Annotated in this window: 100 protein-coding genes, 4 tRNA genes and 27 pseudogenes (2 of these 131 only partly in view); 29 read left to right on the top strand and 102 right to left on the bottom strand. The window is 38.8% G+C overall.

All coding sequences use genetic code 11. From position 1 onward, the window contains the following. From WG932_RS26420 to WG932_RS26400, 5 genes are all read right to left on the bottom strand, one after another. On the bottom strand, positions 1 to 114 hold the 5' portion of the coding sequence (locus WG932_RS26420) for a sulfatase-like hydrolase/transferase (protein WP_483085916.1). The gene continues 540 nt to the left of window position 1, outside the view; only the first 114 of its 654 coding nucleotides appear in the window; the start codon lies at positions 112 to 114; its stop codon lies off the left edge, out of view. Between the two features lie 180 nt (positions 115 to 294). Continuing rightward, the gene (locus WG932_RS26415) at positions 295 to 1,263 is read right to left on the bottom strand and encodes a ThuA domain-containing protein (RefSeq protein WP_483085915.1); all 969 of its coding nucleotides are present in this window, start codon (positions 1,261 to 1,263) and stop codon (positions 295 to 297) included. Positions 1,264 to 1,653: 390 nt separating this feature from the next. Beyond that, positions 1,654 to 2,178, bottom strand: coding sequence for a hypothetical protein (locus WG932_RS26410; protein WP_483085914.1), 525 nt, complete (start codon positions 2,176 to 2,178; stop codon positions 1,654 to 1,656). A 2-nt stretch (positions 2,179 to 2,180) separates the two neighbouring features. Then, a complete protein-coding gene (locus WG932_RS26405; protein ID WP_483085913.1) occupies positions 2,181 to 2,561 on the bottom strand; it encodes a hypothetical protein in 381 nt (126 codons plus the stop codon). A gap of 205 nt (positions 2,562 to 2,766) precedes the next feature. Beyond that, entirely contained in the window at positions 2,767 to 3,048 is a 282-nt protein-coding gene (locus WG932_RS26400) for a YciI-like protein (RefSeq protein WP_014020712.1), read from the bottom strand. 329 nt (positions 3,049 to 3,377) lie between these two features. Here WG932_RS26400 and WG932_RS26395 point away from each other — a divergent pair, with 329 nt between their 5' ends. Genes WG932_RS26395 through WG932_RS26380 form a run of 4 tightly spaced genes read left to right on the top strand, consistent with a single transcriptional unit; the run spans position 3,378 to position 5,794 of the window. Continuing rightward, complete coding sequence (locus WG932_RS26395) at positions 3,378 to 4,247, top strand: hypothetical protein (RefSeq protein WP_483085912.1); 870 nt, start codon at positions 3,378 to 3,380, stop codon at positions 4,245 to 4,247. Continuing rightward, complete coding sequence (locus WG932_RS26390) at positions 4,240 to 4,536, top strand: hypothetical protein (RefSeq protein WP_483085911.1); 297 nt, start codon at positions 4,240 to 4,242, stop codon at positions 4,534 to 4,536. The genes WG932_RS26395 and WG932_RS26390 overlap by 8 nt, the downstream gene beginning before the upstream one ends. Further along, entirely contained in the window at positions 4,527 to 5,087 is a 561-nt protein-coding gene (locus WG932_RS26385; RefSeq protein WP_483085910.1) for a S1 family peptidase, read from the top strand. Before WG932_RS26390 ends, WG932_RS26385 begins: the two co-directional genes overlap by 10 nt. Positions 5,088 to 5,137: 50 nt before the next feature. Further along, positions 5,138 to 5,794: a hypothetical protein gene (locus WG932_RS26380; protein WP_483085909.1), complete on the top strand. Its 657-nt coding sequence runs from the start codon at positions 5,138 to 5,140 to the stop codon at positions 5,792 to 5,794. A 34-nt stretch (positions 5,795 to 5,828) separates the two neighbouring features. Here WG932_RS26380 and WG932_RS26375 read toward each other — a convergent pair whose 3' ends face one another. The 9 genes and pseudogenes from WG932_RS26375 to rpmB all read right to left on the bottom strand — a co-directional run bounded on the left by WG932_RS26375 (position 5,829) and on the right by rpmB (position 15,053). Next, entirely contained in the window at positions 5,829 to 7,151 is a 1,323-nt protein-coding gene (locus tag WG932_RS26375; RefSeq protein ID WP_483085908.1) for a M28 family metallopeptidase, read from the bottom strand. Positions 7,152 to 7,290: 139 nt separating this feature from the next. Next, positions 7,291 to 8,177: pseudogene (locus tag WG932_RS26370) on the bottom strand (dienelactone hydrolase family protein). A gap of 401 nt (positions 8,178 to 8,578) precedes the next feature. Then, positions 8,579 to 9,388, bottom strand: a complete 810-nt coding sequence (locus WG932_RS26365; protein ID WP_483085907.1) for a cation diffusion facilitator family transporter — start codon at positions 9,386 to 9,388, stop codon at positions 8,579 to 8,581. 218 nt (positions 9,389 to 9,606) lie between these two features. Continuing rightward, complete coding sequence (locus WG932_RS26360; RefSeq protein ID WP_483088724.1) at positions 9,607 to 11,691, bottom strand: alpha-L-rhamnosidase-related protein; 2,085 nt, start codon at positions 11,689 to 11,691, stop codon at positions 9,607 to 9,609. 117 nt (positions 11,692 to 11,808) lie between these two features. After that, positions 11,809 to 13,106, bottom strand: a pseudogene (locus WG932_RS26355) (sulfatase family protein); the annotation flags it as partial. Between the two features lie 259 nt (positions 13,107 to 13,365). Further along, positions 13,366 to 14,322, bottom strand: a complete 957-nt coding sequence (gene ftsY / locus WG932_RS26350; RefSeq protein WP_014020704.1) for a signal recognition particle-docking protein FtsY — start codon at positions 14,320 to 14,322, stop codon at positions 13,366 to 13,368. An 89-nt stretch (positions 14,323 to 14,411) separates the two neighbouring features. Then, a complete protein-coding gene (locus WG932_RS26345) occupies positions 14,412 to 14,564 on the bottom strand; it encodes a DUF4295 domain-containing protein (RefSeq protein WP_014020703.1) in 153 nt (50 codons plus the stop codon). A 31-nt stretch (positions 14,565 to 14,595) separates the two neighbouring features. Then, complete coding sequence (gene rpmG / locus WG932_RS26340) at positions 14,596 to 14,778, bottom strand: 50S ribosomal protein L33 (RefSeq protein ID WP_014020702.1); 183 nt, start codon at positions 14,776 to 14,778, stop codon at positions 14,596 to 14,598. Positions 14,779 to 14,812: 34 nt separating this feature from the next. Continuing rightward, positions 14,813 to 15,053: pseudogene (gene rpmB, locus WG932_RS26335) on the bottom strand (50S ribosomal protein L28). Between the two features lie 220 nt (positions 15,054 to 15,273). Here rpmB and rocD point away from each other — a divergent pair. From rocD to WG932_RS26310, 5 genes and pseudogenes are all read left to right on the top strand, one after another. After that, positions 15,274 to 16,554 (top strand): annotated as a pseudogene (rocD, locus tag WG932_RS26330) (ornithine--oxo-acid transaminase). A 2-nt stretch (positions 16,555 to 16,556) separates the two neighbouring features. After that, positions 16,557 to 17,211, top strand: a pseudogene (locus tag WG932_RS26325) (HAD family hydrolase). Positions 17,212 to 17,277: 66 nt separating this feature from the next. Next, entirely contained in the window at positions 17,278 to 18,246 is a 969-nt protein-coding gene (hemB, locus tag WG932_RS26320; RefSeq protein ID WP_149393436.1) for a porphobilinogen synthase, read from the top strand. Positions 18,247 to 18,743: 497 nt separating this feature from the next. Beyond that, positions 18,744 to 20,041, top strand: a pseudogene (locus tag WG932_RS26315) (ammonium transporter). 117 nt (positions 20,042 to 20,158) lie between these two features. Further along, positions 20,159 to 21,328, top strand: coding sequence for a porin (locus WG932_RS26310; protein ID WP_014020696.1), 1,170 nt, complete (start codon positions 20,159 to 20,161; stop codon positions 21,326 to 21,328). 97 nt (positions 21,329 to 21,425) lie between these two features. Here the strand turns inward: WG932_RS26310 and WG932_RS26305 are convergent, their stop codons facing one another. The 4 genes from WG932_RS26305 to dnaK form a co-directional block, all read right to left on the bottom strand. After that, entirely contained in the window at positions 21,426 to 23,357 is a 1,932-nt protein-coding gene (locus WG932_RS26305) for a PAS domain-containing sensor histidine kinase (protein ID WP_483085906.1), read from the bottom strand. Next, positions 23,354 to 23,902 carry a hypothetical protein gene (locus WG932_RS26300; RefSeq protein WP_483085905.1) on the bottom strand — a complete coding sequence of 183 codons (549 nt, stop codon included), beginning with the start codon at positions 23,900 to 23,902 and terminating at the stop codon, positions 23,354 to 23,356. Before WG932_RS26300 ends, WG932_RS26305 begins: the two co-directional genes overlap by 4 nt. Before the next feature lie 483 nt (positions 23,903 to 24,385). Continuing rightward, entirely contained in the window at positions 24,386 to 24,760 is a 375-nt protein-coding gene (locus WG932_RS26295; RefSeq protein ID WP_014020692.1) for a co-chaperone GroES, read from the bottom strand. Positions 24,761 to 25,021: 261 nt separating this feature from the next. Beyond that, entirely contained in the window at positions 25,022 to 26,941 is a 1,920-nt protein-coding gene (gene dnaK, locus WG932_RS26290; RefSeq protein ID WP_014020690.1) for a molecular chaperone DnaK, read from the bottom strand. A gap of 195 nt (positions 26,942 to 27,136) precedes the next feature. Here dnaK and WG932_RS26285 point away from each other — a divergent pair, with 195 nt between their 5' ends. Next, the gene (locus WG932_RS26285; protein WP_483085904.1) at positions 27,137 to 27,931 is read left to right on the top strand and encodes an MOSC domain-containing protein; all 795 of its coding nucleotides are present in this window, start codon (positions 27,137 to 27,139) and stop codon (positions 27,929 to 27,931) included. A 32-nt stretch (positions 27,932 to 27,963) separates the two neighbouring features. Here the strand turns inward: WG932_RS26285 and WG932_RS26280 are convergent. The 7 genes and pseudogenes from WG932_RS26280 to WG932_RS26250 all read right to left on the bottom strand — a co-directional run bounded on the left by WG932_RS26280 (position 27,964) and on the right by WG932_RS26250 (position 32,021). Then, positions 27,964 to 28,292 (bottom strand): annotated as a pseudogene (locus WG932_RS26280) (nucleotide pyrophosphohydrolase). 6 nt (positions 28,293 to 28,298) lie between these two features. Continuing rightward, positions 28,299 to 28,724: an ATP-binding cassette domain-containing protein gene (locus WG932_RS26275; RefSeq protein ID WP_483085903.1), complete on the bottom strand. Its 426-nt coding sequence runs from the start codon at positions 28,722 to 28,724 to the stop codon at positions 28,299 to 28,301. A gap of 5 nt (positions 28,725 to 28,729) precedes the next feature. After that, positions 28,730 to 29,803 carry an ATP-binding cassette domain-containing protein gene (locus WG932_RS26270; RefSeq protein ID WP_483085902.1) on the bottom strand — a complete coding sequence of 358 codons (1,074 nt, stop codon included), beginning with the start codon at positions 29,801 to 29,803 and terminating at the stop codon, positions 28,730 to 28,732. A gap of 85 nt (positions 29,804 to 29,888) precedes the next feature. Beyond that, positions 29,889 to 30,341 carry a D-aminoacyl-tRNA deacylase gene (dtd, locus tag WG932_RS26265; protein ID WP_014020686.1) on the bottom strand — a complete coding sequence of 151 codons (453 nt, stop codon included), beginning with the start codon at positions 30,339 to 30,341 and terminating at the stop codon, positions 29,889 to 29,891. Beyond that, positions 30,338 to 31,060 (bottom strand): Rossmann-fold NAD(P)-binding domain-containing protein, encoded by a 723-nt coding sequence (locus WG932_RS26260; RefSeq protein WP_014020685.1) that lies wholly within the window; start codon positions 31,058 to 31,060, stop codon positions 30,338 to 30,340. Before WG932_RS26260 ends, dtd begins: the two co-directional genes overlap by 4 nt. Beyond that, on the bottom strand, positions 31,057 to 31,473 hold the full coding sequence (locus tag WG932_RS26255; RefSeq protein WP_014020684.1) for a YkvA family protein: 417 nt from the start codon (positions 31,471 to 31,473) through the stop codon (positions 31,057 to 31,059). Before WG932_RS26255 ends, WG932_RS26260 begins: the two co-directional genes overlap by 4 nt. A 26-nt stretch (positions 31,474 to 31,499) precedes the next feature. Further along, complete coding sequence (locus tag WG932_RS26250; protein WP_483085901.1) at positions 31,500 to 32,021, bottom strand: DUF7935 family protein; 522 nt, start codon at positions 32,019 to 32,021, stop codon at positions 31,500 to 31,502. Between the two features lie 112 nt (positions 32,022 to 32,133). On the opposite strand from WG932_RS26250, the gene WG932_RS26245 reads away from it, so the two are divergent. After that, on the top strand, positions 32,134 to 32,451 hold the full coding sequence (locus WG932_RS26245; RefSeq protein WP_014020682.1) for a HesB/IscA family protein: 318 nt from the start codon (positions 32,134 to 32,136) through the stop codon (positions 32,449 to 32,451). A 38-nt stretch (positions 32,452 to 32,489) separates the two neighbouring features. Here WG932_RS26245 and WG932_RS26240 read toward each other — a convergent pair. The 5 genes and pseudogenes from WG932_RS26240 to WG932_RS26220 form a co-directional block, all read right to left on the bottom strand. Beyond that, a pseudogene (locus WG932_RS26240) lies at positions 32,490 to 32,887 on the bottom strand (DUF4268 domain-containing protein). 76 nt (positions 32,888 to 32,963) lie between these two features. After that, positions 32,964 to 33,329, bottom strand: coding sequence for a dihydroneopterin aldolase (gene folB, locus WG932_RS26235; RefSeq protein WP_014020680.1), 366 nt, complete (start codon positions 33,327 to 33,329; stop codon positions 32,964 to 32,966). A gap of 178 nt (positions 33,330 to 33,507) precedes the next feature. Further along, on the bottom strand, positions 33,508 to 34,170 hold the full coding sequence (locus WG932_RS26230; protein WP_483085900.1) for a DivIVA domain-containing protein: 663 nt from the start codon (positions 34,168 to 34,170) through the stop codon (positions 33,508 to 33,510). Between the two features lie 33 nt (positions 34,171 to 34,203). Then, positions 34,204 to 34,797, bottom strand: coding sequence for a WD40 repeat domain-containing protein (locus tag WG932_RS26225; RefSeq protein ID WP_483085899.1), 594 nt, complete (start codon positions 34,795 to 34,797; stop codon positions 34,204 to 34,206). Between the two features lie 32 nt (positions 34,798 to 34,829). After that, positions 34,830 to 35,117 carry a hypothetical protein gene (locus WG932_RS26220; RefSeq protein ID WP_483085898.1) on the bottom strand — a complete coding sequence of 96 codons (288 nt, stop codon included), beginning with the start codon at positions 35,115 to 35,117 and terminating at the stop codon, positions 34,830 to 34,832. Between the two features lie 43 nt (positions 35,118 to 35,160). Between WG932_RS26220 and WG932_RS26215 the strand changes: the two genes are divergently transcribed. Both WG932_RS26215 and WG932_RS26210 read left to right on the top strand, forming a co-directional pair. Further along, positions 35,161 to 35,790: a 4'-phosphopantetheinyl transferase family protein gene (locus tag WG932_RS26215; RefSeq protein WP_014020677.1), complete on the top strand. Its 630-nt coding sequence runs from the start codon at positions 35,161 to 35,163 to the stop codon at positions 35,788 to 35,790. Between the two features lie 58 nt (positions 35,791 to 35,848). Then, on the top strand, positions 35,849 to 36,403 hold the full coding sequence (locus tag WG932_RS26210) for a redoxin family protein (protein ID WP_483085897.1): 555 nt from the start codon (positions 35,849 to 35,851) through the stop codon (positions 36,401 to 36,403). Here WG932_RS26210 and WG932_RS26205 read toward each other — a convergent pair. Continuing rightward, positions 36,400 to 37,236: a transglutaminase-like domain-containing protein gene (locus WG932_RS26205; protein ID WP_149393426.1), complete on the bottom strand. Its 837-nt coding sequence runs from the start codon at positions 37,234 to 37,236 to the stop codon at positions 36,400 to 36,402. The two genes, WG932_RS26210 and WG932_RS26205, sit on opposite strands and share 4 nt — an antisense overlap. Before the next feature lie 125 nt (positions 37,237 to 37,361). Further along, entirely contained in the window at positions 37,362 to 38,162 is an 801-nt protein-coding gene (locus WG932_RS26200; protein WP_014020673.1) for an N-acetylmuramoyl-L-alanine amidase family protein, read from the bottom strand. A 99-nt stretch (positions 38,163 to 38,261) separates the two neighbouring features. Between WG932_RS26200 and WG932_RS26195 the strand changes: the two are divergent. Then, a pseudogene (locus WG932_RS26195) lies at positions 38,262 to 40,993 on the top strand (putative LPS assembly protein LptD). Between the two features lie 25 nt (positions 40,994 to 41,018). On the opposite strand, the pseudogene WG932_RS26190 reads toward WG932_RS26195, so the two are convergent. The 10 genes and pseudogenes from WG932_RS26190 to WG932_RS26145 all read right to left on the bottom strand — a co-directional run bounded on the left by WG932_RS26190 (position 41,019) and on the right by WG932_RS26145 (position 51,616). Continuing rightward, positions 41,019 to 42,096, bottom strand: a pseudogene (locus tag WG932_RS26190) (arginine deiminase). 192 nt (positions 42,097 to 42,288) lie between these two features. Beyond that, positions 42,289 to 43,136 (bottom strand): annotated as a pseudogene (locus tag WG932_RS26185) (prephenate dehydrogenase). Between the two features lie 5 nt (positions 43,137 to 43,141). Then, positions 43,142 to 44,146: a pyridoxal phosphate-dependent aminotransferase gene (locus WG932_RS26180; RefSeq protein WP_483088723.1), complete on the bottom strand. Its 1,005-nt coding sequence runs from the start codon at positions 44,144 to 44,146 to the stop codon at positions 43,142 to 43,144. A gap of 143 nt (positions 44,147 to 44,289) precedes the next feature. Further along, positions 44,290 to 45,105: a prephenate dehydratase gene (locus tag WG932_RS26175; protein ID WP_014020668.1), complete on the bottom strand. Its 816-nt coding sequence runs from the start codon at positions 45,103 to 45,105 to the stop codon at positions 44,290 to 44,292. A 112-nt stretch (positions 45,106 to 45,217) separates the two neighbouring features. Beyond that, positions 45,218 to 46,447, bottom strand: a complete 1,230-nt coding sequence (locus WG932_RS26170; protein WP_483085896.1) for a 3-phosphoshikimate 1-carboxyvinyltransferase — start codon at positions 46,445 to 46,447, stop codon at positions 45,218 to 45,220. Positions 46,448 to 46,506: 59 nt separating this feature from the next. Further along, positions 46,507 to 47,543: pseudogene (aroB, locus tag WG932_RS26165) on the bottom strand (3-dehydroquinate synthase). A gap of 223 nt (positions 47,544 to 47,766) precedes the next feature. Beyond that, positions 47,767 to 48,879 carry a chorismate mutase gene (locus WG932_RS26160; protein ID WP_483085895.1) on the bottom strand — a complete coding sequence of 371 codons (1,113 nt, stop codon included), beginning with the start codon at positions 48,877 to 48,879 and terminating at the stop codon, positions 47,767 to 47,769. A gap of 442 nt (positions 48,880 to 49,321) precedes the next feature. Next, positions 49,322 to 49,723 carry a hypothetical protein gene (locus WG932_RS26155; protein ID WP_483085894.1) on the bottom strand — a complete coding sequence of 134 codons (402 nt, stop codon included), beginning with the start codon at positions 49,721 to 49,723 and terminating at the stop codon, positions 49,322 to 49,324. A 47-nt stretch (positions 49,724 to 49,770) separates the two neighbouring features. Continuing rightward, positions 49,771 to 50,646 carry a hypothetical protein gene (locus tag WG932_RS26150; RefSeq protein WP_483085893.1) on the bottom strand — a complete coding sequence of 292 codons (876 nt, stop codon included), beginning with the start codon at positions 50,644 to 50,646 and terminating at the stop codon, positions 49,771 to 49,773. A gap of 115 nt (positions 50,647 to 50,761) precedes the next feature. Beyond that, positions 50,762 to 51,616, bottom strand: a complete 855-nt coding sequence (locus WG932_RS26145) for a nucleoside hydrolase (RefSeq protein WP_483085892.1) — start codon at positions 51,614 to 51,616, stop codon at positions 50,762 to 50,764. Between the two features lie 304 nt (positions 51,617 to 51,920). Here WG932_RS26145 and WG932_RS26140 point away from each other — a divergent pair, with 304 nt between their 5' ends. From WG932_RS26140 to lysS, 3 genes and pseudogenes are all read left to right on the top strand, one after another. After that, the gene (locus WG932_RS26140; RefSeq protein WP_483085891.1) at positions 51,921 to 52,349 is read left to right on the top strand and encodes a hypothetical protein; all 429 of its coding nucleotides are present in this window, start codon (positions 51,921 to 51,923) and stop codon (positions 52,347 to 52,349) included. After that, on the top strand, positions 52,343 to 53,098 hold the full coding sequence (locus WG932_RS26135; protein ID WP_483088722.1) for a proline dehydrogenase family protein: 756 nt from the start codon (positions 52,343 to 52,345) through the stop codon (positions 53,096 to 53,098). Before WG932_RS26140 ends, WG932_RS26135 begins: the two co-directional genes overlap by 7 nt. 24 nt (positions 53,099 to 53,122) lie before the next feature. Further along, a pseudogene (lysS, locus tag WG932_RS26130) lies at positions 53,123 to 54,843 on the top strand (lysine--tRNA ligase). A gap of 219 nt (positions 54,844 to 55,062) precedes the next feature. On the opposite strand, the gene WG932_RS26125 reads toward lysS, so the two are convergent. Next, complete coding sequence (locus tag WG932_RS26125; RefSeq protein WP_483085890.1) at positions 55,063 to 55,545, bottom strand: DinB family protein; 483 nt, start codon at positions 55,543 to 55,545, stop codon at positions 55,063 to 55,065. Positions 55,546 to 55,698: 153 nt separating this feature from the next. Between WG932_RS26125 and WG932_RS26120 the strand changes: the two genes are divergently transcribed. Continuing rightward, on the top strand, positions 55,699 to 56,400 hold the full coding sequence (locus WG932_RS26120) for a helix-turn-helix transcriptional regulator (RefSeq protein ID WP_483085889.1): 702 nt from the start codon (positions 55,699 to 55,701) through the stop codon (positions 56,398 to 56,400). Further along, positions 56,376 to 56,657, top strand: coding sequence for a WCX domain-containing protein (locus WG932_RS26115; RefSeq protein ID WP_483085888.1), 282 nt, complete (start codon positions 56,376 to 56,378; stop codon positions 56,655 to 56,657). The genes WG932_RS26120 and WG932_RS26115 overlap by 25 nt, the downstream gene beginning before the upstream one ends. Before the next feature lie 21 nt (positions 56,658 to 56,678). Here WG932_RS26115 and WG932_RS26110 read toward each other — a convergent pair whose 3' ends face one another. After that, positions 56,679 to 57,053, bottom strand: a complete 375-nt coding sequence (locus WG932_RS26110) for a VOC family protein (protein WP_483085887.1) — start codon at positions 57,051 to 57,053, stop codon at positions 56,679 to 56,681. A 92-nt stretch (positions 57,054 to 57,145) separates the two neighbouring features. Then, the gene (locus tag WG932_RS26105) at positions 57,146 to 58,177 is read right to left on the bottom strand and encodes a sugar phosphate isomerase/epimerase family protein (protein WP_483085886.1); all 1,032 of its coding nucleotides are present in this window, start codon (positions 58,175 to 58,177) and stop codon (positions 57,146 to 57,148) included. A gap of 359 nt (positions 58,178 to 58,536) precedes the next feature. On the opposite strand from WG932_RS26105, the gene WG932_RS26100 reads away from it, so the two are divergent. Next, positions 58,537 to 59,430: a purple acid phosphatase family protein gene (locus tag WG932_RS26100; protein WP_483085885.1), complete on the top strand. Its 894-nt coding sequence runs from the start codon at positions 58,537 to 58,539 to the stop codon at positions 59,428 to 59,430. Next, the gene (locus WG932_RS26095) at positions 59,334 to 59,804 is read left to right on the top strand and encodes a hypothetical protein (protein ID WP_483088767.1); all 471 of its coding nucleotides are present in this window, start codon (positions 59,334 to 59,336) and stop codon (positions 59,802 to 59,804) included. Before WG932_RS26100 ends, WG932_RS26095 begins: the two co-directional genes overlap by 97 nt. 68 nt (positions 59,805 to 59,872) lie before the next feature. On the opposite strand, the gene WG932_RS26090 is transcribed toward WG932_RS26095, so the two are convergent. From WG932_RS26090 to WG932_RS25810, 57 genes and pseudogenes are all read right to left on the bottom strand, one after another. Continuing rightward, positions 59,873 to 60,520, bottom strand: a complete 648-nt coding sequence (locus WG932_RS26090; RefSeq protein WP_483085884.1) for a hypothetical protein — start codon at positions 60,518 to 60,520, stop codon at positions 59,873 to 59,875. Further along, positions 60,517 to 61,146: a hypothetical protein gene (locus WG932_RS26085; RefSeq protein WP_483085883.1), complete on the bottom strand. Its 630-nt coding sequence runs from the start codon at positions 61,144 to 61,146 to the stop codon at positions 60,517 to 60,519. Before WG932_RS26085 ends, WG932_RS26090 begins: the two co-directional genes overlap by 4 nt. Positions 61,147 to 61,291: 145 nt before the next feature. Then, complete coding sequence (gene cysM / locus WG932_RS26080; protein WP_014020654.1) at positions 61,292 to 62,170, bottom strand: cysteine synthase CysM; 879 nt, start codon at positions 62,168 to 62,170, stop codon at positions 61,292 to 61,294. Positions 62,171 to 62,181: 11 nt separating this feature from the next. Further along, positions 62,182 to 63,016: pseudogene (locus WG932_RS26075) on the bottom strand (serine O-acetyltransferase). Positions 63,017 to 63,031: 15 nt separating this feature from the next. Beyond that, entirely contained in the window at positions 63,032 to 63,484 is a 453-nt protein-coding gene (locus WG932_RS26070; protein WP_483085882.1) for a hypothetical protein, read from the bottom strand. 96 nt (positions 63,485 to 63,580) lie between these two features. Then, entirely contained in the window at positions 63,581 to 63,868 is a 288-nt protein-coding gene (locus WG932_RS26065) for an FtsB family cell division protein (RefSeq protein ID WP_014020651.1), read from the bottom strand. 313 nt (positions 63,869 to 64,181) lie between these two features. After that, a complete protein-coding gene (gene eno, locus WG932_RS26060) occupies positions 64,182 to 65,459 on the bottom strand; it encodes a phosphopyruvate hydratase (protein WP_483085881.1) in 1,278 nt (425 codons plus the stop codon). Between the two features lie 21 nt (positions 65,460 to 65,480). After that, complete coding sequence (gene carA, locus WG932_RS26055) at positions 65,481 to 66,572, bottom strand: glutamine-hydrolyzing carbamoyl-phosphate synthase small subunit (RefSeq protein ID WP_014020649.1); 1,092 nt, start codon at positions 66,570 to 66,572, stop codon at positions 65,481 to 65,483. A gap of 133 nt (positions 66,573 to 66,705) precedes the next feature. Then, entirely contained in the window at positions 66,706 to 67,266 is a 561-nt protein-coding gene (rplQ, locus tag WG932_RS26050; RefSeq protein ID WP_149393408.1) for a 50S ribosomal protein L17, read from the bottom strand. 6 nt (positions 67,267 to 67,272) lie between these two features. Beyond that, on the bottom strand, positions 67,273 to 68,262 hold the full coding sequence (locus WG932_RS26045) for a DNA-directed RNA polymerase subunit alpha (protein WP_014020647.1): 990 nt from the start codon (positions 68,260 to 68,262) through the stop codon (positions 67,273 to 67,275). Between the two features lie 32 nt (positions 68,263 to 68,294). Beyond that, positions 68,295 to 68,900, bottom strand: a complete 606-nt coding sequence (gene rpsD, locus WG932_RS26040) for a 30S ribosomal protein S4 (RefSeq protein WP_014020646.1) — start codon at positions 68,898 to 68,900, stop codon at positions 68,295 to 68,297. Positions 68,901 to 68,917: 17 nt separating this feature from the next. Beyond that, positions 68,918 to 69,316, bottom strand: a complete 399-nt coding sequence (rpsK, locus tag WG932_RS26035; RefSeq protein ID WP_014020645.1) for a 30S ribosomal protein S11 — start codon at positions 69,314 to 69,316, stop codon at positions 68,918 to 68,920. A 15-nt stretch (positions 69,317 to 69,331) separates the two neighbouring features. Beyond that, the gene (gene rpsM / locus WG932_RS26030; RefSeq protein WP_014020644.1) at positions 69,332 to 69,709 is read right to left on the bottom strand and encodes a 30S ribosomal protein S13; all 378 of its coding nucleotides are present in this window, start codon (positions 69,707 to 69,709) and stop codon (positions 69,332 to 69,334) included. Between the two features lie 5 nt (positions 69,710 to 69,714). Beyond that, positions 69,715 to 69,830, bottom strand: a pseudogene (gene rpmJ / locus WG932_RS26025) (50S ribosomal protein L36). Positions 69,831 to 69,876: 46 nt separating this feature from the next. Then, a complete protein-coding gene (gene infA, locus WG932_RS26020) occupies positions 69,877 to 70,095 on the bottom strand; it encodes a translation initiation factor IF-1 (RefSeq protein ID WP_014020643.1) in 219 nt (72 codons plus the stop codon). 2 nt (positions 70,096 to 70,097) lie between these two features. After that, on the bottom strand, positions 70,098 to 70,871 hold the full coding sequence (gene map, locus WG932_RS26015; RefSeq protein WP_014020642.1) for a type I methionyl aminopeptidase: 774 nt from the start codon (positions 70,869 to 70,871) through the stop codon (positions 70,098 to 70,100). A gap of 2 nt (positions 70,872 to 70,873) precedes the next feature. Then, entirely contained in the window at positions 70,874 to 72,190 is a 1,317-nt protein-coding gene (gene secY, locus WG932_RS26010; RefSeq protein ID WP_014020641.1) for a preprotein translocase subunit SecY, read from the bottom strand. A 3-nt stretch (positions 72,191 to 72,193) separates the two neighbouring features. Continuing rightward, positions 72,194 to 72,639, bottom strand: a pseudogene (rplO, locus tag WG932_RS26005) (50S ribosomal protein L15). A gap of 55 nt (positions 72,640 to 72,694) precedes the next feature. Continuing rightward, positions 72,695 to 72,874: a 50S ribosomal protein L30 gene (gene rpmD, locus WG932_RS26000; protein ID WP_014020639.1), complete on the bottom strand. Its 180-nt coding sequence runs from the start codon at positions 72,872 to 72,874 to the stop codon at positions 72,695 to 72,697. Positions 72,875 to 72,878: 4 nt separating this feature from the next. Then, the gene (rpsE, locus tag WG932_RS25995) at positions 72,879 to 73,397 is read right to left on the bottom strand and encodes a 30S ribosomal protein S5 (protein WP_014020638.1); all 519 of its coding nucleotides are present in this window, start codon (positions 73,395 to 73,397) and stop codon (positions 72,879 to 72,881) included. A 5-nt stretch (positions 73,398 to 73,402) separates the two neighbouring features. Continuing rightward, positions 73,403 to 73,753, bottom strand: coding sequence for a 50S ribosomal protein L18 (rplR, locus tag WG932_RS25990; protein ID WP_014020637.1), 351 nt, complete (start codon positions 73,751 to 73,753; stop codon positions 73,403 to 73,405). 7 nt (positions 73,754 to 73,760) lie between these two features. Continuing rightward, positions 73,761 to 74,317 (bottom strand): annotated as a pseudogene (gene rplF, locus WG932_RS25985) (50S ribosomal protein L6). A gap of 9 nt (positions 74,318 to 74,326) precedes the next feature. After that, complete coding sequence (rpsH, locus tag WG932_RS25980) at positions 74,327 to 74,722, bottom strand: 30S ribosomal protein S8 (protein ID WP_014020635.1); 396 nt, start codon at positions 74,720 to 74,722, stop codon at positions 74,327 to 74,329. A gap of 83 nt (positions 74,723 to 74,805) precedes the next feature. After that, positions 74,806 to 75,075, bottom strand: a complete 270-nt coding sequence (rpsN, locus tag WG932_RS25975; protein ID WP_014020634.1) for a 30S ribosomal protein S14 — start codon at positions 75,073 to 75,075, stop codon at positions 74,806 to 74,808. Positions 75,076 to 75,077: 2 nt separating this feature from the next. After that, complete coding sequence (gene rplE, locus WG932_RS25970) at positions 75,078 to 75,638, bottom strand: 50S ribosomal protein L5 (RefSeq protein WP_014020633.1); 561 nt, start codon at positions 75,636 to 75,638, stop codon at positions 75,078 to 75,080. Next, a complete protein-coding gene (rplX, locus tag WG932_RS25965; protein ID WP_014020632.1) occupies positions 75,631 to 75,975 on the bottom strand; it encodes a 50S ribosomal protein L24 in 345 nt (114 codons plus the stop codon). The genes rplE and rplX overlap by 8 nt, the downstream gene beginning before the upstream one ends. Positions 75,976 to 75,977: 2 nt before the next feature. After that, positions 75,978 to 76,346 carry a 50S ribosomal protein L14 gene (gene rplN, locus WG932_RS25960; protein ID WP_014020631.1) on the bottom strand — a complete coding sequence of 123 codons (369 nt, stop codon included), beginning with the start codon at positions 76,344 to 76,346 and terminating at the stop codon, positions 75,978 to 75,980. 3 nt (positions 76,347 to 76,349) lie between these two features. Continuing rightward, positions 76,350 to 76,613, bottom strand: coding sequence for a 30S ribosomal protein S17 (gene rpsQ, locus WG932_RS25955; protein WP_014020630.1), 264 nt, complete (start codon positions 76,611 to 76,613; stop codon positions 76,350 to 76,352). A gap of 8 nt (positions 76,614 to 76,621) precedes the next feature. Further along, a complete protein-coding gene (gene rpmC / locus WG932_RS25950; RefSeq protein WP_014020629.1) occupies positions 76,622 to 76,816 on the bottom strand; it encodes a 50S ribosomal protein L29 in 195 nt (64 codons plus the stop codon). Positions 76,817 to 76,820: 4 nt separating this feature from the next. After that, complete coding sequence (gene rplP / locus WG932_RS25945; RefSeq protein ID WP_014020628.1) at positions 76,821 to 77,243, bottom strand: 50S ribosomal protein L16; 423 nt, start codon at positions 77,241 to 77,243, stop codon at positions 76,821 to 76,823. Positions 77,244 to 77,263: 20 nt separating this feature from the next. Further along, positions 77,264 to 78,000: pseudogene (rpsC, locus tag WG932_RS25940) on the bottom strand (30S ribosomal protein S3). Positions 78,001 to 78,003: 3 nt separating this feature from the next. Then, a pseudogene (rplV, locus tag WG932_RS25935) lies at positions 78,004 to 78,392 on the bottom strand (50S ribosomal protein L22). Positions 78,393 to 78,394: 2 nt separating this feature from the next. Continuing rightward, a pseudogene (gene rpsS / locus WG932_RS25930) lies at positions 78,395 to 78,672 on the bottom strand (30S ribosomal protein S19). Between the two features lie 2 nt (positions 78,673 to 78,674). Further along, complete coding sequence (gene rplB / locus WG932_RS25925; protein ID WP_014020624.1) at positions 78,675 to 79,499, bottom strand: 50S ribosomal protein L2; 825 nt, start codon at positions 79,497 to 79,499, stop codon at positions 78,675 to 78,677. A gap of 13 nt (positions 79,500 to 79,512) precedes the next feature. Continuing rightward, a complete protein-coding gene (gene rplW / locus WG932_RS25920) occupies positions 79,513 to 79,800 on the bottom strand; it encodes a 50S ribosomal protein L23 (RefSeq protein WP_014020623.1) in 288 nt (95 codons plus the stop codon). 4 nt (positions 79,801 to 79,804) lie between these two features. Further along, positions 79,805 to 80,434, bottom strand: coding sequence for a 50S ribosomal protein L4 (gene rplD / locus WG932_RS25915; protein WP_014020622.1), 630 nt, complete (start codon positions 80,432 to 80,434; stop codon positions 79,805 to 79,807). Between the two features lie 4 nt (positions 80,435 to 80,438). Next, positions 80,439 to 81,070, bottom strand: a pseudogene (gene rplC, locus WG932_RS25910) (50S ribosomal protein L3). A 247-nt stretch (positions 81,071 to 81,317) separates the two neighbouring features. Further along, positions 81,318 to 81,623, bottom strand: coding sequence for a 30S ribosomal protein S10 (gene rpsJ, locus WG932_RS25905; protein WP_014020620.1), 306 nt, complete (start codon positions 81,621 to 81,623; stop codon positions 81,318 to 81,320). An 11-nt stretch (positions 81,624 to 81,634) separates the two neighbouring features. Continuing rightward, positions 81,635 to 83,780, bottom strand: a pseudogene (fusA, locus tag WG932_RS25900) (elongation factor G). A gap of 6 nt (positions 83,781 to 83,786) precedes the next feature. Then, a pseudogene (gene rpsG, locus WG932_RS25895) lies at positions 83,787 to 84,252 on the bottom strand (30S ribosomal protein S7). A 22-nt stretch (positions 84,253 to 84,274) separates the two neighbouring features. Beyond that, the gene (gene rpsL / locus WG932_RS25890; protein ID WP_014020617.1) at positions 84,275 to 84,658 is read right to left on the bottom strand and encodes a 30S ribosomal protein S12; all 384 of its coding nucleotides are present in this window, start codon (positions 84,656 to 84,658) and stop codon (positions 84,275 to 84,277) included. 150 nt (positions 84,659 to 84,808) lie between these two features. Then, on the bottom strand, positions 84,809 to 85,138 hold the full coding sequence (locus WG932_RS25885; protein WP_014020616.1) for a DUF3467 domain-containing protein: 330 nt from the start codon (positions 85,136 to 85,138) through the stop codon (positions 84,809 to 84,811). Between the two features lie 70 nt (positions 85,139 to 85,208). After that, positions 85,209 to 89,519, bottom strand: a complete 4,311-nt coding sequence (rpoC, locus tag WG932_RS25880) for a DNA-directed RNA polymerase subunit beta' (protein WP_483085880.1) — start codon at positions 89,517 to 89,519, stop codon at positions 85,209 to 85,211. Positions 89,520 to 89,567: 48 nt separating this feature from the next. Further along, positions 89,568 to 93,443, bottom strand: a complete 3,876-nt coding sequence (gene rpoB / locus WG932_RS25875; protein ID WP_014020614.1) for a DNA-directed RNA polymerase subunit beta — start codon at positions 93,441 to 93,443, stop codon at positions 89,568 to 89,570. Positions 93,444 to 93,600: 157 nt separating this feature from the next. Then, on the bottom strand, positions 93,601 to 93,981 hold the full coding sequence (rplL, locus tag WG932_RS25870) for a 50S ribosomal protein L7/L12 (protein WP_014020613.1): 381 nt from the start codon (positions 93,979 to 93,981) through the stop codon (positions 93,601 to 93,603). A gap of 49 nt (positions 93,982 to 94,030) precedes the next feature. Beyond that, positions 94,031 to 94,572, bottom strand: a pseudogene (gene rplJ / locus WG932_RS25865) (50S ribosomal protein L10). A gap of 3 nt (positions 94,573 to 94,575) precedes the next feature. After that, positions 94,576 to 95,274 carry a 50S ribosomal protein L1 gene (gene rplA, locus WG932_RS25860; protein WP_014020611.1) on the bottom strand — a complete coding sequence of 233 codons (699 nt, stop codon included), beginning with the start codon at positions 95,272 to 95,274 and terminating at the stop codon, positions 94,576 to 94,578. Between the two features lie 10 nt (positions 95,275 to 95,284). Next, positions 95,285 to 95,728, bottom strand: coding sequence for a 50S ribosomal protein L11 (gene rplK, locus WG932_RS25855; RefSeq protein WP_014020610.1), 444 nt, complete (start codon positions 95,726 to 95,728; stop codon positions 95,285 to 95,287). Positions 95,729 to 95,731: 3 nt separating this feature from the next. Beyond that, a pseudogene (gene nusG, locus WG932_RS25850) lies at positions 95,732 to 96,285 on the bottom strand (transcription termination/antitermination protein NusG). A gap of 17 nt (positions 96,286 to 96,302) precedes the next feature. Further along, positions 96,303 to 96,491 (bottom strand): preprotein translocase subunit SecE, encoded by a 189-nt coding sequence (secE, locus tag WG932_RS25845; RefSeq protein WP_014020608.1) that lies wholly within the window; start codon positions 96,489 to 96,491, stop codon positions 96,303 to 96,305. Positions 96,492 to 96,616: 125 nt separating this feature from the next. Beyond that, positions 96,617 to 96,687, bottom strand: a tRNA-Trp gene (locus WG932_RS25840). A gap of 114 nt (positions 96,688 to 96,801) precedes the next feature. Further along, positions 96,802 to 97,989 carry an elongation factor Tu gene (gene tuf / locus WG932_RS25835; RefSeq protein WP_014020607.1) on the bottom strand — a complete coding sequence of 396 codons (1,188 nt, stop codon included), beginning with the start codon at positions 97,987 to 97,989 and terminating at the stop codon, positions 96,802 to 96,804. Positions 97,990 to 98,048: 59 nt separating this feature from the next. Then, positions 98,049 to 98,120, bottom strand: a tRNA-Thr gene (locus WG932_RS25830). A 33-nt stretch (positions 98,121 to 98,153) separates the two neighbouring features. Beyond that, positions 98,154 to 98,226, bottom strand: a tRNA-Gly gene (locus WG932_RS25825). A gap of 150 nt (positions 98,227 to 98,376) precedes the next feature. Further along, positions 98,377 to 98,459: transfer RNA gene (locus WG932_RS25820), tRNA-Tyr, on the bottom strand. 157 nt (positions 98,460 to 98,616) lie between these two features. Next, on the bottom strand, positions 98,617 to 98,916 hold the full coding sequence (locus WG932_RS25815; protein WP_483085879.1) for a hypothetical protein: 300 nt from the start codon (positions 98,914 to 98,916) through the stop codon (positions 98,617 to 98,619). After that, a complete protein-coding gene (locus tag WG932_RS25810) occupies positions 98,909 to 101,131 on the bottom strand; it encodes a M1 family aminopeptidase (protein WP_483085878.1) in 2,223 nt (740 codons plus the stop codon). The genes WG932_RS25815 and WG932_RS25810 overlap by 8 nt, the downstream gene beginning before the upstream one ends. Before the next feature lie 752 nt (positions 101,132 to 101,883). Here WG932_RS25810 and pyrH point away from each other — a divergent pair. The 8 genes and pseudogenes from pyrH to WG932_RS25770 form a co-directional block, all read left to right on the top strand. Then, positions 101,884 to 102,593: pseudogene (pyrH, locus tag WG932_RS25805) on the top strand (UMP kinase). A gap of 8 nt (positions 102,594 to 102,601) precedes the next feature. Next, positions 102,602 to 103,162, top strand: a complete 561-nt coding sequence (frr, locus tag WG932_RS25800; protein WP_014020604.1) for a ribosome recycling factor — start codon at positions 102,602 to 102,604, stop codon at positions 103,160 to 103,162. Between the two features lie 886 nt (positions 103,163 to 104,048). Next, positions 104,049 to 107,223 (top strand): annotated as a pseudogene (locus tag WG932_RS25795) (SusC/RagA family TonB-linked outer membrane protein). Between the two features lie 20 nt (positions 107,224 to 107,243). Further along, positions 107,244 to 109,103: a RagB/SusD family nutrient uptake outer membrane protein gene (locus tag WG932_RS25790; RefSeq protein WP_014020602.1), complete on the top strand. Its 1,860-nt coding sequence runs from the start codon at positions 107,244 to 107,246 to the stop codon at positions 109,101 to 109,103. Between the two features lie 246 nt (positions 109,104 to 109,349). Continuing rightward, complete coding sequence (locus tag WG932_RS25785) at positions 109,350 to 112,682, top strand: VCBS repeat-containing protein (protein ID WP_483085877.1); 3,333 nt, start codon at positions 109,350 to 109,352, stop codon at positions 112,680 to 112,682. Between the two features lie 4 nt (positions 112,683 to 112,686). Next, positions 112,687 to 113,850, top strand: a complete 1,164-nt coding sequence (locus WG932_RS25780; RefSeq protein ID WP_483085876.1) for a vanadium-dependent haloperoxidase — start codon at positions 112,687 to 112,689, stop codon at positions 113,848 to 113,850. A gap of 41 nt (positions 113,851 to 113,891) precedes the next feature. Continuing rightward, positions 113,892 to 114,044: a hypothetical protein gene (locus WG932_RS25775; protein WP_483085875.1), complete on the top strand. Its 153-nt coding sequence runs from the start codon at positions 113,892 to 113,894 to the stop codon at positions 114,042 to 114,044. A gap of 35 nt (positions 114,045 to 114,079) precedes the next feature. Next, positions 114,080 to 115,343: the 5' portion of a vanadium-dependent haloperoxidase gene (locus WG932_RS25770; protein WP_483085874.1), read on the top strand. Its footprint extends 89 nt past the window's final position; the window shows 1,264 of its 1,353 coding nt (coding positions 1-1,264); its start codon is at positions 114,080 to 114,082; its stop codon lies off the right edge, out of view.

Below are 115,343 nucleotides of genomic sequence, written 5' to 3'. Positions count from 1 at the left end.
GAAAACTAATAATATGTTTGGCTTCTTTTCTAGGCATTCATGCTGAACCTCATTGGTTCCGCAGCTGAGGACAAATAGACTCAGTAATAAAAGACAGGGTTTAATTATTTTCATTAATTCAATAAGTTTAGTAAGTGCCTTTTTAAATAATAATATGCTATAATTTAATGTTAATTGCTTCTTTATTCTTGATTTCAAATCACGTAATGATTTTACCTTCCAAATTATCAATTAACGCTTTACTTATTCTTTGTTCTTTTCCAATTGTGTTTAATTCTCAGGAAATGGTTTTCCTCAAAAGGTAAAAGGCCTGGATTTAGAGGCCTCTTTTGTTGGAAAATCATTTGGAATAGGAATTGTAACTTCTCCGGTAGCAGCCCATTCCACGCCTCTTGTAAATGAGGTGATAAACCCAACACCCTCAAGCGAACCTTGGTCATGGCCGAGCGTGGTGTGAAACACTTTACCTTTTCCATAATCTATCACCATAAAAACCGGTTCATGCCTACCTTCTCTATTTTTATTGGTAAGATCTTCACCGGTAGCTAAAATAGTCATGTTCTTGGCAGGGCCTCTCAAGCGAGCGTAACACTCGTCTTTAGCCGAGATCCAACTTTTCGGCATACCTGCTGTAATCGGATGGCTTTCCTCCGTCAAATTAATGGTGAAATTGTTTTTGGCTCCATGTGTTCCTGCAGGCCCAGGGCTATTATCCCTTACTAATTTCCCTTCGGAATCGTAGTATACATAAGGCCCATCCTTTTCATTACGGTCTCCCCAGCCTCCTAAACCTATCATTTCATTGTATGCCTCCCATTCCGGAAATGAATTGTCTGCAGCATGTACACTAACAAAACCTCCACCTGAATGGACAAAATGCTCAAATTTCTTCATGGTTTCAACCGGCCAAGGAGCTGCATTCCAACCAAAATTGGAAACTACCACGTCATAAGCTGCAAAATCCGGGTTAAATTCAGGATCTGACTTAGGCTCTTTTAAATCTTCCGTTTTACCTGCTCCGGCTTTTACTAAATACGAACTGTTTTCTGCTCCTTTCCAAGTAAATTTGGTGCGTTCAATGGTAACCTCAAAAAGACCTGTTTCCTCCAACTGACCTTTCATCATTAAACTTGTCTTGGGCCAGGCAGAATGATTATTTTGCCCATCAATGATCAAAACCTTAATCTTATCTTCTTCAGGGTTGGCAAAGGAAAATTGAACCAACAGGGTCAATACTATTAAAAATATAGATTTTAACTGCATAATTATGACTTATTTTTAGATGTAATGTTGGGAATTATCGTCCGAAAGCTTTTTAAATTGACACAATATTTGGAGTTTAATTCGGCAAATAGACCTAAGTCTTTATACTTTAACAACTCCAAATCCTACTTCATTGGTAGAATTTGAAACTTAATTTGTTAAAATGTCTTCTTTTTTTTGCGAAAGACCTCCAACGTACTAATCTAAAAAAATAAATTATAATAACCTTCACTTTGGAGAAAAGGCTTCGTTTATCGGATAAAGTAAAAAGTGGAGCTTTAATTCTTTAAAAATGATAAAATTAAATACGTAAAATAAGTTATTTTATGAAAAGCATTCAAAATTGCCAAACCTGTGTGAAGTAGGAAAAATAGCAGCCTCAAAGGGAATTTATTGGGTGGCCACTGCTTCCTTCAATTGTTCCACTTCTTTTTGCAATTTTAGAAGTTCTTGAATCTGCTCTTCTTGATAAATGACATAAAGGGTAAGCTCCTCTATTTTCTCTAATAATTTGGCGTTAATTTCTCCTAAGTTGAGCCCTTCTTTTTTCACTACTGCCTCTATTGGTATTCCCGGCAAATGCCCATTTTTATCAATAAATGATTTAAGTTCACCCAAGCTCATAAGGCTATAGCCATCAGTAAAAACATAATCTGCCCATCCATCTAAGGAAATATTCACTTCTTCAGCTTGCACTTTTCCATTCACCAAAACTCCGCCCATATTAAATTCCGCTTGCAAATTATTGTTTGCATAACCTCGAATGATCCAACTCAAACTTGTGCCTCCCTTACCATACTGACGCATATAAGGGCCACTATTGTTTGAATTAATCTCTGTATAACTCGACTCTGCCCCCATAAATTTACCCGAGCCATTTATGGAAAGATTATGGGTGATCTCCTTTGTTCCCACACCTACTCCTTTATTTGAAATAGAAAAATTGGAAGTGTGGACCCTCCGAAAAAGAAATCGCTTCCACCCTGATCGTACCATACCTGATTATAGGCCCTAGAGCCCCCACTCCACCTTCTGTACCTAGTTTTAAGGCCAAAATCATTGACACCTATGGAAACACCTCTTTTGTCACTATCCTTTCCTTGTACAAATTGCACAAACTCATCTCCCATTATATATAAATCACCACGCAACGCTGTTCTTCCAACTACCTCTAATTTATTTTTCGGATCAAGGGTACCTATACCAATATTACCTTTTGTTTCAATTTTATTATCTGTGGATTGCCCAATAACACTTTCACTGATCAATAAAAATGTAAAAACGATTGAATACCTCATCTTTAAACAAAATTAAATTCCTACAAAATATTTTATAATCAATAAAAATACATTTAAAATAAAACAGTTTTAACCTTTAAAAAACATCAAAATAAAATTAATACATGATGAATATATAAAATTAAATAAAATAAAGCAAGCACATACCTATGCCCAATGGACCATTAAATGAATAGATCCTCTTAATCGGAGACCCATTAATCCTTTATACCACCCCAACTACAACATTCCATTCTCTCAATTCCCAACTTTCTACAAGTCCATTCGTAACATAAGGATCCGCATTTACAAAATCCTTGGCATCATTTTCTCCTTCAGAATGGAAAATCAAAACCGCTTTATCTGCGGGCCTTGAAAGGGCACCCCCCATCAATAACACACCTTTTCTATAAAACTTATCTGCAAGGGACAAGTGATCTTTTCTAAATCCCCCTCTTTTTTGCATATAGTCTTCTGCTAAGAAATAAGTTAACATATAATATTTCATACCTACCTGTTATAATTTTACAAAATTCACTAAACGATTACCAAAAAAGATGCTACCCCAATATATATATTCCTCCTATATGGAGCTACTCAATAGTATAAATACTAAAGCAGTAATCATACCTAAATATATAACCCCACATTATTCAGCTACAAAGGTCTCACTTGCATTTTTTATTGAAGCAAATCCGACCCTTATCCTAAAAAGGAGAAAGATTAGGAAACGAAATAAATCATTAAAATTCATACTATTCCGTATTTTTTATTAAATTAGAGTAAAGACAACCACATTTTCTACCATTACATTTCTTTAACCAAACACTTCAAGTAATGGAAGAGCAGAACCCCACCACAAGCAATTCCTCGAATAAACCATTGAAAGATTTGATCCCCGATGGACAAGGGAGTTATAAACCCGGAATGTTTCAGGCCTTTGCTGCTATTTTCAATGGATTAGGGATTGGCGCATTTTTAGGCTTGCTATTGGGATTATCAGTCTCCCCTGTAGTGAGTGGCGTAATCGGTACTATTTCTTCTTTATTGGCTATTTTGGTTGGATTGAACGAAAAATTCTTGGATCCAATCAAAAGTCTGCGAATAGGTTCTTTTGGTCTCTTTTCCGTAGTGGGTATTTTATTAGGCCTTTATATTCGCGCTAACAATCCTTTTGCACCCAGTCTAGCGGATAAAATGAATGACTATCTTGAAATTGGTTATTCAGATAGTGAAGCCAGAAATTTTATTACAGGTTATATCAAGGCAGATTCCACCATCACCAAAAGAGAGGCCAATGTGCTTTACTCCACTGAATTTACAATTGAAGCATGCGATTTATTGGAATATGCCAATTCCGAAACTGCCCCTGCAGAAATCCACAATACTTTTCTCTCGGCCGGTGGAATTTGGGAACAATGGGCAATCAATTTTAAAAACGACCTTACTGAACCTCTGGGAACCAAAACCTTATTGATATTAAAAGACAATTTTTGTGGTGACTACCAAAGCCCTTCCACTAGCGTAAAAGTGGGAAAGGATATCACACAAATCAATCAAAATAGTAGCCTAAATGAAATGAGCCTTGCCTTTGAAAAATCCAAGGCTCCTTGGCCTGAAGTATTAAATGGACTAAAAAATCAATTTACACCAAGTGAAGTGGAAATGATTCTTCATTCGCTGATTAAAATTTTCGACCATGAATAAAATAATTTGGTGTCTCGCCCTGTCATCGTTACTCTCCTTTAAAATTGTTGCCAGGCAATTTGATCCGGATAAAGTGAAAAATGCTCTGGTGAAGGTTATCGTCCCGGTACAAAACAATACTTCCAATGCCTTAACGGGTTTTGTTTGGAAAACACCGAATCAAGTGGTTACTTCCCTTCATGGCATGAGTCGAAGCGGTGAAATAAGAATATTGTACCAAGGCCAAGCCTGGCGAAAGGCAAGGATAAAAAAGTACTTCAAAAAGCCGATTTGGTTCTTTTGGAATTAATTGAAGGACAGGCCCCTCCTCCGTCAACAGTGGCCCCCCTTAGCCAATTTAACCCTACAAAGGTGAAATTTGGAACGGATGTCTTTGCAATTGGGTACAATGGCGGTGCCACCGGAAGTTCTTCCAGGCAAATGAAAAAAGGATATGTAAATCCTGAAACACTCAGTCATCTGATACCTAAAAAGGACAAAGAAGCCCTTGCAAAAATAGGATTCCCTGCCCTTGACCTCAATATACTATACCTCGAAGGAAGCCTCTTGCCCGGATTTTCCGGAGCCCCGGTATTTGACTCACAGGGCAAGCTCATTGGAATTGGAGATGGTGGACTTGAAAAAGGCGCCAGCAATGTAAGCTGGATTATCCCTGCAGGATATTTAACCGAATTGGAAAACTCGTCAACAAATACCCTCCCCAATGGTTTTGAAAACTTGCGTCAACTTTTTTCCGCTGAAGCTACTATTGACTTTCCTGAAAATGAGGGAAATCTCACTCAAACCAATAAGACTTTTTTCCTAACTCAGAATTTAATTCAGCAACGATTGCTCCGGTAAAAGCTGCCGGTTTTGAATTTCACCCTACAAAGAACAGGTCCCTCACGGAAATGATCGAATCTACAGATGATCCTGAAAACCTACTCATGCTTTCTGATGAATTTGAGTTGGATATGAATATTCAATTGGATTATGAGGCCATGCGTTTTGATATTTATGAAGACATCAGTACAGGGGTCGTCATTGCTGTACCTGAAGGCATCTCACTTATGTACAATCCTGCAGAAGAAGCCTTTCAGGCCATTAACCCGGATAATAATGACATGCAACTTTACTTTTACGGTGTACAAAATGATTTTTCTCAGACCAACTTTGAAGACCTTATGGTCGCTGTTGGTGAAATTATCAATCAAAACTTTGCGATGCGCTTCGGAGTTAGTGGTTTCACCATTGATACGGACTACTCTCTTTGGAATGAATTTGATGGAGGAAGGAAGATAGCGTGGATATTATCCTTAGGTAACGAATACCTTATGGGGCAAGATGGCCTTCAATACGGCCTCTATGTATACATGACCCTACTGATGACGGAAGAAAAGACTTTTATGTCAATTGCCACCATACCTATTCCGGCAGAGGTAGTTGCATTTGCGATATCAACCGGTATGGACTGCAATAATCCGGGGATGTTTGCTGAATACTGTGATTACTTCAATAAGGTATTTAAAACCTTTTCGGCAGCTCATTTGCTAAATTTCGCATATTAAGCTAATCTACCCACCTAAGCAGCACTTTATCTTCCTAATCTCGTACGGGCTTAGGAAATACAGCAAGGCTTTCTTGACCATTTTCCCCTACTGCTTGAACAGCAAAAAAGTAATTGTCTTTTGAATAAGGCAAATCGATAGCTGTTTCATTGGTGTAAAATTTCCTTTCCCACATTGAGGCGCTGGTTTCCCGAAGTAAAACATAATAACCTGCAACCTTCCCATGTTTTGGTTTCTCCCAAACCAATTGAGTACTATTTGTAAGTTCACTTATGCGTACTCCAACATTTTGAGGTACAGATGGCGCTCCTGCCAGACTTGCCAAAACCGCTAGGTTGGCAGCCGTATTTTTTCGCAGGTATTTAAAATCAACATTTTCCACTTTGTCCCCATAGGCAATTCCATCAGCTACTCTTAGGTCCTGATGCTGCTGTGTATAATTTTCATTCATTTCACAAAGCCGTACAGCGGTAAACCCTTCTCTGGAAAATGGAGTGTGGTCTCCTCCTCTTAAAAACCGATCATTTCTGTAAATCAATTTTATTTCCAGATGATCAACATATCGTTCAGCCACCTCTTTGATATACCGGGCAAGTTGCCTTGACTTACTGTCATTCTCTGCATTGGTGCGCTGCCTAAGGACCGCCATATTCTCCGTTTCATAATGGGGAACTCCTTCACTGAAGACCCTTAATTTTGTATTGTCCCTAATTCCGGTACCACTTGACTGGCTATTGCCAATCATGTCATTGTTGATCATTGCTACCAAATTCCAATGTTTCTCTTTGGCTTTTTTGGCCAAATGACTAGCGCCTATCAAACCTTGTTCTTCTCCGGACACAGCCACAAAAACTATGGTGGCAGGAAAACTTTGTTCAGACATAATCCTTACCATCTCTATTAAAGCCACCACTCCGGATCCATCATCATTCGCACCGGGTGCATCACTCTCATGGTTCATGATATCTGAAACCCTGCTATCAATATGCCCGCTCACCACAAAAACCCTATCATCATCCGGGTCAACCCCTTTGAGCGTAGCCATTACATTGCCCATTTTCACTTCCTTGTTTACCCTTTTTCCGTCGGGATAAACAGTGAAGTAATCGATCTTTGAACTAAGCCTGCCTTTGGATTGACGCTCAAATGACTTGAATTTTGCCAAAACATATTTCCTGGCTGCCTCAATCCCCCTATTCTCTGCATCTTCACTTAACGAGTGACGGGTACCAAATGCAACCAGACCGTTTAGGTATTTCTCCAAACTATCAGAAGAAACCAGCCCTGTCATTTCTTGAATCTCAGGGTTTCGTGTGATAGTCGTAACCTGAGAAAAACCGGTCAAAGCCCAAGACAAAAGAAATACAAAAAAATAACTTTCATTTTAACAAATTTTAATGAATCAGGCCAATAGACCCGATACAGAATTTTTTTCGTTCGGCTCAAAAACCTCCTATATGATTCTCACAAGCCAATTGACTCAAAAATATAGATTTTCAACGCAATTTTTCCCTAAAAAAATCAATGGTTCTTCCCCATGCAAGTTTGGCTGCAGCCTCATCATATCGTGGCGTAGAATGGTTATGAAAACCATGATTCACTTCGGGATACATATAGGCCAGGTAGGATTTATTATTTGCCTTTAAAGCTTCCTCATAGTCCGGCCAACCCATATTTACGCGTTTATCCAATTCCGCAAAGTGCAACATTAAAGGAGCCTGTATTTTTGCAGTTTCTTCGGCAGTTGGTTGACCTCCATAAAATGGAACCGCTGCAGCAAGATCAGGCACCCTCACAGCCATCATATTGGAAACCCAACCTCCAAAACAAAAACCAACTACCCCTACTTTCCCTGTGCAATCCTCGTGGCCTTTCAGTGTCTCAAATCCGGCGATAAAATCCTGAAGCATTTCTTCTCTATCTCTTTTGCCCTGCATCGTTCTTCCCTCATCATCCGTACCTGGGTATCCACCCATAGGTGACAAGGCATCAGGTGCCAAAGCAATAAACCCATCCAAAGCAGCCTGCCTTGCTGTATCTTCGATGTAAGGGTTCAGCCCTCTGTTTTCGTGCACCACCACTATGCCCGGCAATTTACCTTTTACTTCCTTTGGACGGACCAAAAGGGCTTTCATTTTTCCGGCGCCTTTTGGGGAATCATAAGTGATGGTCTCTTCAACAAGCCGAGGATCTACAGCAGAAAACCGACTAGTTTTGGCATAATTTGGCATTAAAAATCCCATTATTGCAGACACTGTTAGCCCCCAACCGCAAATTTGGAAAGCTTGTTTACAAACTCTCTTCGCTCTATCCTACTGTGTGCATAATCGTCATATAGATCAAAAACTTCTTGGTCAAGGTCTTCCTTTTTTAAGTCTTTCATGGCTTGTTTTTATAGGTTTAAAATGGAATATCATCAAAAGTTGTCAATTATTAAGATTCTATGGGTAACCTTAATTGATGCTGTATACCTAAGAGCTACTAGAGGCCAACTCCCGATAATCTTATTCAATATAAAAAATATAATAGATATCTATCTCTTTTCCACGCATTTCATTTCCTTAACAAACTGAAAGTGTCTATTCAACAGATTAAACAAAATTGAAATTATCATAAAGTCCTAAAAATAAAAGATGAAAAAATCCATCGCTTAATTTTCATTTAACCGGTGCAGTGAAAGCGAGGCTTTCGGTAATTCTACTTAACATTTAACGGATATTTTAAAGCCCTACACCGCCAATTTCTAAAGTTCACCTACTAACAAATTGAGGTCCCTAAGCCGAACTAATTATCCTCTGAAATCAAGGTGCAATTCTCAGTATCCAATTCAGTTTCAATAGTAAAATGTTTAAAATGGTATTTTTTCAAAAGGGTCTTCGCTTCATTTTTAACACTTAATATATTATCAAAAGAGTCAATTCTCTCCAGTTTCAAATGAGTAGAGAAAACATGATGTTCGCCCTCCAAAGACCAAATATGGGTATGATGTAGGGATTGCACATGGTCGATAGAAAGTAATTCTTTCTCAATTTTCACCAAATCAATTTCTTTGGGGACCCCTTGGAGAAACACATACAAAGTCTCCTTCAATCTTCCCACTACTCCCCATAAAATATATGCCGTTATAAACAGAGAAAGAGCAGGATCTAAATAGGGTATATCCTTGAAATACAAAACAATTGCTACAATCAAAACTGCTACCCAACCTAAAACATCTTCAAGCAAATGCCAAGAAACCACTTTCTCATTCAGGGTTTTTCCTCCACTCATTTTCCATGCTGCATAACCATTGACAAGTATACCTAATATGGCAAAATAAAACATTCCTTCAGCATCTGATTGCTCCGGGTTTAGCAAGCGACCAACCGCTTCACTAATTACAAACACAGAGCCTCCAATTAATACCAGACTATTGATAAGGGCACCTAACAGCGAAAATCGAGAGTAGCCAAATGAAAATTTCGCATCGGATCTTTGCACTGCCTTTTTATCCAAATACCAAGCTGACCCTAAAGCAAGACTATCTCCAAGGTCATGTACAGCATCTGAAATGATTGAAATACTATTTACATACAATCCACCTACTATTTCCAAAAGGGTAAATCCCAGATTTAAAAAAATGCGATTTTCAGATTTTTCCCTGATTGATGGTGGTGTGCTCCCATATGATAGTTTCAGCCTAAAACATCGATGCAATTTCTGATAAACCCGTAATAGGACTTCTATTACAGACTCTTATTTAAAATCTCAAAAAAGCATGCATTGAAATATACCTGTCTATTTTTACAAAACCATGATTTAAAAGGTTCCTATTAAAATGAATTGACCTGAAGCAAAATTTCATTTTTCCCCGGGGAAAGCCTTATGGAACCGAAACTTTTATTTACCTTTTCTCCATTCAGGGAGATCGCATCACCCGCATTGTACTCCAGTAGCAATTCCGCTGAAACATTTGGTGGTAAATCAAAAATATAGCGTTGCAAACGGTTGTTAACTTTTTTGTAGGAAGCATTCACCTTTCCGGTTATAAAAGGAACGGTAATTTCTGTGGCTGTCAAACTACCCAATTGGGGTTTGATTTCCAGCAATCCTGCTCCCGGAGTTTTAGGCACAATACCCCACATTTTACGTGCAACAATATTACCGGGAACAGCTCCCCAAGCATGGTTCCAATCTGAGTTAGGCTTGTATTTCATGTCCCATGCTTCAAGGGTAACAGTAGACCCAATCGCAATCATGTTATACCAACTACGGTCATGTGTAGCAGTCATTAGCTCCAGCGCATAATCTGCTTCTCCTGCATTATATAGTCCATCCATCAAGTACTGAGACCCATAAACACTACAAGCCATCCCTCTAGATTTAATAAAATTGACTACGGAAGCTACCTTTTCTTCCGGCACCATATTAAAAGCCAAAGGCATCATATTGGCATGAAGAGAGGAATGTCCTGCCCCTTCACCATCAAGATATACACCTTTCTCAAGATCCATCAATTTTTCATTGACAGCCTTTTTCACTTTAATGGCCATCAATTCATACTCTCTGGCTTCATCATTCCTATTCAAAAGGCGGGCAAATTCACCCATAATTTCCAAATTGCGAAAGTACAAGGCATTGATCACCGTGTTAATAGGGGTAAACACAAATCCATCTCGCTCTCCTTCCGGAGTGGCCAGTTTCCAACCGGTATCTTTTTGGGCCGGTGGCCAGTCGACAATGTCCTTTAATTTAACTTTAGGGTCCTTGAATCCCAATTTTTTCATGAACTCGGGACTAGCCTTTTCAGAACTTATCAAACCATCTTCACGCGCCAACTCCATTAGCGTTTTGTGCTTTAGTTCATCATAATATTTTTCTACAAGTTCTAGATTACCGGTATACATATAGTCCTCATAAAACATCAAGGCCACATGCAATTGCCACTCGGTGGGCCAAGTAGGATTTTCCATAAAATACTCGATGGTCTTTCTTGCAATCGGGTATTCCCAATCGACCGCATAGTGGCTCAGTTGGTTGATGTAGGCATCTGCCTCATAGGGGATCCTTTCTCTGTCACCATCCACATATATTCCGGCAAAGGAAGTAGCTTTCATTGAATATTTACAAAGCTCCCAAACCTGATTCAATATGGTATCAGAACTTGTAAATCTACTTTCATCCACATCGAAAAAGCTGAAATAAGCCTGTTGAGTTAGTTTTTCAGGCTTTTTTTCTGCCATAATTTCAGCGTACCTAAAAGGAAGCAGTACCGGGAAACTATCAGGAAGTGCCACAGCCGCAGGGCCCGTATTACGTTTATCTTTAGGCAAATCTAATGTATAATTTAATTTACCCGGACTAACCTGAACGGCTACTTCTTGAAAACGAATATTACCTTGGGGATCAGCATTAAGCCTACCTTCTTTTAATTGCTCACCTATCCATACAGTAATTGTCTCATCCTTTGTTGCTTTATATTCAAAGGACATATTAGCAAAGGCTGCTTTACCAAAATCCACTAGCCAGGTTTGTTTAGCAACTTCCTTTATAGATACAGGAGAAATCTCTTCTACTTCAAAAATATTACCTGTGGTTATATATTGTTCTGCTGTGCCAATAGTAAAGCTTTGACTTTCTGAATATCGACCGGTTCTATTGTCTTCATCCCAAATTCTGACCTTCCAATAATAGGTTTTACCTTCAGTTAACGTAGGCCCCTTGTATTGTATATTGGACACATTTCCATCCATCACTTTCCCGCTATTCCACACATCTCCAATATTCTTTTTGCTCTTTTCAGCAGTGCTACTAACCAATAATTGGTAGGCCGATTGAAAATTGATTCCTTCCGGGACTTGCCAACCAAATTCCGGACTTTTATCAATAATTTTCTTTTCAGAGGATCGCCTAATCATCTCCACGTGGTGGTTAATAGGTGCTGCGGTACTGTTATTGGACATTCTAGAACCCATGGCATCCAATTTTTTATCAAATACAGCAACCTTAGAAGCATACTTGGGATCCTTTGCTAAATTATTAATCTCCATTGGGTCATTAGTCAGGTCATACAACTCCGCAATAGACTGATCATTGATATAGCGAAAATACTTCCATCCTTTGGTTCTCAATCCTTCACTTGGAGGAATGTTCTCAAAATCCCATAAGTGTTCTACCAATACTGTATCTCTATTTAATGGCGCTCCTTTGGTCACAGGAAGCAAACTTTTCCCTTGGTATTCCGATGGAATTTCTACACCTGCCAAATCCAAAATGGTAGAGGGAACATCGACATTTGCAGCCATCTCTTCAGAATCAACTTGTTTCTTTTGTCTAGGATCCATTACAATCAAGGGAACTCTAATGGAATTGTCATACAACAACCATTTACCTGCCATTTGTCTTTCACCCAAGAAATAGCCATTGTCTCCCATCAGGATAATGACTGTATTCTTATCCATACCCTTGGCTTTCAGCTGCTTCCTGATCTTCGCGATTTCCAAGTCAATTCCTGAAATCATCCGGTAATAGCCTTTTACACTGTGTTGGTATTTTTCAGGTGTATCGTATCTCCAAGTCCATCGAAGTCGGTTAAAGCCACTTTTTACAATTTCCGGTTGTGCTTCAAAATACTTATCGTCAGAGATTTTGGCATCAGGAATGGTCACTCCTTCCAACAAGGAAGCGGTTTCATCCTGCCAAAAATATTGTTTCTCCGCGTTATCATGTGCATGAGGTGCACTGAAAGAAAGTGAAAGGCAAAAGGGCTGATCAGCGTCTGCTTCTTCTATAAAGTCCAATGCTTGTTGTCCTGTATACCGAGTTAAATGTACCGTATCAGCTCCGAGGGTTTTGTAAAAGTAACCACGTCTATCCGGAAAACTTCCTTTTCTATCGTAAGATTCAAAAGAATCAAAAAGCCCTTCCAAGTTGCTGTAGTTGACGCCAAATTTCCCAAAAAAACCGGTCTTATAACCTGCCTCTTTTAGCAATTTAGGGTAGGATTTCTCCATATAGGCTGACTTAATTGGACCGGTTTGAAAAGTATAAGCATGGCTACGCTCGTAAAGTCCTGTAAAAATTGTGGCCCTACTGGCTGCACAGATGGGGGTGGTCACCAATGCATTTTTAAAGTAACTCCCTCCTCTGCAAGTTTGTCCATCTCCGGAGTATGGATCAAATCATTGCCTGCATAACCAAGCGCATCATATCTTTGGTCATCAGTAAGGATAAAAATGATATTGGGACGCTGGTCTTGCGCATTACTTCGAAATGAATTGAAAACATTAAGGGCTAACAGAAGTAGCACCAACCTTGTAGAAATGGAATTCATGGGATTAAAATTAATGAAATATAAATGTACTATTATTCGATCAATTGACCGTACTGCACTTACCTGCCTGAAGGCAAATTTACACATTCCCTCCGCCAAGCATTTGCACTAGAATCTATTACTTAGACTATAGTTAACGCAAGGCTATTCGAAGAAAATAATTAAATTTAACACTAACAATATTAACTCCCGCTTTCAATCAAAACAGCTTTGTTCAAACATACAGCGCATATCGGAGAACCATAACTCTCCTTAAAAATTATTTTTTACGAAACAGCGAGTCGACAAACTCCTTGCGATTAAAAACCTGTAAATCTGTCATTTTTTCACCAACCCCTATGTATTTTACAGGGATTTTGAATTGATCTGAAATCCCTATCACCACACCGCCCTTGGCTGTACCGTCCAATTTGGTAATGGCCAATGCACTTATTTCAGTGGCTCTGGTGAACTCTTTGGCTTGGATAAAAGCATTTTGACCTGTAGACCCATCAAGGACCAATAAGATTTCATGAGGAGCATCAGGGATAAATTTCTGCATCACCCTTTTAATCTTGGTCAATTCATTCATTAGGTTTACCTTGGTATGTAGCCTTCCTGCAGTATCTACAATTACCACATCAGCATCCATGTCCACTGCTTTCTTTACAGTATCAAAGGCAACAGATGCAGGGTCTGTATTCATCCCATGAGAAATCACAGGGACGTCCACACGCTCTCCCCAGAGAATGAGCTGATCGACTGCTGCAGCCCTAAAAGTATCTGCAGCACCCAATACTACTGATTTTCCAGCCAGCTTAAATTGATGTGCCAGTTTACCGATCGTGGTGGTTTTGCCTACCCCATTGACACCAACAACCATAATAACATAAGGCTTTTTATCAGTAGGTAAGTCGAAGCTTCCAATATCAAAGGTATTGTTTTCTTCCAAAAGGCCTGCGATTTCCTCTCTCAGCAAAACGTCAAGCTCAGCGGTACTTATGTATTTGTCTTTGGCAACCCTTTCTTCGATTCGTTGGATAATCTTAATCGTAGTATCTACTCCTACATCCGATGTAATGAGTATTTCTTCTAACTCATCTAAGATTTCATCATCCACCTTAGATTTACCTACGATGGCTTTTCCTAACTTAGAAAACAGGTTTTCACTGGATTTTTCCAGTCCTTTGTCTAAACTTTCTTTTTTCTCTTTAGAAAAAAAATCAAATATTCCCATAATTTTTTATATCTGAGCCGAATATACGCAAAAATCCCTTTCGATTGGAATCGAAAGGGATAGTAAAAATCTTAGTAAGCCTTGAAGCCTTATTTTTTAAGCACTTCCTTAACCATCTGGCTTGGCACCATTTCTTCCTTGAAGGTATAAGCTCCGGTTTTCTCAGATCTAACGGCCTTTATCACTTTGGCATAAGTGACGCCACCTTCTTTTTTCAGTGTTGCTACTACTTTCTTAGCCATAATATTATCGTTTTACCCTTGGGGTGTGTGATTATTTTATTTCCTTATGAACGGTCACCTTCTTCAAGATAGGGTTGAATTTTTTAAGTTCCAACCTCTCTGTGGTGTTTTTCCTGTTCTTGGTGGTGATGTACCGAGATGTTCCGGGCATTCCACTTGTTTTATGTTCAGTGCACTCTAAAATCACCTGAACTCTATTACCTTTCTTAGCCATTTCCTGTTAATTTAATATTGGTGTGAGGCAAGTCTTATTTAATAATAATCTCTCCTTTTTTCTGCGCTTCTTTTAACACAGCGCTGATTCCTTTTTTTTATCGTTCTCAAAGCGGAGGACGACACTTTTAAAGTGATCCATGCGTCTTCTTCAGGGATATAAAAGCTCTTCTTATGCAGGTTAGGGTAAAATCTACGCTTCGTTTTATTATTGGCGTGTGATACGTTATTTCCTACCTGAGGCCTTTTTCCAGTAATGTCACAAATTTTTGCCATGATATATGTATCCAGTAATGATTGACTTTTTCAATTGGGTTTGCAAATATCGGAAGATTTCATTAAATAACAAAAGTGTACCCCATAATTATTTAATAAATCCCTGCACTCCAAGTTTTTGGTTTTGATTCATGATTCCAAAACCCTTTTGTTATATTTGTCAAAATGCGACAAATACGCAGCCAACACCTATTTAAAACGCCTAAAAAAGAGATCCAGAATGAAGGATATCAAAACAAGTCAAGAAGCGATTCAATTAGAAAATAAATTTGGAGCACACAACTATCACCCATTACCGGTAGTATTAAGCAAAGGGGAAGGGGTTTACCTCTGGGATGTAGAAGGTAAACGTTATTATGACTTCCTCTCCGCCTATTCAGCCGTTAACCAGGGGCATTGTCATCCTAAAATAAAGGATGCACTGATTGAACAAGCCAACAACCTAACCCTTACCTCCAGGGCTTTTTTAACGATATTTTAGGCCCTTATGAAGAATACATTACTTCCTATTTTGGTTTCGATAAGGTCCTCCCAATGAATACCGGAGCTGAAGCAGTGGAAACAGCGATTAAGATCGCCAGGAAATGGGGCTATGACAAAAAGAAGTTGCTCCTCATCAGGCAAAGATCATCGTGGCAAGTGAAAACTTCCATGGAAGAACCACAACCATCGTCTCATTTTCTACAGATGATGATGCTCGCAATAATTTCGGCCCCTACACCCCGGGTTTTATTCAAATCCCTTACAATGACCTCACTGCCCTTAATGCTGCCTTGGTCAATAATCCTGATGTCGTTGGTTTTTTGATAGAACCCATTCAAGGAGAAGCCGGAGTAATTACTCCGGACAAGGACTATATAAAAGAGGCCAAAAAACTGTGTGAAACTCACAATGTTCTCTTAATGGCAGATGAAATACAAACCGGCATTGCAAGAACCGGCTCTTTATTAGCTGTATGTGGTGACTGTACATGCACGGGGCATTGTGAAAAGCAGGAAAGTTATGTAGCTCCCGATATACTTATTTTAGGCAAAGCGCTTTCAGGAGGCTTTTTCCCTGTTTCAGCCGTCCTTGCCAACAACCCTATTATGGAGGTTATTCACCCCGGACAGCATGGCTCTACCTTCGGAGGCAATCCTTTGGGGGCTAGAGTAGCTATTGCTGCGCTGGAAGTTGTAAAAGATGAAAAGTTAGCTCAAAATGCCAGGCGATTAGGTACGCTTTTCAGAGAAAGGATGGAAAACCTAATCAAAAAACAGACCTAGTAAGTTTGGTAAGAGGACGGGGATTATTGAATGCAATTGTCATTAATGACAAACCGGAAAGCACTACTGCCTGGGATATTTGCGTAGGGCTTAAAGAAAATGGCTTGCTCGCAAAACCTACACATGGAAATATTATTCGATTTGCCCCTCCTCTTGTAATGACTGAAGAAGAATTACATGATTGCTGTGACATCATAGAACATACTATCTTAAATTTTGAAAAACCTGCCAATTAAAAATGAAAAATCAAGCAGTAATCTTTGATATGGATGGAGTAATTTGCCACACCAACCCATTTCACTCTGAAGCTTTTAAGGTGTTTTTTGGAAAAAGAGGGCTCAATCCTACCGAAGAAGAATTCGAAAATCACATGTACGGCAAAAGCAACAAGTACATTTTTAAGCATTTCTTGGGAAGAGAAATAGTTGGGGAGGAGTTTATTAGTCTGGAAAACGAAAAAGAGGGGCTTTTTAGGGAAATTTATGCCGACAAAATCATTACCCTTCCGGAATTTCTCCCCTTTTTGGAAACATTAAAAAATGATGGGTTCAGAACAGGTGTTGCCACTTCTGCACCTAGAGCGAATTTAGACCTTATTATGGGAGCACTTAAATTTGCACCCAAAATGGAATCTATTTTGGCAAGTGAAAATGTTAAAAACCACAAACCTGATCCTGAGGTTTACCTAACCTCAGCAAAATTACTAGATGTAAATCCCGAAAACTGTTTGGTTTTTGAGGACTTTTTCAGGAGTCACCGCCGCAATCAATGCAGGAATGAAAGTAGTAGGTGTGCTTTCTTCGCACAAGCAGGAAGAATTGCCACCATGTCAGTTGTACATCAACGATTACGCTGAAATCAACCTTGAAACTGTTCGAGAACTTATGAGTTGAGAAACGCTTTGCGACATAATACATAATTAACATTATCAAAACAGCACCCCTAAAATTTATTAAGCCATGTTAAGAAGGCCAAGAAGAAATAGAAAATCCCCTGCTATACGTGCCTTGGTGGAAGAAACTAGACTATCTGTCAAAGATTTTATTCTCCCACTATTTTTAATTGAAGGAATCAACCAAAAAGTACCAGTAAAATCCATGCCGGGTATTTTCAGGTATTCCTTGGATCAAATGCTAATTGAAATTGAAAGTTGCTTGAAATTAGGTATTACTACTTTCGATATTTTCCCTGCATACCCCGAAGACAAAAAGGATCGCTGGGCAACTGAAAGCCATAATGAAGATACTTTTTACCTCAAGGCTCTCTTCACTATCAAGCAAACATTTCCTGAGGCATGTATAATGACGGACGTAGCCATGGACCCTTACAGTATAGATGGGCACGACGGACTGGTTGATGATGGAAAAATCTTAAATGACGAAACCCTTGAAATTTTAGGAAAAATGACTCTGGCACAAGCCAGAGCAGGGGCTGATATCATAGGCCCCTCAGACATGATGGATGGGCGAATCGGTTATTTAAGAAGGTTGCTTGACAAAAATGGCTTTCAAGATGTTTCATTAATGTCTTATACAGCAAAATATGCCAGTGCTTTTTACAATCCATTTCGTGATGCACTAGACTCTGCTCCGAAAGCCGGTGATAAAAAAACCTACCAAATGGATCCGGCCAATAGCCAAGAAGCATTAATTGAGGGGCAGTTAGACTTTGAAGAAGGGGCAGATTTCTTAATGGTTAAGCCAGCATTGGCATACTTGGATATTATCAAACTTCTTCATGACAATTACCCCTTACCAATAGCTGCTTACAATGTGAGCGGAGAATATGCGATGATCAAAGCATCTGCAGCGAATGGTTGGCTAGACGGAGAAAGAGCCATGCGGGAGTCATTACTAAGCATAAAAAGAGCAGGAGCTAAAATAATACTTACCTATTTCGCTAAAGAATTCGCCCTTTTGAAAAAGTAATTTCCACTACAAAATCATTAACATCCTTCTGTTTTTATTATAAAACAGGTCAATATTAATTGCATTTGATAATTAACAGTTAATTTTTATATGATTTTTATAAAAAAAATGAAAATAAATTTATTATTGAAATAATACAATTAATCTTCTTTCATTAAAAAATGGTCAAGCCATCTCTTATTTAAAATAAGTGATGGCTTTTTTTATTTCATTTGAATTTTACCCTCAATATTATTTCATTTTACCGAATATAAATTCACTCATTCCTGAAATAGCAAACTAATATAAATAAGATGTAAAGGGTGTATTTTTAACCCTTTTATACATTTTTAAATGCTATAATCCTGTTTTTAGGTGTTATTTAGACCTGATTTTTGTAATTTTTACACTTATCTTCGATTTTTTAGTTGTTTTTTTGACTATTAATTGCCTAAATTTGTTTCAAATAAAATTATAAGTGAAAGTTTAACCTGTAACCCTTTAATTCTAGGTTTCTTATGAAAAACATTTTACCTCCTTTATTACAAGTTGATTCTAGTGGAATTGACTATGCCGATGCAATCACTCAGAATCTCCTTACAACAAATAATGTATGGATGATGCTAGCCACGGCACTTGTATTTATTATGCACCTTGGCTTTGCTGGTGTAGAAGCTGGCTTTGGTCAAGCCAAAAACACGGTGAATATCTTTTTAAAAACACCGTAACTCCTATAATAGGCATTTTGTCTTATGGCTTACTTGGATTTTTTCTTATGTACCCTGGATTTGACGTACCAGGATGGTTTGGATTTGACGTCGCCGGATGGAGCATGTTCTGGTTTAGCCCTGGAAGTGTTGACGTAAGCGCTGAGTACGCTGATGCCGGCTATACTTACTGGACAGATTTCCTTTTCCAGGCAATGTTTGCAGCAACTGCAGCAACAATTGTATCAGGAGCTATTGCTGAGAGAGTTAAGCTTTGGGCTTACCTATTCTTCACAGTTATCTTTGTTGGAATCGTTTACCCAATCATAGGAAGCTGGAAATGGGGCGGAGGCGCCTTAGATGCCATGGGTTTCTATGATTTTGCAGGCTCCACATTGGTTCACTCAGTAGGTGGCTGGGGAGCTTTGGCTGGTGTGATCATGGTAGGACCTCGTATCGGTAAATATGTAAATGGTAAAACCATCGAAAAACCAGGGTCTAGTGTTCCTTTGGCAGTAATTGGTGTATTCTTACTTTGGTTAGGATGGTTTGGTTTTAACGGAGGTTCTGTTCTTTCTGCAGACCCTGGATTAGTGTCATTTGTACTTGTTACCACATCCCTTGCCGCTTGCGCCGGTGGACTAGGCGGCTTTTTTGCAGCTTATATTGCCTTTAAGCGACTTGACCTTGGTATGGTTCTGAATGGAATCCTTGCTGGCCTGGTTGGTATCACTGCCGGAGCAGATGTTATCAATCCAATATTTGCCCTATTAGTAGGATTTATCGCCGGTATATTGGTTGTATTGTCTGCCATCCTATTGGATAAACTGAAACTTGATGATGTAGTAGGTGCTGTATCTGTACACCTTACCTGCGGTGTATGGGGAACGTTAGCTGTTGGTATCTTTTCTACCAACCCTGAACATTCTGTATTGACACAATTAGCAGGTATTGCCATTTGTGGTGTAGTCGCTTTCTTCTCTGCCCTTGCCATCTTCTTCGTATTGAAGAAAACCATTGGTGTAAGAGTGTCTGAAGAACACGAAATATCCGGACTTGATAGCCACGAGCATGGCATTAGAGGTTACACCATTATTTATGACGAATAATTCATAAAATCATAAATAAGAGCATTGAACTTTAGGATCCTGTCAATTTTTTCAAAACATCAATCTGGCAGGATCCTTACAAAACTTTCCCATTTCCCAAATTTAATCAAAAACAAGATGAAAAAATTATTTACAATTTTAACAGTACTTTTTTTAGTTCCTGTAACATTTATTCTTGCTCAGGAGGAACAAGAAACACCATCAAAATTTTCACTTTCAGGATCTGTTGACGCTTATTTCAGAAGCAATCTTAATGCTCCCAACAAGGGAGATGCTGCACAAGCACCTGCTACTTCATTTGCAAACCTTCCGGGCTTTGCACTAGGTATGGCCAATGTAATTGCTACTTATGAGGGTGAAAAAGTAGGGTTTGTAGCCGATTTGGTATTTGGCCCAAGAGGCGAAGATGCCGTTTTTGGTTCTCCGATGTATACCGGAGGTATGGCTGGTAGTTCTCAGATTGTAAACCAACTGTACATGTATTACAATGTAAGTGATGTAGTAACACTTACCATGGGTAACTTTAACACGTATTTGGGTTACGAGGTTATTTCACCAACAGGAAACTTCAATTATTCTACATCTTACATGTTTTCATATGGTCCGTTCTCACACACCGGTCTTAAAGCAGATTTTCAACTCTCAGACAATTGGTCTTTTATGGCTGCTATAATGAACCCAACTGATATGACGGAGTTTAACTTTAATGGATCATATACTTTAGGGGGGCAACTGGCTTACACTACAGACGCAGGAGGAACTTATTTAAACCTATTGTATGGAGACCAAGATGGCAAATTAGACATGAATACTATGTCAGCTTTCGGCCCTAGCTCTATGGGAAACACCTTCCAAATTGACCTTACAGCCGGATATGATGTAACTGAATCTATGTATATAGGACTAAACACCACTTATAATACTACTGCTGCCGGACAAATGTATAACGGTTCTTCTATTCAAGATGCCACAGGAGATGGTTATGGTTTCTATGGTGTTGCCGGATACCTTCAATTCGCTACCTCTGATAAATTTTCTATTGGAGCTAGAGGAGAATACTTCAAAGTATTCAATGACGGACTGGATGGGGTAGTTGGTTTAAATGGTGTTGGTGATGGCAGAGTTGTGGCAGGCACCCTATCCGGAAACATCAAAATCTCTGATAACTTTACTATTATTCCAGAAACTAGACTAGACATGATGTCTGACAACTTCTTTATCAACAATGATTACCAAAGCTCCAAAAATTTAGCTTCATTCTTGGTGGCAGGCGTATTCTCATTCTAAATTCATATCCTAATAATATTAAAAAAGCCATGGTGAAAAATTTCACCATGGCTTTTTTAATGTTTACCATCTCAACCCCACAATATAAAAATAGAACCTATTCTTTCTGTAAAAACACACTAAATGTAGTACCGACACCTTCTTGACTTTCTACCTCAACACTCCCTCCGATACTTTCAATTTGGTTTTTAGTGATAAACAATCCTATCCCCCTTGAGTCTTTATGTCTGTGGAAGGTCTTATACATTCCAAACAAAGACTCTCCATTTTTTTCAAGATCAATCCCCAAACCGTTGTCTTCAAATCGAAGCCCAATAGTGTCGTCCTCATGGGGCTCAACAAGAATCTTCAAATAACTATCTCTCTCAGGTGACTTATATTTAATACCGTTCGTTATAAAGTTTAACACAATACTTTCAACATAAGCAGAAATACCAACCACAAAAGTTTCCGGAGGGACTTCACAGATTAACTCAACCCCCTCTTTCTGTGCAATAGGATAAATACTTTCTATTGTTTTGCTAATAATTTTGGTTAGGTCTACCCGTTCTTTCTTTGCAGACTCATTTAAATTGATATTTACAATTTCGGTCAGGTGTTCAATCGTCCCTGTAAGATTTACTGCACCCTTTTTCAGCAAAGTCATGATTTCCATTTTAAACAAATCAGGGTGTTCAAATTCTAGTAACTCTAGTAACATGTTCATCCCTGAAGAATGAGAACGTAAATTATGAGAAACTATATGTGCAAAATTTCTCAAACGCTCATTCTGTTTTTGAGTCATTTTCAATAATTTAGACACTTGATTTTCTGCGTGCTTAACAGCAGAAATATCAATAAGTTGAGATATAAAGTATAAAATCGTGTTTTTTGAGTCTCTTACCACAGACACTGCCAATATTGCGGAGACCTCATATCCTTGTTTATGGATGTATCTTTTTTCAATTTGATAGGTTTGACGTTTTCCTGCAACGATATCTTTTAGATACTCTAGGTCTGTTGCCAAATCATCCGGATGGGTAAGTTCCTGAAATGTCAATCCTCTAAATTCATCTTTCTCATAACCCAACATTTGACAAATTTTGTCATTTACATTGAGCCATTTCCCTTCCTGAGAAACTATCGCCATACCAATACCTGCATTCTCAAAATTTCTTTGAAAGGCATCAAGCGAAATATTTAATTTCTCTGCTACAAGTTTATGTTCGGTCAAATCTTCAGTGTACATAATGACGCCTCCAATAGCACCTGTCTCCTCATACCAGGGTTTAACTTCCCATTTGAGCCACTGAATCGTACCATCCTTTCTTATAAACTTATCCTCCTTACTTGATCTGGAAGCCCCTCCCAAGCACTCTTTATGGATTTCTTTCCAAAAATTATCTATCTCCGGAAAAATATTGTAATGGTATTTACCTATTACAGATCGATTGCCTAAATTATAATCTAATAACCACTTTGAGGACACAGCAAGATACCTCATTTCCCTGTCGAACATGGCTATGGCCAATGGGGCCTGAGAGATTAAAATTGCCTGCTCCTGAACTTTGGTTTTGGAATGGTTGATATCTTGATGAGTGCCAAACATTAATTTAGGAGCCCCATTTTCTGTCCAAGCTATTACTTTTCCCCTGGCATGGATCCACTTCTTGGAGCCATCCTTATGAGTCATCCTAAACTCGCAGTCATAAAACTCCGACTCCCCTTCAAAACAGCTTTTTAGTTTTGAATTGGCCACTTTTAAATCATCAGGATCCATAAGATCCACCCAAGTTTGAAAATTAATAGGCTCCAATTCGCTCAACTTATAACCGAGGATTTCAGCCCATCTCTCACTAAATATGGTGGCTCCTGATTCTATATCCCACTCCCAAGTCCCAAGATTTGTACCTTGAATGGCATATTTAAATTTGTTTTGTTCTTCTTCCCATTTCAATTGGGCAATTTTTCTACTATGGATATCTTGAAAAGTGCCATATACTCTGACAACCTTTCCGTCGACATATTCAGCTTGCCCTACTGCTCTCACCCATTTTTCTTTTTTGTATGGGTAACAATTATTAAATCAAGCTCAAAGGGTTCTCCTGTCTCAATAGTTTTGTTAAAAGCCTTACTTATGGCCTCCCTACTCCACCCTTCCTTATAAAATTCTATAGCCCCTTCCATGGTAGGTTCAAAGTCCTCAGGGACTTCATGAATCAACCGGGTAACTTCACTCCATTCAGGTTTGTTTTTTTTAAAATTTATACTCCAATACCCTATTCCTGAATTAAGATTGCACTGGTGATGAAAGTTCTCTCTATCAATTCTCTCTGTTTGATCCTCCACAAAAAAGATTAACCTAATTGATTTTTTGTTTTCAGAACTTTTTGCGACAAAGCCACTTAATTTTAAAGTCAATAATCTCCCTTGTGCCGATTGAACTACTAATCTATTACTAAGTATCTCTCCTGCCTTTGCCTGAATTCCTCTTTCCAAGAAATCTATAAAGGCAGATTTATCAGCATTTCTCATCAAATCAAATAGACCGGGAAAAGGTTTACCAAGGGTTGAAAACCCAAGGGTGTCTATCAAGGAATCATCGCATTCACAAGACCACTGCTCTTTTTTTCAAGAACAAGCATGCCATCACTAAAATGGGCTTGCAAAAAATTAAACAACTCAGTACTTTTAATACTTTCCAAAGAAGATGAAATAATCATTTTCTATTTTTAAATTCTGAAAAAAACTATTATTAAAGCCAAAATAAACAATAGCCACCTGAAACTTTGGTGATCAAGATTCGATTTAAATAAAATTGCCACCCCCTGACAACCACCTAATTAAACTACAATAAATCTAGTTTAAAACACAATAAAATTAATTATTTATATGCAAAACTCAAAATAAAAAACAAAATACATAAAAACAATCAATGAACACAACGATGAAACCAGAAAATAATTTCTATTAATATCTCTTTAATTAATAAAACTCAATATTGGCTTCAATTGTTAAAAAAAGTGAACCTACAATAAGCAAGCTCACTTTAATACTTAAAATTTTTGACACCTCCAATCACAGTTCTTCTTCTCGTTCCAACATCAATATTGCACTTTGAGGAACGATATAATACTTTTCTCCTTCGTACATCACCTCATAAGCTCCATTCAATAAGAAAACGGCTAAATCTCCTTCCTTGGCCTGTAAAGGGATATATTTTACTTCCTCACTTGGATCTTTCCATGGCTCATCATTTTCAACAGGCAATGGAATGGGATATCCCGGACCAGCCTTAATGATATACCCTTGTTGGACTTTTTCTTTTTCCTGTACCCCGGGAGGCAGATAAAGTCCACTTGATGTTTTTTGGTTGGGCTTCTTCAATTTAATAAGTAGCCGATCACCAACTATAATCAAATTTTTAAGTTTATTTTCAGATGTTAACTGCATACCGTTTTTAAATTATATTAGGACTTAACCTTTGCTAAGCACAAAACTTTTATAATGCAGATGTACGAAAAAATTAGCCTCACAATATTAAACCAATCTCTTAATGAGAATTTTTGGTCAACTTGAATTAGCCTACATTCCGATTTCATCTTTCACTATTCAATTTAAAAGGATTGATTCATCAACCCCTTTAAAAATAATGGCATCCCTGACATTCAGGGACACCATTACAAGAAATTTAAATAAAGAAATGGAAATTTATTATTTCTTATCTTCTTCGTTTACTTCTTCATAATCCACATCTGAGACGCCATCTCCCGCATCATCTGCAGCAGCATCAGGTCCCGGCTGACCGGCAGCTCCTTCAGCACCTTGAGTTTGACTGTACATTTCTTGAGAAGCGGCGCTCCAAGCAGTATTCAAGGCTTCCATTCCAGAATCAATAGCCGCTAAATCTTGACTTTGGTGAGCGGCTTTCAATTGTTCCAATGCTCCGTTAACAGCTGTTTTATTTCCTTCAGACAATTTATCTCCGAATTCTTTCAGTTGTTTTTCTGTCTGAAAAATTAAACTGTCCGCCTGATTGATTTTATCGATTTTTTCTTTCTCCTCCTTATCTGTAGCAGCATTTGCTTCAGCTTCTTTCTTCATTCTTTCGATTTCTTCTTCAGTCAAGCCGGAAGATGCTTCAATTTTAATTTTTTGCTCCTTACCAGTGCCTTTGTCTTTGGCAGAAACATTAAGGATACCATTGGCATCTATATCAAATGTTACCTCAATTTGAGGTACTCCTCTTGGGGATGGTGGTATATCAGACAACTGGAACCTACCGATAGTCCTGTTATCTTTAGCCATTGACCTTTCCCCCTGAAGTACATGAATATCTACCGCAGGCTGATTGTCTGCAGCTGTTGAAAATACTTCAGATTTTTTGGTAGGTATGGTGGAGTTAGATTCAATTAACTTGGTGAACACTCCTCCCATGGTTTCAATACCCAATGATAGTGGTGTTACATCAAGTAACAATACATCTTTGACTTCACCGGTAAGCACACCTCCTTGGATGGCAGCACCAATAGCAACAACCTCATCAGGGTTTACACCTTTTGAAGGTTTTTTACCAAAATACTTCTCTACTTCCTCTTGAATTTTAGGGATTCTAGTTGACCCTCCAACAAGTATAACTTCATCAATATCAGATGGAGACAAGGAAGCATCGGCCATTGCTTTTCGAACAGGCTCCATAGATCTTTTCACAAGACTATCTGAAAGTTGCTCGAATTTCGCTCTCGAAAGACTTCTAACCAAGTGCTTAGGCCCTGTCTGTGTGGCTGTAATGTAAGGCAAGTTAATTTCTGTAGCAGAAGAACTAGAAAGTTCGATTTTAGCCTTCTCAGCCGCTTCTTTTAATCGCTGAAGGGCCATTGGATCATTTTTAAGATCAATATCTTCTTCAGCTTTAAACTCCGCTGCTAGCCAATCAATGATTACTTGGTCAAAGTCATCGCCCCCAAGGTGAACATCACCGTTAGTAGATTTAACTTCAAATACACCATCACCTAGTTCTAACACAGAGATATCAAAAGTACCTCCACCAAGATCGAACACAGCAATCTTCATGTCGGCATTTTTCTTGTCAAGCCCATAAGCAAGGGCTGCTGCGGTAGGTTCGTTGATGATACGCTTCACATCAAGCCCGGCAATTTGACCCGCCTCTTTGGTTGCTTGCCTCTCAGAATCATTAAAGTAAGCAGGAACAGTAATTACCGCTTCTGAAACCTCCTGACCCAAGAAATCTTCAGCAGTAGATTTCATTTTTTGTAAAATCATTGCCGAAAGCTCCTGTGCAGTGTAGGACCTGTCACCAATTTTAACTGCTACAGTGTCATTAGGTCCTTTTTCTACTTTATAAGAAGCATGTTTTTTATCTTCAGAAATTTCAGAAAATTTCTTTCCCATAAATCTCTTAACAGAAGAAATTGTATTTGCAGGATTGGTAATCGCTTGACGTTTAGCCGGATCTCCAACCTTTCTCTCTCCATTTCCATTGTCCAAAAATGCCACTATTGAAGGTGTAGTCCTTCTTCCTTCACTGTTCTGAATGACAACAGGCTCATTCCCTTCCATTACAGCGACACATGAGTTGGTGGTACCCAAATCAATACCGATAATTTTTCCCATAATTATATATATTTTGTCGTTTTCGTTTTAAACACAAAACTATTCTAACAACCAATGTGCCAAGTGAAATATTCAAAAAATTAATGCCACATTGTCATAAATCGTGACAGGTTAACTCTAAAAATGTCAATATTTCTCATCGTTTTACCGCAAAAGAAGTCGATATTTACAAGATAAGTCAATCAATTATTTAGAATGAAAGTCTCTCAAATCAACATCTTCCCCATCAAATCCCTAGGAGGAATAAATTTAACAGATGCCATTGTAGAAACTTCAGGTTTCCAATTTGACAGAAATTGGATGCTGGTGGATGAAAACGGGAAATTCCTTACCCAACGAACCATGCCCGAAATGGCATTGTTTTATACAGAAATTCGAGAAAACAGCCTATATGTTTACCATCAATCTAATCCGCAAAACGGAATAGAGATTCCTTACAGTCAAAGCTCCGGTAAAATAATTAAAAGCCAAGTCTGGAATGACCCTATTGAGGCTTTACATGTATCATCCGAAGCCGACACTTGGTTTTCCGCACAGCTTAAAATAAGTTGCCAATTATTAAAAATGGACCTGAGTAGTAAGAGGTTTATTGAAAATAAATATAAAGTAAACAATGAATACGTCAGCTTTGCAGACAGTATGCCCTATCTAATCATCGGAGAGGCCTCATTAGAAGATTTAAATGATCGCATGGAGATTCCAGTACCCATGAATAGGTTTCGACCCAATATTGTATTTACAGGAGGCAAACCTTTCCTAGAAGATTCGTGGGATAAAATCCAAATTGGCGAAGTGTTTTTCCAGGTCACCAAACCCTGCGCAAGATGTGTGATGACTACAATCGATCAAGACACCGCCACAAAAGGTAAAGAACCATTGAAGACATTGGCAAAATACAGGAAGGTCGATGAGAAAATCCTTTTTGGACAAAACCTTATCGCATTAAATAACGGAAAAATTTCCGTAGGTGATGAAGTAAAGGCTTTGTAAGTGGTCCCATCGTGCAAATTTCTTGACCATTGCTATGATTTAAGCTTGTCATTGTTTTTATGCCTGTCTATGTCCCGGGTATTCTTTTTTCAAAATTTTTCTCAAAGGCCTTTGTCAGGTCCACACCCGTTTGGTTGGCTAAACAGAGCAAAACCCATAAAACATCGGCCATTTCATCTCCCAAATCTACCTCTTTGTCACTTTCCTTAAATGATTGTTCACCATATTTTCGGGAAATGACCCTTGCCACCTCTCCCACCTCCTCGGTCAAAATGGCCATATTTGTTAATTCACTGAAATAACGAACCCCTGTAGTCTTTATCCATTCATCTACTTTTTGCTGTGCTTCTTCTATGGTCATGATATTTTATTGAATCGTTTTTCCTAAGGCTAGCTCAATTGTTTTATTAATATTTTTTGGAATATCCTCTTCATAATGACTTATAAACAACATGGTCAAGTCTGTTTCATCACAAAAATATTCTATGGTAGCCTTGAACCTATTTCTTTGTTCTTCATCCATTCCTTGAGAAGCTTCATCTAAAACCAGTAGTGTTGGTGACTTGATCATTGCTCTAGCCAAGAGACAGAAACGTTGCTCTTCCAGGCTAATTTGGGTTAACCTAAGCTCACTTAAATGGGAAAGCTGAAAAGCCTCCATCCACCGATTTACCAATATTTCCTGGTCTTTATTTAATTTTTTAAACAAACCCATGGTATCAAATAAACCAGAGGCCACCACTTTTTTACAAGTTTGGTTTACAGGAAAGTACCTTGCCAACTCCGCCGACACAAAACCTATGGGCCGTTTGATATCCCAAATGCTTTCACCGGTACCTCTTTTTTATCAAAAAGCACAATGTCATTGGCATATGCCTGAGGATTTTCTCCAAGCACCAAACTGATAAGCGTTGATTTCCCTGCCCCATTATGCCCTTTTATAAGCCATTTCTCTCCGGGTAAAACTTTCCAAGAAACATTGTCAAGCAATTTTTTATCTCCGTATTTGACAGTGACATCATGCATATTTATGATCACTCGAGTTGAATTAGCAAGGAAATTCCTCTTTAGCAACCCTTGAAAAACTTCAGGTTTAAGATTAAATTGAGAATTGGTCTCGTTTTCTAATGGTATAAGACTATCTCTATCATCAACAATTGATAGCCTTCCTCCACCTATCCAAGCAATTTTGTCAACAGATAAAGGTACCTCGTTGGCAGATGAGGTCATGATGATCTGAATTCCTGATTCTTGTATGGCCATGAGTATCCCCTCAAAACGCTCCCTTGTCTGTACATCTAAACCTACCAATGGCATGTCAATTAACAGGAGCTTCGGGTTTTTCATCAATGCTTCTGCCATCGCCAATTTTCTGGTTTCCCCGTTAGAAAGTTTGATTAGTGATTTATTTCTTAATTTCTCCAGCCCAAATAAATGAACAACTTCAGCTATATCCCAAAGGCCTTTTCTTTTAATTTCAACACTTCTCAAGAACGCATCTACCGTGGCTGTATCTTCAGATTCAGCACTATTGAACCGTTGCTGGTAATAAAAGTTTTGTTGGCTAGATTTATTTCTAAAGGTGTATTTCTGAGACACCAAGGCAATCAAATCTCTATAACTGTTGATCAAACCAAGCTTGCGTTGTCTTTCTTGGTATTCCCTAGCAAAAGGCCAGCTTATGCTACCATCCACTAAACTTGTCCTTCCTAATATAGTCTCTAAAAACAATGTGCGTTCTTTCCCGGACTGCCCAATAATGGCCCAAGACTCTCCATTTTCAACGGTAAAACTTAGCCCTTTAAATACCGTCTTTCCAAACGACTGAATTGTCGCATCATTAATTTTAAAGAAAACCTCTTCTTTTTTCATTGAATAGCCATTAACCCCAATGTGGACAAAAATATCAGAATGGATTTGCTGGTACAAATCTTTACCTCAAATAAGGGGCTGTGAATTAAACTTTATTTTTAGAATCTAAAATAATGGTAACCGGACCATCATTTACTAAGGAAACCTGCATATCTGCTCCAAACTCACCGGTCGGAACAGTTTTACCTAATAGACCGGATATTTCCTTCACAAAATCTTCATATAGTGGAATGGCTATTTCTGGCTTAGCAGCCTTTATATAAGAGGGTCTGTTACCTTTTTTGGTACTTGCATGAAGTGTAAATTGACTTACTACCAATACCTCTCCTTTTGTTTCCAGCACACTTTTGTTCATCACCCCTTCGTCATCGGCAAATATTCTCATATTTACTATTTTCCTGCATAGCCAAGAAATATCTTCAAGATTATCGGCAGATTCAATACCAAGTAAGACCAATATTCCTGATCCAATAGCAGCCTTATCTTTACCTGTTATACTTACTGATGCTTCTTTTACTCTTTGTAAAACTACAATCATTGTGTCATTTTATGCATTTCGGACGAGGGGATGGTCTCATTTCCTGTCATTTTAATATTTAAAGCCTTTTGCACCATGGCTTTAGCAACTTGGTGGTCATAAATAGGCTTATACTTCTTGAATAGCCCAAAAAATGCTACAAATTTCATCAGCACTTTCCCTATTTCTTCACCAGGCCTACTTTCCTTCCTTTCTCCCAATAATAGAGAAGGTTGGAAAATACCCACGTAATCAAAGTCCATTCTTTTAAGGTCATTTTCTACCTCTCCTTTGACTTTATTATAGAAAATGGATGACTGAGCATCTGCACCTAAAGCACTGACATACAAAAATCTTTTGGCGCCATTCTGTAAGGAAAACCTTGCAAATGAAACCACAAAATCATGATCAATACGGTAAAAGCTTTCTTTGGAACCGGCTTTTTTGATGGTAGTCCCCAATGAACTAAAGGCACAGATTGTAGTCGCTTTTTCTGACAAACCTTTGATGAGAGATTGTTTATCTCCTCCCATATTTTGATTCCTTACTTCATTTATCAGGTCCACTTTGTCCAACTGACCGAAATCAACCTTTACCTGAACCAACTTTTGGTGCTTGAATGCCAACTCCCTTCTACCAAAGGAAATCACCCAATCAAAAGACTCATTTTTAAAAAGTTGATGTAACAACTGAATACCTATCAGTCCAGAAGCTCCTGACACGAATGCGATACGACTCATAGGTCTTGATTTTTTTCCCAATCTAGAAACTTCTCAATATCAGATTGAATGCTTTTAAAAATAGCCAGTAATACAGTGATGTCATCTACATAGCCTACAAACGGTATAAAATCCGGCACCAAGTCAGTAGGTAAGGCAAAATAAAATAGCCCTAAGACTATTAGTCCTAAAGACCTATTGGATAAACCTGCATATTTTTTATTCAGATGAGCTTTTATCATTCTAATAAATATCTCTATCTGAAATTTGACCTGCGCAAAAGTAGGGTTTTGAGAAAGCTCTTGCCATTTTTGGTTAACTTTTACTAGTAAGGCTTTTAGTTTTTTCTCTGTTCCTGCAATATGCTCTGCCCTGTTTAAGTAGATGGCTTTGACCTTCTCAAAAAGGTTTTGACCTGAAGAATAACTATCCATAAGTATTCGTTACATTAAATTTTGAATCAATAGTATATGCGTATTTCATCCTTGATTTTCCTTAGAGCAATTCCCAGAGTATCCTGTTCCACTTCCATTGCGAGTTGAAATATTCTTTTTGACAATTCAATACTTCTCGCTTCCCCACCTATTTGTTGGTAGGCATTGTTTATTAAAGAAATGGTTTGTTCCACTGCAGACCTAATGATTTCCCAAGTATCATCAGTGAAATACACTTGTTGGGATAAATTATGATTGAATTCGTTCCTGATTTCCTGAATTAAAAGGCCATGCAATTCGCCTGCAAGCATCTCCGGTCCATTAACTCGCCTCACCAAGTTATTGGGAGAAATCCGCTCCATTAATAGACAGAGACGTTCAGCAGCTTGAATACGCAAAGGGATTATTTGTTCAGCGTTTTTCGATTTAATATCCAACCACTTTATCTCCCTTTCCTTCTTCAAAAATGATACCGTAATAATAAACATGCCATATATTGCCAGGCCGGCAGGAACAATTATTTTTAATAAATCAAAGAGGTAATCCATTGTCAAGGTTTTTAATTAGCAATATCTAAAATAATGTCCTGTTTTACTATGCACCAAATGTTTTTCTGTTTTAATTTTGGAACCATTTATCATTCACCGCCCTTAAGTTCACATGTTAACACCGATAAATATTACACCAAAGGCTCTTGAAGAGATTAAAACCATAATATCCACAAAGAACATCCCCTTGGAATATGCTTTAAGAGTAGGCGTTAAAGGTGGTGGTTGTGGTGGAGTATCTTACGCTTTAGGTTTTGACTTAAAAAAAGATGAAGACCAAAGCTTTGACATAGAAGGTTTGACAGTCTTGATAGAGAAAAAACATGTTATGTTTTTGATGGGAATGCAGGTTGATTTCCATGAAAGTAATGAAGCCAGAGGGTTTGTATTCACCAACCCTGAACTGCCCAAAAGGCACGATGTTGAGTAATGCGCAGCTTTAAGCTAGTAGACTTGACTGATTTTTGCCTAGGTCAAACCCTCAAAGCCGTACTTCATATTGGCCCAAAAAGAATCAATGGCAATTATCCTTGGTTTTAGGAAAGAAATAATTTTTGGCCAATCATCCTGATCCATCACATTTACTCCCTCAAGTTTTTTTCTACTTTACTTAAATTTTCACCCCAATCGTTGGGGAGATCAGCTTTCCATTCCCATTCTTCATTTACTTCTTGCTGAAAAACACCTTTAAAGGTCAGCAATTGATCATACAATAAACTTCGTATCTCACTGTCTGGATGCTGTACTTCTATAGATATAGAAGCAAAATCCCGCTCTGCTTTCATCCTGAAATACATGTGTTTCACCCCTGTTTTGTAATTTTTCCAATTTATTCTTCTCCCTTCAGCATTTGGAACAGGCTTCATATAGTGTCCAAATGTTGTCCAAAACTTTTGTCTTGTTGCACTTAATTCTTGCTTGGTATACATCGGTTTCGATCATTTACTTGTAATCTCTCGGGTAAGCCACTTCTACCACGGAAAAATTAACAACGCCTCCAAGGGCCGGATTGTGCTTCTTGATGATTACTTGAACTTCCTTACTGTCAGGATAAGCTTTCAAAATATCTTCAATCATTAAATGACCTAAGTGTTCGAGCAATTTCACCGGCACCTGCATGTGTGCTTTAGCAATTTGATAAAGCTTAAAATAATCGACAGTATAATTAAGGTCGTCAGAATACATGGCTTGTTGAAAATCAGTATGAACATGCAAGTCAACTGTAAATCGATTACCTAATTTCTTCTCTTCTGAAAAAACGCCATGGAAAGCATGAAATTCAATCCCTTCAAGTGATACTTTTCCCATTATTCAAATTGGTCAAAAAACGAACCATTCTGGTCTTTTTTTCCCCCTTTGTCAGTGGGAGAATTTATTTTGTCAGCTTTCTCATCTCCTTCTGCCTTCTCCTGCTCAGAAATGGTATCGATTTCTAAGGCTCCTTCCTCCTTTTCCTCCTTGGCTTCATTTATCTTATTTTGTTCTGCTAGATCTTGATTTTTCGGTTGTTCCCAAGTATAGGTGTTCGCTGACAGACTAGGCTTAGATTCTTCTTGTTCGGGTACTTCGTAGCTTTTTCTTTTCTTTGAAGCTCTTTGACCAAGCGGGTATGAATTCCGGTATCTATTTCTGTAAATCCATCTTGGGCCGTTTTTACATTTTCCAAGGTTTCTGAAGCCGTGCGTTTCAAGTTTTTAAGTAAATAGTCTCTCTGGTCCAGTAGCTTTTCATAATTTTCAACCAAAACATTGACATCTTCTTTAAGGTCTTCGATGATGTTTTTAGATTGTGACTCTGCCTGATCAATCATATTGCGCGCCTTGCCTCTTGATTCAGCATGTAAGGCATCCGCATTCATTTGCGCCTCTTTGAGAATTAATTCTGCTGTTTTGTTAGCTTGCTCGATAATACTTGCACCGGTATCTTCTGCTGTTTTCAATGTTTTAAAAAGTGACTGCTCCACCTCTCTAAGCTTTGACGCTTCTTTTTCTGCATGCTCATATTTAATCTCAAGAGCATTTTTCTCTTCTACAAGCTTTTCCCATTCTTGAGACAAATAACTCAAAAAGGTTGAAACTTCATCTTTATCATAGCCCCTGAAATTTTTTTCGAAGGTCTTCTGACGGATATCCAATGGTGTAATTTTCATTTTTTCGTCATTTAGCCGATCTATGACCGGAAGTTATTGACCAATATTTATTTCCCAAACAGAAACGGTATGATCATCACTGATCGCCACTACTTGATCCTTATTCTTGGTCCACAAAACTTTATTAATTGAAGTTCCATGCCCCACATACCTCGCTTTATCTATTACTTTCAATAGCTTAAACGCTTCCATATCCCATACCTTAATGGACTTGTCCATGCTGCAAGTCACAAAATACTTGCCATCTTCCCGGAACGAAAGATAATTGATTGCATACATATGTGCAGCTATATTTTGTTGTATTTCAAATTTTTCAGTATCCCAAAATTTAAGTGAGGCATCCCTTCCACCACTTACAATGGTTTTCCCATCCGGACTAAAGGCCAAAGCAAAGACGGAGTTTAAATGCCCTTGCATTCTTGCTAATGGTGACCAATCTTGGGTATCAAAAACCTTAATCAAGTGATCACTGGCACCTACGGCTATTTGCTTTTGGTTCGGCGCAACTGCCAAAACGCGCAAAGATTGATCGCTTATCTTAATGTGCCTCACGGGAGAACGTTCTTCAATATCTATTACTACCAACACCCCATCTCCTGTTGCCACCAAAAGTAGGTTGTCAAGCACTTTGATATCAAAAATCGGATGGGAGGTGATTTTTAGCGACCAAATTTCTTTTTGCTTTTTAAATCAATGGCATGAATCCCCTCATTATTTTGGCCAATAAATAAGACATTTCTCTGTTTGTCTACTTCCAAGGCATATACAGAGCTTGGCAGCTTGGCCAGTAAAAGGCCATCTCCCAATTCTGAAAGGTTCCATTCAACAACCATCCCATCTCCTGATCCGGTGTAAATAAGGTTTGTTTGGCAACCATTGGCAAGGGCAAAAACAGAATGATTGTGCCCTCGTAATGTGTTAAGTTTACTTACTTGAATATTTGACATATATTGCAGAACCTAATTACTATACAGTTGCCTTAAAGTTACTATGTTAACAAAAATAGAAAAAATTAGTCCTTTATCTGCTTTTGCCATCAACAATATTAAATCCTCCGAAAACACGTCCATGGACTTTTTGAGTTTTAGGGAAAAGCTCTCACTTGCAAATATAGGGCATCCTCAAAAAAGAAAAGAATGGAAAGCTGCAAGACTGGCCATCAAGAATACATTAGATAGTCTATCCCTACCCTATCCCGGATTTTATAAAGACAATCATGGAAAGTCCCACGCCATGGATGACTCAGGCCATGTATCTCTCACGCACCATGGAGACTATGCTGCCGCGATATTTCATAGAGAGATGTCTGTAGGCATAGATTTAGAACGAGTTAGAGACAAAACAGTTCCATTAGGCCCAAAATACTTGGATCCTTCCGAAATGGAGTTTTTGGGATCAGACCCTTTCTTATACACTTTGGCTTGGTCTGTTAAGGAAAGTATCTATAAATGTCAAGGAAAAAAAGGCATTAGCCTTCGTCAAAATATAATTTTGGAGCCTTTTACAGCCCATGATAAAATCATAAAAGGCAAAATTTATGGCTCAGATTTTTCAGATCATCATTATCAGGTTATGTCTTATTCTGAAAACGACATGATTCTTACTTATACCGTATGGTGATTTTTTCTATATTTGTTATAAAACAACTAGAGATGAAGATTTTTTGGGGTGTTTTGTAATGAGTATATTTTGGACCACGGCCATTTTTGGCCAAAAGGTTTCCAATGTTAAGATGGTAGACGCGATCACCAATCAGGAATATTCCCTTGATAATAATAAATCAGCTACAGCTCAAGTTTTTATTTTTTATACCCTGAAATGCCCTTATTCCAAACTTTATAATTCCCGGATAAAAGCTTTAAAAGAAAAATATACTGCTTCAAATATTTCCTTTGCCTTGGTAAATCCAAATGCCGGAGAAGACAATGAAATCCCTGAAAAACTTAGCACTCTTCCCTTTGCCAAGAACAATAATATTCCCTTTTTAATGGATACTCAACAAGTATTTACTAAAATGACCAAGGTATCAAAAATACCTGAAGTAGTGATTATCACTTCAGGGCCTACCGGATATAGTATCGCATATAGAGGGGCTATTGACAACAATGCACAAGCAATGGAAAGCGCTACCGTGCATCATCTTTCAGCTGCATTGGATGACATCATTAATAGGGACCGCCCCAGCCCTATGGTAACCCGGGCTGTTGGCTGCAATATAAAACTTAAACCTTAGGCCTGATTCACAATTTTCAGTAGCTGATTGACCTCTTTAGATTTATCTAAATCTCCTATTTTCTCAAAAGAGAATATAAGGTTACGGATTACTCTCCTGATAATTTCAATGTTTTCACACGGCTCATAATATTCAGGTTTGGGATCCAACTTTAGGTGATCAAGATAATTGTTGATATCCTGTTTGGTAAAAATAAGCCCCTTGTTGAAGGCATTGATATAAAAATTAAACTTTCCTGACTGGTAAGTCAACACAAAAAGATTAGGTAAGTTAACCCCATAAACAGGGAGCCCTAGTTTTTTCGCCACCAACAGGTAAACTGAGCAAAGGCTTATGGGGTTGCCTTTCTTGGTCTCCAACACTGTTTTAAGCATGCTATTGGCCGGGCTATGAAAATTTTTAGTATTGGCTGAAAATTTCAAGTCATTAAACAGCACATTGTTGATCAATTTAATTTTATCGTAAACGGACAATTCATTCTTGAAATTTGTCCAAACGTCAAAATAAATTTGCTGCATCAAAGCATTCAATTGATCAAACTCTAAATCCGGATATAAGTAAGTATTGACAATCCATAAACCTTCCAACAATTCTCTTTCTTGAGAATTTTTCCAATTGCTCAACCTTTCTTTCAGCAAGTTCAATTGCATGTCATGGACAATTTCCTCTATCTCTTTTTGCAGTTCAGGATTGAAGGAGCCTTCCCATTTATTTTCAAGAAAAGGTATGATCTGATTACCCAGAGAGAGTATTTTATCCCTAACATGTTCCTTTATTTCCTGATCACCATCATCCAATAAAGATACAAGAGCGTTTAATTCTTTATCTGTCATTTGAATATTCATCTCAACTTTCACTCACAATTTCTACTAACCAAATTTACCAATTTTCGGCAATAAAATACATGTGACCTTCAATTATGGCAGTATATTCAATAAATTTTGCCATAAAATTCCAATCAAATAGCCTCCAATTCCTCCTTATATGCCTTAATCGCCCTAAAAATACCCGAGGCAACATAGGTCTGCCCACTCTTACTATTAAGGTATTTTTCCTCTGATGGATTAGACAAAAATCCTGTTTCAATCAAAACACTTGGCATACTGGTGGTCCATAACACATAGAATGGAGCTTGTTTTACTCCCCGCGAATGCCTGTTTACCCGTGTAGAAAAATCTTTTTCAATTTTCCCTGCCAATGAAAGGCTATTTGCAAAATAGGCTTTCTGCATCAAATTAAACATAATATAGGATTCAGGAGATTTAGGGTCAAAACCTTCATAATTCTCTTGGTAGTCGTCCTCAAGTAAAATTACGGCATTTTCTCTTTTAACAATTTCAAAATTAGCATTGAAATTTTTATTCCCCATCACATAGGTTTCCGTACCAAAGGCTTTGGTCGAATTGATGGCATTACAATGGATGGATACAAAGAGATCCGCCCTGTTTCTATTGGCAATATTTGCTCGTTCTTTAAGCTCAATAAAAACATCCGTTTTTCGGGTATAGATTACTTCTACGTCCGGAAGCAACTCATTTATATAGCCTCCAACCTTTAATGCAATCGCAAGTGCTACGTCTTTTTCTTTGGACATTCTGCCAAGTGTTCCCGGATCCTTACCTCCATGCCCGGCATCAATTACGATCCTCCTTAACTTAAACTCTGTTTTCTTTTCCTCGGAAGGAATAAACCCAACTAAAACAATTGCTACTAAGAGCGATGAAATTAAAAGAATATTTTTCACTTTGGTTCGTTTCATAAACGTTAATAACCTTAACTTTACCGAAAATTTAATGATTTTTATAGCAAACAGAAATTATTGGTGCAGATAATTAAGAACGTTTTTCTTTCCCTCTGTATGCTCTCCTTCTTTGGGCATATTGTGTGGGCCCAAGAATCCGGCAATGAAAGAACTTCTGAACTAGAACTCTCATCTCCTGACACTTTGGGGACCCCTGAAGCCAGGCTTGACACCCTTTTACCTGTTCTTCCAGATAGCATTCTAAACATCCGCCCATCTGATTTAGATACTACGCTAAATAAACCAAAAGGTGACATCCAAACCACAATCAATTATTACGCCGAAGACAGTATCGTTTCAGACTTTGCGCAAAATAAAGTGTTTCTGTACAAAGGTGCATGGTTTGAGTATGGAAATATTCGTTTAGATGCAGATTATATCGCCATAGATTGGAAAAAGAATGAACTCTACGCTTCTGGGCTTAAAGATAGTCTTGGCGTTTTTCAGGGTACACCCATGTTTAAAGAAGGCAATAGTGTGTATGAAATCCGCAAAGAGATGCGCTATAACTTCAAAAGTCAGAAAGCCATTATTACAGATGTGGTAACGCAACAAGATGAAGGACTTCTAAGAGGAGCTGTTGTAAAAAAAGACAATGAAGGTTCCGTTTACCTAAGTAAGGGTTTCTATACTACTTGTGACTTGGTGGAACCTCATTGGCACATCTCCTCCTCCAAAATAAAATCAGTACGTGGCAAACACATAATATCCGGCCCTTTTAACTTGTATTTTAACAATATCCCGACCCCCTAGGGCTTCCGTTTGGAGTGATTCCTGATACTCCTGAAGAAAAAGCATCCGGCATAATCTTTCCTTCCTATGGTGAAGAACAGTTGAGAGGTTTCTTTTTAAGGGATTTTGGGTATTACTTTGCTTTCAATGACTATGTCCATACAAGGGTTACCGGTGAGGTCTATTCCAAAGGAGGATATGGATTAAAAACAGCCTCAGTCTACAACAAAAGATACCGATATAAAGGTGGATTAAATATTGATTATCAAAAATTTAAAAGCCCGGAAACTGCAGAAGTACCCCTAGAGTACAATGCTTTTTGGTTTAGGTGGAACCACACGCCTGAAACCAGAGGCAATTCCAGATTTTCTGCATCTGCTAACTTCGGTACCAAATCTTATAATGACAATATCCTAAATCAGGGTAATTTTATACAAAACCAACAGTCTGATTTTTCTTCAAATATCTCTTACAGTAAGACCTTTACGGGTACACCGTTTAGTATGTCCGCAAACTTAAGGCATTCTCAAAATCAGGTAACTGACGAAGTAAATCTTCTCCTTCCTGACATAGCTGTAAACATGAATCGGCAAAACCCTTTTAAGAACGTCAAATTTGAACCACTTAAAACCTTAAATGTATCGTGGAATTTCAATGCCCAAAACTCTATCAATAATGAAATTACTACGGAATTGGGAGTAGACCCCGGCCTCCAACAGGAGCTCGAAGAACTAGGAGAAACCTCCACTCCGGATGTAATACCTTTTTCATTTGCCAATTTACCTGAACTGTTAAGAAACGCCGACAATGGCTTCAGAAATACGGTACCTATTTCTTCCAACTTTAGTCTTTTTCGGTTCTTTACAGGAACCGCCTCGATGAACTTTACTGAACTTTGGTACTTAGAGAGAATAAATTACTACTACAACCCTCAAGAAGAAAGGCTGGATCAAATTCTAGAAAGTGGATTTAATAGAGTAAATTATTACAACAGCTCTTTTAACCTTTCTACAAATATCTATGGCTTCTATACCTTTAAAAAAGGATCAAAAATTGAAGCCATTAGACATCATATGCAACCTTCATTCGGATTCTCTAGTACACCGGACTTTTCTGACCCCAAATACGGGTATTACCAAGAAGTTCAAACAGATGCCAGTGGCACCTTACGACGCCTCTCTAGGTATTCAGGCTTTATCTATGGAGGTGCTCCTCTGGGAGAATCAAAATCTTTAAACATAAGTATTAGAAATGTTTTAGAGGCAAAGGTGAAAACTGAAAGTGACACAGCAGAAGCTACAACGAAAAAAGTCCCGATACTTCAATCTCTTAATATCTCAACCAATTACAACTTTGCTGCGGACTCTTTTAATCTGGCACCTATTAGTTTCAGCACCAGAACTTCACTTTTTGACAAAAAACTATCTGTAAACTTAAGCACAACACTGGACCCCTATGCCACAGGAACCTATACCAATGGAGAAGAAGTCACCACGGCTAGGGTAAATAATTTTGCTTGGAAAAATGGACAAGGACTTGGTACAATAAGAAGGGCATCTCTTAATATCAATGGAAGTTTTAATCCAAGTAAGACAGAAAAATCCCCCGGGGAAGTTAGGGATGAGCTTACCAATGACTTCTTAAACCAAGGTGGCCAGATGAATGATTTTGTAGAAAATGAAATCAATCGAATTGCGAATGACCCAAGCCAGTATATTGATTGGTCCATTCCTTGGAACATGACTTATAGTTATAATTTAAGTTATAGTAAAGCAGCCACAGGAACTAAAAATGTTACCCAAGCCATTAATATATCCGGAGATATCAGCCTGTCGGATAAATGGAAGATAAATTTCAGCAGTGGGTATGATCTTTCAACTGCCGAAATCACCCAAACCATGATAGGTATGGCCAGAGATTTACACTGCTGGCAAATGAATGTCAATTGGGTTCCCTTTGGAAGGTTTACATCCTATAACATAGACATTCGAGTGAAATCCAACATCTTGCGAGACTTAAAGGTTTCACGAAGACGGTCATTCTTCGATAGCTTCTAATAAACTAAAGGCTTTAAAATCATCTTTAACCCTCAGACCTGGCAATAGGTAAACTCATACACCTAGGTCCTCCAAGACCTCTGGAAAGTTCTGATGAAGGCATTTCAAACACTTCTATTCCATAATCTCTCAAAGCCTGGTTGGTGTGCTTGTTTCGGTTGTAAGAAATGACCCGTCCGGGACCAATTGTAAATACATTAGCCCCATCAAACCATTGTTCTCTTAAGGCATATTCTTGATTTACCTTGTCAGTACCTATTATTTCCAAATTGTCAATTTCCTTTTTGAGCACTTCCCGTAAGGTGCTTTTTAAAACCGTCCGTTTAATATTTACAACCTCACTTTTATCCTCTTTTCTGGTATAAACAGAGATGTGCTGAACTGCCTGAAGTGCATCAGGGTAGGTTAGGACCCTATTTTTATCTAAAATGGTGAAAACCGTATCCAAATGCATGAAATTTCTCTTTTAGGAAGGTGAACTTCATACACCCTTTCGATGGGGCCATCGGCAATTAAGCTTTTGGCCACATGGTAAACCGCCTTTTCATCCGTTCTCTCTGAACAGCCTATGGCTGCTGCCTTGTCTGAAAGAATGATAACATCACCACCCTCTATGGAATGGTTATGATTGTTTGATGTCCCCGGATAAATTTGATGAATTTTGTTTTTGAATAAGGAATGATTCTCAAAAATCTTACGGACCATATTGGCCTCTCTTTGACGCTCCGCCAAACGCATGCTTGAAAAACAATTCCACCGGGTAAAATGGCTGCGGTATCCCGTTGGAAATACAAATTGGGGCATGGCGGAATTAAAAAAGCCAGATCCAATAAGTCTGCCAAAGCATTCGAACTTACACTGCCCCTGACCTCATGAACTTTAATTCCGGCAATCAAGGCTTGTACGCATTGTTCTTGGGTGAGTACACCCAATAATTCATCGGTAAGGTGATCCAGTCTGGAAACAGCCAAAGCCTCCCTTATTAACTCATATCTTAATTTGTTATCGGAAAGGATATCTCCCAATAATTTATCGAAATAGTAAACCTCCGCCCCACACTTTTCACGGATCAGCTTGGTAAAAACATCATGCTCCCTTTGCATTTCTTCCAGATAGGGAACGTCCTCAAACAAAAGCAAGTGTTTGTTATAGGGTGTCAAACGATCAATTTCTCGCCCGGGTCTATGGACAATTACCTCCTTTAATGTCGCGAATTCAGAATTTATGGTCAAATGCATATGCACCAATTTACAACAAAACCACAATTAATAAACAATTAATCCAATTCTTTCGGCTTATTCTGTGAAATTCAGAATATTTCTAATTTTATTGGCCTCTAACATTTCATCCTTCAAACCCTGAATATCACCTGCTTCTATTTTATCTCTGAAGGCTGCAAGATGGTCAATATAGCTATTCAGGGCTTCAAGCACATTGGTTTTATTTTCAATAAAAATAGGGCCCCACATTTCGGGAGAGCTTTTGGCCAGCCTAACTGTGGAAGCAAAGCCACTTCCTGCCATGTCCAGAATATTTCTTTCATCAGCGGTTTTATCAATAACCGTTTTCCCCAAGACGAAGGAGGTTGCGTGAGAAAGGTGTGAAACAAAAGCAAGATGAAGGTCATGATCTTTTGGGTCCATAAAGCGCAACCTGAGGTTGAGCGCATCAAAAATATCATAGGCCATCCCCTTAAGGTGTACATCTGTTTTTTCCATTTCGCAAATGATCATCACATTCCCATCAAAAAGGTCTTCCTTTGCTGCCTTGGGACCTGAATTTTCAGTACCCGCAATTGGATGCACTGCCAAGTATTGAGCTCTTTTAGGGTGCTCAGTGATTTGACGGCAAAGCTGGTCTTTGGTAGACCCAAAATCCATTACAAGGGTATGCTCACCAATTTGATCCAAGGTTTTAACCAAAAGATCAAATAAAGTATCAACTGGTGTTGCTAAAATCACCAAATCCGTATCCTTATCCGGAACGGAAAGAGATTTAGCAATAAGTCCCATTTCCAAAGCAATTGCTATATTTTGCTCGTCGCTATCAAAACCTGTGATCTCCATTTCAGGTTTTGCTTTTTTGTTGCCAGGGCAAAAGAACCTCCCAACAATCCCAATCCTATGATATGTATCTTTTTCATAGCGTTTAGTGTTTTTTTAACCTTGCAATGGCTTCTTTAATTTTACTTTCATCTATGCACAAAGAAAACCGAACATATGAAGCCCCATTGCTTCCAAATATTAAACCTGGGGTAATGAAAATATCATAATCATAAAGCAATTGATCCACAATTTCTGTAGCTTTTTTACCTTCAGGCACTTTCCCCCAAACAAACATGCCTACAGCATCTTCGTTTACTTCCAGACGCAATAATGTTGCCATTTCCAAAACCAAAGCTTTTCTTCGGGCGTATAGGGCATTCATGTTCTTGATCCAAGACTGATTTAGATTAAGGGCAGCAACAGCTCCGGCCTGTAATCCCAAAAACATTCCTGAATCCATATTGCTTTTCACTCTTAAAACCGCCTCCAAATAATCTTTTCGACCGGCAAGCATTCCAACTCTCCATCCCGGGATATTAAAGGTTTTGCTTAAGGAGTTTAACTCTAAAGCATGGTCCTTTGCCTCCGGAATTGCCAATATACTTTTTGGGGTATCATTTAAAATAAAGCTATAGGGATTGTCATGTACCAAAAGAATATTGTGTTTTTTAGCAAATTCAATCAACTTATTAAATAAAGCATCATTCCCATTGGCTCCTGTAGGCATATGAGGGTAATTTACCCACATCAACTTCACTTTAGAAAGATTCATTGCCTCCAATTCCTCCCAATCAGGCGCCCAATTATCCCCTTCGTTCAGCGAATAATAAACAGGAATGGCATTAAGTAATTTGGTCACAGAAGTATAAGTAGGATATCCCGGATTGGGAACGAGAACCTCATCCCCTTCATTTAGGAAAGCCATTGAAACATGCATGATCCCTTCTTTCGACCCCATTAAAGGCAAAACTTCAGAACCAGGATCTAGCGACACCTGATAATTTCTATCATAAAAGGCTGAAATCGCATTTCTTAACTCAGGAGTTCCTTGGTAAGATTGATATCCATGTCCGGATGAAGAATCAGCCGTCTGCTTCAACGCCTCAATAACGCTTTTATCCGGGGAGATCAGGACTCCCTATACCATATTAATAATGGGCTTCCCACTTTCCCTGAGTTTTTGAACTTCTTTGAGCTTTTTGGAGAAATAGTATTCCTGAACCTCTCCGAGTCTGTCCGAAAATCCTTTCATTATTTTCTACTTTGATAAGTACCGAAAATTTTCACAGCCCCATAATTAGTGGCAATTAACTCCATGGCCTTATTAAACTTAGCCTCATCAGCAATAAGTGTATCGATAAAAAATGAATATTCCCACGGCTTACTCATCACCGGTATGGATTGTATTTTTGTTAAATCAAGGTCATTGTCACTCAATACAGTGAGCAGTTTTGCAAGACCACCTTTTTGATTTTTTATGGTGATTTTTAGGCTTGCTTTAGTAGGAGTTGTTTCATGTTGGGGCTTGTCCTTTTGCAGGATGATAAACCTTGTAAAATTATTTTTTATGGTCTGAATGTCTTCAGCCAACATTTCCAAACCATAAAATTCTGCAGCTTTCACGCTTGCCACTGCAGCCAAACCTTTTATTTTTTGTTCGGAAATGATCTTTGCGATATAGGCCGTGTCCACATCATCGATAGGTTGAATCCCCGGATGCTTTGCGAAGAAATTCTTGCATTGCAACAAGGCCATTGGATGTGACCTGGCCTCTTTAATGTCAGCAAGTTGCTGTCCAGGAAGCGCCATTAAATTATGAGAGATGGGTAAATAATATTCATCAGCAACGTAAAGTTCATGGCGATCGATGATGTCATAATTGGGCAATATGGCACCAGCAATTGAATTCTCTATGGCCATTACAGCCACATCCACAGCTCCGGATGCAACACTTTTGGCTACTTCTTCAAAAGTATTGAAACCAAAAACCTCGATATCTTCTCCAAAATATTGCTGGGCAACCTGATGGTGAAAGGAGCCCAAAACGCCCTGTATTGCTATTTTCATTTTTGTTTTCAAAATTTAGATTTAAAAAGGTAGGATCAAAAGTCAAGGCATGGTAGAAACCATCCAACATAACCACAGTATGTTTGCTTTATAACACAACACCTATCCTGTGTTAGTCATTACTGTGCTTTGGCTGAATACCCAGTAAAGCACAATGTTTCCAGAAACTTGGATAGGATTTATTGACCACATCTGGTTCTTCAATTTCCAAGGCAGTTTTGGTAATTAATGGCATAAATGCCATGGCCATCCTATGGTCATCATATGTAGCCACCTTTACCTTTGCAGGTATTTTTGTGGCGGGTACTAGTGTGAAAACACCCTCTTTTCGTTCTTCTAACAAAGCCCCAATTTTTGCCAATTCTTTTTGCAAGGCATCAATACGGTCCGTTTCTTTAATCCTCAAACTTTCCAAGCCTGAAAACTCTGATGTTTGTCCTATTAAGGCACAAGTGACAGCTACTGTCTGCGCCAAGTCCGGGCAATGTGTAAAATCGAAGCTTGGCAAACCACGAACTTCTTTTTTCTTAAGGGATATGCCAGTCTCCTGAAATTCACTTTGAACGCCTAATTGGTCCATTATCCCTACAATCATAGCATCTCCCTGTAAGCTATCTGCCTTAAGTCCTTTAAGGAAAAGCTCACCTTCATCTGCACAGGCCAATAAGCTAAACCAGTAGCTTGCCCCCGACCAATCGCTTTCTACAGCAAAGGTGGTTGGAACATACGCACCGGGCTTTATTTCAATTCTGCTTCCTTCAAAAATATAATCCACACCGAATTCCTTCATTAATTCCAAGGTCATGGTGATATAGGTCCTCGAACCAATTTTACCGGTAAGGTTTAATACCAATCCTTGCGGTAATAAAGGGGCGTTCATTAGCAACGCAGAAATATACTGACTACTTACATCTCCTCTAATTTCTATCTCACTTGTTTTTTGACCTGAAAAACCTTCTATGGATAATGGAGGATAGCCATCCTTTTTGAGGTAATTGATATTAGCACCGAGATCTCTCAAGGCATCTACCAAAATCCCAATGGGTCGCTCACACATTCGTGGAGTACCTGTCATAATCTTTTGCTTGTTATTTAAGGCTGCATAAGCTGTCAAAAACCGCATCGTCGTTCCGGCGTCCAACACATCTAATGTTTCCGGGTCATCTCTTAGGAGCCGGATCATTGTTTGGGTATCCCTTGCTTCAGCAAGGTTAGACAGTTTATTTTCTCCTTTGGTAAGGGCATCAATGATTAAAACCCTGTTGCTTTCACTTTTTGAGGAGGGCAATGGTATTTGGATTTGACCAAATGATTCTTTTTTAGGCAGTACAATAGTATTCATGAACTTTATAAAGCTTGAAATTTAAAGGTTTAGCACAACAGTGGGAAAAAGTCCACCAATCAATTGGACAATTGATTGTAATAATCCAAGGCCTCTGCAACTGCCTCTCTCCCTACTACTATATTGAAATCACATTCTCCAATTCTTTTGAGCAGAGAAAAATTCAACGCATTCCCTTCGTTTTTCTTGTCTTGGAAACACAGGTCTATGATGGTATCAAAGCCTTTTTTATCAATTTGAATTTTTCCAAATACTGCCAAAAGATTCTCCTGTATAATCCCAAGTTCTTCCTTTGGTAATCGTAAAAATTTATGGGAAAGGTAAGCTTCAGCGATCATGCCAATTGCTATGGCCTCCCCATGCAATAAATGGAAAGGGGTGTCAAGATAGTAAGACTCTACAGCATGCCCTATGGTATGGCCGAAATTTAAGATTTTTCTTAAACCATCTTCTTTTGGGTCCTTGTCAACAACATCTCTTTTGATTCCTACAGATACAGAGATAATATCCTTCCAAGATTGAGCCTGCCAATTTTCGGTTTTTAGGCTATTAAAATAGTTTACATTCCTGATCAGCCCATGCTTGATTACTTCAGCATAGCCGGATCGCAGTTCAGGCTCAGGAAGGGTACCCAAGAACTCTTCTCCTATTAAAACCCCTTCAGGCTGATTGAATACACCTATATGGTTTTTGAAACCTTTGAAATCAATTCCTAGCTTCCCTCCAACACTGGCATCCACTTGAGACAATAGGGTAGTTGGCAGATTAATAAAGCGTACCCCTCTTTTATAAGTACTGGCACAAAAGCCCCCCATATCTCCGGTCACTCCACCCCCAATATTGAGTATAAGGGTTTTACGGTCAAAGCTATTCTCCGTCATCCAATCCCAAATTTTCACACATGTATCTAGGGTTTTGTTCACTTCTCCTGCTTCAAATATAAAACTTGAATGTTCCGGAAGATGGGTTGAAACCAAAGGGTAACAGTGTTTGACTGTATTGCTGTCCATGATAACTCCAAGTTTGGAGTATTTTTTGAATCAAGGAATCGTGTCAAATCCTGTGCTATTCGGGAAGAAAATATAATTGTTTCCAAAATCTGTTTTTTTGTAAAGGTAAAAATTAAACCCGTTTTTATCCCTTAAAAATAAACCGAATGAACAAGCTTAATAAACTCTTGACATCCAACCTCTGATAATGTGTACCAATTCTTCCAAAAGGATTAACTCCTTTGTGGGGATTATCCCTTCCTAAGGTCAAGGCAAGGGATGATGTATGGAAACCTTATCAGCTTTTATTATTTAAGAATAAAAACGGGCTTAAGCATCAAACTGATTTCTTCTCAGAAATGTCTTCTCGTAATTTTTTTCTTGACGCTTTACAGATTCTTCATGAATGCAATAAAGTAATTCTTTCATGAATTTTTCGCTAAGGTTTTTGTCCACACCATTCTTGGTTCTGGATTCCATCACTTGCTTCCAGCGATCTGCCTGAAAAACAGTTAGATTATTTTCACGTTTGTGTGCACCAATTTGATCAATAATAGCAAATCTCTCGGCCAAAAGATCTAGCAATTGGTCATCTAGGTGATCAACAGCATTTCTTAAATCTTGAAGTTTTTCTGAAGGATGCTCATTTTCTACAGGATGTTTGAAATCAATTTTGTCCAAAATATCCCTAAGTTGCTGAGGAGTTACTTGTTGTTTGGCATCACTCCATGCATTATCAGGATCATGGTGTGTTTCAATCATTAAACCATCTAAACCGAAATTAATCGCACGTTGAGATGTTTCAAGAATTCCTTTCCTGTTACCTACAATATGACTAGGATCATTGATTACTTGCATTCCTTTCCATAACCTTTTCAAATGAATCGGCATAGACCAGTTAGGCTTGTTACGGAATTTCTTGTCATAAGCATCACTGAACCCTCTGTGGATTGCAGCAAGCTTATTAATTCCTACAGCTTGAAGCCTTTCCAATGCACCTCTCCAAAGTTCAAGATCAGGGTTCATTGGGTTTTTCACCATTACAGGAATATCCACACCTTTAAGAGCGTCTGCAATCTCTTGAACTGCGAAAGGGTTTACAGTAGTTCTAGCTCCTATCCAAAGAATGTCTACATCATGCTTCAAAGCCATTTCTACGTGTGCTGCATTCCCTACCTCTGTGGTGATAGGAATATTAAGTTTTTCACGTACGATTTCCATCCACTTCAATCCATCTTCTCCGATACCTTCGAAACTTCCCGGCCTGGTTCTTGGCTTCCAAATACCTGCTCTGAACACATCAGGGATAACATTGGCGGTGATCATGTCTTGGCAAACCTTCTCGATCTGCTCAGGAGTTTCGGCACTACATGGTCCTGCAATAATCAGGTGCTCATTGTTAAGGCCTAAACCCCAGTCTTTTGTTTGTAAGTGATTTTCCATTTCCTTATTCTTCGGTTTAATATTAAAATAAAAAAGCCCGACTCTTTCGAATCGGGCTTCTATGTGATTTATCTTTTTTTATTTTTTATCAAGACAATACGCAGCTCCGATTCGACCTTGGGGACGAAAGTAAAAGTAAAAGAAGCTAAAATACGTAGCTGCGAAATTTTTCATGCGTCAAATGTAACCCTTCCACCTTTAAAAATCAAATAGTTATTCACTTTTTTAAATTTTAATCTCCTATTCATAGGGTTTAAATAGCCCTTCAATACTCCCCTAAACCACTCAACATGCTGAAAAACAGCAATTTAAACCAAATGGAATTGAAATTAATTCAGCCAACAATTATCTATACCCCCTTACACTCAAGTTCTTATAATTATTAAAACATCACTTTTTAAAAGCATTTTCTACGGTTCTATACCCTCCATCCTTCTGAATGCTACAAGAGGACATGCAACAGATGTGAGGTAAACGGGATTTTGCGTACCCCCTTTTTATCAAAGCATTCATAGGGAGCACCAAAAGATTCTCCTTTTCGAAAATCATTTTCTTTAAGCTCACTTATGTATTCCGTAGCTAGTTCCCGTGCCAATTGAGGGCTACTTAAATTGATGGCAAATGCTACCCAGCCTGTAGGTGTACCCCAAAACGCCCCATTTTGGTAAGTGTTTTTTGCAACAAGGGATTTTTCCCAGACATTCTTTTCATCAAAATCTTGATCTAAGGGCACATGTCTAATATTGCCTCGATAGCTAATGGTTCCTTTTTTATAAGCAGCTGCCAACACTTCGCTAGCACAGACTAGACCTTCACCTTCTAAAGCACCTAAATATACTGCCAAAGAAGTTCCCCAAACATCGGGTTGAGAACTATGCTTGGTGGAAGCTTTTAAAAACCACTTTCATCATTGAATACCACCGGAATCGCTTCTTTTATTTTGGTAGCTATTCGCTCGTATTTTAAGCGCTCTTTTGCATTGCCCATTAAGGAATAGAGTTCAGCAAGCTCTTTTGCTGCCCTGAACTTAAGTAAAGAAGGAAACAATAACTTTCCAGTCATATGAATTGCATCTCTAAAACCAAAATCTACTCCTCTAAATTTTTCAGAAGCAAAGACCAAATGGTCTATCGGCTCTGCCGGAGGAACATGAAAAGCCAAGGCTAATCTGTCAATCAATGAAAAACCATTGATTTTTTCGGAAAGAATAGAAAGCTCACCAACTTCTTTAATATACGTATATGCCATATGAACAAACAAAAATTGATCTCCGTAGGGAGGCAGTGTCCCCCATTTTTCTATCCCCTGCTCAACAACACTATAAGTCCCCGGAAAATATATTGGAAGACTATTGTCTATTCTAATATGGTCTGCAATCGCTCCCAGAGGAACCATACTTCCGCCTTTTGTAATCCAGGTATTCCCAGCTTGAGTTTTTGCTGTAAGCATCAGCATGTGATTTTGTTCAGATGCAGAAATCATCCCCGTTTCTAAGGCCATGGCATAATCTCTGATCCAAAAACTGGGGTAGGCATTCCTTCCTCCGGGCCTAATCAATATACCTCCGGTATTATTTGCTCCAAAATCATCAGAAATGAATTGCTTGGGGTATATTCGGGAGGCTTCCAATACTGAGAGGGTAAGTTCTTCCAGAAAATGAAATTGATCCTTTGTTAAAACTGATTGGTTTTCAAAACTTTGACCATAAATTAAAGATGTGGAAAACCAGGACAATAAAACTATAAATAATCCAAACCTTGAATTCATTTGAGAGTAGTATTTAAGGGTTTAGCAGCAATGGCGGTATTTAAGATTTTTGCAAAGTCCCTATCATTTCCTTGCTTCTGAAGAATAAAATGATGGAGGGGATTTACACGATGCCTTACCCAACGACTCCCTCCTTCAAATCAAATACCAGAACCCCGGGTGCCAATTCTTCAAAAAACTTATCCGGGCCCATAACTGCATAATATACTGTAGCAAGATCCCAACTCGGCCTTTGCTCTATTAAAGTTTTCTTCTCCATATTCCATAGCCAATCCCTGTAGGCGGTTCTTAAAATATTACCTGCACTTAGCGTGTCCAAGGACTTCCCTGTATAAACTTTGGCTCCGGCATCCACGAAGTAAGCAGGTTTTGGAAATTGGTCTATTAAAAAATCTGTATAGATTGCTGAATTATTTTTGTAAAAATTCCAATCTTTTACCGCTCCAACGTTTTCATTCGAAGCTCCCAACGCACCCAAAGCCACCCATCTTTTAATTTTCTTATTCACCAAATCATAACCGTTCAAAGGTGATATGTTGTCAGGAATGGACCTTAACAATTCGTACAAACCCTTGGTATGCCCAATGGTAATATAAGTTATGGAATTATCTTGCGCTTCAGCGAGCAATTTCCTATTCAATTTGGTTTGTTCGAAAGCTTCATGGTTATGAATCAATGTATTTTTATAAGCTGCTGTATCCTTGGCAAGTTTTTCAGCTTGCATTTTATCCTTAGGATCCCCAAAACTCAAGTCATGGCTGGCACCAATAGGAATTTGGTTTCTTCCATAATAGACATTGATCGCCTCAATTATTCCTACCCCAAAAGGGATTTTTCCGGAGCTAAATATGACCCCTAGGATTTCCACCTTACCTTGGTCAGCAAAATGATGCAATAGCGCCATGGCTCCCACATCATCACAGTCAGAACCCATATCTGTATCCAAAATTACTTTCTCAGTTTGGGCCATAGAATATTCTATCAGCAAAAAAAGACAAGAAAAAGTAACCCAAAGACAAACCTGCTTAAAGAAGGATTTCTCAAATTCATTTTACACATAAAGGTCAATTTTAAAGAATGAATGATACACCCTCACATTAAGCTTTCATAAAAGCATGATAAAATTGTATATTTGAGTGTACATCAAATACTTGGAATATTTTTAAAATTAGCCATTCTGAAGCAATAATCTAGGAGGAAAAGTATTAGCTTGATGATAAATCAAACTTTAACCCCTCTCATTAGTTGTTTTTTGATATCTTTGCGCACTGAAAATGGGAATAAAACTTGGATTTTCTTTCGACAATCTAAAAATAGCTTTTGCTCACCTTAGCATCAATGATCTTAAGAGAATGCAAAAGCTTTATCGGTTGATGAGATACCCTTTTATAGTAAGGCTGGGGATTTTCTTTGTCAAAATCTCTTTAAACCTTGGATTACCTATAAAAGCACCTCTAAAAAGAACGATATTCGAGCAGTTTTGTGGTGGAGAAAGTTTTGAAACTTCACAAAAAACTGTAGAAAGTTTAGGCAAGTATGGGGTAAGTTCTGTGTTGGATTATTCAGTTGAAGGGAAAGAAGAAGATCACATCCTAGAGGCGACAATGGAAGAAATTCTAAATTCGATCCATAAGGCCAAGGGCAATGCTTTGATCCCTTTTGCCGTCTTCAAGGTTTCGGGCATAGCCCCTCTTCAATATTAGCCAAAGTTCAAAGCAAACAAGAGCTTTTACCTAAAGAGAGAAAAAGAATTGATGAGGCGAAAGAAAGAGTGTTTAAGCTCTGTGAAGCTGCATCGAAATCCGGAGTGAAGCTAATGGTGGATGGTGAGGAAAGCTGGTTTCAAGCAGTAACAGATCACTGGATACTAGAGGCCATGAAAACATACAATAAGGAAGAAGCAATCATTTATAACACCTTCCAGATGTACAGAAAGGTCATGAGCAGAAGATTAAGAGATGCCCATCATGAAGCAGTAGCCAATAGCTTTTATCTTGGGGTAAAACTTGTAAGAGGGGCATACATGGCAAAAGAAAGAGAGAAGGCAAAAAAGGAAGGCTATCCTGACCCCATCCATGCAACGAAAGAAGCAACAGACAATGCATTTAATAAAGCATTGCAATTTTGCATCAATAATAAACAGAGAATTTACCTTGTTAACGGGACCCACAATGAATTGAGCAATACCATACTTGCAGAGTTAATGGAATTGCATGGTTTGAAAAAGGGGGACAGGAGGTTTTATTTCTCCCAACTCTATGGAATGAGTGACCATATAAGTTTTAATTTGGCCAATGCAGGTTATAATGTGGTCAAATATGTACCCTATGGACCGGTAAAGGAAGTACTCCCTTACCTTGGTAGGAGAATTAAGGAAAATTCAGGAATTTCTGACCAGGTTATAAAAGAAAAAACGATGGTCGAAAATGAAATTTTGAGAAGAAAAATCTAAAAATAGCATAACAAATATTTACCCATGCAATTACTGAACGAACAGGAGATAGAAAGAAGAAAAGACCGGGAGGCATTACTGAATTTGGGAATAGACCCCTATCCGGCACTCTCCTTTCCGATCAATGCCACGGCCGCAGACATCCATCAAAACTACAACAATCGTAAAAACGATTATAAGGGAATTACTATTGCCGGTAGACTAATGACCAGAAGAATCATGGGCTCTGCAAGTTTTGCAGAAATTCAAGACAGCACGGGTCGGCTTCAGATTTACGTAAGGAGAGATGACCTTTGCCCTGATGAAGACAAAACCCTTTACAACAAAGTGTTTAAGAAGCTTTTAGGAATAGGGGATTTTATAGGTCTCAAAGGCTTTATTTTCACTACTCAAACCGGTGAAATTTCTTTACATGTTCAGGAGTTCACTTTATTATCTAAATCAGTAAAGCCTCTCCCGGTGGTAAAAAGAGATGATGAAGGCAATGTATTTGATGGATTTACAGATCCTGAGCTTAGATACAGACAACGGTATGTAGACCTTATTGTTAACCCTGAGGTAAAAGAAACCTTCGTCACAAGGTCCAAAATCATTTCCACCATGAGGAATTATTTTGATGACCATGGCTGGATGGAAGTGGAGACCCCTATTTTACAACAAGTACATGGAGGAGCTGCTGCGAAACCTTTTGAAACTCATCACAATGCCTTGGACACCCCATTATTCCTTAGGATAGCCAATGAGCTTTACCTAAAGCGACTAATTGTAGGTGGTTTTAAAGGGGTCTATGAAATCGGTAAAATGTTCCGTAATGAGGGCATGGACAGAACCCACAATCCGGAATTTACATCCATGGAAATTTATGTGGCCTATAAGGACTACATCTGGATGATGGAAATGGTGGAAGACTTAATTGCTAAAATTGCAAACCGGGTATTGGGTACGACACAAGCAAAAGTTGGGGATAAGGTAATAGAGTTTGAAGGACCTTATAGAAGATTGTCAATGTTTGAATCTATTCAGGAATATACCGGAATAGATGTCAGTCAAATGGACGAAAAAGAACTCAGGGCGCTATGTAGTGAAATGGATATTGAGGTCGATGATAGCATGGGCAAAGGCAAGTTGATTGATGAAATCTTTGGAGAGAAGGTGGAAGAACACCTGATCCAACCAACCTATATCACAGACTATCCAATAGAAATGACTCCCTTGCTAAAAAGCACCGAAGCAAACCGGGACTTGTGGAAAGATTCGAATTATTTGTCAATGGTAAAGAGATTGCAAATGCATATACCGAATTGAACGACCCTATAGACCAAAGAGAGCGATTTGAAGATCAACTCAAGTTGGCGCAAAGAGGAGATGACGAGGCCATGGCCATGGATGAAGATTTTCTTCGTGCCCTCGAATATGGCATGCCACCAACATCCGGCTTAGGTATTGGGATAGACCGACTTTGCATGATGCTTACAGACCAAAGCACCATTCAGGAAGTCTTGTTTTTCCCTCAAATGAAACCAGAGAAAAAGATAAAAATAGCATCTGATGAAGACTTTATTGAATTGGGAATAAACCCAGGTCTTATTCCTGCCATCAGAGAATTAAACATCCATACCATTGAACAGTTGAAGGGGTTAAACCCTAACAAACTTTTCAACGATGTATGCGGAAAAAAGAAAAAACTAAAACTAGATGTACCCAATCCAAGTAAGGAAGAGGTGTCTAACTGGATTAATGGCTAAAATCACCACCAAGCCAAAACAAAATCCCCTAAGTGCATTGTACTTAGGGGATTTTTTTATCTAAAATTGTACTTAATTAAGATGATAAATCATAGGCTTCCTCATGCCTACCCTGACCTTTCTTGTGAAAGGTCACAACCACAATAAGTATAGTTTGCTCGGAGCTTTAAACTGTTAAATGATTGTCTATTGCAAATCGTGTTTAACAAAACACATACATTAATGCTCCCAAAAATAGGGTGGCTCCAACCCCAATGCCCTGAGATAAACGTAACCTTGCCCTCTATGATGTATCTCATTGTCTATAAAATACATTAAGGTGCAATAAATTTTATTTTCATATTGCCCAAAAGCCAACACGGTTTCTTGGAATTCATCCGTTGTAAGCTTTGGAAACCATTCGTCTATTTCAACAGTAGCTTGGTCCCAAAGTTCTAATAACCTTTTTTTGCTATTTTCTACTGCAAATTCTTCTTTAAGCGGTTCCCATTTACGTGTCACCAAACCTTTAATTCCAGGTCCTGCTATTCCTAGTAACTCCTGTACCATCTCACCAAAAGGCCTCATTTCCCCGATTGTAAAATTGAAAAGTTGCTCCTCAGGAAAAGTTTCAATTACCCTGCGGGTGAGCCCACGATGTCCTTGCCAGTGCTTTAGTAACTGTTCTTGTGAAATAATCATTTGCTGTGTTTTCGTTTCCATCTTGATGTATATTTTAAGTGAAAGAATTAATCTTAACACAAACATATCTACCCCAAGTGACAACCCTATGTCAGTAGTTTTATGAAAATTAAGCCCCTGAAGAAAATTTTTTATCCACAGAATTATCATTAGTTTTAATCGACATCGACTCCAATGAACAGATTAAATCGACTTACAGCCATCTTAACCCAACTGCAGAGCAAAAGACACCTCCCTGCAGAAGAAATTGCCAATAGATTTGAAATAAGTCTCCGGACTGTATACCGAGACATACGGGCGCTTGAAGAGGCCGGGGTCCCGATAACAGGTGAAGCAGGTAAAGGATATACCTTGGTAGAAGGTTATCGTTTACCACCGGTGATGTTTGATGAAAAAGAGGCCTTTTCTTTATTACTAGCAGAAAAAGTAATCGAAAAATTTACAGATAAGGAAATTAGTCAACACTTTCAATCCGCACTTATCAAAATTAAATCAGTGTTGAAAGATCAGCAAAAATTAGCCATTGATCACTTAGACGAACAAGTAATTTATTATAAACATGAACTGACTACCCCTTCGAAAAACGAAAAAGCCATTCAGCGCATTATGTCAGCCTTAGCCACCGGTAAGGTTCTACAATTTGATTACATTTCCTTTATTAAAGAAGAAAATACAAGCCGGGCTGTTGAACCTATAGGCATGTACTATTCTCTAGGCAACTGGTACCTTATTGGCTATTGTAAACTTAGAAAAGACTATAGAACATTTAGGATTGATCGCATACAGAAAATTAATATCACTGAGGAATATTTCACTACCAACCACCCCTCTTTGAAATCCTACTTAAAAAAATGGAGGAAGGTAATCATCTTATAAAAATAACCATTCAGATGGATCCTTCTCATGTAAAGTATATTGAAACCCATAAATACAATCAAGGTTTCGTCATGCAAGAAAAAGTAGAGGATAAAGTCCAACTCACTTTTATGGTTGGCTCAATGGAATTTTTTGCCCGCTGGATAATATCCATCGGGGACATTGTCACGATTATTTCCCCAAAAACTCTTTCAGACAGAATGTCTACATTGCTGAATAATATGACAGAAAAACTGAAAGAAGCAAAATATCACTAAATCAAGGGAGACAATCCATGGCTAACCTTCATGTTGGTCAACGAGGATAATGTTACCATCAGGATCTTTAATAACAAAATTATCAGGGCCTTTTCCATTTTCATCGGCTTCCCTTTCAAATTTAAGGCCTTGTTTTTTTAAATTTTGTTGAATTTCTCTAACATCTTGGTAATCTTCAATCTCATTGGCATCAGCATCCCAGCCGGGATTAAAAGTCAAGATATTATCTTCAAACATTCCTTCAAAAAGGCCTATTAATGTATCTCCATTTTTCATGATCAGGTAATGATTCTCTAAAGAACCACCGAATGGAGTAAAGCCCAGTTTCTCATAAAATTCTTTGGAGGCTTTTAAATTTTTAACTGCCAGACTAACTGAAAATGCACCTAGTTTCATAATTAAGGGGTTTTATTTACACCAAACCACAGGCAAAATAATAGGAGAGGATTTACTTACCATCTGTAAACCCCCTCAATAATCTTTAATGTTTAGGCCAACGACCTTCTACAATATTCAAAGCATTTCTGTACTTCTTTCACCGCATCAGAACCTTCCGGAATTTTATATTCAAGTTCAATTGTAGCCGGGAATTTGTATTTTTTACTTTGTATTTCACTTAACAATTCCACGATAGGTGTGTCCCCTTCGCCCCAAGGAAGATTTCCTTTACCATTTGCCGGAGTTTGTCGGTCTTTGGTATGCATGCTTAGAATGCGCTTGTGTTTTTTCTGAAGTAATTCAAAAATATCCGTATATCCGGCAGCAATATAATGGCCGGCATCAAGGTTTAGTGCATTTCTGGGACTTTGTTCCAAGGCCGTGTCCCAAAAAGTAGGAGTTTGCTGTGTATGTCCATGGTAGCCCACTGACATTTTATTCTTTTCTCCCATTTTTCCTAACTTCAGGGTCCGGGCATCATTGGCAGGATGTTCTAATGTAACATGGCTCGCACCTAAAGCTCTTGCTGCTTTCATGCCATATGCAATTTCCGCATCTGTATTGTTCATTCCAAAGGCACCGGGTTTAAATGCATAAATACTGACTCCTGCGTCTTTATACATCTTTTTAAATTTTTCGAATTTCTTGAAATCTGTTTTGGCACGCCATGCGGCTACGTTAGCAGCATGGGCTTCTGCCTCTTTTTGCAGCTCCATAAACTCCTTGTTTTCATCTGCAGATAGCTGACCTCCATCTCTTTTCTTTCGACGCAAGTTGTTATATCTACCATTATCCATTGTAGACTCCGGCATGCCTGCAAAAGATTCAGCAGGCCCACCCATCAACTCTATGGCACTGATTCCGCTGTCGGTAACATATTTTAGGGTTGCTTCGGCACTTTGATCCGGAAGTGATCGAAAAGAATAGGTAATGCATCCGATCTGAACGCCATTTATTTTCGAATCAGGTTTATTATAGTTTTTAATTATTGCAGGAGCACCTTTAATCAAGGATGTTGATGCCAAAGCAATTCCTGCAGTACCAAAAAAGGATTTAATTAAAAACTCTCTTCTATTATTCATGGAATGGAAATTTAGGTTTAAGCTGTAATATAAGAATTGACTGAATAAATATTATTCTTTTTAAGTCAAAAACACTAAATAAGCACCAGATTCTTTGAGAAAGAAGGTTTTTAATGTAAAAACCTTGAAGTTTAACGTAACCATTAGGCTTAATTATTTAATCCATTGGTAAAGCTTAATCCTTTAATTTACTAAACACATAGTATAAATTGAGTTTTAAAAGTATCACTAAAAACCAAAGTTTAAATTATTACCTACTTAAATCTATAATTAGATAAAGTAGATTCAATTACAAAAAAATGAAAATAACCTTTTCTCTTTTATCTCTTATTATTTCATGGCTATTTTTTTCAACCCCCATGCTATCAACGGCCCAGTCAGCTGAACCTGAACATATTGTTTTAACATGGAAAAAAGACCCATCTCATTCACAAAGTGTGACTTGGAGGACAAGCCTAAAGCTTGAGCTACCCATCGCCCAAGTGTCAGTAGCTAGCTCAGTGGGTAGTATAACTGCTCATGATCAAACCTATCAAGCAACCATTCAAGAAATAAAAAGCTTAGTGGGTAAAAGTTATTACTATTATTCGGTAACCTTTGAAGGGCTTAAACCCGGTAGAATTTACAGATATAGGGTTGGAGAAATCGGCAATAAAATGAGTGAATGGAATCAATTCACTACTGCCGATAATACGAATGACCCCTACTCTTTTATTTATTTAGGGGATATACAAAATGAGATTTTAGCTTGGGGAAGTAGAACCATAAGGGCTGCATATGCCAAAGCTCCCAAGGCGGGATTTATGTTGTTTGCCGGAGATTTAATCAATGATGGACATCAGGATAGTCAATGGATAGAATGGTTTGAATCTTTAAGTCATATTCGAACGATGAAATCAATAGTACCGGTAATTGGAAACCATGAATACGACACCTACCCTAACGATCCGAATGAAGAGAAAATATCCATGTTTTGGCGACCTCAATTTGAGCTTCCGCTAAATGGTCCAAAGGGACTTGAAGAAAGTGTTTATTATATGGATTATAAGAACATGAGGCTTGTCGTTTTAAACAGCTTAGCCGCTTTAAAATCACCAGAAGATCTGCAAGTCCAAAGTAATTATCTAGATAAAGTATTGGCTGATAATCCACAAAAATGGACTGTCGTTTCATTCCACCACCCTTTTTTACTGCAAGAGATGGCAGGCATGGAAATTATCCGGAACTACGTGAAGCCTGGCAGCCTATATTAGAAAAATACAAGGTGGATCTTGTTCTTAAAGGTCATGACCATGTATACGCCAGAGGAGCCCATCAAACCAAAACAATCGATGTTCCTGATGGCCAAGTGGGACCAGTATATGTTGTATCTGTGGCTGGCCCTAAAATGTATGGAATTGTTCCTGAAAAACGCTGGATGGACAGGGCAGCTGTAAATACCCAATTGTATCAAGTGATTACGATTGATGGGGATTTGCTTCAATATCGCGCCTATACTGTTTTGGATGAGTTATATGACGCTTTTGATTTACAAAAGCTGAATAGCAGCTTCAATTTATTTACTGAGCATATCTCCACGCCAAAATATCCGGAAAATAGATTTCCTAATGGTTCAACTCTGCGCTAAAAACAATATACAAATCAGAAGCTGGACAGGTTTTTGACCATCCAGGTTCTGTATTGTTTTCCCATCTGCTACTTTTTGACCTTTTCTTTTAAATCACTGATTATTTTCTCTACAACAAAGCGATTACTTTCAAGGTCTATACCAACTTCTGCAGCCAAAGCTTCCAAATTAGGCTCTCTTTCAGAAGTTATGGCCGTCACAGCCAATCTAGCCAACTCATCCAATTTTTTCAATTCTTGATCAGATGCTTCTTCAGCATCTGGTTCGAATAAAAGTTCAAGCGGCATTAATTCTATTTCTTTCTTTAAAATTTCTTGGGCTGTTTGCTGCATGGAAGGTCGCAAATAAATATCTGCAATTTTATCCATACTCAATCCGAACTTATTCAAGGCATCAATGATTGCCTCAAACCCTTTTTCAGTTAAAGCTGTCGCCTGTATGGTCTGTTCTTTTTCATTGTAATAGGCTACTGCAAAGTGTGGCGATGCTTCCCACTCATGCAATCCAAGTCTATATACACCGCCTGTATAGGAAATATTAAAGGCCTGTTCCATCTCTTGCACCTGTGGAATAGAAGCCTTTTCTTCAGAAATTACCATCACCAAGGTTTCTCCCTCATGCACCACCGGCTGTTGGGTAGACCCTGCAAACAACATCATATATGGCACCGGATTTTTTTGCACGTCTTCCATTAGCGCCCCTTCATCTTCAATCATTGGATTGACCTCTGTAGCGAAAAATAAATATCGTCGGGACTAAAGCTTGCATAGCCTGATAGAGGACCGTAAGTTTGCCAGCAAGAACCATTAAAGCCTATCAGGTTAAACCATAATTCTTTATCTCCGTCTCTGTCGATTATGTCTTTTATAGAAGGGGAATACAATAAATAATTCTCACCTGTGAAGACATCTTCCATTTGGTAAAAATCTTTTTCAGGTTGCTCTTTAATTTCAGCAAAACTAAAGCGCCAAGGATTGGCAGATTGAAAAGCCATCCAATCCAACTTTTCTTTCTCAAGATTATTAATGGTAGAATGCTTTAGGTATTTGGTGATGAGTCCACCATCTTTCATCAATCGATGAATTATGTATTGAGATTTAAGCATGTCATACCATTGCCTACCAAATCTATCTGTAATGTGCCGATAGGCCTGTAGCTTTTGATCTGCCTCTTTCCCCAGCTTATCTTTTTCCGTAGCATAGGACAAAAGGAACCTGTCCAAAATGGCAACACTTAAGGCTGTATTATGATCACAAGCCATCTTTATTTTAAGAAAATCTTCCATGGCTAAAAGATAAGAGGAAATTAACTGTTCATCAAATGATTTTATTCCGGTAAGCAAAGAATCTGCTCAACAAATGCAACCATTCCAATACGACTATGTACTGACTTGGCTTATGAAACTCAGGCTTTCTATAACAAGAAATCTATAGGAAATCAGTTCTTTGAAGTTAAATGGATATTTAGCTGTATTAAGAAAAGTATCTCTACCCGAACAAGTCGGAACTTAAATACCTATCACCACGGTCACAAGTGATACAAACAATAAGACCTGAAGTTAAGGTTTTGGATAGTTCAATTGCGGCGTGCAGCGCGCCACCGCTACTCATTCCTCCTAAAATCCCTTCTTCCTTGGCCATTCTTCTTGTCATATGAGTAGCTTGTTCTTGGCTCACGTCAATGACTTGGTCTACCCTTTCCGGCTCAAATATTTTAGGTAAAAATTCAGGTGACCACCTTCTAATACCAGGGATACTGGAACCTTCGGTAGGCTGGGTCCCCACTATTTGAATGTCAGGATTTTGTTCTTTTAAAAATCTGGAGACTCCCATAATTGTCCCTGTCGTCCCCATTGCTGAAACAAAATGGGTTATTTCTCCATTTGTTGCTTCATAAATTTCCGGACCGGTAGTATGGTAGTGTGCCAAATAATTATCAGGATTAGAAAATTGATTGAGCATAAAGTAGCCTTGATCCTTAACCATTTGTTCGGCCAAGGTTCTGGAGTACTCAATGGACTTTTCTGCAGGAGTTAAGATAACTTTGGCCCCATAAGCTTCCATGGAAAGCACGCGTTCTCTCGTTGCGTTATCGGGCATTAACAATGTCATTTCAACCCCCAAAAGGTTGGCTACCATTGCCAAGGCTATCCCGGTATTTCCGGAAGTTGCTTCTACCAATTTGTCTCCTTTTGTAATCTCCCCTCTATCTAAGGCAGACTGAATCATATGGTAGGCTGCACGGTCTTTTACAGAGCCGCCGGGATTTTGCCCTTCTAGCTTGCAATAAATTTTAACCTTAGGATTTACAGGGATATTTTCAAGTTCAATTAAAGGGGTATTCCCTATTAATTCAAATAGCTTCATAGTTGTGATTATCAGGCTTCACTTTTCAACACATAAAAATCTGTGAGATTGGAGGCGTCATCTAGTAATTTTGTTTGATAGTAAATTTTACTTTTTGCCGGAATACTTTTCGTCAGCCAAACATTCCCCCCAACTACACTTCCTTCACCAATTACCGTATCTCCTCCCAAAATAGTAGCTCCGGCATAGATAACTACATCGTTCTCAATGGTTGGATGTCTTTTCTTATCAGCATCTTCTTTTTTCACACTCAAGGCCCCTAGCGTAACACCTTGATAAATTTTGACCCTATCTCCTACAATGGTGGTTTCACCAATTACTATCCCTGTGGCGTGATCAATGCAAAAAAATCTTCCAATACTTGCCCCGGGGTGAATATCCACACCGGTCTTGCTATGTGCATATTCTGTGATCATCCGAGGTATTAAGGCAACCCCCAAGCGATGTAGCAAGTGCGCTACTCTATAGGCAGAAATTGCATAGAATCCCGGATAACAGCGAATAATTTCAGTTTTTGACTTTGCTGCCGGATCCCCCTTATACATGGCATCCAAATCTTCATGTAATTTGTCATAAACTTCCTTCTCCAGTTTATCGAAAAATTCACAAGCCAATGCTTCTCCATCAGCCTTATGAAGCGCAACTTTTTTTGAGAATATCACTGAGTTGCAATCTTAACCCGGAGAATTTAACCTGCAAACTATCTTTATCTTTCAATACTTCATTGGCATGTTCAGGAAACATAAGTCCTAAAACTTCACCAAAAAAACGATTGATGACCTTGGGCGAAGGACAGCCAGGGCATAGGCTGTGGGCCTTTTGTAATCGGCTTAAGAATGGGTCCATACTATATTTACTACTTTAGAATACAAAACCGACACGGAAAACATATGGTTCATTATAATTTGACCTTTTGTTGTCATAACTGAAATTATACAAGGCCATGATATTCATTCCACCCCTATCTCCGAAAGGCACAAAATAACCTGCCCCTCCAAATAATGCAGGCACCCATTCTCTGTAATAAGTCACTTCATTATTAGAATCTAAATAAGGCACTTCCAAATTCAAGGATTCGTATTCGGCATGCAGAAATATTTGACGAAAAATATTGTACCGGTTAAATATCCTACCACCATAAACATGGGACATCCCATCTATATAATTCTTATTGTTGTAATACTGATAAGTAGCACCTACACCAGCAGAATACTTTTCAGTAATCATAGCTCCGGCCAAAGGGGAGATGTCTATATACGTAATTCTGCCTAGCTGCAAACTAAAGTTCCCACCAAAATACAGTCTATCTGACAAGGGAGGGTTATCTTCTTCATAGATAACTCGCTGAGCATGGACCTCATTATTAAGGTAACAAGCAAAAAAACCGCTATAAATGCGGATAAAACTGATTTATTCTTCCATAATGACATATAAGTCTTCCGTTTTTCTTTTCATTAAATAGCGCTCACGGGCAAATTTTTCAAGCAGCTCAAAATTGCTTAATAATTCCTCTCGCTCAATTTGGATTTTCTCCTTTCGTTCTTGATAAAATTCCTTTTGCTTTTCAAGTTCATTTAATTTAGAACGAAGTTTAAATTGACTGATGATATCATTGCTATCAATAAAAACCATCCAAGTAATGAATAAAACGGTAAAAACGAAGTAGAAGTTTTTGGTATACTTTAAATATTTGGCCATAATCTGCTTCAATGTTTGTACAAATATATCAAAAGAAATACAATCCTTTCTTCAAGGTACTCGAAAATAACGAGATTCCATTCTTTAAATTGAACTCTGAAAAGACAAATGACTAATCGAACCCATCATGTAAACGGTTAAAACTGCTTGTAAATTGTTAATTGAGCCAAACCAATTTTCTTAATTCCAAAGACCAAACTGGACAAATTAAAAATTACAGTTATGGTCCTCTGAAATTTACCTGTTGAAATCAATGCAAAAAAACCTTTTCAGGAGGTCCCTGAAAAGGTTAATTATTTATTTCTACTAAGGTTTAAAATTTCAAACCCGGGAAGTAAGCTGAATCGCCCAATTGTTCTTCAATTCTCAACAACTGGTTGTACTTGGCCATTCTGTCAGACCTAGAAGCAGAACCGGTTTTAATTTGTCCTGTATTCAATGCCACGGCAAGGTCTGCAATGGTAGAATCTTCAGTTTCACCGGAACGGTGAGACATAACAGATTTGTATTTATTTCTATGACACAAATCTACTGCATTGATGGTTTCTGTTAAAGAACCGATTTGATTTACTTTAACCAATAGAGCATTTGCGATATTTTCATCAATACCTTTCTGCAATCTATCTACATTGGTAACAAACAAGTCATCACCTACGATCTGAATTTTGTCACCAACATATTCTGTCATTAGTTTCCATCCTTCCCAGTCATCTTCTTGCATTCCATCTTCAATAGATTTGATAGGGTATTTGCTTACCCAATCTTTCCAGTAATCCGCCATTTGAGAAGAAGTCAACTCATCTCCGGTAGATTTTTTGAAAACATAAAGTCCTTTCTCTTCATCGTAAAATTCAGAAGAAGCAGCATCCATGGCAATAAAAACATCTTCACCTGGTCTAAAACCTGCCTTTTCAATGGCTTGAAGTACTACCTCAACAGCTTCAACATTTGAGCGTAAGTTAGGAGCAAATCCACCCTCATCGCCAACGTTTGTACTTAAACCTTTTGCTTTCAAGACAGCTTTTAGGTTATGAAAAATCTGAGTACCCATTCTCAAAGACTCAGAGAAAGAAGAAGCACCTGCAGGCATAACCATAAATTCTTGAAAATCGATGGCATTATCAGCGTGTGAACCTCCATTTAAGATGTTCATCATTGGCACAGGAAGTGTATTTGCATTCACTCCACCAATATACCTGTAAAGAGGCTGTCCGGACTCCATGGCTGCAGCCTTAGCTACTACTAGGGAAACACCCAATATTGCGTTAGCTCCAAGCTTTGACTTATTGTTGGTACCATCTAGGCTCAACATGATTTCGTCAATTTGGTTTTGCTCAAAAATATCAAAGCCGATAAGTTCAGGAGCGATAACATCATTTACATTAGCAACGGCTTTTAGCACACCTTTGCCCATATAAACATCTTTGTCATTGTCTCTTAGCTCAACAGCTTCGTGAACACCGGTTGAAGCGCCACTAGGAACAGCTGCCCTACCAAAGGCACCGGTTTCAGTAAAAACATCTACTTCTACAGTAGGGTTACCACGGGAGTCTAAAATTTGTCTTGCGTGGATCGATTGAATTAATGTCATATCAATATAAAGGTTAATGAATTATTTCTGAATTTGTGAAATAAATTGATCAAATAAATACCTTGAATCATGGGGGCCCGGAGAACTCTCAGGGTGATATTGAACGGAAAATGCGGGTTTATTTTTTAGTTTAATACCTGCAACCGTACCATCATTTAAGTGGTAATGGGTGATTTCCAATTCTTTATTGTTTTCAATATCATCTTTATTCACCACAAATCCATGATTTTGAGAGGTAATTTCGCTTTTCCCGGTCAAAATATTTTTGATTGGATGATTGAGGCCACGGTGGCCATGATGCATTTTATAAGTACCTACACCACAAGCTCTTGCCAGAATTTGATGGCCAAGGCAAATACCGAAAAGTGGTTTGCCCAAAGCTAGAATTTCTTTGGTGGTATCAACAGCGTATTCCATAACTGCAGGATCTCCGGGTCCATTGGAAAGGAAATAAGCATCCGGATTCCATTGTTCCATTTCCTGAAAGCTGGTTTTGGCAGGATAAACCTGACAGTAAATTCCTCTTTCTACTAAGCAACGTAAAATATTACGTTTGATGCCATAATCTACACAAGCGATTTTGATGGAGGAATCAGGATCCCCTACAAAGTAGGGACTTTTGGTAGAAACAGTGGAAGATAGTTCAAGCCCATTCATATCCGGAACCTTTTCCAATTCGGCCTTAAGACTTTCTACATCTTCATATTCAGAGCTAATGATGGCATTCATTGCTCCTTTGGACCGAATATGTCTTACCAATTTTCGTGTATCTACATCGGCAATACCGGTAATGTTATGATTTTCAAGGTATTCCTGAAGAGAAGATTTTGCATCCAACCTACTGTATACATTAGAGAAGTCATTGACAACAATTCCAGCGATCAAAGGTGCATCGGATTCTGCTTCTTCATCAATCACACCGTAATTTCCAATATGGGGTGTGGTATTGACAATAATTTGCCCTGTATAGGATGGGTCAGTATAAATCTCTTGATAGCCGGTCATCCCTGTATTGAAACAGATTTCACCTCCATTGGTGCCATGGCTCCCAACAAGGCTTCCAGTAAATACAGTACCATCAGCTAAAAGAAGTATTGCTTTTTTCTTTTTCATATCAAATTTTGCTATGCAAATTTAAGAATTTTCTAATTTGTAGAAAGCTTTCGGCGAAAAGGATATAAAAAAAGGGACTGAACAAAAAGTCCAATCCCTATTAAATATTAAAGAAAGAATAGCATAGATTAGATTACTCTGCTTTTTTATCTTCATCCTTATTTTCAGTCTTATCATCTGAAACATCCGCAGAAGCATCTGCTTCAGGCGCCTTTTCAGCTTCGGGACTATCCTTAGCTTCAGTTGTAGGAGCAGCTTCTGATGTTCCTTTACCGGAACCTCTTCTACTTCTTCTACTAGCTTTCTTAACAGGTTTGTCTTCTTTCAACATTAATTCGTTGAAATCAACCAATTCGATGATACACATTTCAGCATTATCACCCAATCTAAAACCTGTTTTAATAATCCTTGTATATCCACCAGGACGGTTACCAACTTTTTCTACTACTTCTCCAAAAAGAAGTTTAATAGCTTCCTTATTTCTAAGATAGCTAAATGTTATCCTTCTATTGTGGGTAGTATCTTCTTTGGCTTTAGTAATCAAAGGTTCGATATATTTCCTCAACTCTTTGGCTTTGGCAAGGGTGGTACTGATACGCTTGTGTTCCAAAAGAGACTTGGCCATATTCGAAAGCATGGCCTTTCTATGTGAGGCGGTTCTACCCAAATGGTTAAATTTCTTACCGTGTCTCATTTTTAATTATTCTTCATCAAGTTTATACTTAGACAGATCCATACCGAAGGTCAAGCCTTTTTCCTGGATTAGTTGTTCCAATTCTGCCAAAGATTTCTTACCAAAGTTCCTGAATTTCATCATGTCAGAAATTTCAAGTTTGGCAAGATCTCCCAGACTTTTCACGTCAGCAGCTTTCAAACAATTGTAAGCTCTGACAGAAAGATCCAAATCGCTCAAAGAAGTTTTAAGCAATTTCCTCATGTGAAGGTATTCCTCATCAATTGGTTCGATTGCACCACTTCCCGGAGCATCAATAACCATTGTTTGATCAGAAAACAACATGAAGTGTTGAATCAATATCTTGGCAGATTCTTGTAGGGCTTTTTCAGGATGTATCGATCCATCAGTGCTAACTTCCATGATTAATTGTTCATAGTCAGTCTTTTGCTCTACCCTGGTATTTTCGATTCTGTATTTTACATTCTTAATAGGAGTAAAAACAGCATCAACTGAAATAGTACCATAAATCTGTTCTTTAGGCTTGGACTCTTCTGCGGGAAGATATCCTCTGCCTTTATCGATTGTAAGTTCTATTTCGAGACTCTTTGATTTATCCAAGTGACATATGACCAAATCAGGATTCAAAACTTCAAAAGAGGTTGTGTATTTGGCAATATCACCTGCTGTAAAAACATCCTGATTTTTGACTTCCACTGTAATTTTATTATCAATGGCATCATGGATCTTTTTAAATCTAACCTGCTTAAGGTTAAGGATAATATCTGTAACGTCTTCAACCACTCCCTCAATACTGGAAAATTCATGCACTACACCGGGTAATTTAACGGCTGTAATAGCATATCCTTCCAGTGAAGACAAAAGAATCCTTCTGAGGGCATTTCCGATGGTAACCCCGTACCCTTTTTCAAGTGGCTTAAAGGTAAACAGTCCGTGAAAATCGTCTGCTTTTTCCATTACCACTTTCTCTGGCATTTGAAATGCTAATATGGACATATCTTTTATTCTTTTTATAGGAATGTAAATGATTACTTAGAGTACAATTCAACGATAAGCTGTTCTTTGATGTTCTCAGGAATATCTTCTCTTAAGGGAACACTTACAAACTTACCACTTAGGGACGTATTGTCCCATTCCAACCAACTGAATCTGGTTGTTCCTTTGCCTCTTAAACTTTCGGTTATTGCTTCTAATGATTTAGATTTCTCTCTTACTGCAACAACATCACCTGGCTTCAACTGAAAAGATGGAATATTTACAACGGTACCATTCACAAGAATATGTTTGTGAGATACCAACTGACGTGCTCCTCTTCTAGTTGGAGCAATTCCTAGTCTATAAACCGAGTTATCCAAACGGCCTTCCAACAATTGCAACAAATTTTCACCGGTAACGCCTTTTTTCCTAGAAGCGATATCGAACATTTTAGCAAATTGTCTTTCCAATACACCATAGATGTATTTAGCCTTTTGTTTCTCCATCAATTGGATAGCAAATTCAGACTGTTTTTTACGTCTTCCTCTGCCATGCATTCCCGGAGGATAATTTTTCTTTTGAAGCACTTTGCTTTGCCCTTCAATGGGCTCGCCAAATTTTCTGGCAATTTTTGCTTTTGGACCTCTATATCTAGCCATGCTATATTTTCTTTAAATTAAACTCTTCTGCGTTTTGGAGGACGACAACCGTTGTGAGGTAGTGGGGTAACATCAGTAATGGTAGTTACATCCAATCCTACATTTTGTAGTGTTCTGATAGCAGATTCTCTACCTGCTCCAGGACCTTTTACAAATACTTCGATCTTCCTCAGACCGAGGTCATACGCAACCTGCCCACAGTTTTGAGCAGCCATTTGAGCAGCATAAGGAGTGTTCTTTTTAGAACCCCTGAATCCCATCTTACCAGCAGAAGCCCAAGAAATCACTTGTCCTGAATTGTTGGTGATGGAAATAATGATATTGTTGAAAGAAGCTTTGATATGGGCCTGTCCCACAGCTTCAACTTTAACAACCCGCTTCTTAGCCTTTGTCTTTTCGTTTCTTTTCTGAGCCATAATCTATGTCAGGATTTATTTAGTCGCTTTCTTCTTGTTGGCAACAGTTTTTCTCTTACCTTTTCTGGTTCTAGCGTTGTTTTTGGTTTTTTGACCACGAACAGGAAGTCCTTTTCTGTGTCTCAAACCTCTGTAACAACCAATGTCCATCAACCTCTTGATACTCAACTGTACTTCAGATTTAAGTACACCTTCAGTCTTGAATTCTTCAGAAATGATGTTCCTGATAGCAGTAGATTCATCATCTGTCCACTCTCCGGCTTTCTTGTCTAAAGAAATACCTGCTTTATCTAGTATGGCTTTAGCCGTACTTCTGCCGATACCAAAAATATAGGTAAGGCCTATTACACCACGTTTATTGTCCGGTATATCGACACCTGCAATTCTAGCCATAGTATTTAACCTTGTCTTTGTTTAAACTTCGGATTTTTTTGTTGATGACATAAAGCTTCCCTTTTCGTCGGATCACTTTACAGTCAGCACTTCTTTTCTTAATAGATGCTTTAACTTTCATATCAATACTAATTTTCCTATTTGATACTCCTTAATCGCTCCCTACCTTACTTGTATCGATAGACAATTCTACCTTTTGTAAGATCATAAGGGGACATTTCTAACTTAACTTTATCCCCGGGCAAAATTTTGATGTAGTTCATCCGCATCTTGCCGGAAATATGTGCAATCAATTGGTGACCATTCTCAAGTTCCACCTTAAACATTGCATTAGACAATGCTTCTACGATGGTACCGTCCTGTTCAATAGATGCTTGTTTAGCCATAATTAAAATTTATAATTCTCTTCTATAAAACGATGTGTTGTTAAGATTTCAGTTCTATCTTCTAGGATAGCAACAGTATGTTCATAATGAGCAGAAGGCTTTCTATCAGCAGTTCTGATGGTCCAACCATCTCGTTCTTGAACAACATTACGGGTTCCTAGATTAACCATTGGCTCTATTGCTATAACCATCCCCGCTTTAAGCTTAGCGCCACTACCTCTTTTTCCCCAATTGGGTACTTCAGGTGATTCGTGCAGCTGCTTACCAACTCCATGACCAACTAATTCTCTAACAACAGTATATCCTTTTGCCTCTACAAATTTTTGTATTGCATTACCGATATCACCTACACGGTTACCAAAAACCGCTTTTTCTATCCCTAAATAAAGGGATTCCTTTGTAGCTTTTAAAAGTGCAATCGTTTTGGGAGAAACTTCACCAACAGGGTAAGTATAAGCGGAATCGCTATGAAAACCTTGGTGAAAGACTCCACAATCTATTGAGATTATATCGCCATCTTTCAATTGATATTGACTTGGAAATCCATGAACAACTACTTCATTCACAGAAATACAAAGTGAAGCCGGGAAACCATTGTATCCTTTAAAGGATGGAATGGCTTTATTATCCCGGATATATTCTTCAGCAATTTTATCTAAAAAAGAGGTCTTTACCCCTTCTTTCACATGTTTGGCTACTTCACCGTGCGCTTTTCCTAAAATCAGCGCACTTTCCTTAATTATTTCAATTTCTTCTTCAGACTTAAACTGTATCATATTTAAGCCACTGCATAACTTGAAGGATCATTTTTCATGTTTCCACTTTTCATCATGCCTTCGTAATGTCTCATCAACAGATAACTTTCAATCTGACGAAGTGTATCCAAGATAACTCCAACCATAATCAACAGTGAGGTACCTCCATAAAATTGGGCAAACTCACTACTCACCCCTGCAATGATGGCAAAAGCCGGCATAATTGCAACAAGTGCTAATAAAATGGATCCGGGCAAAGTAATCCTAGAAATAATATTGTCAATGAAGTCAGCAGTAGGTCCCCCGGGTTTGATACCTGGAACAAAGCCGCCATTTCTTTTCATATCCTCAGCAATCTGTTCCGGGTTTACGGTAATTGCAGTATAGAAAAAGGTGAAAAGTATGATCATTACAGCAAAGACAAGATTGTATTGCCAGGAAGTGAAATCACTAAAGGTTGTGCCAATATAAGATGCTATATCACTGTCTTCTGCCCAAATTTGAGCAATCAAGGCAGGTAAAAACATCAGAGACTGGGCAAAGATAATGGGCATAACACCGGAAGCATTGACTTTAATGGGGATATATTGACGTTGACCGCCATACACTTTACCTCCCACTACTTGCTTGGCATATTGCACCGGGATTCTCCTTACTGCTTCTGTAAGTGCTACAACACCTACTACAACAAAGAATAGAATCACAGCTTCTAGAAGTAATAATAAGATACCTCCGCCACCTTTAGACAAACTTTCAGAGATAATGGCTCCGGGTAAGGCCGATATGATACCAATCATAATCAACATAGAGATACCATTTCCAATTCCCTTTTCAGTAATCTTCTCACCTATCCACATACAGAACATCGTTCCTGCAGTTAATAAAATAAGAGCAGATGTCATGAAAAGCGTTTTGTTAATAACAATGGCTTCATCAGGAATAGTAGCAGTAATATAACCAACTCCCTGAGCCAAAGTAATTAGGATGGTTAACACTCTGGTAATCTGATTGATCCGCTTTCTTCCGGATTCACCTTCCTTTTGTAATTTTTGAAAATAGGGTACGCCAACAGTCAACAATTGCAAAACAATTGAAGCAGATATATAGGGCATAATACCCAAGCCAAAGATGGACGCCCTACTGAAAGAACCACCTAAAAAGGTATCAATCAATCCGAATATACCAGTGGCAGCCTCTCCAAGGCGACTTGGATCAACACCTGGTAAGACGACAAAGGATCCAATTCTAAAAACAATTAGCAAACCAATTGTATTTAAGATTCTGATTCTTAAATCCTCAATCGAAAAGATGTTCTTTACTGTTGTAATAAACTTTTTCATGTATTAAATCTTATTTACAGATCCTCCAACTTTTTCAATCGCCGCTATGGCACTAGCAGAGAAACTGTGGGCACTTACATTTATTTTTGAAGTAAGTTCGCCTCTTCCTAGGACTTTTACAAGATCTTTTTGGAAACTAAGCCATTTTCATGTAAAACATCAAAATCTATACTCTCAATATTAAGCTTAGCAGCCAATTCTTGGATAGTATCAAGATTTACGGCTTGATAGGCAACCCTATTGTGATTCGTAAATCCAAATTTTGGTACCCTACGTTGTAAAGGCATTTGACCACCTTCAAAACCTAGTTTGGTTTTGTAACCAGATCTGGATTTCGCACCTTTATGACCTTTAGTGGATGTACCTCCTCTTCCAGAACCCTGACCTCTACCGATCCTTTTTCTGGTTTTTGTGGAGCCTTCCGCTGGTTTTAATGTATGTAATTTCATTTTACTTAGATTTTCGATTGGTTTAAAAATTGAACAACTGTAAAGTCAGTCAATTTTAAACTTCTTGTACCTTAACTAGATGGCTAATTTTTTGGATCATACCTTGTAACTGCGGAGTATTCTCTTTCTCTACAGTTTTGTTGATCTTGCCTAATCCTAAAGCCGTAATGGTAGCTTTTTGGGATTTTGGTCTATTGATTGTACTCCGTATTTGAGTGATTTGTAGTTTTGCCATTTTCCTAACCGTTAAAAACTTTAGAAATTTTTACCCTTCTCTGTTGAGAAACAGCAATAGCATCTCTCAATTTCATAAGCGCTTCTATGGTCGCTTTTACCACATTATGTGGGTTGGAAGAACCTTTAGACTTGGCAAGGATGTCTGTGTAACCAGCACTTTCCAATACGGCACGCATAGAACCACCGGCCAAAACTCCAGTACCAGGGGCTGCAGGTTTAATCAAAACCAATCCGCCGCCATACTTACCCAACTGTTCGTGCGGGATAGTACCTTTAAGCAATGGAACTTTAATCAAATTCTTCTTAGCATCTTCTATACCTTTGGTTATGGCATCTGTTACCTCATTGGCTTTACCTAAGCCATAACCAACTACTCCGTTACCATCACCAACAACAACGATTGCAGAAAAGGAGAATCTACGTCCACCTTTCACAACCTTTGCTACACGATTAATGGCAACAACTTTTTCGGTTAATTCTGTATCTGTAGCCCTGATGGGTCTTTTACTTACTTGGGACATAATGATTAAAATTTAAGGCCTCCTTCTCTGGCACCTTCTGCCAAAGCTTTTACATTTCCATGATAAAGATATCCACTTCTGTCAAAAACAACTTCGTTCAACCCATTGGAAACAGCTTTCTCAGCTAATTTTTTACCAACTTCTTTAGAAACAGATACGTTTACATTCTTTTTAGCACCCAACTCTTTGGATGAAGCTGCTGCAAGAGTTTGACCTTTCAAATCGTCAATCAATTGTGCGTATATTCCTGTATTACTTTTGAACACAGAAAGTCTTGGCCTGGCATCAGTACCTGAAATTTTCCTTCGGATACCTCTCTTAATTCTCAGTCTTCTAGTTTTTTTCTTGAAAGCCATCTTCTAATTATTTTTTAGCGGCAGTTTTACCAGCTTTACGTCTAATAATTTCTCCTACAAACCTTACACCTTTACCTTTGAAAGGCTCAACTTTACGTAGTGATCTTATTTTAGCAGCTACCTGACCTATTAATTCCTTGTCGATACTCTCTAAAGTAACCAAAGGGTTTTTACCTTTAGGGGTTTCTGTTTTGACAGCAACTTCATCAGGGACCATCAAAAAGATGTTATGTGAATATCCCAGAGAAAGCTCAAGAATTTGACCTTGATTTGCGGCTTTATAACCCACACCTACCAGTTCCAATTCTTTTTGTAACCTTCGCTTACACCTATCACCATGTTGTTTAGCAATGAACGATAAAGTCCATGCAATGATTTGTGGCGTTTCGAGTCCGTTGGTCTACTAATGACCAAGTTACCTTCTTTATTTTCTACTTCAAAATCAGGATGAACATCCTGAGTCAGCGTACCTTTGGGACCTTTAACAGTTATCTGATTATGATCAGCAACGTCTACAGTCACACCCGCAGGTAGATTTATCGGTTTTTTACCTATTCTAGACATATCAATTTATTAGTAAACGTAACAAAGCACTTCGCCACCAATTCCTTCAACTCGGGCTTCTTTGTCAGTCATCACTCCTTTTGACGTAGAAAGAATTGCGATTCCCAAACCATTAATTACTCTAGGAAGAGATTCTTTATCTACATATTTTCTTAAACCTGGCTTACTTACTCTTGTAAGATTAACAATAGAATTAACCTTTGTTTGAGGATTGTACTTCAGGGCTATTTTGATAGTTCCCTGTGGTCCATCCTCAACAAATTTATAATTCTGAATGTACCCTTTTTCATGAAGAACTTTAGTAAGTTCTTTTTTCATGTTTGAAGCAGGTATTTCTACTATCCGGTGAGCTGCCTTGATGGCATTCCTCAACCTGGTTAGATAATCAGCTATTGGATCAGTCATATTTGTATTAGTCTAACTACAAAACCCTAACGGGCCTGCAAAGTTACACAATGAAATTAAGAATAAAAACTATTATATAATTTTTACCAGCTAGACTTGGTTACACCCGGAATTTTACCAGCAGAAGCCATTTCTCTAAAAGTAACCCGATTGATGCCAAATTTTCTCATATATCCTTTCGGACGGCCGGTAAGTTTGCAACGATTGTGAAGTCTTACTGGTGAAGCATTTTTTGGAAGTTTATCCAAAGCTTCGTAGTCACCTGCTGCTTTAAGTTCCGCGCGCTTATGGGCATACTTGGCCACCATGCGTTCTCTTTTTCTTTCGCGGGCTTTAATCGATTCTCTTGCCATGATTATTCTTCTTTATTGTTATTAACGAATGGCATTCCAAGAGACTTCAACAATGCATGTGCCTCTTCATCAGTTTTTGCGGTAGTCACCAAAGTGATGTCCATACCAGAAATTCTGTTGACTTTCTCAATACTGATTTCAGGGAAAATAATTTGTTCTGTTACACCCAAAGTATAATTTCCTCTGCCATCAAATCCTTTGTCAGAAATGCCTTTAAAATCCCTCACCCTTGGAAGCGCAATGCTTACCAAACGATCAAGGAATTCATACATTTTATACCCTCTAAGCGTCACTTTTGCACCGATAGGCATTCCATCTCTCAATTTAAAGTTAGAGATAGAATTTTTGGCTTTGGTTGCAACAGCTCTCTGACCGGTAATCAAAGTAAGTTCTTCAACACCTTGATCTACGAGTTTTTTATCTGCTACAGCTGCACCAATACCTTTATTCAATACAATTTTGGTCAACTTAGGAACTTCCATCACACTCTGAAATTGAAATTTTTCTTTCAATTCAGATTTGATTTCGCTATCGAATTTTTCTTTTAATCTAGGTTTAGCCATTGATCACCTCCCCGGTTTTCTTAGAGTACCTTACTAATTTTCCGTCCTCATCCTTTTTTCTGCCAATTCTAGTAGCTTCTCCACTTTTAGGATCAACCAACTTAAGATTACTGATATGGATGGGCGCCTCTTTCTTTTCTATACCGCCTTGAGGAGAGTTGGTGGTTGGTTTAATATGTTTGGTTACCATATTCAAACCTTCTACGATTGCTCTTCTTTTGGCTCGGTCAACAGAAAGGATCTTACCTTTGTTGCCTTTATCATCTCCTGCGATAACCAATACGGTATCTCCGGTTTTGATATGCAATTTTGGTTGTTTATTAAATTTTCTTTCCATGATTACAATACTTCAGGGGCTAACGATACAATTTTCATAAACTGCTTTTCCCTAAGTTCCCTGGCAACTGGGCCAAAAATACGGGTTCCTCTAGGTTCGTCATTGTTGTTTAAAAGCACAGCCGCATTGTCTTCAAATCGAATATACGAACCATCTTTTCTTCGGACTTCTTTTTTGGTCCTTACAATTACCGCTTTAGAAACGGTACCTTTTTTCATATTACTGGATGATAGGGCTGATTTCACAGTGACTACAACCTTGTCTCCAATAGAGGCATACCTTCTTTTGGTTCCTCCCAAAACACGGATGACAAGTACTTCTTTTGCACCTGAATTATCCGCAACACTTAATCTGGATTCTTGCTGTATCATGATTTATAATGCCCTTTCTATTATTTCAACCAATCTCCAACGTTTGTTCTTACTCAGCGGACGAGTCTCACTGATTTTAACCAAGTCTCCTTGCTTACAATCATTGTTTTCGTCATGAGCCATGAATTTGGTAGTTTTACCAACAAATTTACCGTAAATAGGGTGTTTTACTCTACGCTCTACCGCTACGGTTATGGATTTATCCATTTTGTTGCTAACTACCTTTCCTATTCTTTCTTTACGAAGGTTTCTATCTGTAGTAGCCATTTTGTTTCTTATTTAGCTAGTTGTTTGGCTCGTAAAAATGTATTCAACCTAGCAACCAAACGCCTTGATTCTCTTATTCTATTTGGATTCTCTATAGGGGATATAGCATGAGCAAAACGTAATTTTGTCAAGTTCTCCCTCTCCGCTTCAATGCGGGATTTTAATTCGCTCTCATTTAGAGCGTTGATTTCAGAATTTTTCATCAGCTTATGATCCAACGTAATCTCTACGTACGATAAATTTTGTACTTACAGGAAGCTTTTGTTGCGCTAATCTAAGGGCTTCCTGTGCAACTTCCACAGAAACACCGGTAGCTTCAAAAAGGATTGTTCCTGGCTTGATAACTGCCACCCAGTATTCAGGAGCTCCTTTACCTTTACCCATCCTTACCTCTGCAGGCTTTTTAGTGATCGGTTTATCTGGAAATATTCGGATCCAAACTTGTCCTTCCCTTTTCATTGCTCTTGTCATTGCAATACGGGCAGCTTCTATTTGTCTCGAAGTGATCCATCCAGGCTCAAGGGATTTGATGCCAAAATTACCAAAGGCCAAAGTATGACCTCTTTGGGCAATTCCTTTGATCCTCCCTTTATGCATTTTTCTAAATTTCGTTCTTCTTGGCTGTAACATGATTGCTCAGTTAAGGATTTTTAGTTGTTTCTTTTTCTTCTCTTAGCCCACCTTCTCTTCTTCTTCTGTTGCCTGAAGGAGCATTTCCTTTGGAATCATTGCTTAGCCCGGCATTTGGAGACAAGTCTCTTTTACCGTATACTTCACCTTTGAAAATCCAAACTTTGATACCTATTTTACCATAGACTGTTTGTGCTTCGGAAAGCGCATAATCCACGTCTGCACGAATGGTGTGCAATGGAATTCTACCTTCTTTGTACATTTCAGATCTGGCCATTTCAGCACCACCTAATCTTCCGGAAAGTTTAACTTTAATTCCTTCAGCTCCTACTCTCATGGTAGCAGCTATGGATTGCTTCATCGCTCTCCTAAAAGAAATCCTAGCTTCCAATTGCTGTGCAATGGATTCACCAACCAACTTAGCATCTAATTCAGGACGTTTGATTTCAAATATGTTGATTTGAATATCCTTATCTGTAATCTTCTTAAGTTCTTCCTTAAGCTTGTCTACCTCAGATCCTCCTTTACCAATAACTACACCAGGTCGAGCAGTTTGGATGGTAAGGGTAATCCTCTTTAGAGTCCTTTCAATAATTACCTTGGAAATACCTCCTTTGGGTATTCTGGCAAAGACGTACTTTCTGATATTCTGGTCTTCATAAAGCTTATCAGCGAAATCGCGTCCTCCATACCAGTTAGAGTCCCACCCCTTAATGATACCAAGCCTTAAACCAATTGGGTTAACTTTTTGTCCCATATTTTAGTTTACTTTTTCATTTGATTCAACAATATCAGCGGTAACATCTCCTTCTACGGAGTCTACTACTAGCGTTACATGATTTGATCTTTTACGGATTCTATGAGCTCTACCCTGAGGTGCAGGTCTAAGCCTTTTTAACATCCTACCTCCATCTACAGAGATGGTCTTTATATACAAATCGGCATCTTCAAGCTTTTCATCAGGGTTTTTCGCTTGCCAGTTGGCAATAGCGGATAACAATAATTTCTCAAGCCTGATAGATCCATGATTAGGCGTAAATTTCAAGATGCTTAATGCCTGACCAACTTTTTTCCCCTTACTAGATCCGCAACCAGACGCATCTTTCTGGGAGAGGTAGGAACATTGTTTAATTTTGCTATAGCTTCCATGATTATCTCTTTCCTTTATCTTTTTTGGCAATGTGTCCACGGAAATTCCTAGTAGGTGCAAATTCACCTAGTTTGTGTCCAACCATATTGTCAGTCACAAATACCGGGATAAACTTGTTTCCATTATGCACTGCAAAGGTTAGTCCTACAAAATCCGGAGAAATCATTGACCTCCTTGACCAGGTTTTGATCACAGATTTCTTCCCAGATTCGTTCATGACATCCACTTTTTTAACAAATGGTGCTCTATATATGGGCCTTTTTTTAACGAACGTGCCATGTTTACTTAGTTCTTCTGCTAATGATAAATTTATTGGAGTACTTTTTAGGCGAACGGGTTTTCTTGCCCTTAGACAACAAGCCTGTTCTAGATCTTGGATGACCACCTGAAGAACGGCCTTCACCACCACCCATTGGGTGATCTACAGGGTTCATCGCCACACCTCTAGTACGAGGTCTTCTTCCCAGCCATCTCTTACGACCGGCTTTTCCTAGTACTACATTCATGTGGTCACCATTTGAAACAGTACCAATTGTAGCTTTACATGAACCCAAAACTACTCTCATTTCGCCAGAAGGCAATTTTAGGGTAACGTATTTTCCTTCCCTAGCCAAAAGTTGTGCATATCCACCTGCACTTCTGGCCATGGCGCCACCTTTACCAGGCTTAAGCTCAATGTTATGAATGATTGTACCCAAAGGAATATCTTTCAAATACAAAGTATTGCCTACTTCCGGACTTGCGCCTTCACCAGTAATTACTGTCTGGCCAACTTCAAGTCCCTCAGGAGCAATCATATATGCTTTAGAACCATCCTTGTAAAACAACAAGGCTATCCTTGCCGTTCTGTTTGGATCGTATTCTATTGTTTTTACTACTGCAGGAATGCCTTCTTTATTTCTTTTGAAATCGACAATCCTAAGTCTTTTTTTATGTCCTCCTCCAAGATACCTGGAGGTCATTTTACCACTATGGTTCCTGCCACCGCTTTTCTTCAAAGGTGCCAAAAGGCTTTTCTCCGGCTTAGATGTGGTGATTTCATCAAATGAAGGCGCCACTCTAAAACGGGTACCAGGAGTTACAGGTTTTAATTTTTTAACTGCCATTGCTCTGATTCAATTAAATTTCTCCGTAAAAATCAATGATTTCTCCTTCTGCTACCTGTACCATTGCCTTTTTAAAAGTGTTGGTATAACCAGAAACAATCTTTGCTTTGGTGTACCTAGTCTTTTTCTTTGCAGCATAGCGCATGGTGCGTACTTCAACCACCTTGACACCGTACATTTTCTCTACAGCATCTTTTATTTGAGGCTTTTTCGCAGTTTTTTCAACTACAAATCCATATACCCCACGTTCATTCATGGCTGAGATCTTTTCTGTAATTAAAGGTCTTTTTAATATATCCATGATTTTACTTCGATAAAAGGGTTTCTAACTTACTTACTGCACCTTCGCAAAGAACTAAACTATCAGCATCAAGAAGTTCGTAAGTGTTTAACTCACTGAATACCCTTACTTTAGCTTTTTGTACATTCCTGGAAGACAAATAAACATTTGGATTATTTTCACCAACCACTAACAAAGTCTTTTTATCTGATAAAGATAATTTAGCCAATAAGTTGATGTAATCTTTGGTCTTAGGTGCATCAAAAACCAAATCTTCTAAAATTACCAAGCCGTTTTCTTTGGCTTTGTAAGTCAAGGCAGATTTTCTGGCAACCTGCTTCAATTTCTTATTTAACTTGAAAGAATAGTCTCTCGGTTTTGGTCCAAATACTCTTCCTCCTCCTCTGAAAATTGGAGATTTGATAGAACCTGCTCGAGCACTACCTGTACCTTTTTGCTTTTTAATCTTTTTGGTAGAACCAGCAATCTCGGCTCTTTCCTTAGATTTATGCGTTCCTTGTCTTCTATTGGCCAAATACTGTTTTACATCCAAGTATATGGCATGATCATTCGGCTCTATGGCGAAAATATCTTCAGAGAGCGTGATCTTCCTTCCGGTTTCTTCACCGGTTTGTTTTAATATTGCTAATTCCATCTTATTACTTCTCTAGAATCACAAAAGAATTTTTGGCTCCCGGTATAGAACCACTAACTAATAGCAAGTTCTTTTCAGGATATATTTTAAGTACTTTTAAGTTAAGTACTTTGACCCTGTTACCACCGGTTCTTCCTGCCATTCTCATGCCTTTAAAAACCCTTGAGGGCCAAGAGCAAGCACCGATAGAACCTGGATGACGTTGTCTGTTGTGCTGACCATGAGTGGCCCCACCAACACCAGCAAAACCATGACGCTTAACAACACCCTGGAAACCTTTTCCTTTGGATGTTCCTATGGCATCAATAAAATCGCCCTCAACAAAGATCTTGTCAGATACCACGGTTTTACCCATGTCAACCTGACCTTCGAATTCCACTCTGAAATCCCTAAACTCAACAACTTTCTGCTTTGGAGTTGTACCGGCCTTTTTAAAATGGCCGATTAATGGCTTAGGCGTATTTTTTCTTTACGCTCACCATAAGACAACTGTACAGCGTTGTACCCGTCTGTTTCAACATTTTTTACTTGCGTAACTACGCAAGGACCAGCTTCTATTAACGTGCATGCGACATTTCGTCCATCGGCACTAAAAATACTAGTCATTCCGATTTTCTTACCTATTATTCCAGACATCTTTGGATATATGATATACAATGATTCACAAGTGTATACACACCTGTCCCCTTTAAAGGATTGCAAAGTTAGCAATTTAATTTCAGGTAACAAACTGCAACATGAATATTTTCAAACAATTAGCTTAGTAAATCCGAGGGAACAGTTGAAAATTTCAAGTCGAGGAAAAATTAAAACAAAAAATTTGTTCAAAAAAAAACCTATACCGTTTCCGGTATAGGTTTTTTACTCGTATGAAGCAGTTAGATCACACCTTGATTTCTACATCAACTCCACTTGGAAGTTCGATTTTCATCAATGCGTCTACTGTTTTAGAACTATTAGAGTAGATATCAACTAATCTCTTATAAGTACACAACTGAAATTGCTCTCTCGCTTTTTTATTCACGTGTGGAGATTTCAAAACAGTAAATTTCTCTTTTTTCGTTGGAAGTGGAATAGGACCCACAACCACTGCACCTGTAGATTTTACAGCTTTCACGATTTTCTCTGATGACTTGTCCACCAGGCTATGATCGTATGACTTTAATTTTATTCTGATTTTTTGATTCATGTTCGATTATTTTAAGCCTTCTCCCCTTTTACTTTAGCAATAATAGCCTCGGCAATATTGTTAGGAACAGGGTCATAATGTGAGAAAGTAAGTGAGGCAGATGCCCTACCGGATGAAATGGTTCTCAAATCTGTTACATAGCCAAACAATTCTGACAATGGAACGGATGACTTGATCACAGAAGAAACACCCTTAGTATCCATTCCTTTCATCAAACCTCTTCTACGGTTTAAGTCACCTGTAACAGGTCCTGTATACTCTTCAGGAGTAACTACTTCTACAGCCATGATCGGCTCCAATAATTGAGGCTTACATTTTTTGGCTGCTTCTTTGAAACCTAATCTTGCTGCCATTTCAAATGACACTGCATCTGAATCCACATCATGGAAAGAACCATGAAACAACCTTACTTTCATCGCTTCAACAGGATATCCTGCCAATGGTCCATTTTTCATAGACTCCGCAAAGCCCTTCTGAATAGAAGGAATAAATTCTCTAGGAATTACCCCCCAACGATACCATTCACAAAATCCAATCCAGGCTTGATCTCTCCGGTTTCTTCATCTGCTTCTTTTGGTCCGAGTTCAAACACAATGTCTGCAAATTTACCTTTACCACCCGTCTGCTTCTTGTACACTTCTTTGTGTTCAACACTTGCAAAAAGAGCTTCTTTGTAAGCCACCTGAGGAGCACCTTGGTTGATCTCAACTTTAAACTCACGCTTAAGTCTGTCAATGATAATTTCAAGGTGAAGTTCTCCCATACCTCTCAGAATAACCTGACCTGTTTCATGGTCAGTATTTACATGTAGAGTAGGATCTTCCTCAACAAGCTTGGCTATCGCCATACCTAATTTATCAACATCTGCTTGTGTTTTAGGCTCAATTGCATAACCAATAACAGGCTCAGGGAAAGTCATTTCCTCTAGAATAACTTTGCTCTTCTCATCGCAAAGTGTATCTCCTGTTTTAATATCTTTAAAACCAACACCGGCACAAATGTCTCCAGCTTCAACCTTATCAATAGGGTTTTGCTTGTTAGAGTGCATTTGTAGCAATCTTGATATTCTTTCTTTTTTACCTGTTCTTGAGTTGTAAACGTAAGAACCTGAATCCAATTTACCTGAATATACTCGCATAAAAGCCAAACGACCCACAAATGGATCAGTAGCAATTTTAAATGCTAAAGCAGCAAAAGGTTCATCACTGTCCGGGTGTCTTAAAACAGCCTCTTCAGTATCAGGATTTGTTCCTTTTACTGGAGGTAAATCCAATGGTGAAGGCAAATAAGCCATCACAGCGTCCAATAGGGCCTGAACTCCTTTATTTTTAAAGGCAGAACCACAAAGAACAGGAGAGAAATCCATATTGATAACGGCCTTTCTAATGGCCTCCATCATTTCTTCTTTGGTGATGGAATCTTCATCCTCAAAGAATTTCTCCATCAATTCATCATCATAAGAAGCTACCTGCTCGATCAGACTTTGTCTGTATTCAGAAACAGTCTCTTTAAGATCTTCAGGAATATCAATGACCTTGTAAGTCATTCCTTGATCTTCTTCATTCCATACGATGGCCTGATTGGTAATAAGATCAACTACACCCTTGAACGAATCTTCAGCTCCAATAGGAATTTGAAGAGGAACAGGTTTAGCACCCAATTTATCTTTAATTTCAATTACGGCATTAAAAAATCAGCTCCCGCACGATCCATTTTGTTTACAAAGCAGATTCTTGGAACGTGGTATTTGTCAGCTTGTCTCCAAACTGTTTCGGACTGAGGTTCTACACCTGACACTGCACAGAACAAAGCTACAGCACCATCCAAAACACGAAGGGATCTTTCTACCTCTACGGTAAAATCCACGTGACCGGGAGTATCGATCAAATTGACCTGATAGTCCTTGGTGTTAGGTAAAGCCTGGCCCTGAAGGGTTGGATATTTCCACGTAGTGGTAGTGGCAGCAGAAGTAATGGTAATACCCCTTTCCTGCTCTTGCTCCATCCAGTCCATAGTAGCGGCTCCATCGTGTACTTCACCAATTTTGTGAGACAAACCAGTATAATACAAAATACGCTCGGAAGTAGTTGTTTTTCCGGCGTCAATGTGAGCCATTATACCTATATTTCTTAAATATTTTAAGTCTTTCTTAGCCATTGCCTATTAAAATCTAAAATGCGAGAATGCTTTATTGGCTTCCGCCATTCTATGCGTATCGTCTTTTTCTTTACAGCTGCTCCTTCTCCCTTAGAAGCCGAGATGATCTCTCCAGCCAATCGATCCATCATGGTTTTTTCACCTCTTTTTCTAGCAAAAGTGATCATCCACTTTATACCTAAGGAAATTTTCCGATCAGGCCTTACTTCCAAAGGTACCTGGAAAGTTGCACCCCCAACCCTACGACTCTTTACCTCTACAGCAGGAGTAATATTGTTAAGCGCTTTTTCCAAACCTCAAGACCATTCTCACCTACCTTCTCTTCTACTTTGCCTATGGCATCGTAAAAAATTCTGTAAGCAATACTTTTCTTACCATCCACCATTAGACAATTGACAAACCTGGTGACCAAAGTGTCATTGAATTTGGGGTCAGGAAGAATATACCTCTTTTTTGGTTTCGCTTTTCTCATTTTATTCTGTTATTAAATTATGTTATTTTTTAGCGGCCTTTGGTCGCTTAGCCCCATATTTAGAGCGGCCCTGCTTACGGTCTTTTACACCTGCAGTATCCAATGCTCCTCGAATAATGTGGTATCGAACGCCAGGTAAATCTTTCACCCTTCCACCACGGATCAACACAATCGAGTGCTCTTGAAGGTTGTGACCTTCTCCTGGGATGTAAGCGTTGACTTCTTTACCATTGGTCAATCTAACCCTAGCCACTTTTCTCATGGCAGAATTAGGCTTCTTTGGTGTAGTAGTGTACACACGGGTACACACACCTCTCCTTTGAGGACATGCATCCAAAGCCCTTGACTTGGATGTGCTCTCAAGAGTGGTTCTACCTTTTCTAACTAACTGTTGTATAGTAGGCATTAATAGATAAATTAATTAATCTGCTTTAAACTTATAAAATTTGGATTGCAAAGGTAACCAAATCAATAAAACAAACAAAATTAAGGAGTTATAATTTCTATGACTCAAATCAACTATCTCCTAGATTTATTGATTTATGAAAACTTTTTCTTATGCTTCTCCCAAAGTTCCTCCAAAGTTCATCGGAAAATGAGGAGCATCTTTTCCTCCTTCAATTTTCCCAAAGGCCTTTTCATACTTTTCAATATTGTCTTTAAGCGCCTGTAATAGACGTAAAGCATGGTCAGGAGTCATAATAATCCTTGATTTCACCTTTGCCTTAGGTATTCCCGGCATCAAACGAATAAAATCCACCACAAACTCAGAGTTCGAATGGGCTATCATTGCCAAATTAGAATAAATACCTTCAGCAATCTCATCAGTAAGCTCTATATTGATTTGCTGCTTTTGCTGCTGCTCTGTTTTTTTATCATCTTCCATAGCGAATGTCAAATAAGATAAAAAAAGGTCTGCTCCAAAAAGCAGACCTTTTGTATTTAGGAATTATTTTTTATTTAATTGCCTCGCGAACTTTCTTGCTTCCCGCCTCTTTCTCTGCAGTCAACACCTCATATTCTTCTTTTGATCCTACAATCAAATTATTGAATTTTCGCTGTCCTGTTCCTGCAGGTATAAGGTGACCAACAATCACATTCTCTTTAAGTCCAAGCAACTCATCTCGCTTACCTCTGATCGCAGCCTCACTAAGTACTTTAGTGGTTTCCTGGAAAGAAGCAGCAGAAATAAAGCTTTCTGTACCCAAAGATGATGCGGTAATCCCTTGCAAGGTTGGTCGGGAAACTGCTGTTTGTGCATCCCTAACTTGTACCAATTTAAGGTCCTTTCTCTTCAGACTTGAATTCTCATCTCGCAATCTTCTTGCATTGATAATCATTCCCGGCTTCAAAGTATTGGAATCTCCAATTTCAACCACAACCTTCTTGTCAAGAATCATGTCGTTTTCCTCACGGAAAGCCCATTTGTCTACAATCTGATTTTGTAGGAATCCTGTATCACCGGCATCCAGTATCTCTACTTTTTGCATCATTTGGCTTACAATCACTTCAATGTGCTTGTCATTGATCTTCACACCTTGTAAACGATATACCTCTTGGATCTCATTTACCAAATATTCCTGCACCGCAGTTGGTCCTTTGATTGACAATATATCATTTGGAGTGATGGCTCCATCTGAAAGTGGCTCACCTGCTCTGATAAAGTCATTCTCTTGAACCAAGATATGCTTAGAAAGGGATACCATGTATCTTTTCTTAACTCCATCTTTGGACTCAATAAAGATTTCACGGTTACCTCTTTTGATACCTCCGTATTGTACAACACCATCAATCTCAGACACTACAGCCGGATTGGATGGGTTTCTAGCTTCAAAAAGCTCGGTAACTCTAGGTAGACCACCGGTAATATCTCTTGTTTTACCAACAGATCTAGGAATCTTCACAAGAATTTGTCCTGCTTTCACATCTTCGCCTTTTTCTACTGAAAGGTGAGCTCCCACCGGAATGTTATAAGACTTGGACTCATCACCATGCTCTACAACTACAGCAGGGTTTTTCGTTTTGTCCTTCGTATCGATAATTACTTTTTCTCTATAGCCTGTTTGATCATCAGCTACCTCTTTATAAGTAATGCCTTCAAGGATCGCCTCAAAATCTACCTTACCGTCAAACTCAGAAAGAATCACAGCATTGTATGGATCCCAAGTACATAATGAATCTCCTTTAGCAATCTTCTGACCATCTTTAACATTCAAGATGGCTCCATAAGGAACGTGATTTGAAACCAAAGTTTTTCCGGATTTCACATCATTGATCTTGATTTCTCCAGATCTACCCATTACAATGGATACATCATCTCCATCTTTGTTGGTAGTTTTGATCCATCGTAGCTCTTCTTCGAACTCTACAATACCATCAAACTTAGAATTGATGTTGGCTTCTACTGAAATATTGGAAGCCGTACCACCAACGTGGAAGGTTCTTAGGGTCAACTGGGTACCCGGCTCACCGATAGACTGAGCGGCAATCACACCAACTGATTCACCTACTTGAACAATATTTCCTGTGGTAAGGTTACGGCCATAACATTTACAGCATACCCCTCTTCTGGTCTCACAAGTCAATACAGAGCGTATTTCTACTTCCTCTACTGCAGACTCATCAACTTTCTTGGCTATATCATCTGTAATTTCTTCACCTGACTCAATGATCATCTCATCTGTCAAAGGATCAATTACATCGTGAACGGCTATCCTACCAACAATACGCTCAGATAATGGCTCAACAATCTCATCGTTGTCTTTCAAGGCTTGTACTACAAGTCCCCTCAAAGTACCACAATCTTCTTCAGATACGATCATATCCTGAGCTACATCTACCAGCCTCCTTGTTAGGTAACCGGCATCTGCAGTTTTAAGAGCTGTATCAGCAAGACCTTTACGAGCACCGTGGGTGGAGATAAAGTATTCCAATACATCCAATCCTTCCTTAAAGTTAGAAAGAATCGGGTTTTCAATAATCTCACCAACTGAGCCTTGAAGGTTTTTCTGCGGTTTGGCCATTAGCCCACGCATCCCACCAAGCTGCCTGATTTGCTCTCTGGAACCACGAGCTCCTGAGTGCATCATCATGTAAATGGCGTTGAAACCTTGGTTATCCTCTTCCATCTGACGCATTAGAATATTTGTCAGATTAGAGTTCGTTCTTGTCCAAATATCAATTACCTGATTGTATCGCTCATTATCAGTGATCAATCCCATCAAGTAGTTGTTCCAAACCTGATCTACCTCTGTAGTAGCTTTAGATATCAATGGATCTTTTTCATCAGGAATAATCACATCATCAAGTCCCATTGAAAGTCCTCCTTTGAAGGCCGTCTGGAAACCTAGGTGTTTGATATCATCCAAGAATTGCGCTGAACGAGCAATTCCACAAATTTTAACCACTTCAGCAATGATTTGTTGAAGTTTTTTCTTGGTCAATAATTCATTAACGAAACCTACTTCCTCCGGAACAAATTGGTTGAAAATAAGTCGACCGGCTACGGTCTCGATTAACTCTTCAACAAGTGAACCATCTTCTTTTCTAACCTTAACTTTACATTTAATGTAAGCATGTTTAGAAATGGCTTGCTCATTTAGGGCAATCAAAACTTCCTCCAGACCATAAAAGGTCATGCCTTCTCCTTCTACTTTGTTTTCCTCAGTTGACCTCATTCCTTTGGTCACGTAGTATAGTCCCAATACCATATCCTGAGAAGGTACGGTAATTGGTGCACCATTGGCCGGGTTAAGGATGTTATGCGAGGAAAGCATTAAAGTAGAGGCTTCCAGAATGGCTTCATGCCCCAAAGGCACGTGAACAGCCATTTGATCACCATCAAAATCCGCATTAAAGGCAGTACATACCAGTGGATGCAGTTGAATCGCTTTACCTTCAATCAATTTAGGTTGGAAAGCCTGAATACCTAACCTGTGCAAAGTTGGGGCACGGTTTAGCAATACTGGATGGCCTTTAAGCACATTTTCCAAAATATCCCAAACGACAGGATCCTTCCTGTCTACTATTTTCTTAGCCGATTTTACCGTTTTTACAATACCTCTTTCAATCAGTTTTCTGATAATAAAAGGCTTGAAAAGTTCGGCAGCCATATTTTTCGGCAATCCACATTCATGCAGTTTAAGCTCAGGCCCAACCACAATCACAGAACGTCCGGAATAATCAACCCTTTTTCCTAAAAGGTTTTGACGGAACCTACCTTGTTTACCTTTCAACATATCTGAAAGGGATTTCAAAGCCCTGTTCCCGTCAGACCTTACGGCATTGACTTTCCTTGAATTATCAAACAAGGAGTTTACAGCTTCTTGAAGCATTCTTTTTTCATTCCTAAGAATTACTTCCGGAGCTTTGATATCAATCAGTCGCTTAAGCCTGTTATTTCTAATAATAACCCTTCTGTAAAGGTCATTCAAATCAGATGTAGCAAACCTACCTCCATCAAGTGGTACCAAAGGACGTAGTTCAGGTGGAATAACCGGCACCATGCGCACAATCATCCATTCTGGCCTGTTCTCTATTCTTGTCCTGGCATCTCTAAATGCTTCAACTACCTTCAATCGCTTCAATGCTTCAGCTTTTCTTTGCTGAGAAGTATCTGTAGCGGCTTGGTGTCTTAGGCTGTAAGATAGGTCATCCAAATCTAGTCTTGCCAACAACATCTCTAGGGCTTCAGCCCCCATTTTGGCAATAAATTTATTTGGATCTTCATCATCCATCATTTGGTTTTCCTTAGGAAGCTTGTCCATGATGTCGAGGTATTCATCCTCAGTAAGGAAATCCAAGTATTGTAATCCATCATCGGCTTTAATACCGGCGTTGATTACTACATACCTTTCATAATAAACGATTTGATCCAGTTTTTTTGTAGGCAATCCCAATAGGTAACCAATCTTATTGGGAAGGGACTTGAAGTACCATATGTGGGCAACAGGAACAACCAATTCTATATGGCCCATGCGCTCCCTACGTACCTTCTTTTCGGTAACTTCTACTCCACATCGGTCGCAGATAATTCCTTTATACCTAATGCGCTTGTATTTCCCACAATGACATTCCCAGTCTTTTACGGGCCCGAAAATTCGCTCACAAAACAATCCACCCATTTCAGGCTTATAGGTTCTGTAATTGATCGTTTCAGGTTGTGTAACCTCACCATGCGAACTGTCCAAGATGGACTCAGGTGAAGCCAAACTAATGGTGACTCTGGAAAAGTCGTTGTTTAGTTTTTTATTTTTTCTGAACGCCATAGTTTTTATGTGTAATTGAAGGCCTTTTAAGGCCTAATGGTTTCTAAGTTAGTCAAGCGTAATTTCCAATGCAAGGCCTCTAAGCTCATGTACAAGTACGTTAAAGGACTCCGGAATGTTAGCTTTTGGCAAGTTCTCACCTTTTACAATGGATTCGTACGCCTTGGCTCTTCCTATAACATCATCAGACTTAACTGTCAAAATTTCTCTAAGTACATGAGAAGCACCAAATGCTTCCAATGCCCAAACTTCCATCTCTCCAAAACGCTGTCCACCAAACTGAGCTTTACCACCCAAAGGTTGTTGTGTAATTAGTGAGTATGGCCCGATTGACCTGGCGTGCATCTTATCATCTACTAGGTGACCCAGTTTAAGCATATAAGATATACCTACCGTAACAGGTTGGTCAAATTTCTGACCGGTTAGTCCATCATACAAATACGTTCTACCAAAAGAAGGAAGGCCTGCTTTTCCAAGTTCTTCAGCTACTTGTTCGGTAGAAGCACCATCAAATATAGGCGTTGCGTATTTCTTACCTAAGATTCTACCTGCCCATGCTAGAACAGTTTCATAGATTTGACCAATATTCATCCTAGATGGTACACCAAGAGGGTTTAGTACGATGTCCATAGGAGATCCGTCCTCTAGGAAAGGCATGTCTTCATCCCTTACTATCCTAGCAACAATACCCTTGTTACCGTGTCTACCTGCCATCTTATCACCAACTTTCAGCTTTCGCTTCTTGGCAACATAAACTTTGGCCATTTGAACAATACCTGCAGGCAATTCGTCACCTACTTCTAAAGTGAACTTATCTCTTTTGAATACACCGGAAATTTCATTTCTGGTATTGGTATAGTTTTTAACCAATTGTTGAACCAAATAATTGGCGTGCTCATCATCAGTCCAATCATCCAAAATAATGTCTGAAATCAGATTTACTTCCTCAGGTACATTATAGTTACTTTCGTCTCTATATGGATTTTTAGCAGGGAAAAGGTTGTTTTCAATGTTTTGGTAATTGAATTTAACACCTTTACTAATGATCTCATCACCAAATTTATGCTTAACACCTTTAGACACTTTGCCTTCAAGGATAGTAACCAATTTTTGGATCATTCTTGACCTTACGGCTAACAAGTCTTTGGTGTACTGCTGCTTCAGTTTTTCAACATCAGCTTTAGCTTTTGCACGAAGGTCTTTGTCTTTCTTAGGCCTTGAAAACAATTTGGTATTGATAACCACTCCATTTAAGGAAGGAGAAGCTTTCAAAGATGCATCTTTAACATCTCCGGCTTTGTCTCCAAAAATGGCACGAAGTAATTTTTCTTCCGGAGTTGGATCGGTTTCACCTTTTGGTGTAATCTTACCAATAATGATATCTCCTTCTTTAAGTTCTGAACCTACCCTAATGATACCATTTTCATCAAGATTTTTTACAGCATCTTCAGATACGTTTGGTATCTCAGAGGTAAGTTCTTCCTCTCCTCGTTTGGTATCTCTAACTTCAAGTTGGAATTCCTCAATGTGAATAGATGTAAATACATCTTCTCTCACTACCCTTTCGGATATTACAATGGCATCCTCAAAGTTATAACCCTGCCATGGCATATAAGCCACAAGTAAGTTTTTACCAAGCGCAAGTTCACCATCATTGGTAGAATAACCTTCTACCAATACTTGTCCTTTAACCACTTTTTGTCCTTGCAAGACAATTGGGGTAAGGTTAATGGTGGTATCTTGGTTGGTTCTTCTGAATTTAATCAGATCATAGCTTTTGTACTCATCACTGAAGTTAACCAACAATTCATCATCGGATAATTCATACTTTACAGTGATTTTCTCTGCGTCTACATAGTCAATCACACCATCGGCCTCTGCCAAAATTAGTGATCTCGAATCAATGGCTGCTTTTCCCTCTAGACCGGTACCCACAATTGGGGCTTCAGCCTTTAATAAAGGAACCGCTTGACGCTGCATGTTAGATCCCATTAGTGCACGGTTTGCATCATCATGTTCCAAGAATGGAATCAAAGAAGCGGCAACTGACACAATTTGATTAGGTGCTACATCCATATAGGATATTTCCTTTGGTTCTAAAACTGGGAAATCACCTTCAAAACGGGCTTTTACTTTATCGTTAATAAACACACCATTGTCATCAAGTGGTGCATTTGCTTGTGCTATATTATTGTCATCCTCCTCTTCGGCCGTAAGGAATACGACATCTTCGGATTTCATACTTACCCTACCTTCGTTAACTTTTCGGTATGGCGTCTCCAAAAATCCCATGCCATTGACTTTGGCATGCACACAAAGAGAGGAGATCAAACCAATATTTGGTCCCTCAGGCGTTTCAATGGTACAAAGACGTCCGTAGTGTGTATAATGAACATCACGAACCTCAAATCCTGCACGTTCCCTAGATAATCCACCTGGGCCTAAAGCAGAAAGTCTTCTTTTATGTGTCAACTCAGCCAATGGGTTGGTTTGATCCATAAATTGACTTAGCTGGTTGGTACCAAAGAAGGAGTTAATAACTGAAGAAAGGGTTCTGGCGTTGATAAGGTCAACAGGTTTGAAATCTTCATTGTCCCTTACATTCATACGCTCACGGATGGTTCTGGCCATTCTTGCCAAACCTACCCCGAACTGGCTATAAAGTTGTTCTCCAACCGTCCTAACTCTTCTATTACTCAAGTGATCTATATCATCAACTACTGCCTTCGAGTTAATTAAACCAATAAGGTATTTTACGATTGAAATGATATCCTGAGTGGTAAGAACAATCTTCTCAGCATCAATTTCTAATCCTAATTTTTTGTTGATTCTATACCTTCCTACTTCTCCTAAGTCATACCGCTTATCAGAGAAAAACAAACCATGAATTACTTCTCTGGCTGTTGCTTCATCCGGAGCTTCAGTATTCCTAAGCTGCCTATAGATAACCTCTACTGCTTCTTTTTCAGAGTTAGAATTATCTTTTTGAAGGGTATTATATATTATAGAATAGTCAGCGATATTGACATCTTCTCTGTGAAGGATAACACTTTTAGCACCTGACTCTTGGATTAACTCAATGTCCTCATCAGTTAAAATGCTATCTCTTTCCAATAAAACTTCGTTTCTATCAATAGAAACTACCTCACCAGTATCTTCATCTACAAAGTCTTCTACCCAGGTACGAAGCACCCTGGCAGCCAGCTTTCTTCCGATGATCTTTTTTAAATTGGATTTATTGGATTCTACTTCTTCGGAAAGGCCGAATAGATCGAGTATTTGCTTATCAGATCCGTAGCCAATCGCCCTCAAAAGGGTGGTAACAGGAAATTTCTTTTTCCTGTCGATATAAGCATACATCACATTATTGATATCGGTAGCAAATTCTATCCAAGAACCTTTAAAAGGTATAATTCTGGCAGAATATAATTTAGTACCATTTGTATGCTTACTTTGTGCAAAGAATACACCGGGTGAACGGTGCAATTGTGAAACAATTACCCTTTCGGCACCATTGATTACAAAGGAGCCTTTTTCCGTCATATAAGGAAGATTTCCTAGGAATACTTCTTGTTCAATGGTTTCAAAGTCTTCATTGTCCTCATCTGAGCAAAGCAATCTTAATTTTGCTTTTAAGGGGACAGAATAAGTAAGACCACGGTCAATACTTTGTGAGACATTGTATTTTGGAGGATCTACGGTATAGTCGATAAATTCAAGGGTGAAATTTTCCCTGGAGTCACTGATGGGAAAATTTTCTGAAAAAACCTTGAAAAGACCATCCTGCCTTCTTTTCTCTGCAGGAGTATCCAACTGAAAGAAATCTTTAAAAGATTGCAGTTGAATATCTAAGAAATCCGGATAGTCTTTGACTACCTTAATGGATGAGAAACTTTTCCTTCCGGTTTGATTCTGGATAGCCAAGGCAGTATATAGTTTTAGTGAAAATTAATATTGTTATTATTCAATTGTCACTTAAAAAAGTGCAATTGTTTTGATGTCCATAAACAGGAAAAGACCTGACTGTATAGTCAGGTCTAATTCTGCTTAACCAATCCTAAAAGGAGTTGGTTATTCAATTCTATTTAAGCTCAACTTCAGCTCCAGCTTCTTCAAGTTGTTTCTTAAGGGCTTCAGCTTCTTCTTTGCTTACACCTTCTTTAACAGCTTTAGGAGCACTGTCTACTACTTCTTTGGCATCTTTTAGTCCAAGACCTGTCAATTCTTTAACAAGTTTAACTACTGCCAATTTTTGTCCACCTGCAGCTTTCAAGACAACATCAAAAGAAGTTTGCTCTTCTTCAGCAGCACCATCGCCAGCGGCTCCACCAGCAGCTACTACAGTAGCAGCAGCAGCAGCAGGTTCGATACCATATTCATCTTTCAAAATTTCGGCTAACTCATTTACCTCTTTTACAGTTAAGTTAACTAACTGCTCAGCGAATGCTTTAAGATCTGCCATTGTATTAAATATTTAAATTGATTGTTATTTACTAATTTGAATGTATTATTTATGCTTCTTCTTTTTCGGCAAGGGTTTTTACCAGGCCGGCAAGAATATTTTTTCCGCTTTGAAGCGCTGAAACCACATTTGTAGCTGGAGATTGTAGTAGAGAAATAACTTCTCCCAACAATTCCTCTTTGGATTTCAGTTTAGAAAGTGTTTCTAGATGACTTTCTCCTAGAAATTGAGCTCCCTCGATTGAAGCACCTTTGAACAAAGGTTTTTTATCTTTGGTAGCAAGCTTTTTCCTGTAATCTAAAATTACTTTAGCAGGAAGGCTTCCAACTTCTGGTGAGAAAAGGATTCCTGAAAAACCTTTCAATGCATTGTCTGCGAATTCAGAATAATCTGCGTCGAGATTTTCCAAGGCTTTTTGATAAGGGTATTTTTATACACCTTATACTCCAAACCTTTATCGAAGCATAATTTTCTGAAACCATTTACCTGAGCTACACTAAATCCTGATGCATCGGAAATATAAAAATGCGGAGTAGATTTTAGCTTTTCGGTAAGTTCGTCAATTATGCTTTTTTTATTTTCTCTAGTCATAATTTATAAACCTTGAATACTACTCTTATCAATTACGATACCCGAAGACATAGTGCTAGACATATGAATACTTTTAAAATAAGTACCTTTAGCAGCGGTTGGCTTCAATTTGGAAATTGTCTGAATTAATTCTTCAGCATTTTCCTTGATTTTTTCAGCAGAGAAAGAGGCTTTACCTACACTAGCATGGATAATTCCAAACTTGTCTACTTTAAAATCGATTTTACCAGCCTTTACTTCATTTACTGCTTTCCCAACATCCAGGGTTACAGTACCAGACTTAGGGTTAGGCATTAGTCCACGAGGGCCCAATACTCTACCAAGTCTACCTACTTTTGCCATCACATTAGGAGTGGTGATTATGACATCAATATCTGTCCAACCACCCTCAATTTTTGCAATGTACTCATCCAAACCAACAAAATCAGCTCCCGCTTGTTTGGCTTCTTCTTCCTTATCAGGACTACAAAGTACTAATACTTTAACTTCTTTACCAATACCGTGAGGCAAGGCCACTACACCTCTAACCATTTGGTCAGCTTTTCGTGGATCAACACCTAAACGGATGTCTAGGTCTATAGAAGCGTCAAACTTAGTTGTTGTTATGTCCTTAACAATGCTAGAAGCCTCCGCCAAGGAATATTGTTGGCTAGGGTCGTATTTAGAAAGAGCTTCTTTTTTCTTTTTTGTTAACTTAGCCATTTTTTACGTATTATTCCTCCCAAGGAGCTTTTCCTGAAACAGTGATTCCCATACTTCTTGCTGTACCAGCTACCATTCTCATAGCAGATGGAACTTCAAAAGCATTCAAATCGGGCATTTTCACTTCTGCAATTTCTTTAACCTGATCCCAAGATACAGAGCCTACCTTTTTCCTGTTTGGTTCTGAAGAACCACTTTTTAATTTTGCTGCTTCCAAAAGCATTACTGCTGCCGGAGGTGTTTTTACTACAAAATCAAAAGACTTGTCCGAATAAATCGTAACAAGAACGGGAAGAACTTGGCCCATTTTGTCTTGAGTTCTGGCATTAAACTGCTTACAGAACTCCATAATGTTCAGCCCTTTTGAACCAAGAGCCGGACCAACTGGAGGAGATGGGTTAGCCTGGCCACCCTTTACCTGTAGTTTCAGATAACCAGAGATTTCTTTAGCCATTTCCTAATCTAGTTTTTCTACTTGAATAAAGTTTAATTCAACAGGGGTATTACGACCGAATATCTTAACCATAACATTAAGCTTCTTCTTGTCATCAAATACCTCTTCAATCATACCCGAGAATCCACTAAAGGGACCGTCCATTACCTTCACGGTCTCTCCAACTATAAATGGTGTATCCAGTTTTTCTGCAAACTCATCAATCTCTTCAACACGACCTAAAATCCTGTTGATTTCTGACTGACGTAATGGCTCAGGGGTTTTGGAAGCCCCCTTGGTTTGACCCTAAAAACCGATTACTCCCGGTATACTCGTAATGACGTGATTGGCTTCTCCATGACTGAGATCCGCATTGACCAACACATATCCAGGAAAGAAGTTTCTTTCCCTGACACGCTTTTGCCATTGCGCATTTCATATACTTTCTCAGAAGGTATCAAAACTTCAGGAATATAGTCTTCAAGCTTCTGTCGGGCAATTTCATTGTCCAAATAAGTCTTTGCTTTCTTTTCCTGACCTGCTACTACTCTGAGTACGTACCAATTGTGATCTGCCATCCCGTTATTTAATATTCTTAGAATAAATCATAAAACCATGTCATGATATTTTCGAAGGTCAAATCGATGAAACCGATTACCAAAGCGAAAATTAATGAAGCCACTAGCACCAAAACGGCACTATTTTGAAGTGTAGAATACTTAGGCCATGTGACCTTATTCTTCATTTCATCAATGGACTCAATTACAAAATTTTTAACATTCATCCTTGTACAATTAGTTTTTCAAAAGTTTCTTAAGCCTAAAATAGGCCTTTTAAAACTCCTGATTATAACATGGAAAGATTGGGCTTTTACACCTTACTCTTCATGGTTTTATCTTCCTTAGATTGCACGGGCGGAGAGATTCGAACTCCCATCAACGGTTTTGGAGACCGCTATTCTGCCATTGAACTACGCCCGTAAATAATTTGTGCTCCGATTAGGGAACGCAAAATTAGTAAATCTATCCCTAAGAAACAAATGCGATCCCGAAAAATTCAAGATCGCATTTGTAATATGTTCTATGAATAGATTATTAGTCCAAGATTTCAGTAACTTGACCTGCACCCACAGTTCTACCACCTTCTCTGATGGCAAATCTAAGTCCTTTTTCCAAAGCAACAGGGTTGATCAAATTCACCTCAATTGTGATGTTATCACCTGGCATAACCATCTCAACATTTTCAGGAAGAGTGATTTCTCCAGTTACATCAGTTGTTCTTAAGTAAAACTGAGGTCTGTATCTGTTAAAGAAAGGAGTGTGTCTACCACCTTCTTCTTTACTTAACACGTAAACTTCAGCTTTGAAGTGTGCGTGAGGAGTTACAGATCCAGGCTTACAGATGATCATTCCACGTTTGATCTGAGACTTTTCAATACCTCTTAGCAACAAACCAACGTTATCACCAGCTTCACCTCTATCTAGGATCTTACGGAACATCTCTACACCAGTAACGGTAGATTTAAGTCCTTCAGCTCCCATACCAATGATATCTACTGCTTCTCCAGAGTTTACAACTCCTCTTTCAATCCTACCTGTTGCTACTGTACCTCTACCTGTAATAGAGAATACGTCTTCAACCGGCATCAAGAAATCCTTGTCGATAGCTCTTTCAGGAAGTGGAATATAAGAATCCACAGCAGACATAAGTTCCATTACAGTATCTTCCCATTTGGCTTCACCGTTAAGTGCACCAAGAGCAGAACCTGAAATTACAGGAATATTGTCTCCATCAAACTCATAGAATGAAAGAAGTTCTCTTACTTCCATTTCTACCAACTCAAGTAATTCGGGGTCATCCACCAAATCTACTTTGTTCATGAATACTACCAAAGCTGGTACACCTACCTGACGAGCAAGAAGGATGTGCTCTCTAGTTTGTGGCATTGGACCATCAGTGGCCGCAACTACAAGAATTGCACCGTCCATCTGAGCAGCACCAGTTACCATGTTTTTTACGTAGTCAGCGTGACCTGGGCAATCAACGTGGGCATAGTGTCTAGCCTCCGTTTGATATTCTACGTGTGAGGTATTAATTGTGATACCCCTCTCCTTTTCTTCCGGTGCGTTATCGATGGAAGCAAAGTCTCTTAATTCAGAAAGACCCTTTCTGGCCAACACAGTAGTAATGGCAGCAGTCAAAGTAGTCTTACCATGATCGACGTGACCAATCGTACCTATGTTTACGTGTGGTTTGGAACGGTCAAAGGTTGCTTTTGCCATGCGTGAAAATCCTCTGTTTAGTTAAAGATTAAATTTCGTTTAAATTGATAAATGTTCAGAGCCAACGACGGGATTTGAACCCGTGACCTCTTCCTTACCAAGGAAGCACTCTACCCCTGAGCTACGTCGGCTTTTTACATCCAGTTATGCTCCTAAAAGCATAGAGCGGGAGACGAGGCTCGAACCCGCGACCTGCAGCTTGGAAGGCTGCCGCTCTACCAACTGAGCTACTCCCGCTTATAATTATTTGCCAATTTCCTAATTGGCTCCCAAATTCTTTAATTAATTTTTAGAATCCAAAAAATTCCAGCTTTATAACAAAAAAATTGTTCAATACTAGAATATCTTAGTCTCTAATTAACGTTAATTACTCAACTAAAGATTTTGTGGGGGAAACAGGATTCGAACCTGTGAAGACATAAGTCAACGGATTTACAGTCCGTCCCAGTTGGCCGCTTTGGTATTCCCCCAAAACTCTAAATTTGTTACTCCCGAAACCCTCTTTTAAGTTTCTTTGTTGTCGTAACGGATGGCAAAATTATACCCTTTTGTCAAAGATTCAAAATATTATAAAAAAAAATCTTGAGTTTTTTTATAATAAAAAGTATCTCACTAATCATCAGCATTTTAATTCCCTTCTAAATAGGGAGAAAGATAATACTCCTCATACTCACGGACCATTTCATCTGTCTCTCTCTCCTGAATGGACTTCGCTAATTCAAGCACCCCCGCATCATCAATAAATCCAAAAAGGGATTGGTAAGCCGCCAACCTTACGTAATTTAACTTGTGCGTGGAAGCAATCTCCCCTAAACTGGAAACCGCGTCCCCGGTAGTTACTCCCTCCACACTCGCAAAAAAGTCTCCGTAATACCCTAAAAAATAATACAAAGATTCTCCGGTTAAGGCCCCCAACTTCTCATGCATCCAATTTGCCCCTTCTGTTTTTTTCTCTTGTCAAATAATCTGCAAGTGGAGCAATTATTCTTATATTCTCTTCATCTTTTAAACGTTCAAACAACTCCTCTTTATTCGCTGCATTGCCCTCTATATCCAAATAGGCAGTTAAAGCTGCCCCTGAAACCTGATATGAAGGTGCATTGATAAGCCTATAAAACAATTGCTGATACTTGCTGCCCCCTATACCGGCCAATGCTTCCAAGGCTGCTGCTCTCACTGCGTTGTCAGGATCTTCCTCTACCAATTTCAGGACTTTATGCTCCAAATTGTTCTTAATAGCCACAGAAACATCCAATCGATTCATGCGATGTAATGCCAACTCACGCACTACATGGAATGGATCCTCCAAAGCACGCTCTAGGGTGGGTAAATAATCCAATTGTTCGGTATAATTACTCGTCAAACTATCCAAGGCCTCAACCCTTGCCAAACCTGAAGTAGACAAAAGAAATTGCTTCTCTAATTTTTCAAACCCTCTAGATTCAGATCGCAAGCTCAAAAGCTCACTGTATTCATCGAAAATTGCAAGTTGAGTACCTGCTCCATTTTGTAAAGCAAATTCTTGAACAGCCTTATTCAATATATAGGACTTCTCGATTCGCTGTCCTTCTTTGTAAATACTTACCTTAAACGGAAGCTTGAAAAGTGGTGATTGAGAAAAGTCTTGCTCCTGCTCCAATTTTAGTAAAATATTATCAGGGTTTGTTTCATCCCAACTTATTTTTAACTGAGGATGGCCGGAAGAAAGAAACCATTGATTAAAAAACCAATTCAAATCCTGACCTGAGGCTTTTTCTAATGCCAGCCTTAAATCATGTACCTCCACACTACTTAAGGCATTTTGTTTGAGATACGACCGCAACCCATCAAAAAACACCTCATCTCCCAAAAGTTTTCTTAGCATGTGCAAAATCCGGCCTCCTTTGGCATAGGTATGGTTATCAAACATATCCTCGCTGTCTTCATAATAAAACCGGATCAAGTCTAATTGCTTCTCTTCAGACTCAGCTAAGTATTGTTCTATTGCATTAAAATGATGCATATCGGCCTGATCCCTTCCCTCCTTGTATTCAAACCAGAGGTATTCCGAATAATCCGCAAAAGCCTCATTCAATGCCAAATTGGCCCAAGATTCTGTGGTTACATAATTCCCAAACCACTGATGAAAAAGTTCATGTGCGATGATATAATCCCATTCAGTATCCAATGCCTCTCTTTCATTTAAATTTAATGCCTCCATGAAAATTGAAAGTGTCGTGTTTTCCATAGCACCCGACACAAAGTCTCTTACCACCACTTGGTCATATTTTTGCCAAGGAAAGGGCATATCAAGCAATTCGGAGAAAAAGGTTATCATTTCCGGGGTATGGCCAAACACCCCTTTTGCTCCAGCCTCATATTTTGGTTCCACAAAATACCGCAGTCTCACCCCATTTACATTTTCTTCTATAGAGGAAAATTTACCAACCACAATGGCTGACAAATAAGGTGCGTGCGGAATTGCCATCTGCCAATGGTCTGTCCTAGTACCATCAGGATTCTCCTTACTGTCCAGTAACTCACCATTGCTAAGACTTAAGTATCCGTTCGGTACGGTCAAATAAAAATCGTGAGTTTGCCTTTCATTAGGGCTATCAATTGTAGGAAACCACTTCGAACTAAATACCGTTTCTCCCTGAGTCCAAATTTGTACCGGTTTATTTCGGTCCTCGCCATCAGGATTAATAAAATAAAGCCCTTTTGTATCCGTAATTGCCGCAGACCCTTCCTTGTTTCCTTTTTCCGGAAAGGCTGTATAAGTTATGGCTATTTGTAAGGTATCTTCCTTTCTCTTCCTCTCCGGTAATGGCAAGGTTAATTTCTCTTGGTCATAATCAAAACTCAAGGGGTGAATTTTGTCGCCTTGAATTAAACTGACCTTATGTATTTCAAAATCCTTAGCATCCAAAACCAACTCTTCCTGGGGATAAGCATAGGGTTTTAAGATTAAAATTGCATTTCCTTCTACCGTCCGATTCTTATAATCGAAAGCAAGTTCGAGGTTGGTATGCAGTAAGTCAAAATCCCGAGACCGGCTTCCTCTATATTCCCTGAGCCTTAACTCTTGCTCAAAGGCAGCCTCGCTTTCATGAACTTGGCCTCCATCCTTCAATGAATCAGTTGGAATCCTATCCGTAGCCATGGGCTCCGGCTTAATGGTGGAAGCACTCTTGCAAGAAAAAATAAAAGTATCGCAATGATACAATAAGTTGAAGCGCTATAGGTAGACCGCATTTTAAGCATAGGTATTTTATATTCAATTATTAAACAATGTCTATTTCAATTTAGCAGCAATTGGTATTAAATCGATGATAGCCATCTGATTTTCAAAAATAAGTAAACCCCTGAAGCTAAACCAAACAATTCGTTTTATTATCTATCCTTTTTCCCTTATATTTTATGATATTTTATGGCAAACGGTTCTACCCATCAAGTAGTTTTTATTCGTAAATAGGCTTAAGTAGGCCTATAGCCATTTAACCGTAAAAGCCTATTAAAACACAACCGCCTATTTATTCTTTTAACCTGATCAGCATCCTTTACCGTTCAAAATGAAATGCCTACCCTTTAGAATAATCTAGCGCTGCGGTTTTTGGAATAATTCCAAACTATACCTTAACTTGTCAAAGTTTAAGATTGACAATATTCTTATTATCCCTGTTTTAATTACAATAAAGCACTTTTCAAAAATTGGGTAAAGAAAAAATCAGATCGCATGAATGGTAGGCTTTCAAAATTTAATAAATAAAATTCAAAAGTATTCCTCCATTTTTAGCTTTAAGATTTAGTATTCTAAAAACAAGGATTTATATTTGTCGGGCTTATTGAGATCAAGAAATTTTTAATAGTCCTAATCAAGGCCTTTCACTAGTAAAACTGAAAACAATTCGGAAGATGAAATACAAACGAATACTCCTTAAGCTTAGCGGAGAAGCCCTGATGGGAGACAATAGCTATGGCATTGATTCCAAAAGACTTCAAGAATATGCCACTCAAATTAAGAATGTTCATGATCTTGGTGTAGAGATTGCCATTGTCATTGGCGGAGGTAATATCTTTAGAGGTGTACAAGCAGGTAAAGTTGGAATAGATCGGGTTCAAGGAGATTACATGGGTATGTTAGCTACCCTAATTAATGCAATGGCACTTCAAAGTTCTCTTGAACAAAACGGCATGTATACACGCCTCATGTCCGGTATCAAGGTAGAAAGTGTTTGTGAACCTTTTATTAGAAGAAGGGCCATTCGTCATTTAGAAAAAGGTAGAATTGTGATTTTTGGTGCCGGTATTGGTAATCCATACTTCACTACCGACTCCACCGCCAGCCTTCGGGCCATTGAAATTGAAGCTGAGGTTGTACTTAAAGGCACGAGAGTGGATGGGGTATATACAGCAGACCCTGAAAAAACCCTACGGCCACAAGGTATTCTAACATCACGTTTCAGGAGGTTTACGAGAAAAACCTTAATGTAATGGACATGACAGCTTTTACATTATGTCAGGAAAACAATCTTCCAATCATTGTTTTTGATATGAACAAAACGGATAACCTTTTGGACCTAATCAATGGCAAGGAAGTTGGTACGTTGATAACATCTAAATAACTTAACGCATGGAAGAGATTCAGCTTTACTTAGAAGAGGCAAAGTCTTTGATGGACAAAGCAGTCCAACATACAATTGCCGAATTAATAAAAATAAGAGCAGGCAAGGCAATGCCTAATTTCTTAGACGGAATAATGGTAGTCTATTATGGTAACCCTACTCCTATACAGCAAGTAGCTTCTATAACTACCCCTGATGCTAGAACATTGGCAATCAAACCTTGGGAACAAAAATTAATTCCGGAAGTAGAAAAAGCAATCATTAACTCAGACCTAGGTTTAAATCCTCAAAACAATGGCGAAATGGTGTTATTGACCGTTCCACCATTAACCGAGGAACGTAGAAAAAACTTAGTAAAACAGGTTAAAAATGAGTGTGAAAACGGAAAAATAAGTATTCGAAACGTTAGAAAAGACACCAATGACGGCCTTAGAAAGCTTCAAAAAGAAGGTGTAGCTGAAGACGATGTTAAAAGAGCGGAAGATACTGTTCAAAAAATGACTGATCAACATTCAGCTAAAATTGATGAACTATTCACCAAAAAAGAAGCTGAAATAATGACGATATAAGTCAAAATCATCTTTTACAATACCACAAGCCCTGCATTTACAAATGCCAGGGCTTTTTTATTCACCTAAAGTTCTACCTAAGCCTTAACACAAAGAAATAAAAGATTGAAATTCGTATTTTTTAAATGGGCTTCTTGAGCTTCCTTAGGAAGTACTGTAACTACAGGGATATCAAGCCATTTGGCTATTTTAGCCTTATCTTATTATTTATAAATAGAAGAACCAAGCTGTGGCTGATTTTGAAATAATTTGACCACTTAAAAGATTTTCTATTGCAAATTTATGGTTAAACAAAGGGTCCTAATACAATAAGCACTTAGGGTATGCTACCAACGCTATCCCCTTGTATGTGTACATAAAAAATAAAGAACAGACAGCCATGAGCTGACCATTCTTTTCTGTATTAAACCTTATCCTACAAATATAGGTAAATACAGATAGATAAAAAATTCCATATTTATTCTAAGGTACTTTCCCTGCACCTCAATCCGCTTGGGACCTCATACTTTTTTAAATCCTTATGTCCCAATAATTAATATCTTAATTAACCGCTCAGGTTAATTGAAAAAATCGAATCTCAATATTAATAATTAAATACAACTAGTCCTAGACAAAAACATCCTCAATAGATACCATTTTTTCTTCAAATTTCATTTTTTTCTTGATTTTCATTATAACAAAAAAATCATATATTTTTTATATAAACATCAAAATATAAAATGTTTTTTTAACACTTTTATTGATTAACTGAACAAATTTAAGAAGTGAAACAATACGCTAATTATATGTAATAATTCCCTTATTGTTTATTATAAAAATTACCAGCAACTTTAAGTGTTATTTTAACAATAACGCCTAAACAATTATTAACCTAATTCAATAAAGAATGCAAAACTATTTACCCAGAACAAAATTGTTTTTGTTGGGACTCGCCTTGCTTTTGTCAAGCAGCCTAACATTACATGCCCAATCCAGGGAAGTTACCGGGACAGTCATTTCCGGAGAGGATGATTTGCCATTACCGGGTGTTTCGGTATTGGTCAAGGGCACCACAAGAGGTGCAGTCACTGACATCGATGGTAATTATACCATCAACTTACAGGAATCCGATCAAACCATCGTTTTTTCCTTCGTAGGTTTTGTTAGTCAAGAAGTTACGGTTGGCAACCAAAGCACGATCGACATCACATTGAACCCTGACATGCAATCCTTAGGAGAGGTGGTAGTCGTAGGATATGGTGAACAAAAGAAGGAAACCATCACAGGTTCCGTAGCCACGGTAAAAGGTGGAGATTTGGTAAAATCTCCGGCGATGAATTTATCCAATTCCATCGCAGGTAGAATGTCAGGTGTGATCGCTGTTAACAGAAGCGGTGAGCCCGGATATGACGGTGCAGGCATTAGGATTCGTGGTTCCAACACACTTGGAAACAATGATGCCTTGATTGTAATTGATGGTATCCCTGCGAGAGCAGGAGGTATTGACCGATTAAACCCTAATGATATTGAAAACATATCCGTACTAAAGGATGCATCTGCTGCCATATACGGAGCAAGAGCTGCCAACGGTGTGATTTTGGTTACCACTAAAAGAGGGAAAGAAGGAAAACCTGAACTAACTTATCAATTTAATCAAGGTTTCGCCCAACCAACAACCATCCCCAAGCTTGCTGATGCTGCCCAATATGGGGAAATGCTGAATGACCTAAACGTCTATGAGCTACCTACCAATGAGTGGCGTGCTGCAACTGATGCCTATCGATCTACCGGTACCTACATCACTCAGGCAGGTCAAGAGAGAACAGCTCCATTTAGCCCGGAAGCTTTGGCTTTGCACCGGGCAGGTACAGATCCTTGGAATTACCCAAATACCGATTGGTATGGGGAAACCTTAAAAACTTGGTCACCACAGTCTAGACATAATTTACAACTGAATGGTGGTTCTGAAAGTTTAAGGTACATGGCATCAATAGGATACCAAAACCAAGATGCCTATTATAAAAACTCTGCTACCGGGTTCAAACAATACGATATGCGAATCAACCTTGATGCTAAGATCAATGAGTACATTGACCTTCAGCTGGGTGTTTTGGCCCGTCAGGAATACCGTTTTTTCCCTACTAGAGGTGCCGGAGCAATTTTCAGGATGCAAATGAGAGGAAAACCACATGAGCCGGCTTATTGGCCTGACGGTAGACCAGGTCCGGATATTGAAAATGGAGAAAATCCAGTGGTGATCACCACGAATGCAACCGGGTACGACAGAGATACCAGAAATTATTTCCAAACCAATGGTGCTCTAAACATCAAAATACCTGGAGTGGAAGGTTTGAAATTTCAAGGTACTGCTGCCATTGATAACCTAAGCAGGTTACAAAAAAGATGGGAAACCCCATGGACCCTTTACCAAAGAGGTAGTGGATTTGAGGCAGACGGAGTAACACCTATTTTGGTAGCAAGCCAAAGGGGACCAGCCGAGCCTAGATTAAGGCAAGAAAATATCAACCAATTAAATATCTTATTGGGTGGTGTATTTACCTATGAAAGGCAAATTGGTGACCATGGATTCAATGCCTTGGCCGGTGTCAACAAAGAAACCGTAGAAGGCAATGACTTCTTTGCCTACCGAAGGTATTTCATTTCTCCAGCCATTGATCAAATGTTTGCCGGTGGAGATGCAGAAAAAAACAATGGTGGCGGAGCTTTCACCAGAGGAAGATTAAACTACTTCGGAAGGGTTGCATATAACTATCAGGAAAAATATTTGTTCGAATTCCTATGGAGATATGATGGATCCTATATTTTCCCTGAAGCTTCTAGGTTTGGTTTCTTCCCGGGCGTAATGGCCGGTTGGGTGATTTCGGAAGAGAACTTCTGGAAAAACAACATTACCGCCATGGACTTCTTCAAAATCAGAGGGTCTTGGGGACAAATGGGGAATGATCAGATCTATTATGATGACGAACTTCAAGAATATCAATTCCTGGCCACTTATGGTTTCAGTAGCCAAATCTTACAAAACACTGAAGCCAAAACCTTGTATGAAACCAGGGTGCCGAACAACGCCATTACTTGGGAAGTAGCAAACAATTCAAATATTGGTATAGAAGGACAATTGCTTCAAGGAAAAATCTTTTTGAATTTGATTACTTCTATAACAAACGTACCAATATCCTTTGGAGGAAAAATGCTTCTGTTCCTCAATCAAGCGGTTTGGCTTCCTTGCTTCCGGCAGAGAATATCGGAGAAGTGGAAAACAAGGGTTTTGATATCAATATTGGCTACAGGGGACAAACAGGTGACATCTCTTATAGTGTAAGTGCCAATGGAGGTTATGCCAAAAACAAGATTCTATTTTGGGACGAACCCCCGGGAGCACCTTCCTGGCAACTGTCTACAGGCAGCCCCATGAATACACCTGACCCTGTATATTTATACGATGGTGTTTTCCCAAATCAGGCGGCCATTGATGCAGAAACACTGGATTATTCTGACATCACCAATAACTTACGTCCGGGTGACATGAAGTTTAAAGATTATGATGGTGATGGAGCCATTACCCCCTTGATAGGGTAAGACTGGACAGGAACAATATCCCAAGATTTCAGGGAGGTGTTAATCTAAATGCTTCTTTCAGAAATTGGGATTTGGCTATTTTATTCCAAGGTGCTGCGGGAGCTATCGCTCAGGTCAGTCTTGGAGAGTCCGGTAACATCGGTAATTACCTTTTAGAATTTTATGAAAACAGATGGACTGTAGACAACGAAAGTTCAGTTTATCCTAGAATTGCCAACAGAAGTGACCAGTACTATTCCAATGGAAATGATTTCTGGTATAGAAGTTCAGATTACATTCGATTGAAAAACTTCGAGGTAGGCTATACTGTTCCACAGCAATTTGGCGAAAGATTTGGCATTAGCAACTTGAGGTTTTATGCCAATGGGCTAAATCTCCTTACCTGGGATAAATTAAAAGTATATGATCCTGAATCAGACAATGCAACAGGACAATATTATCCACAAGCCAGGGTACTCAATGCTGGTCTATCTGTAACATTCTAAATCCTAAAACATTGAATATGATGAAAAATATAAAATATCTAGGGTTGGCATTGACGATCTCTTTTCTCAATTTTTCTTGCGATGAAGAGTTTTTGAATGCACCACCCCAAGGAGAAGTCTCTGAATCTGCCGTTTGGACAGATCCAGGACTTGCAGAAGCTTTTGTGACTGACTTATACAAAGGTTTGGGACAAGGCGGTTTTAGTGAGCAGGCTTTGGCATCTTTAACGGATGAAGCCATTTTCACTCACCCCGGTAGAAATATTACTACCGTAACAGAAGCCAGATCCAATCCTCAAGAACCGGGATGGATGGATTACACAAGAAACTGGCCTGATCTATACAGTAATTTAAGGGCAACCAATATCGCCATTGATAACTTGACAGATCCTTCTTTCGCAAATGAAGGAGGAATAGCAGACAGATTGCTTGGTGAGGCTACATTCATGAGAGCCTACTTTCACCACCAATTGTTAAGGAATTTTGGAGGGATACCTATTGCAAATAAAACCTTTACTTTAGATGAAGAAACCTATGAACTTCCCAGAAATACTTATGAAGAAGTGGTTGATTTTATCATCGAAGACCTAGATCAAGCAGCTACCTTGTTGGCAGGCAAAGACCTTACCGGTGGAAGAGCAACTGAGCTTGCCGCTTTGGCTTTGAAGTCACGTGTATTGATTTACGCAGCATCTGATTTGCACGATATGCCAACGGCATCTGCAAAATCTTCTGTAATATCAGGTTACCAACATAAGGAATTGATAGGCTACACCAGTGGCAGCCAAGCTGACCGTTATCAACAAGCAGCTGCTGCTGCCAAGGCTGTTTTGGATAAAGCCAGTGGAAACATGCTGGATCTATCTGAACCTCTTTCACAAGAAGAAGCGATCCAGACTTATATAAATAACTCACTTTCAAGAAATGGTGGGGAGAATGAAATGATCTTCGGAAGGTATTTCTTGTCTCAAAAGCCTGAAACCGGTGGCCGTCACGGCTTGCATAACGGTCCCAATGGCTACAATAACTGGGCAGGAAATACGCCTGTACAATTGCTTATCGATGATTATCAAATGATGGATGGTACTGACTTTGATTGGGATGAAGAGGAGCATGCAAGCGCCCCTTACGAAGATCGTGAACCAAGATTCTATGCTACTTTCCTTTATGAGGGGGCTCCATGGAAACCGAGGTCTTCTGCCAATCAGGCCCGAGACCCACTTGGTCAAATTCAAACCGGAACTTATGAGGTAATCAATAGCGAAGGTCAAAAAGTTACTCATTTTGGATTGGATACAAGAAACAGCCCCATTGAGGACTGGAATGGTAGCTATACCGGATATTATATTCGAAAATTCATTGAACCGGATCCAAATTTTGTGGATCAAAACACCTGGCAGGAAATTCCTTGGCCACATTTAAGGTTTACTGAGGCTGTCTTTAATTATGCAGAAGCGAATATTGCCTTGGGTAATGATGAAGAAGCAAGAACCTGGTTAAATAAAATCAGATACAGGGCAGGCTTACCAGCAATTACTGCTTCAGGAGAAGAGCTAATGGAAGCCTTGATCAATGAAAAACGCAAGGAGATGGTTCACGAAGAACAACGCTTCTACGATGCCAGGCGCTGGATGATTGCCCCAGAAACTTTGGGTAGACAGCCCAATGGAATCAATATCGTGGGAACCCTAAAGGAAGGAAAAGACGTGACCATTTACAGTTACAATACTGAAAATTACGACTATTCCTATGAGGTGATCGACATAGACCCGGGTAAGGAAAACCGCCTGTGGCTCGATAAAATGTATTTTATGCCAATTAACTTTGACGAGATGCAACGAAACAGAGAACTTATCCAGAATCCGGGATATGAAGATTAATTAATCTTTATACAAGCATTAAAAAGAGCGATCATTTGGTCGCTCTTTTTTTGTTACTACCGAGCCTTAAATTCCTCAACAGGTAAATGGTATTTTGAAATAAGTAAACAAAGGTGAAAACATCCTTAGCCTGATAAAAGAAAAGTTAAGTTATCTGGCCATCAGCCCAATTCTAAGATAAGCCCAAGGAATACAAGGAGAAACTGTTAAATCTCATTATATTTACCCTTTCATATTTTCCTCTCTATGTCCAATAATTTACTCAATAAAATCCAGTTTATTCTTCCTCTATTGATCTTAATAGGTTGCCAGAAAGAATCCGTCAAAAAGGATGAATTAAAGCAATTTACCCTTCTAAGGCCCGAAGAAACTGGAATAAAGTTTGAAAATTCGCTTACAGAGGGATTGAACACAAACATACTGATGTATGAATATTTTTACAATGGTGGCGGAGTGGCCATTGGAGACCTCAATGGAGATGGCTTGGAAGACCTGTATTTTACAGGAAATATGGTCGAAAATCGCTTGTATCTCAATAAAGGCAATTTTAAATTTGAAGACATCACAGCTCAAGCCGGTGTAGCCACAAGAGCGGCTCCCTGGAAAACAGGAACTTCAATGGCGGATGTGAATGGAGATGGTCTATTGGATATCTATGTTTGCTACTCAGGTAGTCTCCCTCCTGATAAAAGAAAAAACCAACTTTACATCAATCAAGGAAACGACGAAAAAAACATCCCTCAATTTAAGGAGATGGCTGCTCAATACGGAATTGACAGTGAGTCAACCAGTACACAAGCAAGTTTTTTTGATTTTGACAATGATGGTGACTTGGACCTCTTCTTACTTAACCACAACCCAAAATCCATTCCCGTATTGGATGAGGCGAGTACCCGGGTTATTTTAAATAAGTCTGACCCTGCAGGACCACAACTTTTCAGGAATGATGGGGAGACTTTTACTGAAATAACCCAAGAAGCAGGTATTTTGAAAGTTGCCTTATCTTATGGGTTGGGAGCAGGAATAGCAGACATTAACAACGACGGATGGCTAGACATCTACATAAGCAATGACTATACTGCTCCTGATTATCTTTACATGAACAATGGAAATGGGACGTTTACTAACCGCATCAATGAAATGCTTGACCATACCTCCCACTTTTCAATGGGAAATGACATTGCAGACATCAACAATGATGGACATCCGGACATTTTCACCTTAGACATGTTACCTGAAGACAATAAAAGGCAAAAGCTTTTAATGGCTCCAGACAACTACGAAAAATTTGAGTATGGGCTAACAATGGGATTCCACCATCAATACATGCGGAATATGCTCCACCTCAATCATGGCAATGGAAGTTTTAGCGAAACAGGTCAAATGTCCGGTGTATCCAATACCGACTGGAGCTGGGCAGCTTTATTGGCTGACTTTGACAACGATGGGTTTAAAGATTTGTTTATCACCAATGGTTATGCAAGAGATTATACCAATCGGGATTTTTTGAAATACATGGCTGATTACCTTAAAAACAATAAAAATGGCCTCAGGAGAGACAACATATTAGATTTAGTTCACCAAATGCCTTCTACAGACCTGAACAATTACATTTATAAAAACAAAAATGGGTGGATATTTGAGGAGAAAATAAAGGCCTGGGGATTGGAACAGAAGGTCAATTCAAACGGGGCGGCTTATGCAGATTTAGACAATGATGGAGACTTAGACTTGGTGACCAACAATGTAAACCATGCAGCATCGATCTACGAAAACCATTCAGACAGTCTTTCGATCAACAATAATTTCTTAAAAATTAACCTGAAAGGGAGTGCGCGAAACCGGTTTGGCATAGGAGCCAAAATAAAATGTTATACCGGTGCGGAATTGCAACAAATCGAACAAATGCCCACCAGAGGTTATCAATCCAGTGTTTCCCCGGTTTTACATTTGGGGCTTGGAGAACATACAATGATTGATTCATTGGAAGTGTTATGGCCGGGAGGTAAAGTTGAGCGCAAATACAATATCAAGAGTAATCAATCCATTGTATGTTCTCAGATAGAAGCAGTGGACACCATCCATGACCAGAAACAAAAAAGCCCTCTATTAAAGGAGTCCCCATCTCCAATTGCCTACAAACCTTTAAAAAATTCAACCAATGATTTTAAAAGGCAACCGCTTTTGGTCAATCCACTGTCCTTTTCAGGACCGGTCATGACAAAATCAGACGTCAATGGGGACGGACTGGAAGACATTTACATAGGAGGGGAAGCAGGACAAGCTGCGGTTTTATGGGTACAAAATAAAGCCGGTGCGTTTACTAAAAAGAATACACCGGATTTTGAAAAGGACAAAGACTATCAAGACACAGATGTAGCATGGGCAGACTTTAATGGAGACGGCTCACTTGATCTCTATGTAGCGAGTGGCGGTTATGGTGAATTCCTGCCCAAAGACGAAAGATTACAAGACAGGATTTACTTCAATGACGGCATGGGAAACTTAACCCGAGCCACCCATTCTTTGCCTGAAATGCTTATTAGTACGGGGGCTATAGCCATTCATGATGTCAACAAGGATGGTTTCCCTGATATTTTTGTTGGTGCCCGTGTGATACCCGGAAGGTATCCTGAAATCCCCGGAAGCCTTTTACTTATCAATGATGGACAGGGCAAATTTCAGGACATGAGCACAAAATGGGCGCCTGAACTCAAAAAACTGGGGCTAATTACCGATGCAGAATGGGCCGACCTAGACTTGGATGGTCAGGCTGAACTAATCGTCATTGGAGAATGGCTACCAATTACTATTTTCAGAACTGAAGGCCAAAAATTTAAAAATGTAAGTCAGGAATTTTTTGCTGAAAACTTTAGTGGCTGGTGGAACACTCTTCATATTTCCGATCTAAATGCTGATGGAAGACCGGATTTAGTTGTTGGCAATAATGGATTAAACAGCCAGGTAAAAGTTAGCCCAGACCAACCAGCAGAATTGCATTTCAAAGACTTTGACAACAATGGGGCGGTGGACCCAATTTTAAGTTTTTATATTCAAGGGAAAAGTCATCCCTACCTTACTCGTGATGAGCTTTTGCATCAAATCTCGAGCATGCGAACAAGGTTTACTGACTATGAAACTTTTGCTGAAGCAGGATTGGAGAATATGTTTTCTAAAGAAGATATCGCCAGTGCCGGCCATTTAATAGCCAACCACTTGGAGACAAGCCTATTCATCAACGATAAAAAGGGAATGAAACAAATCACTTTACCGCTTGAAGCTCAAATATCACCTGTATTTGCCATAGAAAGTTTGGACATCAATCTTGATGGCCATCCAGATTTAATCTTAACAGGGAACATTAACAATGCCAGACTTCGTTTTGGTAAATATGATGCCAATCACGGCGTTGTTTTATTGGGAGATGGCCAGGGTAATTTTATTTACCTACCTCAAATAAAATCAGGTTTAAATGTGAAAGGAGATGTGAGAAGTATTTTGCAAATTGGGAACCAACTTTTATTTGGCATCAATCAAGACACTTTGAAAACATACAAGCTGGCAAAAGGTACAAATTAATAAAATGACAACTTTAAAAAACAATAGGTTGGCTGGATATAGAATAGCGATTTTAATCTTCTCTGTCTTGGCATTACTTAACCTGGCCTGCGAAGCCCCTATGGAAAAGCGTGCGGTTCCGGCTGGCAGCATTGGCTGGGCGACTGAGAAAATGACAGAACTGATGGTTCACGACATCACCAATCCGCCTTTAGCTGCCAGATTTTATGCATATGCATGTCTTTCGGCTTATGAAACCATTGCCATATCCAATCAGGAATACCCCTCTTTTGCCGGCTTCTTAAACAAGTTCCCTTCTATTTCGAAACCCAACTTGGAAACTCCGTCTCCTGAAATAAGTGCTCTTTTCGCTTTGGTGCATACCGCTTCTTCCATGCAGCCTTCCGGTGCTGAATTAGAAAAATTCAAGTTAACCTTAGCCGATTCATGTAAATCTTGGGGGTATACTGCACAAGAAATCACGGATGCAAGCAGGTATGCAGAAGAGATAAGCGCACAGGTATTAAATTATGCCCAAAATGATCAATACAGAGAGATTAGTAATTACCCCATGTATCAACCCTCTGAAGGTTCCGGAAAATGGTACCCTACTCCACCCGGCTATTTTGCACCGGTAGAACCTTATTTTAATACTGTTAGGCCCTTTACCTTGAAAGCAGCCGACCAATTCAAACCCCTTCCTCCTGTGGCATATTCTACCGATCCGGAATCGGAATTTTATGCTTTAATGAATGAAGTTTACAGCCTTGAAATGAATAAAGAACAACGTGAAATTGCAGCATTTTGGGACTGTAATCCATTTGCCTTGGAAGAGACTGGCCATCTAATGGTAGGAATCAAGCAAATATCCCCTGGAGGCCACTGGATGGGAATCACTGCAATTGCTTGCGAGCAATCCAATTTGAGTTTTGAAGAAACGATTAAAATTAACTGCTTGGTAAGTATTGGGCTTATGGATGGATTTATAAGTTGCTGGGATGAAAAATACAGAAGTGACAGAATTCGACCTGAAACGGCCATACGGAAAATTATAGATCCCTCTTACCAGCCCTTATTACAAACACCACCTTTTCCGGAATATCTTAGCGGACACTCCACCATTTCTACCACTGCAGCTGTAATCCTCACCCACTTTTTGGAGAAGATTACCAATATACAGACACTGTAGAAGAACAATATGGCTTAGGAAGTAGGGAATTCACTTCTTTCATGCAGGCATCGGAAGAAGCAAGCATCTCAAGATTATATGGAGGCATTCATTACATGGATGCCATAACCAGAGGACAAGACCAAGGCGAAGAGGTAGGAAATTGGATACTTAAATCCTACCAAGACCACCTCAACAAAACCAAACTTCACTAATAACTACTATTAATCACCTTTTATCTTTTCAAATCATGTTATCAAAAAAATTAAAACTCCTTTTCAACCCCTATTTACTAGGCATAGGACTGCTTTTATCCCTAGGTTCTTGCGGTGAAAATAATCAGTACAAGCAACTTTTAGCCGACAACTATTACCTAATAGAAGCCAACGAGAGCCTCACGGAAACTCTTGTCCATGACATCTTTTCCCCTCCCGTGGCAAGTAGGATTTATGCCTATCCTTCCATTGCCTCCTATGAAATAGTTGCACTATCCGCTCCAGATAAATATGTCTCACTAATGGGGCAATTGAATAAGTCCAAACCACTATCGGTAGATCCATCAGCCTACCCAAAAGCAAATTACCAGTTGGCCAGCCTTGCTGCTTATTATAAAGTTGCGCTTCAATTGATTTTTACCGAGCAATTTCTAATTGAAAACCGGGATAATTTATTTGAAAAAATCCAAAGTGCGGGTATGCCGGATGAGGAATTTGAGGCGTCAATTGCCTTGGGAGATGCTGTAGCTGAGGAGATCCTAGCATACGCCTCAGAGGACAATTACCATCAGAGCAGGTCTTTTGGTAAATATACACCAACAGAAGATTTGGGTTCTTGGAAGCCTACCCCTCCCGCATACATTGAGGCAATTGAACCACATTGGAATAAAATACGACCTTTCTTCTTAGACTCTGCCAGTCAGTTTGCGCCGGAACCTCCTCCTGCATTTGACACTATTCCGGAAAGCACCTTTTATCAAGATGCCAAAGCAGTCATGGATGCCAGGATTAATATTGATGATGAACAAGAAGAAATTTTTTTCTGGGACTGTAATCCTTATAAAATGAATGTAAAAGGTCATGTCATGTATGCTGAAAAGAAAATCACCCCCGGAGGTCACTGGATGGGTATTGCAGGAATAGCAGCAAAAACCAAAAAACTTGATTGGAAAGCGACTTCAGAGACCATGGCCACTACCGCAATTTATCTTTTCGATGGATTCATTTCATGTTGGGATGAAAAATACCGAAGTGTATTGATTAGACCGGAAACCTATATCAATATATACATGGATAAAAACTGGCTGCCCTTGTTACAAACACCCCCATTCCCTGAATACACCAGTGGACACAGTGTAGTATCAACAGCTGCAGCGGAAGCTTTAACAAAGTTATTGGGTGAACCTTTCCACTTTGTTGATTCAACTGAAGTTAAATTTGGCTTAGGAGTAAGAGAATTTGACTCCTTCCGTATTGCATCCTCTGAGGCTGCCATTAGTCGCTTTTTTGGAGGTATCC

The organism is Cyclobacterium sp. SOCE241 (assembly GCF_056867545.1).
The sequence above is the reverse complement of the archived record's forward strand: the minus strand, read 5'-3'. Positions and strand labels throughout refer to the sequence as shown.

Coding starts and splice junctions, on each gene's coding strand:
- WG932_RS26415 (WP_483085915.1), bottom strand. CDS start 1,263: ATGCAGTTAAAATCTATATTTTTAATAGTATTGACCCTGTTGGTTCAA.
- WG932_RS26405 (WP_483085913.1), bottom strand. CDS start 2,561: ATGAGGTATTCAATCGTTTTTACATTTTTATTGATCAGTGAAAGTGTT.
- WG932_RS26400 (WP_014020712.1), bottom strand. CDS start 3,048: ATGAAATATTATATGTTAACTTATTTCTTAGCAGAAGACTATATGCAA.
- WG932_RS26395 (WP_483085912.1), top strand. CDS start 3,378: ATGGAAGAGCAGAACCCCACCACAAGCAATTCCTCGAATAAACCATTG.
- WG932_RS26390 (WP_483085911.1), top strand. CDS start 4,240: ATGAATAAAATAATTTGGTGTCTCGCCCTGTCATCGTTACTCTCCTTT.
- WG932_RS26380 (WP_483085909.1), top strand. CDS start 5,138: ATGATCGAATCTACAGATGATCCTGAAAACCTACTCATGCTTTCTGAT.
- WG932_RS26360 (WP_483088724.1), bottom strand. CDS start 11,691: ATGATTAGGCGATCCTCTGAAAAGAAAATTATTGATAAAAGTCCGGAA.
- ftsY (WP_014020704.1), bottom strand. CDS start 14,322: ATGGGAATATTTGATTTTTTTTCTAAAGAGAAAAAAGAAAGTTTAGAC.
- WG932_RS26345 (WP_014020703.1), bottom strand. CDS start 14,564: ATGGCTAAGAAAGTAGTAGCAACACTGAAAAAAGAAGGTGGCGTCACT.
- rpmG (WP_014020702.1), bottom strand. CDS start 14,778: ATGGCTAAGAAAGGTAATAGAGTTCAGGTGATTTTAGAGTGCACTGAA.
- hemB (WP_149393436.1), top strand. CDS start 17,278: ATGTTAAGAAGGCCAAGAAGAAATAGAAAATCCCCTGCTATACGTGCC.
- WG932_RS26310 (WP_014020696.1), top strand. CDS start 20,159: ATGAAAAAATTATTTACAATTTTAACAGTACTTTTTTTAGTTCCTGTA.
- WG932_RS26295 (WP_014020692.1), bottom strand. CDS start 24,760: ATGCAGTTAACATCTGAAAATAAACTTAAAAATTTGATTATAGTTGGT.
- dnaK (WP_014020690.1), bottom strand. CDS start 26,941: ATGGGAAAAATTATCGGTATTGATTTGGGTACCACCAACTCATGTGTC.
- WG932_RS26285 (WP_483085904.1), top strand. CDS start 27,137: ATGAAAGTCTCTCAAATCAACATCTTCCCCATCAAATCCCTAGGAGGA.
- WG932_RS26270 (WP_483085902.1), bottom strand. CDS start 29,803: ATGAAAAAAGAAGAGGTTTTCTTTAAAATTAATGATGCGACAATTCAG.
- dtd (WP_014020686.1), bottom strand. CDS start 30,341: ATGATTGTAGTTTTACAAAGAGTAAAAGAAGCATCAGTAAGTATAACA.
- WG932_RS26260 (WP_014020685.1), bottom strand. CDS start 31,060: ATGAGTCGTATCGCATTCGTGTCAGGAGCTTCTGGACTGATAGGTATT.
- WG932_RS26255 (WP_014020684.1), bottom strand. CDS start 31,473: ATGGATAGTTATTCTTCAGGTCAAAACCTTTTTGAGAAGGTCAAAGCC.
- WG932_RS26250 (WP_483085901.1), bottom strand. CDS start 32,021: ATGGATTACCTCTTTGATTTATTAAAAATAATTGTTCCTGCCGGCCTG.
- WG932_RS26245 (WP_014020682.1), top strand. CDS start 32,134: ATGTTAACACCGATAAATATTACACCAAAGGCTCTTGAAGAGATTAAA.
- folB (WP_014020680.1), bottom strand. CDS start 33,329: ATGGGAAAAGTATCACTTGAAGGGATTGAATTTCATGCTTTCCATGGC.
- WG932_RS26230 (WP_483085900.1), bottom strand. CDS start 34,170: ATGAAAATTACACCATTGGATATCCGTCAGAAGACCTTCGAAAAAAAT.
- WG932_RS26220 (WP_483085898.1), bottom strand. CDS start 35,117: ATGTCAAATATTCAAGTAAGTAAACTTAACACATTACGAGGGCACAAT.
- WG932_RS26215 (WP_014020677.1), top strand. CDS start 35,161: ATGTTAACAAAAATAGAAAAAATTAGTCCTTTATCTGCTTTTGCCATC.
- WG932_RS26210 (WP_483085897.1), top strand. CDS start 35,849: ATGAGTATATTTTGGACCACGGCCATTTTTGGCCAAAAGGTTTCCAAT.
- WG932_RS26205 (WP_149393426.1), bottom strand. CDS start 37,236: ATGACAGATAAAGAATTAAACGCTCTTGTATCTTTATTGGATGATGGT.
- WG932_RS26200 (WP_014020673.1), bottom strand. CDS start 38,162: ATGAAACGAACCAAAGTGAAAAATATTCTTTTAATTTCATCGCTCTTA.
- WG932_RS26175 (WP_014020668.1), bottom strand. CDS start 45,105: ATGAAAATAGCAATACAGGGCGTTTTGGGCTCCTTTCACCATCAGGTT.
- WG932_RS26170 (WP_483085896.1), bottom strand. CDS start 46,447: ATGAATACTATTGTACTGCCTAAAAAAGAATCATTTGGTCAAATCCAA.
- WG932_RS26160 (WP_483085895.1), bottom strand. CDS start 48,879: ATGGAAAATCACTTACAAACAAAAGACTGGGGTTTAGGCCTTAACAAT.
- WG932_RS26150 (WP_483085893.1), bottom strand. CDS start 50,646: ATGAATTCAAGGTTTGGATTATTTATAGTTTTATTGTCCTGGTTTTCC.
- WG932_RS26145 (WP_483085892.1), bottom strand. CDS start 51,616: ATGGCCCAAACTGAGAAAGTAATTTTGGATACAGATATGGGTTCTGAC.
- WG932_RS26140 (WP_483085891.1), top strand. CDS start 51,921: ATGGGAATAAAACTTGGATTTTCTTTCGACAATCTAAAAATAGCTTTT.
- WG932_RS26125 (WP_483085890.1), bottom strand. CDS start 55,545: ATGGAAACGAAAACACAGCAAATGATTATTTCACAAGAACAGTTACTA.
- WG932_RS26120 (WP_483085889.1), top strand. CDS start 55,699: ATGAACAGATTAAATCGACTTACAGCCATCTTAACCCAACTGCAGAGC.
- WG932_RS26115 (WP_483085888.1), top strand. CDS start 56,376: ATGGAGGAAGGTAATCATCTTATAAAAATAACCATTCAGATGGATCCT.
- WG932_RS26110 (WP_483085887.1), bottom strand. CDS start 57,053: ATGAAACTAGGTGCATTTTCAGTTAGTCTGGCAGTTAAAAATTTAAAA.
- WG932_RS26105 (WP_483085886.1), bottom strand. CDS start 58,177: ATGAATAATAGAAGAGAGTTTTTAATTAAATCCTTTTTTGGTACTGCA.
- WG932_RS26100 (WP_483085885.1), top strand. CDS start 58,537: ATGCTATCAACGGCCCAGTCAGCTGAACCTGAACATATTGTTTTAACA.
- WG932_RS26095 (WP_483088767.1), top strand. CDS start 59,334: ATGGACTGTCGTTTCATTCCACCACCCTTTTTTACTGCAAGAGATGGC.
- WG932_RS26090 (WP_483085884.1), bottom strand. CDS start 60,520: ATGATTGAAGATGAAGGGGCGCTAATGGAAGACGTGCAAAAAAATCCG.
- cysM (WP_014020654.1), bottom strand. CDS start 62,170: ATGAAGCTATTTGAATTAATAGGGAATACCCCTTTAATTGAACTTGAA.
- WG932_RS26065 (WP_014020651.1), bottom strand. CDS start 63,868: ATGGCCAAATATTTAAAGTATACCAAAAACTTCTACTTCGTTTTTACC.
- eno (WP_483085881.1), bottom strand. CDS start 65,459: ATGACATTAATTCAATCGATCCACGCAAGACAAATTTTAGACTCCCGT.
- carA (WP_014020649.1), bottom strand. CDS start 66,572: ATGAAAAAGAAAAAAGCAATACTTCTTTTAGCTGATGGTACTGTATTT.
- rplQ (WP_149393408.1), bottom strand. CDS start 67,266: ATGAGACACGGTAAGAAATTTAACCATTTGGGTAGAACCGCCTCACAT.
- WG932_RS26045 (WP_014020647.1), bottom strand. CDS start 68,262: ATGTCCATATTAGCATTTCAAATGCCAGAGAAAGTGGTAATGGAAAAA.
- rpsD (WP_014020646.1), bottom strand. CDS start 68,900: ATGGCTAGATATAGAGGTCCAAAAGCAAAAATTGCCAGAAAATTTGGC.
- rpsK (WP_014020645.1), bottom strand. CDS start 69,316: ATGGCTCAGAAAAGAAACGAAAAGACAAAGGCTAAGAAGCGGGTTGTT.
- rpsM (WP_014020644.1), bottom strand. CDS start 69,709: ATGGCTAGAATTGCAGGTGTCGATATACCGGACAATAAACGTGGTGTA.
- infA (WP_014020643.1), bottom strand. CDS start 70,095: ATGGCTAAACAAGCATCTATTGAACAGGACGGTACCATCGTAGAAGCA.
- map (WP_014020642.1), bottom strand. CDS start 70,871: ATGATACAGTTTAAGTCTGAAGAAGAAATTGAAATAATTAAGGAAAGT.
- secY (WP_014020641.1), bottom strand. CDS start 72,190: ATGAAAAAGTTTATTACAACAGTAAAGAACATCTTTTCGATTGAGGAT.
- rpmD (WP_014020639.1), bottom strand. CDS start 72,874: ATGGCAAAACTACAAATCACTCAAATACGGAGTACAATCAATAGACCA.
- rpsE (WP_014020638.1), bottom strand. CDS start 73,397: ATGTCCCAAGTAAGTAAAAGACCCATCAGGGCTACAGATACAGAATTA.
- rplR (WP_014020637.1), bottom strand. CDS start 73,753: ATGGCTTTCAAGAAAAAAACTAGAAGACTGAGAATTAAGAGAGGTATC.
- rpsH (WP_014020635.1), bottom strand. CDS start 74,722: ATGACTGATCCAATAGCTGATTATCTAACCAGGTTGAGGAATGCCATC.
- rpsN (WP_014020634.1), bottom strand. CDS start 75,075: ATGGCAAGAGAATCGATTAAAGCCCGCGAAAGAAAAAGAGAACGCATG.
- rplE (WP_014020633.1), bottom strand. CDS start 75,638: ATGGCTAAACCTAGATTAAAAGAAAAATTCGATAGCGAAATCAAATCT.
- rplX (WP_014020632.1), bottom strand. CDS start 75,975: ATGGAAAGAAAATTTAATAAACAACCAAAATTGCATATCAAAACCGGA.
- rplN (WP_014020631.1), bottom strand. CDS start 76,346: ATGATACAGCAAGAATCCAGATTAAGTGTTGCGGATAATTCAGGTGCA.
- rpsQ (WP_014020630.1), bottom strand. CDS start 76,613: ATGGCTACTACAGATAGAAACCTTCGTAAAGAAAGAATAGGAAAGGTA.
- rpmC (WP_014020629.1), bottom strand. CDS start 76,816: ATGAAAAATTCTGAAATCAACGCTCTAAATGAGAGCGAATTAAAATCC.
- rplP (WP_014020628.1), bottom strand. CDS start 77,243: ATGTTACAGCCAAGAAGAACGAAATTTAGAAAAATGCATAAAGGGAGG.
- rplB (WP_014020624.1), bottom strand. CDS start 79,499: ATGGCAGTTAAAAAATTAAAACCTGTAACTCCTGGTACCCGTTTTAGA.
- rplW (WP_014020623.1), bottom strand. CDS start 79,800: ATGGATATATTAAAAAGACCTTTAATTACAGAAAAGATCTCAGCCATG.
- rplD (WP_014020622.1), bottom strand. CDS start 80,434: ATGGAATTAGCAATATTAAAACAAACCGGTGAAGAAACCGGAAGGAAG.
- rpsJ (WP_014020620.1), bottom strand. CDS start 81,623: ATGAATCAAAAAATCAGAATAAAATTAAAGTCATACGATCATAGCCTG.
- rpsL (WP_014020617.1), bottom strand. CDS start 84,658: ATGCCTACTATACAACAGTTAGTTAGAAAAGGTAGAACCACTCTTGAG.
- WG932_RS25885 (WP_014020616.1), bottom strand. CDS start 85,138: ATGGAAGATGATAAAAAAACAGAGCAGCAGCAAAAGCAGCAAATCAAT.
- rpoC (WP_483085880.1), bottom strand. CDS start 89,519: ATGGCGTTCAGAAAAAATAAAAAACTAAACAACGACTTTTCCAGAGTC.
- rplL (WP_014020613.1), bottom strand. CDS start 93,981: ATGGCAGATCTTAAAGCATTCGCTGAGCAGTTAGTTAACTTAACTGTA.
- rplA (WP_014020611.1), bottom strand. CDS start 95,274: ATGGCTAAGTTAACAAAAAAGAAAAAAGAAGCTCTTTCTAAATACGAC.
- rplK (WP_014020610.1), bottom strand. CDS start 95,728: ATGGCTAAAGAAATCTCTGGTTATCTGAAACTACAGGTAAAGGGTGGC.
- secE (WP_014020608.1), bottom strand. CDS start 96,491: ATGAATGTTAAAAATTTTGTAATTGAGTCCATTGATGAAATGAAGAAT.
- tuf (WP_014020607.1), bottom strand. CDS start 97,989: ATGGCAAAAGCAACCTTTGACCGTTCCAAACCACACGTAAACATAGGT.
- WG932_RS25815 (WP_483085879.1), bottom strand. CDS start 98,916: ATGCATGAGAAGTTGGGGGCCTTAACCGGAGAATCTTTGTATTATTTT.
- WG932_RS25810 (WP_483085878.1), bottom strand. CDS start 101,131: ATGGCTACGGATAGGATTCCAACTGATTCATTGAAGGATGGAGGCCAA.
- frr (WP_014020604.1), top strand. CDS start 102,602: ATGGAAGAGATTCAGCTTTACTTAGAAGAGGCAAAGTCTTTGATGGAC.
- WG932_RS25790 (WP_014020602.1), top strand. CDS start 107,244: ATGAAAAATATAAAATATCTAGGGTTGGCATTGACGATCTCTTTTCTC.
- WG932_RS25785 (WP_483085877.1), top strand. CDS start 109,350: ATGTCCAATAATTTACTCAATAAAATCCAGTTTATTCTTCCTCTATTG.
- WG932_RS25780 (WP_483085876.1), top strand. CDS start 112,687: ATGACAACTTTAAAAAACAATAGGTTGGCTGGATATAGAATAGCGATT.
- WG932_RS25775 (WP_483085875.1), top strand. CDS start 113,892: ATGCAGGCATCGGAAGAAGCAAGCATCTCAAGATTATATGGAGGCATT.